Consider the following 115,343-nt stretch of genomic DNA (forward strand, 5'->3'; position numbering starts at 1 on the left):
GGGCAGTACGGCGCCAGTGGTTTCACGACGCTTGCCGGGCAGCGTGGCGCTGCTGGCTTCGCGACGCTTGGTGGGCAGTACGGCGCCAGTGGTTTCACGACGCTTGCCGGGCAGCGTGGCGCTGCTGGCTTCGCGACGCTTGGTGGGCAGTACGGCGCCAGTGGTTTCGCGGTGGCCACGGTGATGGAGAGTTCTTCAGCTGTCTCGGTGTTGGAGATGCCGCGGACGACGCGGGTGAGGACCTCGTGTTCGCGATCGGTGACGTCGCCATCCCCTGGCCGGTAGGTAGGGGCTGATCGATGCCTGGCCGGCGCTGTGTGCACCCGCATGGTCCAGGCCGTCGGGCTCGCTGGCCAGGCATGCCCCGTGATGGGACGTTTCGACGCCGGATTCCTCGACTGGCGCATTGGCGCCTGCTCCCACTTTGCCCAGCTGTGGGTGGACCGCGTCTTCGCCCTGGGCCATACGCTCAAGTCGCTGGAGGAGATCCTCGATGGCGACCCGCGCGAGCACGTGCATGCTGCCCGCGTCGTCATCTGCGAGGCCGCGTTCAATCATCCTGGACCGCAGGTGCGGCCTCATCGCCGCCTGCCCCGAGGCGGCCGGGGCTGCCAGCCGGCGAGCGCTGGGCGCCGGGCTCGCTGCCCTGCTCGCTCAGCGACTCGCCGGGCTCGCTGCTCTGCTCTGCTTGCTCTCAGCGGCTCCCCGGGATTGCTGCCCTGCTCGCTCAGCGGCTCCCCGGGATTGCTGCCCTGCTCGCTCAGCGGCTCGGTGGGCTCCGGCCGCGCGTGGCTGCTGTGGTGTCCGGGACACCACCATGTGCGGCACCGGGCGACGGGGGAAGGGTGTCTCATTTGCCCTTGCCCCGTCGCTCGTATGAGCCGGCAGTTCCAGGTAGCTCCAATTACGCCCGTGCAGTCGCGATGATCAGGTGGCCTTGCCGCGGGCTATGTAGAGGTTCATGTCGGTGAAGTCGAGGGTGACGTTGTAGGGCTTGTAGAAGCTGTGGGAGAAGTGGGCCAGCACGTCGAACCCGTATGGGGCGAGCCGCTGGCTTGGGTTCACCATGCAGTAGACCTCCTTGGCGGAGGCGTTGCCGAGGCGGATCTCCTTCGGGTAGCAGGGGTACGCGACCACCGGGTGGCTGTGGGCGAAAGTCTCGACCGGGCGGTCATAGTCGGTGCGGATCCCCAACTGCTTGGCCGTTTCCCCGGACATGCCCGCGGCGATCTCGCCGGTTCCGCCGATGGGCGTGGCCACCACCCGTGTTCCGGAGCCGGCGATGCTGCCCCTGCTGTGCAGCATGTGCTCACGGGCCAGCCACAGCGGCAGGGGCTCTGCGCCCGCCCGTTCGGCGGCGGCGCGTGCCTTCCTGGCCGTTTCTGGGGTCCGGCGGCGCAGGATCAGCGACCGGCCCGCATAGTCGAAGGTGGTCAGCAAGTGGTAGAAGACCCACGTGCCGATGATGCCGTCGTTGGACTCCTCGGGCGTATCTGTTTCCGACCACTCCACGGGGATGTTGCGCAGTTCGATGTCGCCCAGCTTGAAGGAGTCCAGCACCCCGAAGTACTGCCATGCGGTGCCGCCCAAGTAATCGATCTTCTGGCTGGCGACGGGGCTCAGCCCGGCCTCTTCGGCTACCTTCGCGGACATGCCCAGCCACCCGGCGCCGGTGTAGGGCAGGAAGCGTTTCAGTGGTCCGCCGTTGACCGAGGCCTCTACCAGTGGAAACGGGTCCATCTGCTGGAATGGCAGCCGCGCGATGTCGCCGTGGATCTGATACGGCTCGCCGCTGACCGCCGCGAACCACTTGGCGTAGGCTTCCTCGCCGGCCGCTTGCCAGTGTGGTGCGGAGAGGGCGAGTTTGTCCTGCCGGATGTAGCAGTCACCCAGAAGCTTGTTGGTTTCCTTGTCGTCGGGCGCCAGGTCGATGGCCATCTTGAGGTATTTCTCGGCGTCGGCGAACCGGTTGGACAGCAGCCCTACATAGCCGCGCCGGCGGGCCGCGTGCACGTTCGTGGGGTCCGTCTTCAGGATCTCCTCGTACGCGCGGCCGGCCTGCTCGAACTTCCCGGCCTTGAACAGCGCGTCGGCGTCACTGCTGTCGGCTAACGCCGTGGCCGCCGCACCCAGCAGCGGCGCGGTCGCGGCGGCACCGGCCAGCACGGCGGCGCCCCGGAACAGCGAACGCCGGTCCCCTTCTCGTGATCGCCTTCGTCGTAACGTTCTGTCCCAGCGGACGGTCACAGCAGCCCCGGCCGGTTCGCCTCGCGCTGCTTGATGAGGGCGACGCCGTGGTGCCGAGGCCACCCGGGCCGTACTGCGTCGTCCCGATGTGGGCGGCCGGATCGCTCCGTAACTCGCCCGCCGGTCCGACCCGTCCACTGTCGGGCGGTCGCGTCCCCGCCTCGTTCGCGCCGTGTCATGGTTGTGTCACAGTCGTGTCGGCGGCGGCCGCCGCCGCCGAGAAACCGTGACATGCGGCGACAACGCACGCGCATTCGCCGCCAAGCGTGGTTCGTCATGAACGAGCCACGCGCCATCCCCCTCGGCCCCGAGAGCGGCTGTACGGCGGGGTCACCCAGGCGCTCGCCGTGCTCCTGTTGTTCCCGGTCGAGCGGATCACGCCGCGCCAGCCGTACCTGTCGCGCAGCCCGGCCGAGCGCGTCGGCCGGGCCATCCGCGGTGGCCAGCCGGTCGGGCACCTGCACGAGGGCGTCCGCGTCCTGGCGGTGCCGGCCACAGCGGCCCGGCTCAAGACGGCGGCAAGGACGAGGGGCCACAGGCCGACGGCCGCGTGATCGTGGCGGTGTTCCGTATGGGATCCCCACCGGAACACCGAGCGATCAGGCTGAACGCCCAGGTCAATGCCGCGGCGTTCACCAGAGCGGAGTAGTGGTCGGCGGTGGACGCCGACGTCAAGGTGTACGGACGGGCTCCGTGGCGAATCCGTGGCGGTCAGGGGGTCTGCACGGATGTCCCGGCCTGTCGCGGCACGCCAGAGTCGCAGGCAGCGACAGCGACGCAGAAGGGTCGCCTTGGCATGCCGAGCCTGCTCGCCATCGCATGTCGACAAACAGCGGTCGGCTCCGACCTACCTATGACCGCACGGACAAGAGGAGGCAACTCATGGGCAAGATCATCTACTGGGTGCACGCGTCGGTGGACGGGTTCATCGACGGACCCGACGGGGAGTTCGACTGGCCGATGATGGGGCCAGAGCTGTCGGCGTACTCCGAAGGCCTGGACAAGAGGGTCGACACGCTGCTGTTCGGACGTCCGGTGTGGGAGATGATGGTGGGGTTCTGGCCGAACGCCGAGTCGCTGTTGGACGATCCGCATGTCGCCTCTTTCGCGCCGTTCTGGCGTGCCACGCCGAAGATCGTCTTCTCGCGTACGTACCCGGGTGACGAGTGGACCAGCCGCGTCATCAGCGGCAATCTGGCCGAGGAGGTCACTGCCCTCAAGGCCAGGCCGGGCGGCGGGGACCTGCTCCTCACCGGCGGCTCCGCACTCGCGGCGGCGCTGACCGAGCTGGGGCTCATCGACGAGTACCACGTCGCCGTGCACCCGGTGGTGCTCGGCGGCGGCCGGAAGCTGTTCGCCGCGCCGGAGCAGCGCCACAAGCTGCGGCTCGTCGACTCGCGCGTCCTCGACGGCCAGGTCGTGGTGTCGCACTACCAGCTCCCCTCCAGCTGAGCGACCCATGCGGCGGTGGAACCCACCGGCACGGTGCCGATGCCAAGGTTGCGGGGCACACGCCAGGGAGTCAGTCCCGATCGGCAGGTGTGGCGTGCAGGTCAGGAGGCCGGCGATCATCGCGGCCCTGCCCGGGCCTCGAACGTGTGTCCAGCGAAAACACCTGGATGACCTGCGCTGGAGCAAGGCGTTAGGGTGAGCGCGAGGTGATCCATGGCGCGCCGCAGGACGCTCGCACCGGCCTTGGTGACGGCCTTGCTCGTGGTGCTCGGCATCCTGATCGGCCTGCCGGTCAATGTCGTCAGCGACTACCTTCCGGACGAGGTCACCGCCAACCGGCCCGCCTGGATCGCCGGTCTCGCTGGTGCCGTCGTGCTCATCGTGGCCCTCACCTTGCTGTTACCCACGTTGTCCGAGCGCCGGGCCCGGGTGCCGTCGTTCCGCGTGCCGCCGCGGGATCCGGAATGGGTCGACCGGCCGGAACTCGCCATGATCACGGCTGCGCTGCGCCGGGGATCGGCGCCGGTCGGGCTGACCGCGGGCATCGTCGGCGCGGGCGGCTTCGGCAAGACCTCGCTCGCCGCCGAGATCTGCCATCGCCGGGAGGCCCGCCGGCGGTTCAAGGGCGGCATCATCTGGGTGACGCTCGGCCGCGACCGGACCGGCGCGGAACTCGCCTCCCTCATCAACGACGTCGTGGCCCACCTCGACGGGGAGCGCCCCGAGTTCGGCGATCCCGAGCAGGCCGGCCATCGGCTGGCCGAGGCCCTCGACGGTCGCAAGCCCGTGCTGCTGGTGATCGACGACGTGTGGAACGCCGCCCAGCTCGGTCCGTTCCTGCCGGCGGCCGCCCATGCTCAGCTCCTGGTCACCACCCGGCGTCCGTCCATCGTGCGGGGCACCACGATCGAGGTCGACGAGATGTCCCCGCAGGCGGCCACCCACCTGCTCACCCGTGACCTGCCGGACATGCGGGCCGATCTCGTACGGGATCTGCTGCGCGCCACCGGCCGCTGGCCGCTGCTGCTGGCGATCGTCAACGCCCGTCTGCGCAAGCAGCGAGCCGGCGGCGCCGTCGTGGACACGGCCGCCGAGGAGGCGCTACGGCGGCTGCGGGCGAACGGACCGGCGACCTTCGACCTCACCGTGACCGACGAGCGCGCGCAGGTGGTGAGCGCGACCGTCGGCTACAGCCTGGACCTGCTCACAGGCGAGGAGCAGGCCCGGTTCGCCGACCTCGGCGTCCTGCCCGAGGACACCGACGTGCCGGTCGACGCTGTCGCCTTGCTGTGGGGATGCCCCAAGGCCGAAGCGGAGCGCCTGTGCGAGAAGCTGTACGAGCTCGGCCTGCTCACCCTGCACTGGGCCGCCGGCTCGATGGCCGTGGTCACCCTGCACGACGTCATCCGCGGCTATCTGCGCTCGGCGGCCGGATCGACGGCCCTCGTCATGGCCGGCCGCCGGCTGATCACCCGGGCCAGAGCGCTCGCTCCCGGCGGCTGGTGGAACCTGCCGCCGGACGAGCCGTACCTATGGGACAACCTGGCCTTCCACTTCGAAGAGGCCGGCTTGCACGACGAAGTGAACGACCTCGTCTCCGACGTCCGCTGGCTGGTGCCGCGCACCGCCCGATCCGGGACGGCCGCCGCGGCGGCCGACCTTGCTCACGCGTCCTCGCCGACGGCCCGGCGGATCGCCGGCATGCTCTCCGCGTTCGGACACCTCCTGACCTCATCCGCCGACCTGCTGACCCGGCTCAGCGCCATCCCCGGGCGGCAATCGCCGGTCGCCTCGTACGCAGAACAGGCCGAGGTCCCCTTTCTGCCCGCCCGCTGGCCGCTCCCCGAGGGCGACTCGGCGAACCTGCGCCGCCTGCTGCCCGGTCACCCCAAGGGCGTGGCCGCACTGGCGATCGCTCCCGACGGCAGTTGGCTGGCCACCGGCGAGAGCAGCGGCCCGAAATCCAACGCCAACTACAGCGACGCCGTCGGCATCGTGCGCCTGTGGAACAGCGACGGCGACCTCCAGGCCACTCTCGACGGACATCCGGGTGGGGTCAGCGCGCTGGCCATCGCCCCCGACAGCACCTTCCTGGTCACCGGCGACGGCAACGGCTTCGACGCGATCAGCATGGAGCACACCGTCGGCACCGCCCGCCTGTGGACGCCCGAAGGAGACCGCATCGCCTTCCTCGACGGCCACCACGACATGGTGACGGCGATCGCCATCGCCCCCGACAGCAGCTGGCTGGCCACCGGCGACCACAGTGCCACCGTCCGCATCTGGAACAGGCGAGGCCGCCTGCTGGCCACGTACCACAGCGACATCCGCGTCAGCTGGATCTCGGCGCTGGCCATCGCACCGGACGGCACCTGGCTGGCCGCCGGATACGGATCCCGCGTGACGATCCTGCATCCCGGCGGCATCCCGATCGCCCTCCTCCATCCCGGCGACGGCCAGGTGACGACGTTGGTGATCTCACCGGACGGTTCCTGGCTCGCCGTGGGTGACGACCGCGGCGCCGTGCACGTCCTGGACTCGCACTTCACCGCCTTGCCCAGCGCTTTCACCCTCCCCTCGGGATGCCGCTGTCTGGCGATCTCCCCGGACAGCTCCTGGCTCGCGGCCGGCAGCGACGCTGGCGAGATCCACATCCAGGACCGCGACGGGCACGTGCGCGGCGTCATCGATGGCCATGACGCCGCGGTGACCACCCTGGCCATCGCCCCGGACGGCACATGGCTGGCCGGCGGCGACGCGGCCGGCAAGGTGCGCCTGTGGCAGAGCGACGGCAGTCCACGGGCGACGCTGAGCGGTCACACCGGCTGGATGAGCGGGCTCGCGATCGCTTCCGACGGCACCTGGCTCGCCAGTGCGAGCAGCGGCAACAACGCTGCCAGGCTCTGGGACTCCGCCCCTGACGTGCTCGTCGAGACTCCGCGCGAGACCGGGCCGGTCACCGCCCTGGCCGCCGCGGCGAACGGGCCGTGGTTCGTCGTCGGCGACGACCGGGGCCGGGCGCGGGTCTGGGACGCCGACGGGAACCGGCGTGCCGAGGTGAGCGCCCTGCCCACGCAGGTATCCGCGCTCGCCGTCGCGCCGGACGGTGCCTGGTTCGCCACAGCGGCCATCTACGAGGACGTCCGGCTGTGGAACGCTCACGGCGAGCCGCGCGCCCGGCTGAGCGGGTCGGACGGTTCGTCGGCCCTGGCCATCGCTCCGGACGGGTCGTGGCTTGCCACCGGCGGTGGCCGCGGCGAGGTCCGGCTCTGGAGTCGCGGGGGCGATCTGCGCCGCACATTGACGATCCGCCATGCGGAACAGCGGATTCGCGCCCTGGCCATCGCCCCGGACGGAACCTGGTTCGCCACAGCGGACGGCCACTCGATCCAGACGTGGGACGCCGACGGCACGTTCCGCTTCGACCTCCGCTACTCCCCTATCCTGCGAGTCAACGCGCTGATCATCTCGCCGGACGGAACCTGGCTGGCCGCCGGGGGCGGCCGCCAGGTTTCCGTGTGGGACTGCGCGGGCGAGCAGCGCAGCAGCTTCGGCGGCGGTCCTCATGGGGAGCCGATCAAGCTCGCGGTCTCACCGGACGGCGCCCGGCTCGCCACCGGAGACTCGTACGGCGTCGTGCGCATCTGGGATCCGGACGGTCACGAGCACTCCTGCCCGACTGCGCACCGGGGCCGGGTAGGCGCAGTGGCGTTCTCTCCCGACAGCGCTTGGCTGGCGACCGGTGGGCAGGACGGCATCATCAAGCTGTGGAACGGATCCGACGAGGTCACCTTCCAGACCGCCGAACGGATCACCAGCCTCGCCTGGCTCGCGGACGCGAGCACGCTGTGCGCTGCCGGCCCGCAGGGCCTGTACGTTCTGGGCCGCCCGCAGCCGACAGCGGCCGGCGCAACACCTCCCGTGATCGGTTAAGGGCAGGTCCTCAGTCGGCATTCAGGACGAAGAGCAGGAAGCTCGGGGTACGGGCGAGGATGCGGTAGTCGTTGGGGAACGGCAGCGGGTCACGCAGGTCGGCCACCCGCAAGCGGGCGCGGGTCAGCTCACCCCGCCCACGACCGCCTTCCCCTCGCGCGCCGCCGCCGCGTAGAACGGCACGAGGGTCTCAAATCCCTCTCACCGGTCGCCGTGACCAGCCACCGATAGCACCGCCACCACTGACTGGTGCCATGCTCGGCCTCGGCCCTGCCCTCCGCGAGCAAAGGCGAGCTCCAACGTGATGGCGTACTCACGGACGCAGCAGGTGCCGCACCCGAACGGCCTCGCGCGTGAGGTGGTCGCGCTCCGGCACGCTGGTGGCGGCGCGGGAGGCCTCCGCATACAGGTCGGCGGCGTGCTCGAGGTCGCCGGCGCGTTCGTGCAGGTATGCCGTCACCGCGGCGTAACGGGGCAGGTCGGGCTGCACGTCAGCCAGCGCCGCCAGGCCGGCCTGCGGCCCGTCGGCCTCCCCGACCGCCACTGCGCGGTTGAGCCGCACCACCGGGCTGCCGGTGAGGAGCAGCAGTTCGTCGTACCACTCCACGATCTGCACCCAGTCCGTCTCGGCGGCGCTCCGAGCGTCCGCGTGCAGGGCGGCGATCGCGGCCTGTGCCTGGTATTCGCCCAGCCGGTCGCGGGCCAGCGCGGTCTGCAGGATCGTCACCCCCTCGGCGATCAGGCCGGTGTCCCAGCGCGAGCGGTCCTGCTCGCCGAGCGGCACCAGGCGGCCTCCCGGTCCGGTACGGGACGCGCGGCGCGCATGGTGCAGCAGCATGAGCGCGAGCAGCCCCGCGACCTCGGGCTCGTCGGTCAGGGCGACGAGCTGGCGGGTGAGGCGGATCGCCTCGGCCGCCAGGTCGACGTCTCCCCCGTAGCCCTCGTTGAAGACGAGGTAGAGCACGCGCAGCAGCGTCCCGAGATCGCCGGGCTGGTCGAGCGGCAGCCCCGCGATCCGCCGCTTGGCCCGGCTGATCCGCTGCGCCATGGTCGCCTCGGGGACGAGGTACGCCGTCGCGATCTGCCGCGTGGTCAGGCCACCTACCGCGCGCAGCGTCAAGGCGACGGCCGAGCTCGGCGGCAGGGTGGGGTGCGCGCACAGGAAGTAGAGCCGCAGCGTGTCGTCCGTGGCGGGCGCCGGACCGGCGGGCGGCTCGACCTCCACGGTGAGCTCCCGTCCCCGCCGCGACGCCTCGGCCCGGGCGGCGTCGAGGAACTTGCGCCACGCGACCGCGACGAGCCATGCCTTGGGCTCGCGGGGCGGATCGTCGGGCCAGGTTTCCAGCGCCCGGATCAGGGCCTCCTGCACGGCATCCTCGGCCGAGGCGAAGTCGGCTCCGCGCCGGACGAGGACACCGATCACCGCGGGCACGAGCTCCCGCAGCAGCGACTCGTTCACTCGGCCACCGCTGGCGACTCGGTGAGGAACGGTCGAACCTCGAGCCACTCGTGGATCGGCTCGCCGCCGGCTCCGGGAGCGGCGGACAGCTCCCCGGCCAGCTGGACCGCGCGGTCCCAAGACTCCACGTCTATGATCATCCAGCCGGCGATGAGGTCCTTGGTCTCGGCGAACGGCCCATCGGTCACCGGCGGGCGCCCCTCGCCGTCGTACCGCACGAACGCGCCCCCGGGCGCCAGTGCCTGGCTGGAGACGTACTCCCCCGTCTCCTCCAAGCGGGCGGCGAAGTCGCGCATGTACTGCACGTGCGCGTCGACCTCCTCCGGCGTCCACTGGTCCATCGGCGCCCGGTCGACCGCGGGGGCCGGGCCGCCTCGGTAGTGCTTCAGCAGCAGGTACTTCATGGTAGATCTCGCTCTCCGGCACACGGCCCGTCGCCCTGGGACACGACAATTTTCCCAGCAGTTTCCACCGCCATCTGACCCGCGACCACGAAGCTGAAGCCTCACGCCAGTCGGCCGAAAACCGGGTGCGGAGTGCCGGTGCGATGGAGTGTGATCGGGGTCATGGCGATGGTGTTGGGTGAGCCGGGAGTCGGCGGGCTGGACGAGGTTGTGGGCGTGCTGCGGGAGTGGCAACACGAAGGGGCGCCGATGCAACTGCATCCGGGGGACCTGGGCTGGTTCTGGCGGTTCGGCGCGGAGGCGACGGCCGCGGCGGTCCGTACGTGGAGCCGGGACGGCCGGATTCTCGCCATCGGGCTGCTGGACCAGCCCGACCTGTTGCGGCTGACGATCGCGCCGGACGCCCAGCGGGACGAGGAACTGGCGCAGCGGCTGGTCGAGGACGTGACCGAGCCGGAGCGCGGCGTGCTGATCGAGGGGAAGGTGAACGTCGAAGCGCCCATGTCCGCGCTGGTCCAGGATCTGCTGTCCGAGAACGGCTGGAACGTCGACGAGCCGTGGACACCGCTGCGCCGCGACCTCACGGAGCCGGTGAAGGATCCAGGGGTCCGGATCGAGGTGATCGGGCCGGAGCAGGCGCACGTGCGGTCCGCCGTGCAGCGGGCATCGTTCGGCGGGTCGACGTTCACGAACGAGCGCTGGCACGCGATGGCGGCCGGATCGCCGTACGCCGACGCCCGGTGCCTGGTCGCGTACGACGGCCAGGGCGACGCGGTGGCGGCGGTGACGGTGTGGTCGGCCGGTCCGGGCAAGCCCGGATTACTCGAGCCGATGGGTGTACACCAGGAGCATCGCGGTCACGGCTACGGCAAGGCGGTCACCGTCGCCGCGGCGGCCGCGCTCCAGGAGCTGGGCTCGTCGAGCGCGATCGTCTGCACCCCGAGCTCCAATGCCGGCGCCGTCGCCACCTATCGGTCAGCCGGATTCCGGCAACTCCCCGAGATCCGGGACAAATACCGGGACGCCTAGCCACATGATCGGCCAGGAAGCCTACCTGGCTAGAACGCGGGTAGCCACAAAAGCTTATGAGCGACGTGGAGACCGGCACCATAACCACCAAAGTGCCCGCGCGCCTTGATCGGCTCCCCTGGTCCCGCTGGCACTGGATGATCGTCATAGGGCTCGGCACCGTCTGGATACTCGACGGGCTCGAGGTCACCATCGTGGGCAACCTCTCAGGGCAGCTCGCCAAGCCGGGCAGCGGCCTGGAGATCACTCAGGCGCAGGTCGCGGGCCTGGCCGCGGCGCTTTACGTCGCGGGCGCCTGCTCGGGTGCGCTGTTCTTCGGCTGGCTGACCGACAGGTTCGGCAGGAAGAAGCTCTTCCTCATCACGCTGGTCGTCTATCTGGCGGCGACCCTGCTGACCGCGTTCTCCTTCCACGCGTGGTGGTTCTTCCTGTTCAGGTTCATGACGGGGTTCGGGATCGGCGGCGAGTACGCGGCCATCAACTCCGCCATCGACGAGCTCATCCCGAGCCACCACCGGGGGCGCATCGACATCATCATCAACGGCAGCTACTGGCTCGGCGCCGCCGGTGGCGCGTTGCTGACCGTGCCGCTGCTGAGCGGCCTGCCGGTGAACATCGGCTGGCGCGTCGCGTTCGGCCTGGGCGTGGTGCTGGGCCTGGCGATCCTGCTGGTACGGCGGCACGTACCGGAGAGCCCGCGCTGGCTGTTCATCCACGGCAAGGAGAAGGAGGCCGAGGAGATCGTCGGCGGCATCGAGCGGCAGATCGGCGCCGACCTACCGGAGCCGAAGGAGTCGGTGACCGTGCACCAGCGCAAGTCCATCGGTTTCGTCCGGATCGCCCACACGATGGTGGCGCTCTATCCCCAACGTACGATCCTCGGCCTGGCGCTCTTCATCGGCCAGGCGTTCCTCTACAACGCGATCACCTTCGGGTACGCGCAGATCCTGGCCACCTTCTTCAAGATCGACACGAATGCCGGCTACTACTTCGCCGTCATCGCGGTCGGGAACTTCCTCGGCCCGCTCCTGCTCGGCCGCCTCTTCGACACCGTGGGCCGGATCCCGATGATCTCGGCCACGTACATTGGGTCCGGGCTGCTCCTGCTGGGCACGGCCTGGCTGTTCAACCAGGGCCTGCTGAACGCCGTGACGCTGACCGCGTGCTGGTCCGTGGTGCTCTTCGTGGCCTCGGCCGGGGCCAGTTCGGCGTACCTGACGGTCAGCGAGATCTTCCCCATGGAGACCAGGGCCCTGGCCATCGCGTTCTTCTTCGCGATCGGCACCGCCGCCGGTGGCATCGCCGGCCCGCTGGTCTTCGCCTCCCTTGTCGAGACCGGGGTGCCCGGGGACACGGCGCTCGCGTTCTCCATCGGCGGCATCGTGATGATCGTGGCGGGGCTGGTCGAGCTGCTGTTCGGGGTCAAGGCCGAGCGTAAGGGCCTGGAGGCCATCGCGACGCCGCTCACCGCGGCGCCGACCCCGTGATCGATGTACGGCCGATCAGTCCGTCGAGGCGCTCGACGGCGGGATGTTGTGGTTGATCCGGAAAAGCTGGTCCGGGTCGTACGTCGCCTTCAGCGCGGCCAGCCGCCGGTAGTCCGCCTCGGTGTAGGCCCGCCTGACCCGCTCGGGAGCCGAGTCGTGGTCGAACAGGAATCCCGGAAGCGCGGCGCCGGTGTCCCACCGCCGCAGCCGCTCCAGCGCCTCGTCGGCGGCCTTGCGCACCGCGTCGGCCTGCTCGGCCGGAGCCGGCATCCGCATCCACAGGTGGAAGGCCGCGCCCTGGGTGCTGACCGCGTGCGGGCGGCCGGGCAGCCGGTTCAGCGCCCCGCCCAGGTGACGTAGCTCGATGCCGGGGAACGGGCCCCCGGGCTTCGACGGATCGATGAACGAGACCAGCTCTTCCACGGCCTCGTCGTCCAGTTCGTGCAACAACGCGCTGCGCAGGTGCGCCATGACCGGGTTCTTGGGGTCCTGGTAGATCTCGGTGATCTGCGTGTACGGCCTGGCGTCGCAGGTGTCCTTCTCCGGGCCGAGCGCGCGCAACGGTTCCACCAGCCGCGCACCCTGCTCCTCCTCCCCCATGTGGACCACCCGGACCTGCACGAACGAACGGCCACGGAACTCCTCGGGCAACTGCGGCACGTCAGGGAAGCGCAGCAACGTCACAGAGGACGACATCTCCTCCGGCTGCTCCTTGGCCCAGGCCAGGTAGGAGCCGAGCACGTGGGCGGCGTGCCCGCGATCCTCGACCGGGTAGTAGAGCTCACCACCGTAGACGGTACGCAGCGGCAGCAGTTCGATCTCGGCCGCGACCACGACGCCGAAGTTGCTCTTGCCACCCCGTACCGCCCAGAACAGGTCGGGCTCCTGGGTCGGCGAGACGGTGCGGAGCAGGCCGTCGGCGGTGACGATGTCGAGCGAGCGGACGTAGTCGGCGGCGAAGCCGTACGTACGGCCGGCCAGCGGGAGCCCGCCGCCGGTCAGATAGCCCATCACCCCGACCTGGCCGGAGGAGCCGCACAGCGGCGCGAGGCCGTGCTCGGCCGCCGCGGTGAGCACCTCACCCCACCGCAACCCGGCTCCGATCCTCGCGGTGCCGGCACGCGGGTCCACCGACAGCTCGCGCAGCTCCCCGGTGGCGATGAACACGGCTCCATCCGCGGGCACCGACTTACCGTGCCCGGTCGACTGCACCGCGACCGGGCGTCCCGCCTCGCCCGCGAACCGGACGGCGGCGGCCACGTCATCGGCGTCAGCGGCGACCACGACCGCCGCGGGCCGGTGCTCGACCGTCAGCAACCAGCCGGAGCAGGCCTCCTCAAAGCCCTCGTCAGCGGGGTAGAGCGTGCGCCCCCGGATCGACGCGCCCAGGTTCACCACGGCGGAATTCGTCGTCATGTCAGTTATGTGCTTTCTCGAAGGCCGCTAGCGCGGCAAGAATGTTGGTTAGACCAACGTTGGCGCGGCCAACAGTACACCTAATCGTGGGTGCGGCCAACAATTTGCTAGATTGTCCCCGTGGACACGCCAGAGGGGCCGCCGCCGCAGCGGCTGCGTACGCTGCCGAGCCGGTTGACCAACCATGCGGCGCAGATCGCCAACCGGATCGTGGACCAGGCGCTCGGCCATGCCGGCCTTCGGCGCTACCACTACGCCCTGCTCGCCGCGCTGGAGGAGTACGGCCCGGCCAGCCAGGCCGCCCTCGGCCGCCGTACCGGCATCGACCGCAGCGACATGGTGGCGACCGTCAACGACCTCGCCGAACGGCAACTCCTCGAGCGCGCACCCGACCCGGACGACCGCCGTCGCAACATCATCACCATCACCGCGGCAGGCCGGAGCCAACTCACCCACCTCGACCGGCTGCTCGCCGCCGCCCAGGACGAGTTCCTCTCCCCGCTCCCCCCGGCCGACCGGCAGAACCTGATCGACCTGCTCACCCGCCTCGTCGACCATCACGGCTGAGGCCTCTCCGGCCTCCGCGGCTCACGGCGGTTTCCCATTCCGCGCGTGCGCCGCTCCCGCACGGCAGGCAGCGGCCCTTGCGCCCCTGCCCGTGTCCCCAACCGCCTCCACCTGCGTGGCAACGGCCCGGCAACACCCCCCGGATACCAAAGAACCAGCGACGTACCGGTCGGGTCAGTGAAACGGGGACATACCAATGCTCGGCTTCCACAGTTACGCGCAGGCGGATCCTGAGTTCTACGCGCCGCTGTCCTGGCTGCCGGACCCAGGGAGGCGTTTCGCCCCCAGGTCCGTCTCGGACGGCTGGACCTCCGCCACGCATGACGTGTGGACCAGGTGGACCCATCCCGACGTGGTCACGCCGGACCAGGGGTGGAAGGTGCACGTCTCCGCCCGCCTCGAACGCGCCGACCTCGTACTGGACGCGGTCGCCCGCGCCTGCCACGCGGAGCGGGTGGCCTTCAAGCACCTGTCGGCTGAGGTGTTCTTCCTGTTCATGCACCACAAGCACGGACCGAGGCCGCAGGCCGGCAAGTTCTGCGCCCTGTACCCCGACGAGCGGAGCGCCCTGCGCCTGATGGAACGGCTGGCCGGCGAACTCGCCGGGGAGGATGGGCCCTACGTCCTGTCCGACCGCCGTTTCCGCGACTCGCGCACGGTGTACTACCGCTACGGCGCGTTCGAGGCGCGCGGCGGGCTGCGGGCGGACGGCGGCAGGGAGAGCCTGGTACGCGACGGCTACGGCCGCGACGTCACCGATTCCAGAGGCGTCTCCTTCACGCTGCCCCCAGGCATCGGCGACCCCTTCGCGAAGCCAGCCGGGCGGCCGCGCAACGGCCCGCCGATGATCCACGGCTACGAGATCGTGCAGGTCCTCCAGCCCAGCAACGCCGGTGGCGCCTACGAGGCCAAGGACATCCGGACGGGCCGGACCGTGTTCATCAAGGAGGCACGCGCGCACAACGGCCTGTACTGGGATCGCAGCACGGCCGTCGAACGGCTGCGCCGGGAGCACCGCGTGCTCACCGAGGTGCACCAGGCCGCGCCGGACGCCTGCCCGCAGCCGCTCGACTACTTCCAGGAGTGGGAGCACGAGTTCCTGGTGACGGAGTTCGTCGCCGGAACACCGCTGCACACGTGGGCGGCGCTGCACTCGCCGCTGATCCAGGCCGGCAGGACATCGGCCGACTTCGACGCCTACTACGGCGAATGCGAGAGGGTGCTCGCCGAGCTGGACCAGGCGCTCGCCCGGCTCCACGGAGCCGGGTTCCGCTTCGGCGACCTCAACCCGCGCAACGTGATGGTGACCCCCGACGGCGTCAGGCTGGTCGACTTCGAGTCGTGCACCCACCGCGACGCCCCCCTCATCCCCATGGGGGCGGACGGCTACGCGCCACCGGCCGGCTTTCCCCTGTCCGGCCCGTTCGCCTGGGACGAGTACGGGCTCTCCGCCATCGCGCTGCTGCTGGTCATGCCGATGCACGCGGTGGTCCAGCGCAGCCCCGGCAACCTGCGCTGGCTGCGCCGGGACGTCGGCAAGCACGCCCCTGTCCCCGCCGCGTTGTGGCAACGTGCGACCCGCTTCCACGACGAGCGGGACACGGCGCGGACCGGCTCGCTGCCCGCTCCCGGAGAGCTCGACGAACGGCCACGGGAGAGTCTCGCCCGGTTCGCCGACGAGGTCCGGCTGGGGCTCACGGACATGATCGACGCCGAACAGCTCGACCGGAACTTCCCCACCGTGCCACGGGGATTCGAGACGAATCTGCTCTGCGTCGCCTACGGCCTGGCCGGCATCCTGCACGCCCTGCACGTCACGGGCTCCGCGATCCCTGCCGGGCTGCCCGAGCGCCTTCGCACCCGGGCGGTGGACCACGCGGGCGACCTCCCGCCGGGCCTGCACACCGGGACGGCCGGCGTCGCCTGGGTCCTCGCCGACCTCGGCCTGCTCGACGAGGCCGGGGACGTGCTCGCGCACGCTGCCCGCCACCCGATCCTGGAGACGGCGACGACCCTCGGCGAGGGGCGGGCCGGCGTCGGCATGGCCGCCCTGCGCATGCACCGCGGCACCGATCAGGCGCGCTTCCTGGACCTGGCGGTGACGGCGGGCGAGGCCATCGTCCGCGCCGGCGACCTGCGTCCCACTCTGGGGCCGGGCAACGCTCGCGGGCTGCTGCACGGCCGCGCGGGCATCGCCCTCTTCCTGCACCGGCTGAGCGCGGCGACCGGGAACGACCGTTACGCGCACGCCGGCAGGCGCCTGCTGCACGAGGAGCTCGACCTGGCGATCGAACTCCCGGACGGCGCGCTCTCCTTCAGCGACAGCGACCAGACCCATCGCGGCCTGCCCTACCTGTTCAGCGGCTCGGCGGGGGTCGCGCTGGCGTTGAGCCGGTACGCGGCGGGCCCGGACGACTTCGGCGACGCCCGGATCACGACGGCGCTGCCACGCGTCCTCGGCGACGTCCGCAAGAACTGCTGCGCCTTTCCCGGGCTGTACTGCGGCCTGGCGGGCCTGGTGTTCGCGCTGGCGGACCACGCGGAGCTCATGGACGATCCGCGCTCGGCGGACGCCGCGCTCGATGTCGCCACCGGCCTCGTCAAGTACGCCGTCGGCGGCCGACGGGGCGTGCGTTTCCTCGGCGAGGGCTCGCTGCGGTTCAGCGGGGAGCTCTGGAGCGGCGGGGCGGGCGTCCTGCTGGCCCTGCACCGGGTGCTGAACCGTCCAGCCGGCCATTTCCTGCTGCTGGACTGACCTGCTTCACCCTGAGCTTCCGGCCGGCGACCGCCGGCCGGAGAAGGTGTCGAGAGAAGGAAGGAGGTGTGTGACCCATGTCGGAAGTTCTGGCCCTTCAGGAGCTTGACGTCGAGCTTGCGGAGGATGCTCCCTGGAGCACGCTGAGCCTGTTCAACTGCAACAACACCAACTGATGCCGCCATCGAGGCGGATGAACGCGGGGCGTCCGATCTGACGCCGCGCCGAACGCGAGCGGCCGGCACCGAGACCAGCGGATGCCGGCCGTCTTGCTTCCCGGTCCCGCGTTCCCAGCGTTCGCACCGGTCTGCCGCCCACACTCGCCGGCCGGCCTGAAACTTCGGAGAATGGCATGACACGAGATTTCCGGCTCTTCCAGGGCGGCCAGGTCGCCTCGGCTTTCGGCTCGGTGTTCACGGTGATCGCGGTCCCCCTGGTGGCGGTGCAATATCTTGGCGCCTCACCAGCGGAGACGGGTTTCCTGGTCGCGGCGGGCAGCCTTCCCCTACCGCTCCTCGGGTTGTTCATCAGCAGCCTGGTCGACCGGCTGCGCTCCCGGCGGCGGGTGCTCATCGCGTGCGACCTCACGGTCGCCGTGGCCCTCGGCCTGACCATCGTGTCGATGCTCACCGGCAGGCTCAGCATCTGGGCGCTGGGCGCGCTGGTGTTCGTGATCGGCACGGTCGGCGTGATGGTGGAGACCCTGTACCTGGTCTATCTCAAGACCATCGTGGGCACCGGCGACATCGTCAAGGCCAGGGCCCGGCTCAATCGCGGCGAGTACGTCGGCGGGACGCTCGGCAGAGCGCTGGCCGGCCCGGCGGCGGCGCTCGGCCCCGTCGTCCCCTTCCTGGTGGACACGGTCTCGCGCCTGATCAGCGCGGGCACCACCGCTCTGATCAGGACACCGGAGCGGCCGGCCCAGCAGGCGCGGCAGGAACGCTCCTTCGCCCACGAGCTCGGCGCCGGGTTCAGGTCACTGTGGGGGCAGCCCTTCCTGCGCGCGCTCGTCCCCTTCCTCGTGGGCCAGCAGCTCGTCATGGGGATGACCCTCGCGCTGGTCGCGCCGTACGTGTTGAAGGTCCTGCACGTCCCGGCGCAGTGGTACGGCCTGCTGTTCGTGCTCCTCGGCGTCGCCGGGGTGACGGGGACCTTCCTCAGCGAGCTGCTCTCGCGGCGGCTGAACACCGAACGGCTCACGATGGTGGGCCTGATCGGCGGCGCGATCGGCACCGTGGCGCTTCCGCTGGCGGGCGGGCCCGTGCTCGTGGCGGCGATCACGGCGGGCCTGGGCATCGGGCTCCCGTACCTGTTCGGCGCGATCGCGAACGTCGGGCTGCTCGGCTTCGTCACGATCCGGATTCCCGAAGAGGTCCTGGGGCGGCTGTCGGTCAGCGTGCAACTGCTCACCGCGGCCGGCGCCTTCGCGGGGGCGCTCGTCGGCGGGGCTCTGGGGCAGCAGGCGGGGATCGTCCCTACCTTATGGGTCGCCTGCGGGGTGTCGGCCGTCAGCATGCTGCTCCTGCTTCCGGTGTTGCGGGTCATGCGGGCGGGCGACGAGCGCACGCCGGACCACGCTCCCGCGGCGGCGCCGGCCGGCGTGCCGGTCGCCGAGGGCGGCGACGCCGAAAGGCCCGCATGAGCGCGCGGGCCTACCCGCCGGCCCGCCGGGGCGAGGACTCCGACGTCGTGCACGGACGGGTGATCCCGGACCCGTACCGCTGGCTGGAGGGTGACGGCGCGGAGAGCCGGCGCTGGCTGCGGGCGCAGCACGAGCTGACGGAGGAGTATCTCAGGTCGTCCAGGCCCCGTCCGTTCTTCGCCGACCTGCTCGACCGGCTGATGACACCGGGGACGGACTCCGCACCGGTCTGGCGCGAGACTCGGGCGTACTTCCTCAGCCGCCGCCCCGGACAGGAACACGCCGCGCTGTACTGCAGGGACGCCGGCGGCGAGCGCGTCGTGTTCGATCCGGCACGCCTCGGCGAGCCGGGGAGCGCCGGCGCCACGCTCGACTCCTGGTCTCTCTCTTCGACCGGCCGCCTGCTGGCCTGCCAGGTGTCGCGGGACAGCACCGAGCAGGGCGTGCTGCTCGTCGCCGACCTCGTCTCGGGCGAGATCGTCGACGGGCCGATCGGCGGCGTCCGGTACCCGACCGTCGCGTGGCTGCCCGACGAGTCCGCGTTCTTCTACGTCAGGCGCGGTCTCGACGAGTCTCCGGAGGCCGTACGGAGCGTGTGGCTGCATCGGGTGGGCCGCGACGCCCGGAAGGACACGCCGGTCTTCGGCCTGGGCGGCGACGCCAGGACGAGCCATCGGGTGGCGCTGTACCACGGTCGCTGGCTCGTGGTGTCCGCCAGGGTCGGCACGGCCCCGTGGAACACGCTGCACCTCGCGGACCTGACCGTCTCGCCGCCGGACGAACCGCGGTTCCTGCCGATCCCGCTCGCCCCGGGGGCGCTCGGCTTCGCCCGGGTGAGCCGATCCGGCGAGATCTACCTGCACACCACCGGCGCGGCACCGCGGGGCCGCATCCGCGCCATGGCCGCCCGCAACCTGGGAACGACGGCCGCGAAGTGGGACGGCCGGTCCTGGAGGGACGTGGTGCCGGAGGATCCTGCCGCGGCGATCTCCGGATTCTCCCTGCTGGAGGACGACGGGACGGACGCGCCCCGGCTGTTCGTGGTGCGCACGCGCGACGCGGCGTCGGAGGTCACGGTCTGGGACGGCCGGTCCGGCCGGTGGCTGGACCGCGTCGCGCTGCCGGGCGCCGGGACGGTGCGCGAGGTCTCCGTACGGCCCGGCGCACCCGCCACCGCCTGGTTCACCTACACCGACTACACGACGGCGCCCACGGTCCTGCGGTACGCCGGACCTGTGGCGCGAACCGGCGCCGACCGGCGTACGACGTCCCGGGCGACGATCACCACGCGGCGGGAAAGCTATGTCTCGGCGGACGGCACCGAGGTCCGGATCTTCGTGATGGCGCCGGCGAGCTGCGCATCCGGGCCGGATCGTGTCCGGCCGGCGCTGCTCACCGCCTACGGCGGCTTCGGCGCGGCCGTGACGCCGTCCTTCGAGCCGAGCGCCCTGGCCTGGGTGGAGGCAGGCGGTGTGTTCGCCGTCGCGTGCGTGCGGGGCGGGGGCGAGCAGGGAGCGGCCTGGCACCGTGCCGGCATGCGGGGGCACAGGCAGAACGCCTTCGACGACTTCCACGCGGCAGCCGAGTGGCTGATCGGCGAGGGCTGGACGAGCGGTGACCGGCTCGGCGTGATCGGGGCCAGCAACGCCGGCCTGCTGGCGGCGGTCGCCGTGACCCAGCGCCGTGAGCTGTACCGCGCCGCCGTCTGCATCGCGCCGCTGGCCGACATGGCGCGTTACGAGCGCTTCGGGATGGGACCGGCCTGGCGCTTCGAGTACGGCAGCGTGGACGTGCCCGCCGAGCTCGACTGGCTGATGGCGTACTCGCCCTACCATCACGTCGTCCCGGGCGAGACGTACCCGTCGTGCATGTTCGTGGTGTTCGAGCACGACACGCGGGTCGATCACATGCACGCGCGCAAGATGGCCGCCGCCCTGCAGCACGCCGCCACCGGACCGGGCACGGTCCTCTTCCACGTCGCCGGCGGCCTCGGCCACCAACCCCGGTCCCGCGGCAAGGGGGTGGCCGTGGGCGCCGACGCGCTCGCCTTCCTCGCCGTGGAGACCGGCCTCATGCGCAGTCGGTGATCGCCACCGGCGGGCCTGACGACAGGCGGAGCAGCATCCGGGGGTCGGTGACGCCTCGCAGCACGCCCGCCTCGACGTGTCGCAGCCCTTCCCCTGGCTCGATGCCGAGCTCGTCGATCAAGGTGCGGCGAGCCCGGTGATAGGCGCCGAGCGCGTCCCCGGGGCGGCCGGCCGTGCGCAACGCCACGATGAGCAGCTCCCACAGCCGCTCACGCAGCGGATGCTCGCCCACCAGACGCTCCAGACGGCCGACCGCCGTGTCCGTGACGCCCGCCGCCAGGCTCGCGGCGAACTCCCCCTCGTACGCCTGGAGACGAAGCCCCTCCAGATAGCCGATCTCGGCCAGGGCCCAACCGTGCACCTGGCAGTCCGACACGACGTTCCCGCGCCACAGCGCCAGCCCCGCGCGCAGACTCCGCGACGCTTCGGCGAACCGCCCCTGCGCCGAGAACCGCAACCCCGTCGTCACCGACTCCTCGAACCGTTCCCCATCGACGTCCACCGCGTCCGCGCGCAGCAGGTATCCGGGGGCCTGCCGCCGGATGGGCCGCTCGCCGCGATGCCGGGACAGGTCCGCGCCCAGCTTGGCGATGTGAGCGTGCAGCGTGCGTAAGGCCGTGGGCGGAGCATCCTCGCCCCATAAACCGTCCACCAGCTGTTCGGCGGTCACGACCCTGCCCGGGCTGAACGCCAGCAGCGCCAGCAGGCTCCGGCGCCGCGGGGGCAGCAAGAGGGGGCGACCCCCACGCCGGACGTCGAGCGGGCCGAGCATCTTGATCGTCGAAGGACCGGCCTGGTGACCGCCAGGCTGGTCGAACGGACGGTACAACACCATGGACACCCTCCGATGACTGGTTCCGATGAGCGCGTCAGGCGGCGGCGAACACCGCGGACAGCGGTCACACCGGGGATCGCCGGGAGCCACCCCCGGTCCACCGACCTGACTCCCTACAGGTCCGGCGTTCCATCGTGTTCCTCCGCGTTCCTCGGCGTTCCTCCGCGTCACACCCGGACACTGCATCCGGCCTTGATCGGTACCGCCAGGACGGCTAACCTGATCGCCGTTCTGCCGGAAGGCGGGGCCGCGCTGCTCGGCCACACCGCCATGGAGTTTGGGACTGACTGACTGACGATGAGCGCGGAAGAGGATTTCAAGCAGGTCGGCGCCGAGCTGGCCGACCTGGGTGTACGGATCTCCAGGATGATGGGGAGTCCGGCGCTCAAAGATCAGGCGGGGAAGGTGTTCGCGAGCCTGCAGCGCGACGGCGCGATGGTGTTCCGGCTGGTCAGGGACACTGCCGAACACGCCGCCGCGCTCCAGCTGGCCGGCGCGTCCCTGTTCGACCCCTCGGGGCAGGGCAGGGCGATGAAGGACTGGGTGGTCGTGCCCCACTCCTCGGCCGAGACGTGGACGGATCTGGCCGAGGCCGCCCTCAGCCGCCCACGCTGATCAATGTGCGTCCATATCCGCGTCTGCCAACATTGCGACGTTCTTCGGCGGCAACCTCATCAACGAGCTCGGCTTCGCGCAGGACAGGACCGTCTGCTACCCGCGGCTGGTCTCGGACGGCACGCTCTTCGACGCGATGCGGGTCGCCACCGCGCTCGGCACGGGCCCCGAAAGCATCCTTCCCTTGAGGCGGAGGCGGCCGAGGAGCGGCAGGAGGCGCTGGCCGACCTCACGCCGTCCGACCTGTTCGCCCACCTGAGCTTTCTCCGCACCGGAGGCGAGGAGGGGCTGATGTACCTGCGATCCGAGCGATCGGGCGGCGACCTGCTCGCCGACAAGGGCTGCACGCTGATCGCCAACTGGGAGGAGGGCCTGGTCGAGTTCGCGGTCGTCCAGGTCGGCGAGCTCGTGGCGGGGCCGCGCCCGTCCTGAAGAACTTATGGCGGGCTGGGAACGGCAGACCCGCCGCGGTGCCGGACGGCAGAAGGCGCAAGGCCACCTGCCGTCGACGCCGCGGCGGATGTGACCGAGCCTGGCCGCCCTGTCGGTCGGTCGGCAGGGCGATCGGTTGGCCCAAGACCCGAGAGCATCGACTCAGCCAGGTCGGCCTCCGGCGGCCCGTTTCCGCCGTATCCCGGTAGCACCCCCGTACTCCACCCCGTACTCCACTCCCGTAGCGGATCACCCGTTCGTCGCGCTCGGCCGGCTCCGTCCGGCCGGGACGGCTGAAAGTGTCGTACCCACTGCCTACGATGCCCTGGTGATCGACTTCGACGGGCTGCGTACCGACCGCTCCTGGCACCTCACCTGGTCCGGCGGCCGGCTCGACGAGGCCGTGTTCCGGCTGGCGCCGCACACGGCCTCCGGCCGCCGCGCGCTGGTGGAGCGGCTCGGCGCGGATGCGACCGACCCGGAGCAGTGGGAGGCCGCGCTGATCGAGGCGCTGCTCACCGACCCGGCCGCGGCCGACCTGCGCCGGTTGGAGTTACATCTCACCGACTTCCACCACTCCGCGTGCCGCGCCACACAGCGGCGCGAGCGGCTGACCAGCCTGTACTTCGGCCACGACTTCACCTATCTGTACGAGCACAGCACCACCTCGACCGGCGCTGCGATCGACCCGCTGAGCCGGCTGCACGAGGGCTTCACAGACGACTCGCGCAACGGCCTGTGGGACGCGCTGCCGGCGCTCCGGGAGTTGACCGCCGAGGGCGGACTGCTGTTCGACGAGATCGACGGCGACGCGCTGACCTCGCTGACCGAGCTGCGGCTGCGCGGCGCGGTGCTCGCCGACGGCGCGGTCTTCCCGCGCAAGGCGCCCAGCGTCGTCACGCTGGCCCTGGAGATCCGCTCGGACGTCTTCGGCACCGAGTGCCCGATCGAGCAGCTCGACGAGCTCGACCCGGCCGGCTACCCCGCCCTGCGGCACCTCGACCTGAGCCGCACGGAGTTCGACGCCGGCGACTTCGGCACCCTCGAAGCGCTCGCCGGGTCCCCCATCCTGCCCCAGCTGGAGAGCCTGAAGATCAAGAGCCTGCAGATCCAGGAACACGAGACGGACGGCGACCCCCTCGAAGCGCTGACCGGTCTGGCCCCCGCCTTCGCCCACCTGGCTCTCTCCGTCGCCGGCGAGATCACCGTCGGGGGCGCAGCCCGCGTCCTGTCTTTACAAACGTGCTAGCCACTGAGGTTGAACTCGTGGTGTCCCGCCACGACTGCCCCTGCTCGCCCAGGCCCGCGCCGTCCTGGCCGCGGCCGTCGCCGCCGACCGAGCGGCCGGAGCCACCTGGGAGGAGATCTCCGCCATCCTGGATGTCAGCCCTGACACCGCCGCCCGCCGCTACCGCACCTGACAGCGGGCCGACCGCGCGGCTCAGTCGAAGCTTGTCGGGAGTGGCGGCTCGCCGTAACCATAGGGGGCCAGGTCGTCACGTTGCATACTGCGGGCGTCCGGTGGGCCGGTAGACCTGGAGCGTTATGCCCTTCGGGAAAGCGCGCGAGTCGACCAGGTCGAGCGCGATGTCCGGGCCGGAGTCGGGGAACAGCCGCGTGCCCTGCCCGACGACCACCGGGACGATGAGCAGATTCATCTCATCGACAAGGTCGTTCTCCAGCAGCCAGCGGATCAGTCTGCCGCTGCCGTGCACCTGCAGCTCACCCCCCGGCTTGTCCTTCAGCTCTGCGATGGCGGCCGCGACGTCTCCGGACAGGACGGTCGTGTCCGCCCATCGCGGTTCGGTGAGCGTGGTCGATGCCACATATTTGGGCCGCGTGTTCAGGGCATCCGCGATGGGGCCGCTGCCCAGATCCATCGTCCCCCAGTAGCCGGCAAAGAACTCATACGTCCACCGGCCGAACAGGAACGCGTCGGCACGCTGGTAGATCTGGTTGACGAGCGTTCCGGCCTGGTCGTCAAAGTGCCCCAGAGCCCACCCGTCGCGCTTGAATCCGGCCATGCGCTCCTCCTTCGACGGGCCGTTTCCCTGCATCACCCCGTCGACAGAGACTTGCGTGGTGGTCGTCAGTTTCATGATCCTGGTTCTCTTTTCGCTGGTCTGGTCGACGGCCGGTTCGACCGGCCCACCGAACTGATTTCACGGCTTGTAACGCTGGTAGCGCTCTCGGCTACCGGACATCAGGCGACTTCGTGGCATGGACCGGCTGTTCGACTCACCTCGACCGCGTTGCGCTTCAGGCCCTCCCACGCGCTGCCGCCTGGCACGGCTTCAACCTCGCCGCCCCGGGGTGCGATGGGAGGTGGGGATAGTCGGCCCTGCCTCCTCCTGGTCACGGCCGCCGTCGACCGTGATCTCGACCGGACCGGGCGTCAGGACCGGTGACGAAGCCGTCCAGGAGAACCGAGTTAGCCGCGATGATTCGATGCATGACGTTCACCTTGTGCTACGAGCTCGCTGGCGAACAGATGCATATGTCACCCGGCGAACAGTGAATTCCGCCAGTGGTGTCCTGGATCGAGGGGACACCGACTGCGGATTCTTCTCCTCTGGTGAAGGGGCACCGGGATCAGCGGCGCGCTCCGCCGCGCCCGCTTGGCGCCGCAACCCGAAAAAGCAGTGGCCGCGCGGGCTCGGGGCCACATACGTTCGCCGCCATGATTGACGCAAACTTCGGGCATCCGCGCCTCGCCGCCATCTACGACCCACTCGATCCGGACCGCAGCGATCTCGACGCGTATCTCGCGATGGCGGAGGAGTTCGGCGCGCGGTCCGTGCTGGACATCGGGTGCGGTACGGGCGTGTTCGCGCTGCTGCTGGCCGAGCGCGGGATTACGGTCACCGGGATCGATCCCGCGCGGGCGTCCGTCGACGTCGCGCGTGGCAAGCCGGGCGCGGAGCGGGTGCGCTGGCTCGACGGCGACGCAGGGGACCTGCCGCCCATGCAGATCGACCTGGTGACGATGACCGGGAACGTCGCCCAGGCGATCGCCGATCCGCAGGCATGGCGTACGACGCTGCGCGGCGCGTACGAGGCGCTGCGGCCCGGCGGGCGGCTTGTCTTCGAGACGCGCGATCCGGCGCAGCGCGTGTGGGAGGAGTGGGCGGAGTGGACCCGCGAGACCACGTACCGCATGACGGACATCCCGGGCGTCGGGCACGTCGAGACCTGGGCCGAGCTGACGGACGTGAGCCTGCCGCTGGTGAGTTTCCGGGGTACGCACGTGTTCGCTGCGGACGGGGACGTACTGACCTCGGAATCGACACTTCGCTTCCGCGAACGTACGGAGATCGAGCGGGACTTGCACGAGCACGGCTTCGTCGTCGAGGACGTACGCGACGCACCCGACCGGCCGGGCAGGGAGTTCGTGTTCGTGGCGCGGCGCGATACCGCGCAGCCCGTCCCTCCCGGAATGCCCTAGGGAGCGTGCGCACCACACAGCGCCGGGCAGACGGGACTTTGACCCGGAGGGCAACGAGTTCTGCGTCCTCGCCTCATCCTGACGCGGAGCCGCAACGACACCCCGACCTGCCCTGGCCCCGGGCGGGTTGGGCTGCGGCGTCTCGGTCGATTCGGGCGGCGAGATCAACTCGCTCGCCAGCTGAAGCGCCAAGTCACAACAATGGACGCCCGCCGGGATCAGGACGTTGATCAGCCGGTCTGGTCCACACGATAGTTCGGCTTGCCTAGATCAACCTCAGATAGCCTGACCACGCTAGATCAACTTTACCCGTCCGAACGGGACAAACCCGTTGCCGTCAATGTGTGAAGGTGACACCGATGTTCAACTACGGCCTTGATCTGTCCGGCATTGAGCTCGACGTTGCTCTGCCCGACTTGGTGGCTGAAGGGGATGAGCTTGACGCCCTGGTATCAGCGCAGGCCGACTGGTCGACGCCTACTCCGGCAGCGGGGTGGACGATCGCCCACCAGATCGCTCATCTTGCTTCAGCTGATGCGAACGTTCTCATCGCTATTCGGACCCCGGAGGCGTTCGACGCTGTGCTGAAGCAGGCGGAGGCCGCGGGCAGCCAATACGCTGATCTCGACGCCGCCGCGGGAGCGGCCAAACCGCGATCGGCACTGCTGGAGCAATGGCGCGCCGGTCGAACCGAGGTGGCGGCGGCGCTACGTGACGTTCCGCTGGACCATGGGTTTCCGTGGTACGGCTCGCAGTTGACCACAGCGCTCATGGTGCCGCTTCGACTGATGGAAACGTGGGCTCACGGGCAGGACGTTTTCGATGCGCTGGGTGTCTCACGCCGTCCGACGGGTCGGCTCCGGCATGTGGCCTCGTTGGGAGTGGTGGGGCGAGAGCTGTCGTTCTATGCTGCCCAATTGCCTGTTCCGGCAGAGCCGTTCCGTGTCGAGCTGACCGGTCCCGACGGCCAAAACTGGGCATGGGGCCCAGCAGATGCCGCGCAACGGGTTCAGGGCAGCGCCCTCGACTTCTGCCTTCGAGTCACCCACCGCAGATCCCGAGCCCAGACCGACCTCACGGCGGTCGGCGATGATGCGCAGACGTGGCTTGACATCGCTCGCGTTTTCCTCTGACGGTGGGCTCGGCCCCGGCCGAGGCCGCCCCGTCGCAGACCGGGCGGCACTGCGTGGTGCGCATCTCGCACGACGCCGAGACGACCTGCCACGCCGGCTTTCGCAAGGCGATCGTGGGCGCATCACCGACGCCCCTGACGACGCCTCCAGACCGCCGCGCTCGAACAGCTCCGTGACTGCCACGAGCGCACCGGCATCGGCCTCATCCTGAATTGCCTCCGTGGCGCGAGTCGGTGTCGGCGTACGGCTCCCCATGCACAGGGACGTACCTGTGCCAGGGCGGTGCTACGTTGCGGTGGCATGGCGACATCCTCCCGGCAGAAGCCGCCGTCCCTTTATGTGATCGATGAGGACTTCGTTCCGCCCGATCGGGGTGACGAGCAGGAAGGGCCTGCGTATGCGGTTCCCGCTGGTGATCCGGACGAGGCCGTGCGGCTCTTCCACCACTACCGGCGGCTGATGGCCCAGATCCTCGGATACGAGGAGGAACTCCCCGAGCCCGCGAGCGAGGAGGGCCTCGCCGCGGTGGAGGAGAAGCTCGGCGTCGTCCTGCCTCCAGACCTCCGCGCGCTATACGGCATCGCCGACGGCGACGGTAACCTCGTCAACCCGCTGTTCGACCGGCACGAGTGGCTCCCTCTTTCCGAGATCGCCGAACAGGATGACGAGTGGCTCGACATCGCGCAGGAATGGCAGTACGAACCCTGGCGCCAGACAGTGTTCGATACCGAGCCCCCGAATACCGTCCGCAGGTCGCCACTGCGTCCGGGCTGGATCCGGTTCGCGTTCGACACCGGCGGCAACTGGCTCGCCGTGGACCTGGATCCCGGGCCGAACGGTCGTCCAGGACAGGTCATCAAGGTCGGAGTCGACTACACGAACGGGCCGACGTACGTCACCGACTCGGTGACCACGTTCCTGCGCCGTCTGGTGGAAGCGCTGGAACGCGGTGACTACCGCCATCACGACAGGAGCCTGTGGATCGACGCGGACCTGCCGGATCTGCCCGGCGAACACTCCACGTACAGCGACAGGCGGCCCTCCCTCGCGCAGGCCATGCAGGCCGGTCCACATGTGCAGGAGGTCCGGGTGGTCGACGTGGAGGATTGCGCGTTCCTCGCCGCGGTGCCCGACGTGTGTTCGCTGGCGCTGTCGAGCAAGGATTCGCCCGACCTGACCCCGCTCGGCGACCGTCCGGTGGAGTATCTGGAGCTCGATGTGGAATCGCCCGACCTGACGGCGCCGACCCGAAACCGGGAGCTGCGTTCGCTGTCGATCACCTGCCCGCGGCCCGTCGAACTGGCTCCGCTCCGTACGGTGCCGAACCTGTGGGCGCTGGACATCGCGGCGGCATCCGTCGCCGACATCGCCACGGTGACCGAGCTGAAGGGACTGCGGTACCTGGAGGTGACCCAGGACCAATGGCGGGAGCTGTCGGAACTCGACGACCTGCCGCCGCTGGCCGTCGTCGGCATCCACCCCCGCCGCCCCGAACGCGAGTGGCCGCTCTCCACAGACTGGGTCACCGTTCATGACGAGCCGCCTTCGCCAACAGCCTGACCCAGTGCCCGGATGGGCCGCTGAGCAGGAGACGCGTGATCGTCACTCCAACTCATGACGAGGGATAAGACGGCTGGTACGCGGCGCATGACGATCCGTTCTCGAGATGGGACAGGGCTTCCAGACCCGCGCCGACCAGCCCCGCGTCCGCACCGAGTGAGGCCGGGAGTATCGGTGCGGCGGACGGGCCCGGCAGGGTCTCGGCGCGGTAGGCGGCCTCCATCGGCCGGAGCAGCGCCGGGCCGAGCATCGAGACCCCGCCCGCGATGACGATCGCGTCGGGGTCGATCAGGTTGGCGGCGCCGGCCAGCACGCGGCCCATGAGCGTCGCCGCGTCGGTGATCACGTGGGAGCCGAGCCGGCCGATCTCGGCGAGCGGGAGCGCCTGACCGGTCTCCTCCCGGTAGGCGCGTTCGATCGCGGGTCCGGACGCGTGGGCCTCGATGTGGTCGAGCGCTCCGCACGAGCAGCGCACGCCCGCGGTCGTCGGTGCGGGGAGGTGGCCGATGCTGCCCGCGGTTCCCGAGACCCCCGTCCGGACCCGGCCCTCGACGCACACCGCGCCGCCGATGCCCGTTCCGATGGCGACGACCAGCGCCGTACGGGCGCCGCGGGCGGCCCCGGCCCGCGCCTCGGCGGCTCCGGCGGCATGGCAGTCGTTCAGGACGACCGTGGGGAGCGCGAACGTGCGCTCGGCGGCGCCCTTGACGTCGGTGCCCGCCCAGCCGGTGAGCAGGTCGGTCGCCGAGGCGATGCGCCCCTGCGGATCGACGGTGCCGGCGGTGCCGATCCCGCAGACCGCGGCCCGCTTCACCAGCGGCCGGGCGAGCTCGAAGACGGTCTCGAGGATCTCCGGACCGGCGGGGGTGGCCGTCCTGCGGTGCTCGACGAGTGTGCCGTCCGCCGCCACGAGCCCAGCCGCGATCTTGGTGCCGCCGATGTCGACGGCCAGCGCGAGCGGCGTCATCGCGGTGCCGCGGTGGCCAGGCGCCGGGTGATGGAGATGGGGTCGGTGATCGCGCCGCCGACCACGACGGCCCACGCGCCTGCCGCGAACGCCTGCCGTACCTGCTGCTCGGTGCGGTAGCGGCCCTCGGCGATCACCCGCACCCCGCGCGAGGCGAGCGCGCCGACCAGGTGCAGGTCGGGGTCGTGCGGCGTGGGGAGTTGGCGGGCGGTGTAGCCGGACAGCGTGGTGCCGACGACGTCCGGGCCCGCCGCCCAGGCGTCCAGGCCCTCGTCGAGGGTCGAGACGTCCCCCATGACGGGCAGGCCCAGCGCGTGGATCTCCTCGATCAGCTTCAGCCCCGGCCCGGGGGTCTCCGGCGTGAGGTCCACGGCGATCATGTCCGCGCCGGCCTCGGCGAGCCCGGCCGCCAGCTCCAGCGTCGGCGTGATCACGTCCCGGTGGCCGTGCCTGACCTTGTGCAGGCCGATGACCGGCGACGTCGTACGGCGGCGCACCGCGGCGACGTCCTCGGCCGAGTTGACCCGCAGCCCGGCCGCCCCGCCGAGCACGGCGCACTCGGCCAGCCGGGCGATCACCTCGGGATCGCGTAACGGATGCCCGGCCGGAGCCTGGCAGGAGACGACCAGCCCGCCGCGCAGCTCCTTCATTTGAGCGCCCCCGTGGAGACGCCGCCCACGAAGTAGCGCTGACCGGCGATGAAGATCAGCAGGGCGGGGATCGTGAACATGACGCAGGCGGCCATCAGCGGCCCCCAGGCGACGTCGTGCTCGGCGAAGAAGGCGTACAGACCGATGGACAAGGTGTACTTCTCGCTGTCGTTGAGGTAGATGAGCGGGTTGAGGAAGTCCGTCCACGTCCACACGAACTGGAAGACCGCGGAGGTCACCAGCGCGGGACGGGCCAGCGGCAGCACGATCGACCAGTAGATGCGCAGCTCGTTCGCGCCGTCGAGGCGGGCGGCGGCGATCAGGTCGTTCGGCACGCTCATCAGGAACTGCCGGATCATGAAGATGAGGAACGGCGTGCCGAAGAAGGCGGGGGCGATCAGCGGCCAGTACGTGTCGCCCGCGTTCAGCCCGTTCCACAGCAGGTAGACGGGGATCATGGTGACCTGCGGCGGCAGCATCATCGTGGCGAGCACCACGGCAAGCAGCGCGCTGCGCCCACGCCACGTCACCTTCGACAGCGGGCAGGCCAGCAGCGTGCCGATCACGTTGGCGGCCCGGGTGAACAGCGTGTTGCCGAGGTAACGCCAGATCGGGATCTGCTCGAAGGCGGCGGCGAAGTTGTCCCACGTCCACTCGGCCGGCAGCAGCCGGGGCGGCGCGTGGAAGATGTCGCCGGGCAGCTTGAACGCCGTGCTCAGCATCGCCAGGAACGGGAAGACGAACAGCAGCACGAGCCCGGCGACCACCAGCCGCCGGCCGTTAGCGCGAACCATAGTGCACCCACCTGCGCGAGCTCAGCAGCAGCAGGGCCGTGATGATCAGCGTGACGAGGAACAGCACCCACGCCATGGCCGAGGCGTAGCCCATCTTCAGGAACACGAACGCGTTCTGGAACAGGTACATGGAGTAGCTGAGCATGGTGTCCCCCGGGCCACCGCTGCTGGTGTTGAGGCGCTCCTGCGTGAGCAGGTACGGCTGCGCGAAGATCTGCAGGAATCCGATGAAGGTGACGATGACCTGGAAGAGCGTGATCGGCGACAACATCGGCCAGGTGACGTGCCGGAACCGGCGCCACGTCCCGGACCCGTCGATGGCCGCGGCCTCGTACAACTCGGCGGGCACGTCCTTGAGCGCCGCCAAGTAGATGACCATGGTGCCGCCGACCGTCCACAGCGACATCAGCACGATCGCGGGCCGCGACCAGTCGGGGCTCTCCAGCCACAGCGGGGCGGGCAGCCCGAGCAGGCCGAATCCCCAGTTGACGAAGCCGTACTGGGCGTTGAGCAGCCACCGCCACAGGTAGCCGCCGACCACGACCGGCACGATCGTCGGCAGGTAGACCAGCGCCCGGAACAGCGGCTGCCCGCGCACCGGCAGATTGAGCACGTGCGCCCCGGCCAGCGCGATCCCGATGGTCAGCGGGACGCCGAGCGCGGTGAGGTAGAGCGTGTTGCCCAGGCTCTGCCACAGCCGCTCGTCGCCCAGCATCCTCAACGCGGCGGCCTCCTGCCGGTGCTTGGAGTTGGCCGGGATGAACAGCGTGCTCGCGGTCAGCTGGGTGGTGCCGTCGAGGTCGGGCCGGGCGACGGGGATGGGGCTGACGCCCCATTCGAGCCCGGGCGCGTTCTTCGGGATCGACACGGCCTGCCACTCGCCGTCGATGACCATGGCGACCTTGCCGGTGTAGAAGGGGTCCTGGGCCGACATGTACTGGCCCCACCCGGCCTTGAACGCGCTGACCTTGTCGGCGCCGTACTTCTTGGTGATGTTGTCCTGCCAGAACCTCAGCGCCGCCAGGTTGCCGGGATCGCCGGGGGTCGGGGCCGGGTTGGCCGGTTCGGTGCCGTCCCAGGTGCCGCCGAAGGCGTAGCCGAGCGTGGTGATGGAGGTCGAGAGGCTGGGGTTGCCCAGGCCGAGCTGGGTGATGGCGCCCTTGCCGTCGGTCTTGGTGAGCTTGGGGATGGCCGCGGCGAGCTCGTCCATGGTCGTGGGCGGCTGGACCCCGGCCGCGGTGAGCAGTTTCTTGTTGTAGACGAGCTGGAACGAAGACGTCACGTTCCCCTGGAACCGATCCTTCGAGATCGACTTCACGCTGGTACGGCGGGGCGGCCCGCACGATCGCTGAGAGTGTGAAGCCGTGCCTCCTCAACCGGCTCATTTCAGAGATCGCCTCAGAGATCACCGACGATCAAGTAAGCTCACCCGAATTCGGGGGCTTGATCAGTCAAATTCGTCGTGCCTGTTGGAGGACGATGGTGAACGGGGAAACGAACATGAGCCCGGAGGTGCGGCGGCTCGGATCGCCTGGCCTGGTCAGACAGTCGGATCTGCGGGCCGCGCTGACCATGCTGGCCGCAGGTCCGGCCGGGCTTGTGATCAACGGGGGCGCGGGGGCGGGCAAGAGCGCCCTGGCTCGCCAGGTGCTCGGGCGGCTTCAGGCCGATGGCTGGGGGGCAGCCGCCGTGGTGGGCCGATGGGCTCCGCAAACGCTGTTCCGAGGTGTCACAGAGGCCTTCTTAGGTTGGGGCGAGGAGCTCTCCCCGGAACAAGCGCGCATCATAGGGACCCTGGGCCTGGCTCCGTCGGACGACGCCATGCTGGACACGACCTGCCAACTCCTGAAGAGCTTCCCCCTCGTCCTGCTCTTCGACGACCTGGGCCAGAACCTCGACGGCACGGGCTACCTGGATCCCGGCTTCGGCGAGGTCTTCGACCGACTGTGCCAGGCCGCCGACCGGGGCCGGGTGCTGGTGACCAGCCGGACGCCGCTACCGCCGTCGACCGCGGGCAACCGGCTCGGTGTCCTGCGGCTCGACCCTTTGGACCTCACCGCGGGAACCGAGCTGGCAGCCGGACTGCCCTTCCTGTCCACAGTGGATCCGGCCACCCGCGAGCGAGTGGTCCGCGCGACCGCGGCGCATCCACGGTCCCTGCAACTGGTCGACGCCTGGCTGTCCGCGAACCCCGATAGTGCGGGGGCGCGGCTCGCGGCCGTGACGCAGGGGGCCGCACCGCTCGACCTCATCTTGGCCGAGCTGACAGGGCAACAGCGAGAGACCCTGCTCCAGGCCGCGATCTCCACCTTCCCCGTCACCGCGTACGACCTGGCCGTCGCCTGCGACACCAGCAAGCCGGACCGGAGGGAGCGCCCGAAGCCCAAGCGGGCGGCGCTCAACAGCGTGCAGGCCACCGCGGCCCGGCTCGCCGAGCTCGGGCTGCTCAACGCGTGGGAGGGGTGGGACGGGGACACCGTCTACTTCGCCGACCGCTGGATCGCGGAGACGCTGGCGCCGCACCAGGGCCCCGCGATCGCCGACCGTCACGAACGCGCCATGAACATGCACTACAGCCGGACACACGGCGACGGCACGTTCGACGACTACGTGGGGGTCTGCCGGCACCTGGTGGCGGTCGACGGGATGGGTGACCTGACACACTTCGTCCTCGCCGTCATCGAGAGCCTGGAGCCAGACTTCGAGTACGCGGGTATGGCGCTCCTGGGAGAGATCGCGCCGTACGTGTCGGCGGCCAACGGCCATCACCGCCCCATCCGTGACAATCTGGTCGCCATGTTGATCCGGCACAACTTCCCGCGCGCCGCGCGAGAGGTGGCCGAACGGTCGCTGTCCGCCGTCAAGGAGTGGGCCGTCACCCACCCGCAGCGCGACGAGGCCAGGTTCTGCCTCGGCGCCGCGCACGACACCTGCGGCCAGGCCCGGTTCGCCGACGGCCAGTTGGTGGCAGCCGAGGCCGTGCTCACGGTCGCCGTGGACATCTACCACGAGCTCGCGGCCGAGCACCCGACCTTCATGGAAGCAGACCAGCGGCTCGCCAACTCGTTGCAGCACCTCGGCGAGGTCTACCGCGCTCTCGACCTGCCGGAGCACAAGGACAAGGAATACGAGATCTGGGCCGAGTGCTCTGCGATCCGTACCCGGCTCTTCCAGGCGAATACGAGCCCGGAAACGGCCATGGAGGCCGGTCTGGCCTTCCAGCGCCTCGCCGACCTGGCCAAGGGCAACGGCGATCGGGACAACGCGCTGAAACTGCTGAGCACTCGCCTCGCGATGACGGAGGCGATGACGGACATGTATCCGTACGATGAGGAGCTCGCCGCGGAACTCGCCAGCGCGAGGGAGGACGTCGCCGCGCTCGACCCCTACACCACCGACGGTCCTGAGCGGGTGGGGCATCTCGACGGGGAGGCCGGCGTGGCGACGGTTGTCGGGATCCTGAGGCAGGGGCCGTTCGCCTTCAATCAGTGGCGCGCCGACAACCCGGAGGAAGAACTCGATCTTGCCGGCGCCGATCTGCGCGGATTGGACCTCGACAAGATGGTCTTCGCCGGCGCCAACCTCGCCGGCGCGGATCTGTCGCGAGCCTCCGCACGCGGCGCCATCTTCTCCGGTGCCGACCTGACCGGTGCCAATCTGGCCGGCGCCGACCTCACCAAGGCGGGGTTCGGCTTCAGCGAGATGGTCAACGCGACCATCGCCTTCACTCGGTTGGGCAGTGCGATGATCCAGCCGGCGACCTTGACCGATGCGGTATTCACCGGTGCGATCCTCGACCACACTTCGTTCCGTGAGTGTGACCTGGACGGCGTCGACCTGCGGGGATGCGACCTGAGCACGCTGGACCTCAAGCGCTCAGGCCTGGACGGCGCGATCACCGGCATGCCGTAGCACCGCCTGGTGACGGCGGGACGGTGGCGGCCTTCACGCGTCGTCGAAGTCGGCTTCGAACTGGTAGGCGACGGTCAGATGCCGGACGCCGTGGAAGTCGACGAGCGTGCGGATGTCGCCCACGTCAGCGTGAGCAGCGAGCCGCTGCGGGTTCCGAGCCCGGCCAGCATGGCCACCGCGGCGGCCGCGTCCGGGCGGGTCTCGGCGAGCGTGCGCGCCCCTTCACGGACCTGCCCGGCCTCCGTCTTGGACAGCGGGAACGTGCGGCCCCCTCGGGGCGTGGGCGGCGGCTCCACGTACATGGCCGGGTCCGTGGCGGACGTCAGCGTGGTGCACGTCGAAGGCCGAGCGGTCACGATGATGATGTCACCATGATCTGAACCTCTCCCGGCCACTCTAATAACAGAGCACGCGCTCCAAAATGATGTATCTTGTGGGTGGCCCATTCTGACCGGAGCCATTACCGGAAGTAATGAGGCCGCAGCAGGACAACAGCGATCTGGGACAGGAATTCCATGCGAAAAGGGTTAGTCAGCGCTCTCTTGGCGGGTGTGATGCTCGCTACCGTGACCACCACGGCCGCCTCGGCCAAACCGGACCCCCAGCCGGCCGCCCCCGCCCCGGTCGGCTGGGCGGCGTGCGGCGACCATGGCGGCGAGTGCGCCACGATCAAGGTGCCGGTCGACTACGCGAACCCCTCGGGCCCGTCCCTTGACCTGGCGATCGGCCGGCTCAAGGCGCTCAATCCGGCCAAGCGGATCGGCGTGCTGATCGTGCACCCCGGCGGGCCCGACGCCTCCGGGATCAACCCGTTCATCCTCCGCAACGCCATCCCCGCCGAGAGCGCGCTGCGCCAGTACTTCGACCTGGTCAGCGTGGACCCGCGGGGCGTCGCCCGGAGCAACCCGATCCAGTGCGACCGGGACCTGGTGGAGCGGATGCCGGTCACCTACCCGGCCGACGAGAGCGAGTACGAGGCCTGGCTGGCCTACAACGCGAAGCTGTCGCACAACTGCCGCGAGCGCACCGGCCCGGTGTTCGACCACGTGGACACCACGAGCGCCGCCCGTGACGTGGACGCCATCCGCGCCGCGCTGGGCGAGCGGCAGATCAGCTTCTTCGCCATCTCGTACGGCACCCAGGTCGGCCAGCAGTACGCGGAGCTGTTCCCGCGCAACCTGCGGGCCATGGCGATCGACTCGAACATGGACCACAGCATCACCTCCGCCTTCCGCTACCTGCAGACGACCACCGAGGACTTCGAGGGCTCGTTCAAGGCGTTCGTCACGTGGTGCGGCGAGACGCAGGCCTGCCCGCTCAGCGGCGAGAACGTCACGGCGATCTGGGACGGGCTGCACCGCAAGGCGGCCGAGGGGACGCTGAAGGACCCCTCCACCGGTGATCCGATCACGGCCGAGCAGCTGCGCATGTTCCTGTTCGACGGCATGTACGACCCGGCGGGCAGCTGGTTCGAGGTCGCGACGACCCTGAAGGCCCTCGATGCCGGCAAGGCCGCCACGCTCCGCGCCTTCGCCACGCCGAAGGCGGAGACCGTCAGCTACGCCTACCCGGCCATCTGGTGCTCCGACTGGAAGTGGCGGATCAGCAGCTTCAGGGAGCTCGACCAGTACCGCAAGGCGCTCGAGGCGCTCTACCCGCACACCAAGCTGTCACCGTTCTGGTCGGACGTCGTCTACTGTCTGGGCTGGCAGGGCAAGGTCACCAACCCTCAGCACCGGCTGGACATTTCGGGAGCCCCGCCGGTCCTGCTGCCCAAGGCCCGCCGCGACGTCGGCACCCCGGCGGCCTGGAACTACGCCGCGGCCGCGCAGATCCCCAACGTGAGGATCCTCGAGTACGACGGCGTGGGCCACGGCCAGTACCGCAACAGCACCTGCGCCCGCAACCACATCGAGACGTACCTGACGAGCCTGAAGCTGCCGCCGAACGGCACGCACTGCGCTCCCGAGTACCCCTCGCAACCGCCCACCTCCGTGCGCCGCCCCCGAGAGGAGCGACCGCTCTCGGTGACCGGCAGGCCCCTGCACTGAGCCGGTCAACGGGCGGGCGGTGCCCGCCCACCCCCTTTGACGTCGAATCAGGAGTTTTGAATGTTCCGCAAATCCCTGTCGGTCGTGGTTGCGACGGCCTCCGTCATGGCTCTGCAGGCGCTCGCGTCAGCACCGGCGAACGCGAGCGCGTACGGCTGCACCGGATCACTGGTGCGCAGCTGGCCCCTGCCGCTGAAAGACGCGATAACCAAAAAGACCTACTACCGGAGTGACATCAAGCTCTACTACAACGCGAGAACCGGCTGGAACTGCGCCGTCCTCGCCAAGCGTCCCGGCCTCCCGCGGTACGGCGTGCGCACCCCGATGGACATCTACATGGAGAACGACCTCATGGCCGACGACTACGTCAAGAACGTGAAGGGCAAGAGGGACTCCGATGGCGGGAGCTTCAAGTACTACGCGGGTCCGGTGAAGGTCTACGGCAAGAACCTCTGCGTGACCATCAAGGCCCAACACGATGACGCCGAGGACAACGGCGGCAAGCCCACGTACAACGGCCGTCTCTGGCTCCTCAGGGTGGCTTGCCACTGAACCACCGATCCGGTGTGCTTCCTGTGCGCGCCCGCAGGAAGCACGCCGGCACAAGACGGCGCCTCGCGCATGAGGCCTGCGGGCGCGGTCGGAGGCAGCCTGGCCCCGGGACATCCGTGAGATCATTTCCTACGATCAGCCCGGCGGCGTCGAGGCGTGAGATCGAAAGGGTGCGGACATGCTGCGTACACATCTGGCCGTTCTGGCCGCGGCGATCGTCGGAGCTTCCCTGCTGTCCACGCTCAACCCGCGACCTGCCGTAGCCGCCTCCGCCCTGACCTGCTCGGCGGTCGTGCCAATGTACGGCATCGATGGCGGGGGAAAACTCCGCTGGTACGGCCACCGCGCCGGCGCCTCCGGCGAGGATTCCTGGGTCGCTGACAGCGGCAAGGAGATCGGCTACGGCTGGAACACGCTGGCCAAGGTGTTCTCCGGCGGCAACGGCGTGATCTATGCGGTCGACGGCGACGGGGACCTGAAATGGTACCGTCACCTGGATCCGGCGACCGGTGAGCGCGGCTGGGCTCCCGGCGAGCGCACGGTCATCGGCCACGGCTGGGGCGACTTCGTCGACATCGCGTCGGCCGGTTCCGGGGTCATCTACGCACTCGACAAAGCAGGCGACCTGCACTGGTACCGCCATCTTTCGCCGACAACCGGCGAGGCCCAGTGGGCACCGGGGAGCGGCAAGGTCATCCGCTCGGGCTGGACAGCGATCACCACCCTGATGACCGGGCGCGACGGCACCCTGTACGGCGTGAACACCAAGGGACACGTCCGCTGGTACGACCACACCGATCCGGTCGCGGGCGGCACCACCTTCGGCCCGGGCACGGGACTGGTGACCGGCGAGGGCTGGAAGGATTACCGCAGTCCGTCCGGCGCCGGAGCGGGAGTCGTCTACGCGCTCGACGCGGCCGGCCGGATGTGGTGGCAGCATCATGCCGACCCCCTCGCCGGGGCACCGGTCTGGCAGGACCGCCGCCCCTTGAAAGAAGGATTCGCCTCCTTCACCACCCTGTTCGCCGACGCCACCGCCTGCTCGCCGGGGCAGTCCTTCACTGGTTACTCCCCCGGCGGATCCGGCCAGAGCCTCTACTACAGCCAAGGCCGGGTCGGCGCTGTCCTGACGGAAGGCGCCCGAACCGCCGTCACCTACGGCCAGCAACGCAAGTTCGCCGAGACAACGACCGAAGCGACCGTCTCGACCCGAGCGTGGGTCCGCCTGCTACCCGGCCCGTGGTCACCCTCGGCGCCATGGGCGGCCTCATGGCCGGCGGCCAACATCGCCAGGACCGACGAGGATCTGCTGGACATCGCCACGCAGTATCTCGCGGATGCCCCCTCCAAGGTCCGTGACGGCCTGCGCTATGCGGGCGACGCCCACTATGGCCCCTTACTCCCGGACGGCACCCGGGAAGAGGGCTCGGACTTCAACGACTACCTCGGCCTCACCTGGACCTACGACGACAAGATCGACCCCCCGGAAGCCCGCCAGTTGGAATCGCTGGACTGTTCCGGTTTCGTCAGGATGGTCCTTGGCTACCGCGGCGGATATCCCCTGGGCATCGGCGACACGCTGAGCAGGTCCGCACTCCCTCGCCGAGCCGTACAAATGGCCGATGAGAACGCCCCGGGGGTCACCGTGGTCGACGGTGGAACGGCCAAACCCACGTCCTACGCGGAGCTGCAGACGGGCGACCTGCTGTTCTGGGACGCCAGCACGGACGACGGCACAGCCCTCGACCATGTCGGCATTTATCTGGGGATCGACTCCACCGGCAAACACCGGTTCATCTCCAGCCGCAAAACGGTCGACGGGCCTACGCTGGGCGACGAAGGCGGCCCCTCCACCCTCGACAGCGCCACGCTCTACGACCACTCATGGCGCAAGGCCAAGCGCGCCTGACCTCTGCGGTCTGTTACGAAGTCCCAGCCCGGCCGAGGGCCGGCCGTACGTCGATGACCCGCATGCCCGCAGCCAGCGCCGCGGCGGCTCCCTCATCGGTGTCCTCATAGGCCACGCAGTGCGCCGGGTCGACCTCCAGCCGCTCGGCGGCGAGCACGTACACATCCGGAGCGGGCTTGCCGTACCGGACATCGTCGCGGGTGACGACCGCGTCGAACAGCGGACGCAGGCCTGTGGCCCGCAGCCCCTCCTCCACTCCGCGCCGCGAGCCGCCCGACGCCACCGCCAACGGCACCCGCCCGTGGTGCGCCCGGGCCACAGCCGCCACCGGCTCGTGCGGCTCCACCACGCCGACGAGCCGGCTGTAGGCGTCGAGCGCGGCAGCGCGTACGGCGGCGTGGTCGAACTCCCGTCCGGTCTCCGCCGTCAGCTCGGTCATCAGGGCATCAGCGGGTAGTCCGGTGCGGGCGCGATACCACCCGGAGTCGAGCTCGATGCCCCACTTCCCCAGCGCCGTTCTCCAAGCGCTCTCGTTGGCGGCGGCCGTGTCGAGGAGGGTGCCGTCACAGTCGAAGATCAGAGCGGCGTACGGTGGATCCGGGTTGAGCATGGGCACACCTGCGGGTCGGGGGACACAATGCCTGCTCCAGCTTAGAGGGGCCAACGCGATGAGATGAGGCGCCGCTCGGTGTCAGAGCGTCATGAAGCGCTCGCTCTCCGGTCGCTGGCGGTCTGGAAGCCGGTGAGGCCGGGTGTGTCGTCCGTGGTCACGACGATCTGGTTGAGCACCAGCCCGGCCTCACGAGGCGCCAGCGAGATCGTGTGCTCCCCCGGCCCGAGCGCCAACGCGGCCGCGGCGACGCTCGTGCTGCCGTACCAGGTCTCGAACCCGGTCTCCGGCCCGGACTTGTTCGACTGATATCTCCACCGCCCATCGACGAGCACATGGTAGGAGTCGGCGTCGGCGTTCGGGTTGCTCGTGTTGACGAACAGGTAGTACGTGCCACCGGTCCGGATGTCAACGGTGAAGTCGAGCCGCGGTGGTGCTCCCGCCGCGGAGCTCCCGTTGACCTTCTGCGTCGGGCCCGCCCCGAACAACGCCTCGGCCTGGGCCGCCGAGGTCGCCAGCCACTGCGCCTTCGCGCCGGCGTCGGCCGGCGGGACGGCCTGGAGACCGTTGCGGGCCAGCGCCCAGCCGTGCGTCCCGTTGTTGCTGTCGACCGCGTTGGCGAAAGCACTCTTCTCCAACGCGTCGGCCGCGTCGAAGACGACCGAACCGTCCCGCTCCAGATAGGCGCCGACCGGCGCCCCCGCAGCCCTGCCCACCGTGACAGGCACCACCCAGGCCTCGCCACGACCAGCGGTGACGGAGACCTCGGCCGTCCCGGCCCGGTGTCCGGTGACCCGCACCTGACCGTTCTGCACCGCGACCGACACGGCGGTCTCGTTGTCGGAGGCCGCGGACACCACATCCCGCACGCCCTCGACCGTGCTCGTCTCGCCTGCCGACGTCCGGATCGCGGGCAGCCGGCGAAGCTCCGGCATCGTGTCAGGACGAGGCGCCACGGTGGCCCTCTGGGGTGCGGCGATGTTGTTCGGGCTCTCGGGCGGGCCGACGAGGCCGTCACCGACCGAGCCGGCGCGGGTCTCGATGATGATCCGGTCGAAGAGGACCGCCGCGTCCGAGCGGTAGACCACGAGGTCGTGCCACCCCGGCGTGGTCACCTCGACGGTGAAGTTCAGGGGTTCGATTCCGTGCATGACGTTGAATCCCCAGGTGCTGGTGCTCGTACCGGCGACGGAGTTGCCGCGCAGCAGGCTGGGGGCCTGGTCGTCGAGTCCGATCGCCGTGCGCGCGGTTCGCGGCGTGCCGTTGTCCTCTGTGCCTTCGTTCAGCGTCGGAATCCGGTAGAAGGTCCCGGTGAACCTCCCGGTGGAGGTGAAGTAGACCCGGTATCTCAGGCGGGCGGTCGTCTCGAAGCCGGAGTCGACCCGGGCCGCGATCTCCGGGAAGCCGCCCATGGACGCCCCGCGCTGCCCCACGCCCTCAAGGGGGGCCCACCGGCTCCCGTCGGCGCCGCGCACGTTCTCGGAGAAGTGCTCGGCCTCGATGGCCACGTATCCGTTGGCCTCCAGGTGCGCCGGCTCGGCGACCCGGCGCAGATCCACGGCTGCCCGCTCCGCGTCGACCGTGAACGTCGCGACCGGGTCGCCGGTCTTGGCGCCGTCGACGGCGTTGAAGACTTTGATCGTCCCCGTCGTGGCCGGGTGGTTCCTGGCGACCGTCACCGTGACGCGTTGCTCTGTCGCGGTCGTGCCCGAGCGCCGGGAAAGGGCGATCCACGGAGCGTCCGCCTCGGCGACCCACTCCAGCGGCTCGGCTACGTCGTCCCGGGAGAACACGTCGAAGAACCGCTTGTCGTCGGGCGCGGCCGAGTTGAACCTCAGCGTGCCGCGGCCAGGCTCCTTGCTCCCCTCGGCGGCGGCACCCACCGCATCGGTCGGTGTGGCCACCCGGGCATACCGGTCGTTGGTGAGCATGACGGCGCCCTCGTTCGGGAAGCCTTCTGGATGGCTGTGGCCGATGGCGTGGTCCCACTTGCCGCCGCTGATCGTGTTCCAGTAGTCCTCGTCGGTGAGGATGCGCTCACGGGCCTGCTTCGAGAGCAGTTCGTAGCTTCCCGCGCTGGCGTAGCGGCCTTGGGCGGCAGCGAGCTGGTTCTTCCAGTAGTAGCCGATCTGCTCTGCCATGTTGCGGTAGGACCGGATCCGGTGGAGCACCTGTTGATAGAACGCGGAGCGATAGCGCGGGTCGAGCTTCGCGGAAGCATCCTCGAGAATCGCCACCAGCTTGCCGGACTCGTTGATGTAGCGCTGGAGCTCGTCCCCGTCCGAGGTGGCGCTGAACGGGAAGACCTGACCGTTGTGGATCCTTCCCGAGTTCGCGTTGGACGAGTTGATCTCCCCCCAGAACTCGGCGCGCTTGGTGTTCTCGAGCGCATCGAACCTTTCCAGCGCGTCGGCGACCACGGCGGCGTTGGCGCCCCTCAGCCGGAAGTCCCGCTGCACGTGTTCGGTGAGGAACCTGCTTGCGATGTTCGTGTCGTCATAGCCCTTGACGTCCCACGCGAGCTTGGCGAACAGGTCGAGCTTGATCTCGCCGGGCTTGATGTCCCCGACGTTGAGGATCCAGTAGCGCCCCGCACCGGAACTCCACGCCCGACGCAGCTGCTGCACCATCAAGGACATCGGCGTCGAGTTCAGCCACAGGTAGCTCTTCGGCTCGCCCCAGTAGGAGATGTGGCAGTAGACGCCGTTCCCCCCGGAACGGGCGGCTTCGGTCCGGGTGGGCACCTGGCGCAGATAGCCCTGGTTGTCCTCGGCCCACATCAGGGTCACGTCGCCGGGGATGTGGTCCTTCAGCCCGGTGTTGTAGAGATCGTTCATCTCCTTGTAGGGGATGAACACCTGCGGCACGGCGTCGACGCTGCCGTAGACCGCGGCGATCAGCTTGCGCTGCTCGCGGATGACGTCGGCCAGCATCTCGATCTTGTCCTTGAACCCGTACGGGTTGCCGGGCGTGAACACCGGATCGCTGTCGTGCACACCGCGGATGCCCAGGGCGAGGATGTTCTCGAAGGCGGCGTTGGCGACCACCCGCTGGCGCCAGTACTCCAGGATCGCGGGCTTGTTGATCGAATAGTCGAAGGCCGCCACGGCGTCCGGGCCCTTGATGTCGAGCGCGTCCTTGTTGCGGGCGTACCACTGCCGCCACTCGCCCTCGTTGTTGCGCAGCATCAGCTCCGCGTGGGAGGAGGATGCGACCACGCCGAACGCTGCCGCCTCGCGGGCGTTGATCGGGGTCCCCTGGTCGTACGTCCCGGTGTCGGTGACCGCGTTGAACGCCCTCGAAGCCAGGTGCATCGCCGGCCAGAGCGTGTTCAGCCCCAGCCGCAGCATCAGCTCATAGACGTGCCGGTAGTAGTTGACGTCAGGCGTGCCGTTGGCGGTGGGGAACTTCTTCTTCGCCCACGCGACGGTGCGTTCTTCGTCGTTGACGAATATTCCGCGGTACTTGACGTCAGGCCCGTCGTCGGCCCGGGCCTTGCCTGAGACCTTGATGTCATCGAGCCTTTTGACCGGTACGTCGCTGTACCAGTACCACGGCGAGACGCCGATCTCCTCGGAGATCGAGTAGATCCCGTAGATCGTCCCGCGGGCATCGCTGCCCGCGATCACCAGTGCGTTGTCGACCCCGGGGACCGGGTTCTTGATGGTCTTGGTCGCGTACGCCTCCCACCTGCCCTTGATCCCGGCGGCCTCCTCGAACTTGCCGGCTCCGACGATCCCGTCGATCAGCCGACTCTGACCGATCTGGCCGACGATGATCGCGGTCTTCTGACCCGCGGCCCCGGTCAGCAGGGCCGGCAGCTTGCTCCGGTCGGCCTTCGCCAGCCGCGCCTCCTTGGCCGGCTCATCGTCGGCGAACAGGCTCTGCACCTCACCGGGATCGATCGCCCCGGTCACCATGGCGACGTCCTGGCGCAGGTCTTGAACCGCGCGGCGCACCTGCTTGTAGTCCCGATCGGCGTGATCGCCGCCATAGGACGGGTCGATCAGGATCGGAGCGGTCGTACGGCCGTTGAAGATGGTGAAGTCGGTCGATGCCGCCTGCGCCGGCGTCACCCCGACCGACGTCAGCGACGCGGCCAGCAGAGCGCCGGCCGTCACAGCCGCGTACCACCGCCTGGCCCGACCCGAGATATCGCGCTCGTCGTGCTGCACACCTCGACCTCTTTGCCCGGGCTGCGACACTCCGCGCTCCTCTCGTCCGAGACGTCATCGAGTGGCCGGCATGATCGCAACGTAGGTACCTTGCGACAAGTTCTGCAAGGTGTTGCCAAAATTTCCACTCTCGTGGCTAGATGCGTTCGTGGAGCCCACCATCTTCGACGTCGCGCAAGCTGCGGGCGTGGCCGCGTCGACGGTCTCCCGGGCGTTCAACAAGCCCGGCCGGGTCAACGAAGCGACGCGACAGCGGATAGTCGCCGCCGCCGCGCAGCTCGGCTACCAGCACAGACCGCAGAACCGCGCTCTTCCGGGTCTACGCCACCGCACCATCGCCATGGTGCTCTCCGACATCACCAATCCCCACTTCTTCGAGCTGATCCGGGGCGCGGAGCAGCGCGCGAAAGCGTCCGACGTCACTCTGGTGATCGTCAACGCCGAGGAGTCCCGGCGCATCGAGGAGAACCAGATTCGCGACCTGTCCGCCGGCGTGGACGGGTTCGTGCTGGCCTCCAGCCGACTCGACGACGAGGTCCTGCGCGACCTCGCCAAACTGCACCGGATCGTCCTGTTCAACCGGGAGCTGCCCGGGTTGACCAGCGTGACGTTCGACACCGGCGCCGGCTGCCGGCAGATCCTGGAACACCTGGCCTCGCTCGGGCACCAGAGCCTCACCTACTGCGCCGGGCCACCCAGCTCCTGGATAGGCGCGGCGCGCTGGGCGGCACTGAGCGCCGGGGCCGAAACGCACGGTCTGACGGCACACCGGATCGGTCCGTACGCCCCCAACGTCGCAGGCGGCGGGGCCGCCGCCGACGGAGCACTGCGCACCGACGCGACGGCGGTCGTGGCCCACAACGACCTCCTGGCGATCGGCATCATCCGACGCCTCGCCCAGCGCGGTGTTCGAGTCCCTGCCGACATCAGCGTGATCGGGTTCGACGACATCTTCGCCGCCGACTTCGTCCATCCCTCGTTGACCACCCTGGCCGGGCCCGGCTCGCACGCCGGTCGGCTCGCGGTGGAGCCGTTGATCGAGCAGTTCGCCGCACGATCACAACGCGAGGGCGAGGCGATCCGTCTGCCTACCGAACTGGTGCTTCGCGAGTCATCCGGCCCAGCGAAACGCGGCACCTGAGCGTCGGAGGCGTGTTGTCAAGCGAACCTGCCGGTCAGTCGCGTGAAGGCCCTTAAGGCACGTCAGGCATGTCGAGCATGGTGAGGTCCGGCGCGAAGGTTTCGAGCTGTGGAGAGGTGATCGATCAGCGAGGGGCGGTTGCGATGAGGCGTTGCGGTGCGGCGTGGGCGGGTCGGCTCCATGTGGCCTTGCCGCCTGGCCGGCCATGAACACCGGCCTCGCCGACGTGGAGGCCGACGAGGGCCCGGTTCACGGCCCATCCGCGGGCTCGGCGCAGGGCCGCGGCGTCCGGGGTCGGCTGGTACGTGCCGTAGAGGCGGTCGGCGGTGCCGTCCGGCAGCAGAGTCCAGGCGGCGGCGAGGTCGACGGTTGGATCGCCTGCGAAGAGGTCGCCGAAGTCGATCACGCCGCAGAGGGTGCCGTCCGCGGTGAGGACGTTGGCCGGATGCAGGTCGCCGTGGAGCCAGAGCGCCGGGCCCGCCCAGTCGGGCGCGGCGGCGGCGTCTTCCCAGACCGCGCGGACGGCGTCCGGGTCGGGGATCAGCCCTATCTCAGTGGCCTCGGCGAGCTGCTGGGCGACCCACTCGGAGGAGCCGGCCATCGGCCCTCCGCGGCCCCCGCCGGTGGTGTCCACCTCTTCGGGGGCAGGTTGGTGAAGAGCGGCCACGAAGGCGGCCAGGGCGTCGGCCGCTTCCGCCTGTGTCGCCCGAGACAACCGGATGGCGAGATCGTCGCCGAGCTAGTTGGTTGTCCCGGCCACGCGCGCCGAGCCGCACCGGGCAATCGGCCAGGTCGGGGTGCTGTCACGCAGCAGCTCCCCGGTGATCTCGATCTCGGTATGCGTCATGCGGACCAGCAGCAGCCGAGTGGCACCCGACCCGTTCCGCCCGCGGTACAGGGTGTGCATTGTGTACACGTATGGCGCACACCGACAGGGACCTGGCCGCCCCGGACGCGGCCGCACCCGAGACGGCAATCGGACAGCCGCCGGAGCGAACTGGGCATCCGTGAGGCGCGCGAGCAGCTCGCCGACGCGCCCGCTACCTGGCTGAGATCACCTACCTGACCAAGCACCGCACCCGCATCGCCGCGGTGATGCCCGCCGACGCGGCCCACTCCCGAAGCCGCGCTGGCTACCGTCCTGTCCGCGCCTACCTCACGACGTCCAGACCTGCCCCGCGAACGCCTGTACAAGGCCGTCGTGGGCCCGTTGCCTTTTCCAGCGACCAGGGAAAGGCAGGCTGTGATATGATCATTTTGTCATGAATAGTCATGACACATCCCAGCCTTGCGTGGTGCTCTCCGGCGACGCCGACAGCCCCGCCGCCCGCTTCGTCACCGCGATGAACTCCGGCGATCCCCAGGCTCTCGACCACGTCTACGAGGACGACGCCGTCCTCGTCCCGGTCCCCGGCCACCCCGTCACCGGCCCCGCCCGGCTCGCCGCCAACCGGCACCTGCAGAGCTTCGGGCTCCCGATCGAGGCCCGCCCGAAGCACGTGTACGTGTCCGGCGACATCGCCCTGCTCATCGTCGACTGGTCGATGCGCGGCACCACGCGGGACGGCACCGAGATCGACATGAGCGGCACCGCCACCGACGTCGTCCGCCGCGGCCCGGACGGGCGATGGCGCTACGTCATCGACAACCCCCACGGCACCGCCTGACCAGGGTCAAAGCCCCAACAACTCAGCCGCGCGCCCCTGTTCCGGCGAGGGCTCCGGGGGCCACCTGAACGCCGCGGCGACGGCCGTCGCGGGAGCAGCACGAGGGCGAGCCCGAACGCAAGCGCCGCCTCGACGTTCGCGTCCGGGCCACCGGCCAGGCCGTGCAGGAAGACGCTGCCGAGGACGGCGATCCCCTGGCGCGCCGCCGGCCTGCTGGACGACGTTCAGCAGGCGGGCGGCCGACCCGACCCCATGAGGACGGCGGCGCGCCAGGGGGCGGCGAGGGGCACGTTGACCAGGAACGCCGACCGCCACGACGAGCCGAACAGGTCGGCGTGGGTGAGCACGGCCCCGAGTATCGGCCCGAAGATCACCGACAGGCCCATGACGGGCCCGATGGTGCTCATCGCCTTGGCCAGTTCGGAGCCGGCGAACATCGAGCGGATCAACCCGATCGTCTGCGGATGATCAAGGCGGCGGCCATGCCTGGCGTGCACGTGCACAGGCGGCACGCCCTCGCGGCGGGCGCGGCGCGCCCAGCAGCAGTGCGCGGTGCCCGGCTGCCGCAAGCCGTCCCGGCAGATCGTGAAGCGCTGGCAGGTCGACAACGCCCTGATGGTGACAGCTTTCTCCCAAAAGGGCCACGTTCCCGGCCTGTCGGTCACGCCCCGCTACAGCGGCCCGACCTGGACCGCAATCGTAGATACTTGCACCGAGGAGGAGGTGTATGACTGCTGTCACACGTCTAGTGACGTTCGTCGACGTCGATAATCAGGCGGCTGACACTATCTCGGTGTCGGCACGTCACGAGGCAGAGCTCGTCGATGGAACCCGGGTGCTGCTGCTGAATGACAGAGGTTGGGGCTCATCGCAAAGCTGGGCCGCGACGTCGGTAGCAGACATACAAGAGACGACGCGCGCGGTGGTTGGGCCCGATGAGCCGTTCGGTGGCCGTTCCCAGGAAGACATGGAAGCAGACCATTGGGCCTCGCTCCAGCAGATCGCCCAGCGGCAGGGAGTCATTGTCGACGCGACCACGCTCAGGCAGTTGCCGCACGACGTCGTGCTCAGCCAACAGGTGCTCGCGCGCATCGGTGGCAACCCAGACACTTCCTCCGGCTGAGCCGGGCACCGTCAAGACCTCTACATGGGTGCCGTTGAGCACTCTGCGATGAGCGGCCAAACCGCAAGCCCAAGCGCTGCTCCCGGCGCTGCACCAACGCCGCCAGCAACGCGCGCAAGCGCTCCTCCGACCAGCGACGCCAGCAACTGCAGGCCACCTTCGCCGCCACGGTGGCCGAGCACCGCCCCGCCCTGCACACCTACGCCGAGACGGTCAGCGCCCAGCTGGCCACCGAGGTCGCGCTCCTGCAGCGCATCGAGAGCGAGCTGCTGGCGCAGGTCGCCGACCTGGAGGAGCAGCTCGAGGACGAGCGCTCAGCCGCGACCACGGCCGAGCAGCAGGCCGCCGCCGCCGAGCAGCGCGCCGACGAGGCAGAACGGCTGGCCATCGCTGATCGGGCGCGCGCCGACCAGGCCGACCAACTGCGTGCGGAGGCGGCCCGGCAGCACGCCGACGAGCTACGACAGCTGCGCGCCGGGCACGACGAGACCCTGGCCCGGGAGCGGGAGCGGGAGCGGGAGCGAGTCTCCACCGCCGAACGTGAACTGGCCGCCCTGCGGGAACGCCACCACGCCACCACCGAAGAAACCCAGCGGCAACGCGAACGCGCCGACGGCGCGCTGGCCGCCGCCGAGCAGGCCCGCACCGAAACCGCCACGGTGCGCGCAGCTTGAGGCTGCCGAGCAACGCAACACCGACCTCACCCAGCACGTGGTCCAGGCCCGCCACGCGGAAAGCGCAGCCCGCAACCTCGTGGCGGTCCGCAACAGCCGGATCGAGGCCGCCGAACGCGAACGGGACAACGCGCGCGCCGAGCATCGCTCAGCCGAACAGCGCGCCGAACAACTGCAGACGAACCTGCTCCTGCAGAGGCTCCCCTCCCCCGCGGCCGAACCCGTCCCCCCGTCCTCCGCCGAACCCGACCCGGCCGGATGATGACCGACGGCGGAAGCACACCACCGGGCCGCGGGTGCCATCCCGACGATTCCAACGCCGAGCACGGACAACGGCATCACGCGCGTGGCCTGCCGGACGCCCGGCTGCGGGAGGAATTCACCTGGGCAGGCAGGCCGCTCGTCGCGTCCCTCACCGTCGTGAGCGCAGTGTGACGACGGGGACGGCGCGCCGTGATGCTCTGTGTCCGGAGCGGCGATAGCCAGCCCGGCTACTCCGGACACGCCGCTGCCCAAGGCCCGCTGGCCGCCACGCTGTCGGCCAGTGCCTCAGGCCCTCCACCCGTGTCCCTGCGACCAGCCCCAAAGTAGCTGTGCGTAGTTGTGGTTATCCACGGGCTGCCGCACGATCATGGCGAGATGGAGGTGGCCCTACTGGGCGGCGAAGCAACAAAAGGCAAGGGGAATATCCACTCCTTGTCACTACCAACCTATAGCGCATGGGGGGACTTGCCGCAAGGCCCCGGTCGTACCGCACAATCACCCTTCGACACCGGAACGCACGGAGATCGGGGACTGCGGAATGCGCGTTGTGTTGGTGACCTACGGGTCGCGCGGGGACGTCGAGCCGATGACGGGGCTGGCGGTGCGGCTACGGGCGCTGGGCGCCGAGGTGCGGGTGTGCGCGCCGCCGGACTTCGCGGAACTGCTGGACGACGTCGACGTGCCGCTGACTCCCCTCGCCTGGCCGATCCGCGCGCTGGCAACGGGGGCGATCCCCGGAAAGGCGAAGGCGGGCCTGTCCGACATCTCCGCCGAACTGACCGCCATGGCCTATGAGACGGTCGCCGGGGTGGCCGAGGGCTGCGCCGCGGTGGTGGCCACCGGCTCGTTCCCGGCCCTGGCCGGTACGCGCACGGCGGCCGAGAAGCTGGGCGTGCCCTTTGCGTTCGCGTCCTTCTCCCCGTGTTACCTGCCGTCGTCGCATCACCCGCCTCTCCGCCGGCCGGGCCAGGTGATCCCCCCTGAGGTGACCGACAACCGGGGGCTGTGGGACCTGCACGCCGAGAACATGGAAGCCCTGTTCAGCGACACGATCAACACCCACCGGGCCTCGATCGGCCTGCCGCCGGTGAGCGGCGTCCGCGACCACGTCTTCACCGGCCACCCGTTCCTGGCGGCCGACCCGGTCCTGGGCCCGTGGCAGGAGACGCCGGAGCTCGACGTGACGCAGACCGGCGCGTGGATCCGGCCGGACGGGCGCCCGCTCCCGGCCGGCCTGGAGGCGTTCCTGGCCGCCGGCCCAGAACCGGTGTACGTGGGCTTCGGCAGCATGCTGGTGCGGGGCGCGAACGCACAGGAGGTCTCCCGGTCCGTCATCGAAGCGGTCCGGACGCAGGGTCGCCGCGTCCTGCTCGGGAGCGGCTGGGCTGACCTGGCCCTGATCGACGACCGGGACGACTGCTTCGTCGTCGGCGAGGTCAACCAGCAGGCGCTGTTCCGCCGGGTGGCCGCGGTCGTGCACCACGGCGGCGCGGGCACCACGACGACGGCGGCCCGTGCCGGGGCGCCGCAGGTGATCGTGCCCCAAGTCGCGGATCAGCCGTACTGGGCGGGCCGGGTAACCGCGCTGGGCATCGGCACGGCACACGACGGTCCGACACCGACCGCCGAGTCCCTGTCTGCCGCACTCGACCTCGCCCTGGCCCCCGAGACCGGTGCCCGCGCGGCCGCCGTGGCCGAGACGGTCCGCACCGACGGGGCGGAGCAGGCCGCGAAACTTCTGCTCGACATGATCGGCCGGAGCGGGTCCGCAGGCTGATCCCCGGAGGTTACACAGGTAGGCACCCCGCCGGTTTGCGCGTGCCCGCGGCCGGGTCAGGGCATGACGAGCATCGGAACGGAAGTCCCGTCAGCGGAGCTCAGTTGAGCGGCTTGCCGCGACTTTCCGTTCGGATGCGCCTCGCAAGAGCGTTTTCGCAGGTCACGACTTGCGGCAGGGCGATGGGGCCGTAATGTGCGACGGCGGGGACTGCGCAGCCGGCCGGGGTCGGCTGCGGCGGTGATGCGGGCAGCATAGGCACGGTACGTTTTGCGCTCGGCCGGTCCGACGCCGTCAGCAAGGGCGGCGTACTGCTCCAGCGCGGCCTGGTGGAGCGCGAGCAGAGCCGTGAGGTTGCCCACGCGCCCGAGCCGTTCGACGCCCGCCACCACTGGTCAGGATCTTCGCGATCGACCTGGTCCACGAGCTTGTCCGCACTGCTCGCGCTTGAGGAGGTGAAGCACGGTCGCCGCGAAACTGTCGTGCTGTCGGATCGCTGACGATCGGCGTCCCGGACAGTTCTTCAACGAAATCCGGGAGGCGGTGTCGGATCGGGGCGGTGGTGTTCGTAGCAGGGGTGAGGCCGCCCGCAAGGGGGCGGCGCCGAGGTGGAAGGGGCGGGTGACGATGAGACCAGGACGTTCATCACGCAGACCTACCGGCGCGCCGAGGCGTTCCTGTTCGGCCGGCCCACCTACGACTTGTTCGCCGGCTCCTGGGGATCGATCGGCCGGATGCGCGCACATCCCGTCGGTGTGGCCTTGAACGAGGCCCCCAAGTACGTTGCCTCGACCACGCTCACCGCGCCGCGCTGGGAGGACATGACCGTTCTCCGCGGTGACCTCGCGGCGGCCATCAGTGAGCTGAAGGCCAAACCCGGGGGTGAGCTGCAGATGCACGGCAGTGGCACCCTGACCCGGTGGCTGCTGGAGAACGATCTGGTCGACGAGATGACTCTGATCGTGGTCCCGGTGATTCTCGGCCAGGGCACGAGACCGTTCCCGGAGACCGGTCCGGATCTTGCGCTCGACCTGGTCGAGTCGCGGGTCGACTCCAAGGGCGTGACGATCCAGGTCTACCGGCCGGCCGGGCGCCCACGGTATGCAAGGGTCTGAAGTCCCTGACCACGCTGTCTTGACACCACAGGAGATGATCCTCAGATGCGGTACCTGGTTTCCGTGATCGATGACAAGAGCAATCCCGGCAGCACGGACAGGCTGCCTGCCATCAGCGCGTTCAACGAACGACTGATCGCCGAGGGCTACTGGGTTTTCGCGGGCGGACTCGCGGACACCGACGCGGCCACTGTCATCGACAACCGGGGAGAGCAGGCGGTGTTCAGCGACGGGCCTTTCGTGGAGTCGAAGGAGTACCTCGCCGGCGTCTGGGTGTGGGAGGCCCCCGATCTGGATGTGGCGCTCAAGCTCGCCGCCGAGGCGTCGAAGGTCTGCGATCGGAAGATCGAGGTGCGGCCGTTCCAGTGAGCGACGTCGAGGGGTGATCATCCGGGCCCACCACGACGAGTTGGCGCGGGTGGTGGCACCCTGACCAGGCGCTTCGGTCGCCGAGGAGGCAGCGGGCGAGGCGTTCACGACCGCCGTCGAGCGGTGGCCGCCCGACGGCGTGCCCCCAACCCGGGCACGTGGCTGACCACCACCGCCAGCCGCAAGGTCATCGACCGGATCCGGCGCGAGAACAAGCGCGACGACAAGCACAAGGAGGCTCAGATGGTGCACGACGACGCCCCGCCCGAGCCTGTCGGCGCCATCGACGACGACCGGCTCCGGCTGATCTTCACCTGCTGTCACCCGGCGCTGGCGGTGGAAGCCCGCCTGGCGTTGACACTGCGCATGGTCGGCGGTCTGACCGTGCCCGAGATCGCCCGTGCCTTCCTGGTACAGGGCACCACCATGGAGCAGCGCATCACCCGCGTGAAGGCCAAGATCAAGGCGGCACGCATCTCCCATCGGATGCCGTCCGCCGACGATCTCCCGGCACGCGTCTCCGGCGTCCTGGCCGTCCTGTTTCTCATCTTCAACGAGGGCGGACGAAGAAGCGGCCGGCCTGCTGGCGCTGATGCTCCTCACCGAGGCCCGCCGCCCCGCCCGGGTCCCGGCCGGCGTCGAACTGGTCCCCCTGGCCGAGCAGGACCGCATCCGCGACACCGACTGGTCGCAGGTCCTCGCCCTCTACGACCAGCTCGTCCACCTCGACCCCTCGCCGATCATCGCCCTCAACCGGGCCATCGCCGTGGCCGAGCTCGACGACCCGGAGGTGGCACTGACGGCCGTAGACCGTCTTGAGCCCAGGTTGACCGGCTATCACGCCTATCACGCCACCCGCGCCGACCTGCTGCGCCGGCTGGGCCAAAGTCAGCAGTCACGCGCGGCCTACGACCGGGCCATCGAGCTGGCCGGCAACACCGGCGATACCGCCTACCTCACCCGCCGCCGCGCCCAACTGCAGTAGCGCCCGCGTTTGAGGAGCGCACTTGATACAGCGATGAAAGGCGACGCGGAACGCTGCACTATTGACATGTTCAGACGCCAACCCTTCTCGCCGAGCAATGGCGCAGGATTCGGAGGCGCCGGGTTGCGGCGGCCGTAGAGACGCGTCCTGTTGTCGACTCCCGGTTCGGCGTCGTCCTGTGCACCGCATTGGGATCCGTCCTTGCGGTGGGTGTCGTGCATCGAGCCGCCCGGCCGCAACAGACCTTCGTCCGGGTCGCACTCGCGCCTGCTCCGAGCCACACGACTACATCGGCCAGGCTCCTGCTCGCAGGTGGTCATGTACTGGCCGCGGCGATCGTCATACCGGGCCTGACATGGCGATCCCGGAGAGCGCCGCGACATCTCCAGCGGTTGCACGCGGCTGAGAAGCGTGCGGAGGTGCCTCCACCGCACCGTGGTCGGCTCGCTAACGACACACGCGCCGGAAGATCTCGACGAAATCTTTTGTGGGCGGTGTCGGATCGGGGCGGGGGTGTTCGTAGTGGGGGTGAGAGGCCGCCCAGGAGGGGCGCCCCGGGTAACGGAAGGACGTTCCTCGTGACTACCTTGACGGAGCCGAGCACGGTCACCACACGCCGCTCCAGCCGCCTGATGTGGGCGATCCTGGGGCTGGTGCTGCTTGCCGACGCCCTCGACGTGATCGATGCAACCGTCACGAACATCGCCGCCCCCACCATCGCCCGCGAGCTCCACGGCGGTGAAAGTCTGATCAAGTGGTTGGGAACGGCGTACATGCTCGCCATGGGTGTCCTGCTCGTGGTCGGCGGACGGCTGGGGGACAAGTTCGGCCAACGCAGGCTTTTCCTGATCGGCATGAGCGGGTTCACCCTGGCTTCGGCGGTCGCCGGGCTCTCACCTGACCCGGCCCTGCTCATCGCTGCCCGGGTTGCTCAGGGAGCCTTCGGGGCTCTGCTCATCCCACAAGGCATGGCGATCATGACGAAAGCGTTCAGCCGCGACATGCTCGCCACGGCGTTCGGGCTGTTCGGCCCGGTTCTCGGCCTCTCCAGTGTCGGCGGCCCGGTCCTGGCCGGATTCCTCATCAGCGCCGATCTGTTTGGTCTGTCCTGGCGCCCGATCTTCCTCATCAACATCATCCTCGGCGGCGTCGGGCTGATCATGGCCGTCAAGATCCTGCCGCGAGACGACGACGCCGACCGGTCCACCGTCGTCGACGGCTGGGCCTCCGGCATGCTTGGGGCTACCATGCTCGGGCTGCTGTACGGCCTGATCGAGGGCTCGACCAACGGCTGGGGCGTCATCCCGATCGTCTCGATCGTCGTCGGCGTCCTGTTCTTCGCTGCCTTCGCCTACCGTCAGCGCACCGCGACCCAACCGCTCATCAAGCCCTCGCTCATGAAGAACCGGGGTTTCACTTCCGGATTGCTCGTGTGCCTGGTCGCCGTCGCCGCCGGCACCGGCCTGCTCTTCGTGCTGTCGCTGTTCCTGCAGGAAGGGCTGCACGCCAGCCCGAGAGACACCTCGCTCGGCCTGGTGCCGCTCACCCTGGGGCTCGTCGCCGCCGGGTTCGCCGCCATGGGTGGCCTGGTCGCCAAGCTCGGTCGCCGGCTCGTCTTCATCGGCCTCACCGTCGACCTCGTCGGTTGCGGTTGGGTACTGGTCCTCGTCGCTTACTCCGGGACGAACGTCAGCCTCTGGACGCTGGCCCCGGCGTTCTTCGTCATCGGCATCGGCATTGGCCTCAGCTTCGCCACGATCCCCGTCGTCGCTCTCGGCGACGCGAAACCTGACGAAGCCGGCAGCGCCAGCGGCTCGCTCAGCTCGATCCAGCAACTCGCATCAGCGATCGGCTCGGCCGCGATCACCTCGATCTTCTTCAAAGCCGCAACCTCCGGACTGGCCCACGCGATGAAAGTCAGTCTCATCGTCGTTCTGGCCGTCACCGCCCTCAGCCTCCCGGTCGTCGCCCTGATGCCCCGCAAGGCACCGTCCGAACCCCACCAGTGAGCAACCGGCCAAACGTGGCGAGGATGGCCGGCCGACAGGGGTACCCCCTAACCCATCGGCCGGCCATCATCGCCACGTGGCTGACCACCACCGCCAACCACAAAGCGATCGACCGGATCCCCAATCAAAACCCCGCGCGCAGCGGCAGGTGTTCGGAGAGCAGTGCGATGACCGGTGGCTGTGGGTCAAGACCGGCGAGCGCTGGCAGGTCCAGGAGCTGAACGCGGCCACGGCCGCGAAGGTCGACCAGTACGTGGCCGCGGTGGAGGCGATCGCGGCGAGCAGCATCTCTGGCATCCGGTTCTTCTCTGCTCCTTGAGCTCCCGGATGATGGCGGCCGGGGGGCGTCATCCAGCTTCGACGAGGCGGCGAACTTGGTGAGGTTGTCGAGCTTCTCGCCGTACTCGCCCTGCTCGTCGGCGTACGGCCAGTAGTCCTTGGCCTGGGCGTAGGTATTCGCGCCGAGAATTATCGAATCCGCGCACTCCGGGGCGGCCACGAACGGGCACGGGGAGAGCCACTTCGCGTCTCAGGACATGGTGGCGCCCCAGAACCAGCCGTGTCGGATCGCCTCTTCTCGATCGGCACCCGCCGCGGCCCGCAGGAGCAGGCCTTTCCGCGCACCGCGGTGGGGGTTGAGGCGTGGGCGACCGGGCGGTGCTCAGGCGGACCGACGCTCTTCCCGCTGCCGGATCAGCTCCTCGACCGCGCTCGGCAGGGTCGTCTCGAAGTCGATCAGCTTCGCCCACGTCGGAGTCACCACGATCCGGACCATGCCGTCGTGATAGAGGGAGCGCACCTCCGCCTCCCACTCGACTCGTTGCTCGGGCGTCATCTCGTAGGTGCTGGTCGCCTGGAGATATTCGTCCGGGATGCCATCGACGAAGTCCAGCTCGGCCCGGCCGCGGATGAGCAAGATCTTGGGCGGGTGCACCTCGGTGTCAATCGTCAGGGCGACCATCGGGTTCTCGCTCAAAGCCTGGAGCTTCGGAGCGTTCTTCGGAGTGCTCATGACGATCTCCGAGCCGTTCCAGGCAAAGATGATCGGGATGTTGCGGGGTGTGCCGTCCTTGGCGACATAGGCCAGGCGGGTCACGTCGCGGGCCAGCAGTTCCCGGCTGAGCGGCCGGTTCAGAACCTCGGTTACCTCGTTCGGCTCCACGGTCATTTCTCCTATGATCTTTTTCTTGATCCGCCCCGGCTTTTCTCCGGGCTTGCGGGATCAAGGGTGATTGCTGATGGCGGGAAAGGACATGCGTCTGGTGTGCGCGAGCCGGATCGCCCTGGTCGGCCGCGACGGACCGTCAGCCGAGTTGCTGGGCCAGGCCGACGATGATGCCCTCGGGGCCGCGGACGTAGCAGAGCCGGTAGCTGTCCTCGTACTGCTCCAGCGTGCCGACGAGTTCGGCGCCGTGGGGGCGCAGGCGGGCAATGACGTCCTCAATGTCGTCGACGACGAACATGGCGCGGCGAATGCCCAGCGTGTTGGCCGGCGCGTCCTTCGGCTCGGTGCTGATCGCCTTCGGCCTGTGGAACATCGCCAGCTCGATCCCGCCGACGCCGCCCGGGATCCGCAGCATCGCGACCTCCTGCCGAACCCCGTTGAGCCCGATGACACGCTCCGCCTGCTCCGCCCAACGCCCCTCGATCGGCGCCCTGCCCTCCAACTCCATGCCGAGTTCGACGAAGAACGCGATGGCGGCGTCAAGGTCGTCGACAACGATGAGGACGTTGTCCATCCGCTGGATTGTCATGCTCGGTCTCCTTCATCACGCGGCCGGTTCGTGGCCACTGGTGTTCCTGGGACGGAGCCGGCATCGCATTCTCGACATCCTCCACGGCTCGTGCCCTGACTTTTTTCGGCGATCGAGCCGCTGCTCGTAGGCGCGCCCCGCCCCAACACACCCACTGCAGGTCAGAGCCAGGTCCGTTGGATGTTCGGTCAAGACCATGGGATCCCATCGCCTTACTGCTCGGCATCTCCGTGGTGCTCGCCCGCGCGGCCGACCTCGCGGAGCGCGGCAACCCGACCGCGCTCGACCTGGCCGACATCGCCTGCGCCGCCGCCGGACAACGGCTGGACGGACTCTGGTCACAGCTCGCCGCCGACACCGGACGCCCGGGAGCCGACCCGGCGGCGCTCGGCGACACCTGGCTGCGCAGCACCGACCTCGACTTCCTCATCACCGGCAACGGCGGCCTCTACAGCGTCTGGAGCCGATCATGAACACCACTGCCGAGCCGACGCTCGGAGGGCCGGCGAGATGAGCGACACAGCCGACACCCGGCCACGCGGAGCCGCCGAAGAACTGATCGCCGCCATCTGGTGCGACGTGTTCGACCTGGAGCGGATCGGGCAGCACGACGACTTCTACGACCTCGGCGGCCACTCACTGCTCGCGATCCGGATGGCCTCCCGCCTGCGCGACACCCTGGGCCAGACGGTGCCGGTGCGGCTCATCCTCGACAACCCCGAGAGACCCGCCTGAGCGGGCACCGGGCGCTGGGCGCCCGATGGCCATCACGTCATCGCAGGGAGTCGGCCCCGCTATCGGGGCTGTGGTCCGGACTGAGGTCGGTGCGGTGGGTCGTCAGGCGGTCGGGGTTCGGCCAGCGTACGCCGTGAGCCCAGCCCGCCCGCTCGAACCAGCGGATCAGCCGCGCACTGGGGTCGAACTGGCCCCTGAGCACACCGTGCCGGGCACACGTCGGCTCCACATGATGCCAGTTGTGCCAGCCTTCGCCGAGCGTCAACATCGCCACCCACCACACGTTCGACGAACGATCCCTGGTACGGAACGGACGGTCGCCGAAGGTGTGCGCGATCGAGTTCACCGACCAGGTGACGTGATGCACCACGGCATAGCGGACCAGACCACCCCACAGGAACGCGCTCCACACGCCCGACCACGACATCGACCACAGCCCGCCCGCGGCGGCCGGGAGCGCGAACGACAGGACGACCACCGCCGGGTAGGCGGCGTCGAAACGCCGCACATCCGGGTCGGCCAGCAGGTCCGGCACCCAATGCCGACGGCTGGAGCGCTGATGGGCCGTGTAGAACCAGCCGATGTGAGCATGCAGCATGCCACGCAGCAGTGCCAGGCCGCCGTCGCCGTAACGCCACGGCGAGTGCGGGTCACCTTCGCGGTCGGCGTACTTGTGGTGGCGGCGGTGCTCGGCGGCCCACAGCGTGACAGGACCCTCGACGGCCATGCCGCCGGCCAGCATGAGCGCGATCCGCAGCCCCCGGTTGGCCTTGAACGCGCGGTGCGTGAAGAGACGGTGGTAGCCGATGGCGATCCCGAAGATGCTCACCAGATACATCACCACCGCGATGACCAGGTCGCGAAGGCCGATACCCCACCCCCAGGCGGCCGGCACCGCCAGGGCCAGCAGCAACACAGGCAGCACGACCAGGACGACCAGATACGCGGTGCGGCGGCCGGTGGTGACCGTCACCGTCTCCGCCGTACCCGGCTGCGGCATGGGTGACGACACGTTTCCTCCCATGAGCGGTACAGGACGATCAGGCTCCTAATTGAACGGCCAGGCCCATGGACTGCGGCAATGTCCTGACAGTAACGGAGCGATTACCCTGAGGAAGCAAAACACTGCACTCGGTCGTCATGAAGAAAAGGCGCGACGCATCCCTAGATTGTGATTGCACAACGTGATCATCATTGTGCGCTCCGACATCAGGCGGAAGGTCCACGGAATGGGTGCTGTCGATCAGGCGACCACGGGCGGCCATCTCGAGAGATACGACGAGGCGCTGGCCCGGGACCCGATGTCCGCGTTCAGCCTGGTCCGGGAGTGGATGCGTACCGACTGGCGGACCCTGTTCGCCGAGCTGCGTGAGCGCCGCCCCATCTTCGCCACACCCGCCTTCACGGTCGTGACCCGCTTCGCCGACGTCACCGAAGTGCTCTCCCACGAGCAGGTCTTCTCGGTACGCGCCTTCGGCCCCCGCCTCGACGCCGCACTGGGCGCCCCGTTCATGCTGGGCCGGGACGCCACCCCGATGAACTGGCGCGAAAAAGGCCTGATGCAGCTCATGCTCGACCCGCGCGACGCGGCCGACGTCCGCGAGCTGACCGGCCGCCTCGCCGACGAACTGCTCGACGCCGCCCCACCCGACGGACACCTCGAAACGGTCAACGGGCTGTTCCGCCCCGTTGCCCTCGGCGTGTGCGCACGATACTTCGGCATACCCGGCCCCGACCCGCAGACTCTGGGCCGATGGACCCGCGCCATCGTCGCCGACGGCTTCGCCAACTTCCACGGAGACCCGCAGATCCAGGCCGCCTCCGTCACAGCAGGCACCGAACTGGTCGCATACCTGCGAAACCGCCTCGCCGACCACCGGGCCACCCTGCGAGCCGGACGCGACCTCCCCGACGACATCTTCACCCGCCTAGCCAGCTCCTCCCTGCCCACCGGCGCCTCCGTGACCGACGACCGCATCGTGATCAACATGGCCGGACTGCCACTGGGCTTCGTGGAAAGCGCGCCAGGAGCCATGGTCGAGGCGGTCGAGCAACTCCTGCTACGCCCGCACATGCTCGCCCAGGCCACGGCCGCCGCCGCAGACCCCGAACAGTTCGACCCGTACGTCTGGGAGGCACTACGGTTCAGCCCGTTCTTCAAACTCCTTCCCCGGCTGTGCGAACGAGACCACGTCCTGGCCGCCGGCACCCCGCGCAGCACGCTGATCCCCGCGGGCACCTTCGTGCTCGCGGCACCGGCCTCCGCCATGTTCGACGCGGCCGTGGTGCCGGAACCCGACGAATTCCGCCTCGACCGCCCCCGCCACCATCACCTGTTCTTCGGCTCCGGCCACCACGCCTGCCTCGGCGTACACGTCGCCGACGTAGTGATCGCCGAGACCGTACGCCGCCTGCTCCTACGCCCCGGCGTGCGCCCGCTCCCGCCACCCGCGGGCCACGTCGAACGAACACTCGGGATCTTCCCCGACACCTTCACCCTCGCGCTCGGCACCGAAGAGCTCGGAACCGAAGAGCTCCGCACCGACGGGCGGGAAGGCTGACGATGGCGGCAAGCCGATCACGCGCACGCACCATCGCCACGGATGGCCTCGCCAACCGGCTCAGATTCCTGGCCCTGACCAACGGCCGGCCCATCTGGGACCTCCTCCAGAGCAGCCGGCCGATCCGGCGCCGGATCAACGCCTCACTGATCGACCACGCCATCCGCGAGATGCCACCACGCCCCGAGCCGCTGAGCACCATGGCCGACTACACCTCGTGGACCTCCCTGACCGACCGCACCTACAGCGGCAGACACCTGCCCCCGGTCCCCGCCACCGAAGAGAACCGTCCCACGCCCGAAAGCGCCGGCAACCTGTTCACCCGCGGCGAATCCATGATCCCCTGCCCGCGCTCCACCGTGCTCTTCGCGTACTTCGCCCAATGGTTCACCGACGGATTCCTGCGCGGCGACACCAACACCCCGCGCGACCCACGCAAGAACAGCTCCAACCACCACATCGACCTGAACCAGGTATACGGCCTCAACGAAGCCGCGACGGCCGCACTACGCACCTTCGACGGCGGACTGCTCAAGAGCCAACTCCTCAACGGCGGCGAGTTCCCGCCCTACCTGTGCGAGAACGGCAAGATCAAGCCGGAGTTCACCCCGCTCAGCGTCATCCGCTTCGACCAGCTCACCGACGCCCAACGCGACACGCTGTTCGCCACCGGCAGCGACCGCGGCAACGGCCAGATCGGCTTCACCATGCTCACCGTGCTGTTCCTACGTGAGCACAACAGGATCGCCCGGCTGCTCACACAGGAACACCCGCACTGGGACGACGAGCGACTCTTCCAAACGGCCCGCAACATCCTCATCGTGCTGCTCATCAAACTGGTCGTCGAGGAATACATCAACCACATCACCCCCTACCACTTCCGATTCACCCTCGACCCCCGGCTGTCGGCGACACTGGCCCACGCACCCTGGCACCGGCAGAACTGGGCCTCGGTGGAGTTCAACCTCGTCTACCGCTGGCACAGCCTGATCCCGTCCCACCTGTCAGTAGGCGGGCACGACCTGCCGATGACCCAAACCTTCTTCGGCAGCGCACTGATCCCCGGCCCCGGCCTCGGACGACTCTTCGAAGACGCCTCCCGCCAACGGGCCGGCCGCATCAGCCTGTTCAACACCGACCCCGTCCTACGCGAGATCGACGTGGCCAGCATCGCCGACTCCCGAGCACTCGACCTGGCCCCCTACAACAGCTACCGCGAACACTGCCGCTTCCCCAAAGTGCGCACCTTCGAGCAGATCTCCAGCGACCAGCGGGTCAGCAGCGCACTGCGCGAGCTCTACCACGACGTCGACGACATCGACCTGTACGTCGGCCTGTTCGCCGAAGAACCCGGATCCCCCACCGCGATCCTGCCCCCACTCCTCACCAAAATCATCGCCATCGACGCCTTCTCCCAAGCACTCACCAACCCCCTGCTGGCCCCGCGAATCTTCAACGCCGCCACCTTCTCCCCCCAAGGCATACGGGTCCTCGCCACCACCCGCACACTCTCGGACATCCTGCGCCGCAACACACCGGAAGACCCCACCCCCCGCCACGTCAGCATGTCCCACCGGACCCCATCATGACCGCAGAGAACGACCCGACCACCGCACGACTACGCACCATGGCCCGCGAACTCGTGGACATCGCCATCACCATCCAGGACGCAGCAACACACACCACCACCGCACTCACCGACAGCACATTGCTACGCGCCCTACCCCACGCCCCCTCCGCAGCCCAACCCGCCTACCGCGCGCTGCTGAAAGCCACAACAAACAAACAAGGCCTCGGGTACGCATTCACCGGCAACCGACTCGCCACCGCCACCGCCAAAGCCGGCGCCATACTCGGCGCCGAAAGCCTGGCCATACGCGTACTGGCCACATCGCTCCGGCTACGCATAGCAGCCGTCGCACTCACCCACCCCGAACTCACCGAAGACCCCATGCTCACCCGGCTCATCAACGCAGCCGCCGCCGACCGCGACCTCGAGTCCATCCGAGCCCTACGCGCCCTGCTCAAAGACCGCGGCACAGTACACGCACTCAGCCAACTCGCCCCAATCTTCGGCGAAGTCCTCGCACTACGCGCACTACTCGACGAGAACCCACTCAACGACACCACCGCCTGGCTCATCGCAACAGGAAAAGGCTTCGCCACCGCCGACCCGATCACCGGCATCAGCAACAAAGCCATCGCCATCCTCGACACCGGAGAAGGCGCCGCACGCCGAATCGAACTGACCACAACCGAGTCCGCCCGACTGTGCACACACGGATCACTACTCGGCTTCCTGACCAACATCAGCACCATCGGCACCACCGGACGAGCCCTCATCCAGAGCATCCAAGGACCCGACGGCGTCATCCGCCACGTCCTCCACGCACCAGGCATGCGAGTAGGACGCCCCGACAGCCAATCACCCCAAGACCTGCTCGGCGCCTTCAGCAGCGCCGTCCTGTCCAGCAGCCCCTACAGCCGCGCCCTGGCCCAAGCCGTCACCGACTACGGACCCCCTCCAGGCGCCGAACTCGCACTCATCGGGCACAGCGCAGGCGGAGCAGCAATCATGAACCTCGCGCAGGACCCCGACTTCTGCACCCGCCACGCCATCACCCACGCCGTCGCCATCGGCTCACCCATCGACTTCAAACACCCCGCCGACCCACGCACCTGGGTGGCCAGCATCACCAACCAGCACGACATCATCCCCACCCTCGACGGACAGGGCGCCGGCACCTGCTTCGACCTGCACCCCGACTGGTACGTCGTCGACTACGGCGACTCCACCCACCTGTTCCCCCACTGCCACAGCATCGAGCACTACCTCGCCAACATCACCCACGACCTCCCCGAAGTCCGCGACCACATCGACGAACGCCTCACACCCTTCCGGGGACAGGTCGTACGTTCCCAGGCATACCTCCTGTTCGACCGACCGCCCGACCCCGACGAGTTCCCCTTCCTCACCGTGCCCACCCACCCCATGGACACCCCCGAAGGAACCATCGAACTACCCATCAGATCCCGCGACGGCAACGCCCTCACGGCCTACTTCACCGCACACCCGACAACCACGGCCGACCTACTGGAAGGCACAGGCCTCGGCCCCGCCGTACACGTGGCAGGCCGCACACTGATCGCCATACACACCGCCTGGAACCGACACACCAGCGCCGGCCGCTACGGAGAACTGCACATCGGCATCGTCATACCCGGCCCCTTCCACCGACGCTCGTGGCCCAACCCGCCGAGACGACGCGCCAGCATCACCGCCTGGCCCGACCTACTGCGAGCAGCGGACCTACGCCACTCCGGCAGCTTCCTCATCGGCTCCGCAGTCGACACCACGATCATCCGCGCCCTCGGCCCACAACTGTGGGGCGGCCAGACGTACCTGACACCCCTCGAACTCCGGCTCAGCACCCGCACCGCCCACGTCACCGCCGACCAGATCCTCACCCTGCGCGGACGACTCGGCCCGGGACTACCCCTGAACGACCCCGGCCTCGTCGGCTACACACGCGACGCCGGTACCGTGCTGCGATCCTCCATACGGACCCGCGGGCAATCCCGGCTCCACCCAGCGCCATCACTTCGGCTGCTCATCGAACCACAGTCGACCCACCCACTGGCCAACCAGCTCCGCCAACTGGGACTCGACGGCGCCCGCCCCCTGCTGTGCCTGTCAGCCACCACCCGCCAGACGCTCCGTGACGCCGCCGTCCCGGTACCGCCCATCTGACGGAGGCACCATGCCCGCCCACATCGCCGCGATCACCGCCCACGCCGAAATCCTGCGCTCAGACGCCCGCGCCCTCGCCGCCTGCGCCGAGCGCCTGCGCGCGATCCAGGCACGGCTGAAGGCCGACGGCGAGGCACCGCCTTGGCTGCACGCATCGGTCACCGCCCACCTCGCAGCCTGCACCGCGGCCGCCGCCGACCTGGAGACAGCCGCGCACCGCCTGCGCCGCTACGCGGACGAGGCGAGCCCATAACCGGGCCGAGGCGTTGACGGTCCTCCATGGATGAGGTTGATGTTTGCTGGCTTTATGGCTATCGAAATTTTTACAAACCGTCGCCCTTTACAAAGTAAACCATTGAATTGAACTTCGACTCTCCGCTTGGTTGAGCGGTGAACAACGAGGCCAAGGACCGCCCTGGACCACGCCCGGCTCAGGCCAGTGCGTCCATCAGAGCCTCCCTCCATGGCTGCGACACCAACCGCACTTCTTCAGAGCACACCAGCCCGTCCCGGACCTGCCAGTACAACCGCTCGCCCGTGGTCGCGGCCAGCACACCGCCGGCCCCCTCCTAGGTGTGAGACCGGAATACGGCGGGTGACATTTGGGTCCGTTGGGCTGATGACATTTTGATCTGTTGGTCGTCGGTGGGCACGGAGAGGATTGGGGCATGACGATCCAACGCGTCACCACCACCTCTGCCGCGACGGCTCCCGCAAGCCACCCGGCATCCGCAGTCTGGCCGCTGCGCGTGCAAGGGTGAACGCGCCACCCATGCGCACCGGATGCGCGCCGGCTCGGCCACCGGATCCACGCCGACCAGGATGGCGTACGTCAGTGACCGTTCCGTAGCAGCTCAGTGCTCAGCACGGATGTCCAGATGCGTGCCGCCCGCCAGACTGGCCGTACACCGTCGAGCAAGGAGGTCACGATGACCGATATCCACCGGGTCCAGCAGGGGCCGGCGTCATGACCGACGTCGATCTGGACGCCCACGCCCGTGGCCTGATGGACGCCAACCTGTACGTGGTCCTCGGCACCGCCGACGCCGACGGCATCCCGTGGACATCGCCCGTTTACTTCGCGACAGCCGACTACGCCGAGATCTTCTGGGTGTCCAGCCCCGACACGCAGCACTCCCGTAACCTCGCCGCGCGTCCCAGGCTGAGCATGGTGATCTTCGACTCGACGGTGCCGGCCTACCATGGCCGGGCGGTGTACCTGTCCGGCTCTGCCGCCGAGCTGACCGGCCGTGACCTGGAGCGCGGTATCGAGATCTTCCCCGGAGACCCCACCCGGGGTGGGGCCACCGTGTCGCTCGAGGACGTCACCGCACCGGCGGCGTGGCGCCTGTATCGCGCGACGATCAGCGAGGCGTTCGTGCTGTGCCCCCGCGAGCCGCGCCAGCCGTGCCCCGTGCACGGCCTCGCCGGCGACCACCGCGCGCCCGTGATGCCCTGGCGCCATCCGGCCTAGTGCTCGACGGCGACAGGCGTCCCGGCGCGCCTCGATCGCGTGGACGACAGCGGCCATGTCCCGCTCGCCGCGCCACGGATCCCCCTGCCGTAGGAGCAACGCTGCGGCAGGCCTCGAACAAGGACATTTTCCGACGTGAGTGGCCGGCCGTTCACCTCACATCCCGGTGACGGTACGGGCAGGCCACATGGTCAGGCCAGGTGCACTCGCCCTGCGCCGGCAAGGAAGGAAACCGATGGCGAAGTCCGTGTTGTACATGTCGATGTCGCTCGACGGGTTCATTACCGGTCCGGGTGACGGCCCGGGCAACGGGCTCGGGATCGGCGGTATCCGGTTGCACGAGTGGCTCGGCGAGCCCGTCTCCGATCCGCCGTACTTCGACCCGCCGGGGCTGAGCGGGCAGGTGTTCGGCGAGTCGATGGCGACGGGTGCGGTCGTTGTGGGTCGCAAGACGTTCGACTACGCCGGCCACTGGCACGGTGATCACCATGGGGTGCCGATCTTCGTACCCACGCGTGGCGTCCCGCCGGCGCCGCAGAGCGGCTGGGTTCACTACGTGCCCGACGTCGCAACGGCGATGCGCGAGGCCAAGGCGGCCGCCGGCGGCAAGGACGTGATGGTGCACGGTGCCGGGCTCGCCCAGTCGCTGCTGCGCGAGGGCCTGCTCGACGAGCTGGAGATCCACCTGATCCCGGTCGTCCTCGGTGACGGGCGGCGGCTGTTCGGCGCTGATCGCATCGAGTTCGAGCTGACCCGAGTGATTGATGCGCCCGGTGTCACGCACCTGCGCTACCGGGTGACCTCAGATGCCGGCCGGTGACCACGGCGCTCGAAGGCGATCGGGAGCACCACCGGCGTCGATGTCGAGCACACGTGCGGGCGTGTCCACCGGAGTACCGAGCTTGTCATGCGAGTCGATCAAATAGCTAGGAGTGTCGATGTCCAAGGTGTGGTTCGTGACAGGAGGTTCGCGCGGTCTGGGTCGCGCGTTCGTCGAGGTCGCGCTCGAAGCGGGTGATCGCGTGGCGGCGACGGCGCGCAACCCGGAGCGGTTGCGGGATCTCCTCGACACCTACGGCGATGGGGTGCTTCCGCTGCGGCTGGACGTGACCGATTATGACGCGGCTGTGCGCGCGGTTGCTCAGGCCGTGGAGAGGTTCGGTCGCATCGATGTCGTCGTCAACAGCGCCGGCTATAGCGACTTGAGCTCGTTCGAGGACACGACGATCGACTCGTTCCGGACGCAGGTCGAAACCGTCTTCTACGGCGTCGTCAACGTTTCGAAGGCGGTCGTGCCGATCCTGCGCGGGCAGGGCAATGGTCATCTCATCCAGGTCTCTTCGCTCAGTGCCCGCTTCTCCGCCCCTGGTCTGACTGCCTACCAGGCGGCGAAGTGGGCCGTAACTGGATTTTCCAGCGGCCTTGCCCATGAGCTCGCTCCGTTCGGGGTGAAGATCACTGTTCTCGAGCCGGGCGGAATGCGCACCGACTGGGCGGGCTCGTCGATGACGATCCCGCAGCCCAGCGCGCCGTACCAGCCGACCATCGGAGCGTTCGCCGAGCTGGTGCGCGCCGCCTCCGGTCACGAGGCGACGAGCGCGCGCCGTGTCGCCCAGGTGGTCCGAGACATCGTCGGCCGAGACGATGCCCCCCTACGCCTGCTGCTCGGCGCCGATGCCGTGCCGTTGGCGCAGCAGGCGGCACGGGAACTCGCCGCCAGCGACGAGGCCTGGCGTGAAGTCAGTCTCAGCGTCTCCGACGGGACGCCCCTTACCACCGATAGGGACTGCCAACCAGCGTAGTCGTTGGAGGCTGTTCGCCGCCTCAAGGAACGGTGTCGCGGCAGCTCCCGCTGGTCCAGGCTCATCGGCGTACGTCCGAACCTGCGAACGTGGGCTCTCTACGCAGACGGATGGCCGACATGACCTGTGGTGAGCACGGACCGAGCCCGGCCCAGCCGGCAACCGGACCGCAGCGACCGAGCGGGCGACCGAGTCCGGGTGATACTGCGACGCTGCCTGGCCGAATCGATCAGAGTTGTCGGATCCGGGCCACGTCGTTCGTAGTTGGGGTAAGAAGCCGCCCACGAGGGCGCTGTCACGACTAAGGGAGATGCGACCGATGCTGCACCCTCAGGCCAAGATCCACCGCATGTTCGAACTCATCGAGCCGATCGCCACCGTCACCTTCTCCGAGGTGGCCAACGAGGCGTTCCTGGCCGTCGGCATGCGCAACTACTGGGACGGATACTTCGCCGGCCGGGCCGCGCCGCTAGGACTGGCACCGGCCGAGGTGGTGCACGCGGTCTTCTACAACTTCGCCGACGGCGAGGTGGCGCGCCACATCCCCTGGGTGTGGGGGAAGATCAGCCCGCAGGAGGCGATCGCCGTGCGCGAACGGGGCAGCACCGCCGCGCTGCGGCAAAGGATCAGAGAGCTCGCCGACTCACCCGCTCTGGTACGGGCCGCCGACCTCGCCACCCGAGCAGCGCTCAGCGCGCCGACCGAGGGCCGAGTGCTGTACGCCGGGCTACGGGCACTCGACGTACCCGAGGAGCCGGTGGCCAGGCTCTGGCACGCGGCGACACTGCTGCGCGAGCACCGCGGGGACGGCCACAACGCCGCCCTTGTCGCCCACGGCATCGGCGGCATCGAGTCCCACGTCCTCATGGCGCTTTCCCTCGGGATGCGGGCGGAGGAGTTCGGCCGGATCCACCACCTGCCCAAGGCACGGCTGACCGCCGTCCTCGACGGGCTGCGCGGCCGCGGCCTCGTGGACACCGCCGGCCGGTTCACCGACGCCGGCCGGGAGACCAGGCAGCGGATCGAGGAGCTCACCGACGAGCTGGCAGCCCCGGCGTACGACGTACTCACTGCGGACGAGCTCGACGAACTGGCCGCAGGGCTCGAGCCGATCGCCGCCGCGGTACAGGCCGTCGGCGACTGAACGGGCGCATCAGGCGACGGCCACGACCCCAGCCCGACCTTCGAGGCGAGCAGATCGTCGCGCGGGACCACCCGCATGGCGTAACCGAAAGCGCCGCCGCCAAGCGGCGCGAGGCCGCCGGCGCCTGGGCCTGATGCCCCAGAAAAAGACCAGGCTTGATTCTCAGGAACCCTCGTATTCCGGTGCCACAGATCTTGCGTTTTCGCTCGTGACTGGTCAATATGTGGTCAATATCGGTCAGATTCGATCCACGTGTGCGATCGGATCTGAGCGGTCTACTGTCACCCCCCGAGAACGCTTGAGGTGACCATGAGACGCACGGCTGCGGCGCTCGCGATGCTCGCGGCGCTGGTCGCGCCGACCGCCCTGATCATCACCCCGGCGAACGCCGCCACTCCGAAACCCCCGCCGGTATACCCCGAGGTCGGCCCGGGCACCGCCTTCCTCGACCACCGGGCGCTGCTGGCCGGATACGCCGAGCCGGAGTGGTACGAGGCGAACATCCCCTTCCTGGAGGTGCCCGACCGGGAGATCCAGGACGTCTACTACTACCGCTGGAGCACCTACAAGCGCCACATCCGCTACACCGACTCCGCGACCGGCGACATCATCACCGAGTTCCACAACGCCCCCGGCTACGCCGCGCCGCTCGGCGGCATCGTCGCGGCCGCCGGCCACCACGTGTACGAGGGCCGCTGGCTGCGCGACACCCGCCCGATCGACGACTACCTCACCTACTGGCTGCAGGGCCCCGGCAGCAGCCCCAAGCCGAAGGAGGAGTACCTCAACAAGGACACCGACGACTGGGCGCACCAGTACGCCTGGTGGGCGGCCGACGCCGCCTACCAGCGCTATCTCGTCACGGGCGACGCGTCCTTAGTCGAGAGACTGCTGCCCGACCTGGTCCGCCAGTACGACAAGTGGGGCGGCCAGTACGACAAGGACCTGGGCCTGTACTGGTCGGTGCCGGTGTGGGACGCGATGGAGTACACCGCCTCCTCCTACGAGACCGACCCGGCCGATCCCTACCACGGCGGCGCGGGCTACCGGCCGACGCTCAACGCCTACCAGTACGGCGACGCCAGGGCGATCGCCGCCATCGCCCGGATGCGCGGCGACGGAGCCCTGTCCAGGACGTTCGAGCGGCGGGCCGCCTCCCTGCGCGACGCGCTGCACCGCTACCTGTGGGACCCGGAGCGGCAGTTCTTCTACCACAAGGCCCGCGCCGACCTGGACCCGCAGCGGAAGCTGGTCTCCACGAGGGAGCAGATCGGGTTCGTGCCATGGGCGTTCGGCATGGCCAAGCCCGGGACCGAGAAGGCGTGGGCGCAGCTGCTGGACCCGCAGGGGTTCGCCGCGCCGTACGGGCCGACCACGGCCGAGCGGCGCAGCCCCTTCTTCATGCGGGACGCGCTCGGCGGCTGCTGCCGCTGGGACGGCCCGAGCTGGCCGTACTCCACCTCGACCACGCTCACCGCCATGGCCAACCTGCTCAACGACCGCGACCAGGACGTCGTCACCGCCGCCGACTACTACCGGGTGCTACGCGGCTACGCGCTCACCCAGTACAAGGTACGTCGCCGAGGCGCACCACCCCGACGAGCCGCGCTGGATCTACGACGCGCGGGGGCACAGCGAGCACTACAACCACTCCACCTTCGACGACCTGGTGATCAGCGGCCTGATCGGGCTGCGCCCGCAGGCGGACGGCAAGGTCGTGGTGAACCCGCTGGCACCCGCGGAGTGGGACCACTTCGCGCTGGAGAACGTGCCGTACCACGGGCACAACGTGACGGTGCTGTGGGACCGCGACGGCACCAGGTACGGCCAGGGCAAGGGACTGCGCGTCTACGTGAACGGCAGGCTCGCCGCCGCGCGGTCCGCGCTCGGCGAGCTGACCGCCCGCGTGCCGGCCGCCGTCGCGCCCGACCGCTCCTCGCGTCCCGGCAACGACGCCGCGAATCCGTACCGAACCGGCTACCCCAAACCGTTCGCATCGTACACCAACGGCATCGACAACGTGTGGGACGCGGTGGACGGGCGGATCTTCTACGACGACATCCCGCACAGCCGCTGGACCAACTACCGCTCCCCGAACCCCGAGGACCATCTCGGGGTGGACTTCGGCGTGCCGACCCAGGTGAGCGACGTGCGGTTCTACGCCTACGACGACGGGGGCGGGGTGCGGGCGCCGGCGTCGTACCGGCTGGAGTTCTGGGACGGGTCGGCGTGGCGGGAGGTGCCGGACCAGGCGCGCACGCCGCGAGAGCCGGGTGCGGCGCTGAACCGGATCACGTTCCCGGCCCTGACCACGACCAGGATCCGGCTGGTGTTCGGCAACCCGCCCGGCGCGTACGTCGGCGTCACCGAGCTGCAGGCGTGGTCGCCCGCCGCGGGCGACACCCGGCTGGACGCGGCCGTCACCGAGCAGGGCGTGCCCGCCGTGGTGATCGCCGCCTTCACCAACGACGGCCGCAAGCCGGCCACGCACGTCAAGGTGGCGCCTGCCGTGCCGCCGGGCTGGTCGGCCGAGCCGCTCGGACACACGGAGACGCCCGTGGTGCGGCCCGGCGGCCGGTTCGCGGTGCGCTGGCGGGTGACGCCGCCGCCCGGGACCTCGCCACGCCCGGACGCCTACCCGGTGCGCGCCTTCGCGACGTACGACCGGTCCGCGCGGGCCGCCAGCGCGTACGCGCACGTGGAGGTGCCGCTCGACCCCGCCTCCTATGCGAAGGTCGAGGCCCAGGACACGTTCACCGCTGACACCTCGGCGGGCTACACGGTGCACCAGCCCTTCGACGGCGAGGCCAAGCCGGCGACCACGGCCGGCGGCGGCCGGTTCGCGGGCACCGGCACGCAACCCTTCTTCGGGTTGGTGGCCGGCCCGGCGGGGCCGTCGTCGGCCGAAGCGATCAGCGTGGTGACGGTCGGCTCGTTCGCCGGCACCGGCAGCCCGGAGGACAGCGTGTTCGTCGGCTGGGTCAAGGACCGGGACACCTACGTGACCGCCTGGTACAACAACACCCGCAAGCAGTCCGGCATCAACGTGCGGGTCGGCGGCCGCTTCCTGGACACGCCCGGCGACGCGCCGCTGACGCTCGCGCCGGGCGACCGGTTCGCGCTGGTGCTGTCCGGCGACACCATCACCTCCTTCGCCCACACGGGCGGCCGGTGGCATCGGCTCCGCACGGCCGGCATCGGCGCCACGCTGGCCACGCCGCAGGCCCGCGAGGGCTTCCGGTACGGCTTCGGCCTGCGCGCCACCTCCGGCACGATCACCATCGCCGGTTTGGAGGGCCGCGCCGCCTGACCGCCGGCCGGTCCCGTCTCCGGACCGGCCGCGCCGTGCGGTGGGATGTCGTCAGGCGGCCGTCCCCGGCAAACCCCACTCGCTCGCGCGCAAGGAGTTCGCCACGATGGCCGCTGACGAGTGCATCACGAAGGTCGCCCGGCATCGACACGGCCGCCCGCAGGCGGTCCGGTGCGAGAACGCCGGCCTGCCGACCCAGATGATCGCCGAGTTGGAAGCCCGGCTCGCCGAGACGGCGGAAACGTCTCGACGGTCCCGGTGAGGTCGGCCAAGAACCTGGCGGGCGATCCGATGCGCGCGGGCCCGGCGTCGGGTTCCGGTCAGGCTCCGGCGGCGTCGAGGCGGGCAAGCTGCTCTGCTGTGAGCTTGACGTCGAGTGCCGGTAGCGCCGCCTCGTACTGCTGGAGCGTGCGCGGCCCGATCAGCGGCACGATCTCCGGCGAGGTCTGGTACGGGGAACGGGTCAAAGGCGCCGCTGCCGTCGGCAGATCAGGGCGGTGGTTTCGTGCTGAATGCGTACATGACCGCCCAGGGACTCGATGGTGCCGTGCACCACCCGCAGCAGTGCCGCGAGCCGCTCGGCGCCGAGCCGGAGGTGGTCGCTCGACGTCGCGACGAGCCCGACCCACTGATCGGCGGTCAGAACGCGTTCCTGCCGGTAGACCTTCTCCTCGATCGGGGAGAACGCGTCGCGGCCGGAGAGCGGCACGCGTTCGGAACGGGTCGTGTCCCGTGGTCCCCAGACCCAGACGATCTCCGGCGCGTGCTGCGCGTACACGTGGGTGAACGCCGCGGCCACCGGCTCCTCGACCTGCGAGGAGTTCCAGAACCACGCCATGACGCCGCCGGTGGCCAGCACCTGTGCGGCCTTCGCGATGCCGGCGTCGGGGTCGATCCAGTGCCACGCGTCGCCGCAGGTCATGAGGTCGAAACGACGCCCCGCGTCATCCCAGGTCTCGAACGGGGAGACCTCCACCTCGACGCCGTGGCCCCGTGCGACGTTCGCCATGCGCTCGTCCACCTCGACCCCCAGCACCGCCAGCCCTCGTCCGGCCAGCGTCCGGGCCACTTTGCCGGTGCCGCATCCGACGTCGAGCACGCGGGTTGGATGGCCCGCCGTGAGTTCGTCGATCAGCTCGTCGGAGGACTCCGGGCGATATCGGTCGTACTGCTCGGCCACTGAGCCGAAGGACGTGGCTCGTGCGCGGTCCAGATGGAGCTCGTGGGATTCCATGATCCGACGATATGAGAGCCCACGGGAAAGGATCCAGAAGGCTGTGCTGCGGGAACGCGCCACGTGCCGGTCGCCGCCCACCCCGGGCAAGTGATGGACTACTATCATTTTTGAAGGGCGTTTCCGGCACATCGGCCTCTCCAGGAGATGACATGAGCGATCCTGTGACTCTGCCCCTGCATATGCGGCGCACCGCGTTCGATCCGGTTCCCGAGCTCGCGAAACTGCGCGACAGCGCGGGCATCGAGCGGGTGCCCACGCCGTTCGGGCTCGAAGCCTGGCTCGTGACCCGCTTCGCCGACGTCAAGGAGATCCTCGGAGACGCCGAGCGGTTCAGCAACAGGCGCCCGCAGAACCTCCCGGCCCCCGGCATGCAGGGCCTGAGCCCCGAGCAGGTCGCGAAGATGCAGGCGGGCAATCTCCTGCTGTTCGACCCGCCGGAGCACTCCCGGCTGCGCAGGATGCTGACGCCGGAGTTCACCATGCGCCGCATGCGCCGGCTGGAGCCCCGCATCCGCGACATCGTCAACGACCACCTCGACGCGATGGAGCGCGCGGGCTCGCCGGTCGACCTGATCAAGACCTTCGCGCTGCCCATCCCCTCGCTGGTGATCTGCGAGCTGCTCGGCGTCCCGTACGAGCACCGCGAAGACTTCCAGCAGCGCACCAACACGCTGCTCGACATCTCCAGGTCCCCCGAGGAGCGCACAGCGGCCTCGCTGGAGTCGCGTGCCTACATGTCCGAGCTGGTCGCCCGTGCCAAGGCCGAGCCGGGCGAGGACATGCTCGGCATGCTGGTGCGCGAGCACGGCGACGATCTGTCGATCGACGAGCTCGCCGGCATCTCCAGCCTGTTGCTCCTGGCCGGCCACGAGACGACCTCCAACATGCTCGGGCTCGGCACTCTGGCCCTGCTGCGCCATCCCGACCAGCTCGAACTGCTCATGAAGGAGCCCGAGCGGATCGGCGCCACAGTGGAGGAGCTGCTGCGCTGGCTCAGCATCGTGCACTCGGGCGTGGCCAAGGTGACCACCACCGACGTGGAGGTCGCGGGGCAGCACATCCCGGCGGGCGATCTGGTGATGCTGGCGCTGCCCTCGGCCAACCGCGACCCGAAGTTCATCTCCGACCCCGACCGCTTCGACATCACCCGCGGCGAGATGGGCCATGTCGCCTTCGGCCACGGCGTGCACCACTGCCTGGGCGCGCCGCTGGCCAGGATGGAGCTGCGCATCGCCTTCCCCGCCCTGTTCGAGCGCTTCCCCGGCCTGCGCGAGAGCGGCGCCCCCGCCGAGTTCCGCTCCTTCCACATCGTCTTCGGGCTGACCAGCTTCGAAGTCGCCTGGTGAACCCAGGGCGCGTCGGCTGCTAGCGTTCACATGTGCACGAGCAGCGACAGCGAGCCGACGCGCTGCGTAACGCGGACAAGATCGTCCGGGCCGCCATCGCGAGTCTGCGCGAGCACGGCCCGGACGTGTCACTCGAGGAGATCGCCCGCTACGCCGGCATCGGCAGCGCCACCGTCTACCGCAGGTTCGGCGACCGCGACGGCGTGATCAGGGCGGCCTTCCAGACATACTTCGCCGAAGAGGTCGAGCCGCTGGTCCTGGCCACGCGCGACGCCGACGACGCCGGACGGGCGCTGACCGAGGCACTGACCGCCTCGGTCGAGACCCTCGCGGCGCACCGCGCCCTGCTGCGGGCGGCGCGCATGTCGGGGGCGTTCACCGTCGACATCGCCGTGCGGTTCATGGGGCCGCTGGGCGTCGTGCTGGCCAGAGCCCAGCGGCAGGGCGCGGTACGCCACGACCTGATCGTCCGCGACCTGGCCGCCATCCTGGTGATGGCGCTGGCCACCATGCATTCGGGTGATCCCGAATGCGGCGATCTCCGCCGCTACCTGGCGCTGCTGCTGTCGAGCCTGCGGCCGTCGGACGACGAACTGCCGGCCCCCTCCGCCCGGTCGCACCACATCCTCGACTCCTCCCTGACTTCGCGACAGATCGGACACTGAACCCGCCTGATCCCGGCGCTGAGCCGACGGTGAAGGCGGCTGGACATCATGGCCCGCACCGCGCACCTCCGGGTACGTCACTCCAGCCGGGCCGCGGCCTCCAGCGGCTCGGACGAACGGAGGAAGCGCAGATCCTCCATGACCAGGGCGACATCGGTGGCGCCGCCGCGGCGGAGGGCCGGGGCCAGCGCGTCCAGGTCGGGCCAGCGGGACGGGCGGAGGTGGACGCGGTAGCCGTCCCCGGCGGGCTCCAGGGTGAGGGCTGCGCCGATGGCGAGCCTGCTCTCCGGGAGGTGGGCCGCGGTCGCTCCGGCGGCTCGTTCCAGGGCGGTGACCGAGGTGACCCCGGAGGCGATGGGCAGGGTCGTGTCCGGGCCGGTGACGTGTTCGTGCAGGTCACGCAGGCGGGCGGCGGCGGTTGTACGGGCGGGGTAGTCCTTGGGCAGGCGGTCGGCCACGAGCCTCGCAGCGCGGGCGATGTGACCCAGCGGCGGTACGGACAGACGCTCGCCGAGCAGGGCGATCAGCGCCTCCAGGGCGTCCTCGGCGCCTGAGGCGAGGGTGACCCACTGCTCGGCGGTGAGCGGGGTGAGCCTCGGGTGACGTTCCGTCCAGTACGCGACCGCCCGGTCCAGGTCGGGGCCCGTACGCCAGAGGTCGGCGGGGTCGTCGGGCATGAGCAGCTCGACGACTTCGACGGCCTCGTCGGTGGTGGTGAGCGCCTCCAGGGAGAGCGCGGCGATGCGCAGTTCGATCTCGGTCAGGTCGAGTTCGCGGGCACGGGCCGCGTCGCCCTTGCCCAAGGCGGTGACGCGGCCCCGCGCCCAGCCGTCCGGCCAGGAGAGCGTGCGGGCCGAGGTGGCCAGCAGGATCAGGCACTGGGCCGGTGACAGGCCGGTGGCCTCGGCGAACGCCCGTACGGTCGCCTGCCGGTCCACGGGCGGCGGGCCGTTCTCGGCGATCAGGTCGAGCGCCCGCCGGAGCCGGTCCGGGTCGCCCCAGCCGCGGCAGGTCCGCAGCTCGACGGCGCGGTTGCGGGTGAACAGGAGCGGGTCGGGGCCATCGGGGGTGTGGAGGAGCGCCGTGACCGCGTACCCGTGCCCCACCTGCTCGTAGTCGGCGACGGCGGCGGCCGAGATGGGGCCGCGGCCCGAGCGGATCTGCCCGAGGTCGTACTCCGGGCGCAGCCGGGCGACGTGCCAGGTGCCGTCGGTGCGGAGGAGTTCGGGGACGGCGGCCAGTTCCAGAAGTCGCGCGCGCCCGCCGCCGTTGCCCCACGCGGCCTCCAGGACGGCGGCGCCGAGGCGGCCCAGCGTGTTCTCGACCCCCTTGACGGCGGGGGCGTCGAATATCGCGATCTTCTTGTCGTACGGCACATCGACGGCGGCGCGGGCGAAGTGGACGATCCTCTCGTACGCGGACTCGGGCCCCGGATCGTCCGGCTCGGCGGGCTTCTCGGACCGGACGGCGGGTGCCGCGGAGGCGGGCGCCGGGCGCAGGTGGGGCGGCGGGGTCAGCACCAGGCGTTCCAGCAGGGCGAACGCGCGCTCGCGGCATTCGACGGCCGTCCACACCAGGAACGTGACGCCCTTCCACAGCGACTCGTCGGTGATCTCCGGCAGGAGCGGGCGGAGCCGTCCCGCCAGCTCGTCGCGGGCGGCGTCCTTCTCCGCGTACCCGCTCTCGGGGTCCAGCACCCGCATGAGGTCGGCGGCGAGCGCGGCGTCCGCGACGTCGATCAGGGCCTGCGCCTTCTTCTCGTCGACGGCGCGCAGTGCCCTGGATCCTTCGGGGTCGCGCGGCCGCATCGCCGACCACCGGCCGGGAGGCGCGACCAGGCGGGTCCCGGACGCATAGCGGTGATGCTCGACCGTGCTGATGTTCTCGGCGCCGTCGTGCTCGGGCACCCTGCCCCAGCCGCGGACGTAGCGGCCGATGGTCCGCCCGGCCGGATCCCGCAACTCGATGATCCGGCCCTGGCCGCGCCACACGGTGGCCTCGGCGCCACCGGGGAAGGCGACCCGTTCGCCGTCGGCCGGTACGACGCGGCGGGCGGCGGGGTGCGCGCTGCCGTGCGGGCAGTGCGGGCCGCCGTGGTCCAGTACGGTCACCCGGCCGTTCACGGCGATCAGGCAGCGGTCGTAGAGGTCGCGCGCCTCGGTCCGTTCGTGGGACCGGCTGGAGACGGACTCGTACGTGCCGAAGCCGTGGGACGGGCCGACTCCATCCGGTGTGACGACGGAGGCGCGGAACTTGTGCTCCCAGAGCCGGCCGGACTCGATCAGGAGCAGGTCGGTGCCGCTCTCTTCCAGGTAGTCGGTGATGGTGTTGACGTGGCCGGGGACGAAGGCGGGCAACTCCAGTTCGTCGAGGACGCCGCCGCTCAGCGTGGCGGCGAGGGCGCGGGCCGGGTCCGTCCCGGTCGCGATCGTCCGGACGCTGTCCAGGAGAGGGCCGGGGATTCCGGCGATGGTGAACCGTTCGGCGTCGCACAGGGCGGCGTGCGCGTCCGGAAGCCCTTGATCCGGGACCCGCTCGGCATGCTCGGCCAGGATGGCGGCGACGATCTGCGCCGTTCCCGGTGTCGCGGTCAGGGCCCGTACGGTCTCGGGGGCGGTCTGCTTCGGGACGGCGGGCTCGGTGACGTTGAGCTGGTTGGTCACGTTGCCCGCGATCGCGTCGCGCAGCAGCGGAGCCCAGTCCGGGTCGGCCGCGACGGCGGCCAGGTCGGTGCCCGCTCCGGAGGCGAGCCGGTCGTACAGCTTGAACGTGTGCAGCAGCCGGGGCCGCGCGAGCGGGACGCCGCGGTCCAGGAGGAGATCGAGGAGCGGGAGGTCGGCGGCGGTCTCCTCCCAGCGGTTGACCTCGTCCTCGTCCGCTCCCAGCACCGCCTCGTGGTCGTCGCAGGTGAGGCCCTCCGCGCGCAGCCGCGTACCGGCGTCGTGCAGGAGGTCGCCGAGACCGGCGACGGGGAGTGCGAGCCCCGCGTACAACTTCAGGAAGCGGCCGAGCCAGTCCGCCACCGCCGGCCCGCGGGACGTGCTGAACGGGGCGGTCAGGCCCGCGCTCGCGAGGTTGCCGAGGAGGAGCGACACTGCCGCGCTCTTCGCCTTGGGGGTGTCCGTGGTGGGCAACGGCAGGATGCCGAGGAGCGCGCGGCCGATGCCCGCGTCCGCCCGTGCCATCGGGCCGAGCAGCGGAAGGACGAACTTCCAGAGGGCCTGCGGTGCCGACTCCATGCAGCCGCTCTCCAGCAGGGCCCGTACGGCGCGTTCGTCCTCGGGGCCGCCGAGCGTGTGCCCGGCGGCCTTCGCCAGCTCCGCCCAGCCGTCGGCCAGGGCCAGCGCGCCGTCCGCGCCGTCCGGGACTTCCTCGCACCACTCGGTGAGCAGGCTGCGGTGCCAGCGGTACGCGCCGGGGGCGGGATGGCGGGCGGCGAGCCGCTTGCCGTGCTTCTTGAGCGTGGCCGGTCCGGCGGCGTCCGGTCCCGCGGCGAGGTGCGCCGCGACGAGCGCGACCTCGTCGACCGGCAGCGCGTGCGCGTCCTCGGCGGCGCGGGCCTTCTCGAAGAAGGCGGCGGCGAAGCGGGCGCTGCCCGCGGCGGCCATGATCCGCGCGCACTCCTCGTAGAACGGCGGCAGCAGCTCGGGCGCGTGCGTCTCCAGGTCGTCGCCGGTACGGGTGAGCGCGGTGCGCGCGAGGCCGGGCTTGCGCGCGGCCAGACCGCGGGCGGCCCGCAGGTCGGTGTGCGCGGCCAGGATGCGGGCGCGGTGCGCCGGGTACCAGAGCAGGGCGGACGCGAGGAACCCGAGCGGGCCCACGTGCACGGTGCCGACGCCGGTCTCCGCCACCGGGTCCAGGTCGTACAGCGACTTCTCGGCCTTGTCGCCGTCGACGGCCGCGCGCCGGACGAGTTCGACGACCGGCTCGTCCAGGACGGAGTGCTCGTAGCGGACGGCGACGCACGTGTCCTCGTCGGAGCCGGCGGGCGTGCCCGGCAGCACCGCCCCGGCGCGCAGCAGCACGTCGCGCGTCGGGCCGGTGATGCCGGAGGGCACCACGGTGCCGGGCTCGCCTTGGTGGGCGTCGCAGTAGTGGGAGTACGCCTCGGCTGCCTCCACCACCGGCTCCGTCTCGTCCACGGTGCGGTCCGCGTACAGGGCCATGAGAATGCGGACGCCCTCGGACCAGGCGATGTCGCCGATCTCCCGGCCGCCCGCGGTGAAGCTCAGCCCCGCCATGTAGGCCGGGCTCATCGGCCCGCTCCAGTCCAGGTCGATCTCGATGCCGAGCGGCTCGGGCGCGTGCACGGTGAACCGCGCCCTGTCCCCCTTGATGCGCCCGCCCAGCTCGTGCACGCGGCGCTCGAACGCGCCGCCGCTCTCGTAGTGGGCGTCCACGTATCCGAAGGTGTTGACCACGCCGAACGTACGGTCCATGCTCGCGGGACGCGTCCACACCTCGCGGCGTACCTGCTCGACAACCTGCGTGAGGTTCCGTCCCCGCCAGATGGGCAGCTTGTCGCCGAGCAGCAGCGGGTGCGGGATCGCGAAGGCGTTCGCGCCCGTCCACGCGCCCTCGCGCAGGAGCGCGCAGCGGCCGAGGTCGGGTGCGCCCTCGATGATCGGGGCGACGACCAGGTCGGTGAGCGTCTCGCGCCACACCGGGTCGTCCCACACGGCCGCGAACACCGCGGCCGGGACGGGCAGCGACCGCACCATCCAGGACTCGACCCGGTCATGCACCGCCCGCGCGCGCTCGCCGAGCCGGTCGCAGAGGGCGGCGAGCCGTACCGCGGTCGGATCCTTCCTGACGTTGGCGGGCACCTTGGCCAGCACGCGGCCCGCGGCCGTCCGGCAGGCGAGCACCGGCCGCCGCGTCCCCTCGACGGTGAGCTCGTGGCCCGTCGCGATCCCGATCCATCCCATGGGACGCCATTCTTGATCATCCCTACGACATTCTGCGGAAAACGGATGATTTACCCGCAGTGGCGGGGGCGGCCGCGCGGTGATCCGGGCCGCGTGGCGCTCATGTCATGGCGCTGATTCTCAGCGGTCCCCCACGAGTTCAGGGTGCATCGGCCAGGGTTTGCAGTCTCGTGCTCGCGGCCTTGTGAACCTCCGGGGCCAAAGGATCGTCGGCCAGTTCCAGAAGGCGCGAGCGGACCCGGACAGTGTCCCGTGCTCTCGCACAGGCGGCTTGCTGGACTGTGGGTTCGCAGTCGTCAAGCCCCTCGATGGCGATGAGCGCGGCCTCCTGTGGCGCACATCCCTGAAGCCCGACCAAGAATGTCTCCCGGGCCAGTGAGTGAACAGTGCCCTCCCAGAGGGCCACGAGTTCGTCGACGGCCTCGCGAACTCCCAGCCGTCCCATGGCTCGGGCCGGGAGCTCGGCCGCACACCACTCTTCGGACGCAACGGCGCGGCGCAGCGCGGCCAGCAGTACCGGTGCGTCACTTTGGTCTCCGACCTCTGCGAGCACGCGCTCCCCGAACGCGGCCAGCGTGTCGTCGCCGCTGCCGATCCAGGCGCGCGCTTGTGGCAGAGCGCCGGTCCCAAGGTGGCGCAGGGCCTGGGGCACGCCCGGGGTCCACCCCGCGGCGTTACGCAGTCCCGGGTCTGCTGCGAATTCGAGGACGATCATATCGCCGCGCCTGCCCAGCTCCTCCAGTGCCCATCGGCGCGCGGGACCACCGGCAGTGACGAGCCGGACCAGATCGCCAGGTTCGGCGTCGCCGAGTTGGAGGTCTGGCCTGACCGGCCTGTGAGAGCGGGACGCCTGTAGCTCCTCAACGATGCGCCTCACCTGTGGCTGGGACCGCGCGAACGTCGTCCACGGTTCCATGTCGCACCAGATCGCCTGCGCGAGCTGGGCGTTGTCGCGGACAGCAATGACGTCGTCGGCGAGCCCGTCCCAGAGAGCGGGAAGTTTCATGACCCCGCTGTCCCCGATCGCCTCCAGCGCCAAGGACCAGTGTCGCCCCTCGACTGCGTACCTGCGCAGTATCGTCGCCGCGTCGCCGCGGCCGACCCATGGCAGCAGGGCGAGGACCTGCAGAGCGAGCCCGACCGGCTCGTCATCATCGCCGTCATAGTCGAAAAGGTGCTGCTCGATCGGCGCCAGCGGCAGGCTGAGCCGGCCGATCAGACCGGCGAGATAGCTGTCACGCTGGTCTACCTGCCGGTCCCATCGCGTGTCGGTGATCACGCACTCGTACACCGTGTCGGCGGCGCCGGATTCAGCTGAGGCACGGCGTGCTGCGAGGCCGCGGCCTCGCTGGAGTTGCCCGCGGAACGAGGCCGGGCTGTCGTATGCATATACCGTCATCAGGATGCAGTATCCCGGTGGCCTTGGCTCGGCACGAGTGAATATCGCCAGGCAGAAGAGCGTAGCCGCCTGGCTACTGAGCCGCGCGCGTTGATGTCATGACAATTGCGGACATCAGGCACACTCTTCGAGCCGATCGACCACAGCCGGTTCGGGTACGCGCGCGTCTCCACCCGCCGCAGAGGGCAGGCACGGCGGCCGGTCATCTCGAAGGACATGATGCGCATCGCGCTCGGTCGCCGCGCAGACGGCGAGTCCGTCGCCGGCATCGCCAAAGGCCTGACATACAAGACTGCCAGTGGCGAGGAGCGGACAGTCTCCCGCCGCGCCCTCTGCAACGCATTCAAGGCCACGACCCCTTCCATTGGGGCGGGTACGGCGACGTCGAGCCGGCTCCAGGCGTGGCCGAGGGTCAGCTCGTTCCCGGCCGGGTGAAGCCCATGGGGGTGCGGCTGTAGGGGGCGATCTTGACTTCGGAGCCCGGTCTGGGCGCGTGGATCATTGTGCCCTTCTCGGGATCGAGCACGATGCCCACATGGTCAGCGGTGCCGTCACCGTTGTTGTCGAAGAAGACAAGGTCTCCGGCCTGCACATTGCCATCAGGGATGCGCGGTCCGCGCAGCCACTGGTCGTTCGCGACCCGGGGGATGGCGGTCCCCGCGGACTCGTACGCGCGCAGGGTCAGTCCGGAGCAGTCGAAGGAGCCGGGTCCTGTTGCTCCCCACACGTAAGGGTCGCCGATCTGCTTGAGGGCGTAGTCGATGACGGCCTGGGCACGAGGGTTGGGCGCCAGGTTGTGGGCGTTCGGCGGGACGGCCAGCGAAGGCGCGCCCCCACCGCCGCCGCCTCCACTGCCTCCACTGCCGCCCGCCCCGTTGACGCCGTTCCCGATGCCATCGCCGGGCGGCAGGCCGTTGCCGTTGCCGTTGTAGGACGCCAGCTGCGTCTTCGGGGTGTGCGGGCGGAAGTCCGGGTCGGGGATCCAGGGCATCTTGGCCTTGTTGCCCGGAACGAAGTCTTGATCGCCGGGAGCGGGGATGCCGGTGAAGAACCGCACCTCGCCGAGGTGTTTGCCGATCTCGCTGGTGGCCTGACCGAGTGCCTCGGCGGCCTTGTCCGTGTGCACCTTGGCGCGATCGAGGGCGTTGGACACCTGGGACCGGATGCTCGTCATCGAGATCGTGGTGCTGTCGGGGTCGTTGCGCTGCTCGTCCAGCCAGGCGCGTTTCTCCCGGTAGAGGGCTTGGACCTCGCCCTTGGCCGTCTCCAGCGCGCTCCCGGCGGCATCCAGCTTGCCGGCGCAGCTGGTCAGGGCCTCGCTCAGCGCCGTACCGGACTTGGGATATCTGGCCATGTACTTGGCGAAACTCTCGGCGGCGGCGCCGTTCCACGCGCTGTCCACCCGGTTGACCGCGCGTTTGATCACGCCGTTCTCTGTGGTGATGTCGCCTGCCAGCGTTCGCCACTGCCCCGAGATCTTGGAGATCTGGGCCTGGTCGCCGCTCAGGTCGTCGATGACGCGCTGGATGGGGCTGAGGTACTGGTCCCAGATGTCCGTCACACCTGCTCCGTCCGGGGAACGCTGGGGAGGTCGGCCGTACGGACGTTGGTGACGACCTGGTGGATGGCCGCCTCGACCTTGGTCAGGTTCTGTTGCGCGTGGCGGATCTCGGCGTCGATCTTCACTTCGAAGTCGTTGACGGCCTTGGCGAGCTTGTCAGAAACGTTCTCCAGGCCGCCGAAGCAGGAGGTGCTGACGCTCGTGGGGCCGTCCTCGGCCGCACTCTTGAACTGGTTGGCGACTCCCTTGGCCTTGGTGGCGCACTCTTCGAGCGTGTCGAAGTAGATCTCAAACCCTGCCACGTGAGTCACGCCTCTACTGTCAGATCAACATCAACCGCCCGACAATCTAACACCCCTGGCCTCTTCGCCCGGCTGCGATCTCATGGCCGGCGCGATGCCGGACCGTACGGCACCCCTTCGCCTGATCTGACCCGCCGAGGCGGCGATGTTGCCGAGCAGCGGTCGGGTGCCTGATCGCCCGGCCAGCAGCCGTACCTGGATGACGATCCGGCGGCGATCGAACGCCGGCGTCAGGATGTCCGGGTCGCGATCGGGCTGCTGTAGGACACGTTCTTGCCTCCCACGAACGGCAGCAGGCGCTCCGTCTCCTGCTCCAACGCGGCCCGGTCGGTCGCGGTCAGAGGGCGGAACGGCGTGAGGTGCAGGGTTTCGCCTTCGAGGGACCAGGTTCCGTGCACGTGGCCGTCCACGAGGAAGGTGGGCCGTACCTGTGCCTGGCCGGGCATCACGTGTTTGCGGTCCTCGTCGCTGATGATGCGGGTCCGGTCGGCGTGGCCGAGCAGGGCGTTGTCGAAGGCGGGCAGCAGTCGCACGGGGGCGGGCGTGTCGAGGTCGGGCAGTTCCGCGTCGGCCAGGTCGATCAGTTCCCTGCCGTCGGGGTCGCGGTAGTGGCGCAGTTCGGCGCGCATCCCGGAGACGATCTCGCCGAGGCGGGTCAGCCCGGACCAGGCCTGTACGTCCATGATTCCGGCTGGGCCGAACGCTGCCAGATAGCGGCGGATGAGATCCTTGGCGGTCGCCGGAACCATGGGCCGGCCGAGCCAGGTCTCGGCGGGCGTGACGCAGACGGCCGACCGGGTGCCCCAGGAGCCCCACGTACCGGTGGCCGGGTTGTGGACGAGGGGGGTCCTGAGCTCGATCTCCCCGGCGAGGACGCGCCCGTCGCGGTCCGGGTGGCGTTCGGACAGCCGCCGGGCCAGCTCCTTTCGCGGTGTCGTCCCGCCCGCCAGCAGCTCAAGCCCGGTGGCGACCAGTGAGGCGGTGTCCAGGCCCGCGCTGTTGCGGGCGAAGTAGGGCGAGCGGGCGGTGCGGTCGAGGACGGGCTGCAGCAGCGGCCGCAGCCGGCGGAAGTCGTCGGCCGCGGCGAGGTGCTGGGTGCTGCGGAGCAGGCCGGAGCGGACCACCCTCCGGTCCTGCAGCAGCGTGGTGAGCTCGGAGTGGGTGAAGCCGCGGATCCTGCTCCACAGCCCGACGTAGGGCCAGTTGGGCTCCTGAGCCTGCATCGCGACCAGGCGCCCGATCACCTCAAGCGGGGTGTGATCGGTGCGGGCCAGCAGGAACTGGCGGTCCAGCAGGGCCCGGTTCAGGGCCCTGGTCGAGAGAGTCGTCATGACAGCCGCACCGAGACGTTGCCCCGGTAGGAGCCCTGGAGCAGGGACAAGAACGCCTGCGGCACGTCCTCGAGTTCGCCCTTGATGGCCGTCTGCGGGTAGACGAAGCGGCCCTCACCCAGCCAGGTGCTGAAGTGTTCCCGCCAGGCGGCGATCTGGTCGGGGGTGTGGTAGCAGGAGAACGGCAGCAGCTCGATGCCCCTGGCCTGGGCCGCGGCGTGGTCGGGCGTGGGGAAGCGCTCGGCCGCGTCGCCGAGCTGGCTGGACAGCGAGCCGCACAGCGCGAACCGGGCACCGGGCCTGGCCGTCTGCAGCGCGGCCTGATACTGCTCGCCACCCACGACGTCGAAGAACACCGAAATGCCCTCGGGTGCGAGTTCTCGGAGCCGGTCGACCGGCGAGCCGTCGTGATAGTCGAACGCGGCGTCGTAGCCGAGCTCGTTCACCAGATAGTCGACCTTGGCCGGGCTGCCGGCGCTGCCGATCACCCGCGCCGCGCCCAGGCACTTGGCGATCTGACCGGCCAGCGAGCCGACCCCGCCCGCCGCACCGGAGACGAACACCACGTCGCCCTCGCCGACGCCCGCCACGTCGGCCATCCCGTAGTAGGCCGTCGGCCCCTGACCGAGGTAGTAGCCGGGGTCGGCGATGGGGTCAAGCTTGGTGTACTGGGCGGCCGGGCCCGCCGAGTACTCGCTCCAGCCGGTCATCGACTGGACCAGGTCGCCAACCGCGAGCTCGGGGCTGTCGGACCGGACGACGGTGCCGATGGCGGCCACGCCCACCCGCTGGCCCGGCTGCCAGGCCGGTACCGGGATGGTGCAGTCCGCGCGCATCAGCTCCAGGTAGGTCGCGGCGAGCCCGACCTGGTCGGTCCGCACCACGACCTCGCCGTCCACCTCGGTGGTGGCGACGGTGAAGTGGTCGAGCGTGGGGGTGCCGGCGATCTGTGCGGTCAGCTGGATCTCACGGGTGATCATTTCTTGTTCCTTAGGTCGGTACGGCCTTCGAAATCGACTCTAAACAGGCTTCCGGTCACTTTTTGACCGGAAGTCGCGCGAGGATGGCGACATGGCGAACACCAGCTCACGGACCCTCCGACTGCTCTCGCTGCTGCAGACCCACCGCCACTGGCCCGGCACGGAACTGGCCGAGCGGCTCGGGGTATCCGAGCGGACCCTGCGCCGCGACGTCGACCGGCTGCGCGAGCTCGGCTACCCGGTCAGCGCGGCCCGGGGAACCGACGGCGGCTACCAGCTCGGGCCCGGCGCCGTCCTGCCGCCGCTGCTGCTGGACGATGAGGAAGCGGTGGCTCTGGCGGTGGGCATCGGCGACGCGGCGCAGAGCGGGATCGCCGGGATGCAGGAGGCGTCGCTGCGTGCGCTCACCAAGGTGATCCGGGTCCTACCGCCCCGGCTGCGGGCCAGGGTGGACGCCCTGCGGGAGATGACCCTCTCCGTCGCCCCGGCCGGGCCGGTCGTCGCGGCGCAGGTGCTCACCGCAGTCGCCCAGGCCTGCCGCGACCAGGAACGGCTGCGCTTCGGCTACACCGCCAGAGCCTCCGCCCCCACCCGGCGCGAGGTCGAGCCGCACCGCGTGGTCGCCCTCGGCGGACGCTGGTACCTCGTCGCGTACGACCTGACCCGGCACGACTGGCGCAGCTTCCGCCTCGACCGGCTGACCGAGCCGGCCGGGACCGGCACGCGGTTCCGGCCGCGTCCACTCCCGGCCGAGGACGCCGCGGCCTTCGTCCAGGCGGCCAGCGGGGCCCCGGCGCCGTACACGGTCCAGGCGCTCGTCCACGCCCCCGAGGCCCGGGTACGGCAGGCGATCGGCCAGTGGGGCACGATCGAACCGCTCAGCCACGGCACCTGCCGGATCACCATGACCTCGACCTCCCTCGATTGGCCGACGCAGGCGCTGGGCAATGTGGGGGCCGATTTCGAGGTGCTGGGGCCGCCGGAGTTCGCCGCGCACGTCCAGGAGTGGGGCGCCCGCTTCATCCGGGCCACCGGCGCGCCCGACAGGCCGTCCGTGCCGTAGCCGGGAGGCATCCGCGTCACCGAAGGTGATCGTGTCCACCATGCGGGCGGGCGGGCGGGCAGGGTGGGGGCGTGGCGTTCAGGCCGCGGTGTCGAGGTCCTGGTAGCGGATGCGGTGCAGCAGGGGGACGCCGGTCACCAGGCGTTCGAGCTCGTCGGCGACCGCCGCGCCCATCCGGGCCAGCTCGTTGCCCTGCGAGCCGGCGATGTGCGGCGTGAGGAAGACGTTGGGCAGCTCGAACAGCGCCGAGTGGGCGGGCAGCGGTTCGGGCGTGGTGACGTCGATGACGGCAGAGATGCGGCCGGTCCTGAGCTCGTCGATGAGGGCTTCGGTGTCGATCAGGGAGCCCTGCGCCGTGTTGATGAGGACGGCGCCGTCGGCCAGCAGGGCGAGCCGGTCACGGTCCAGCAGGTGGTGGGTCTCGGGGGTCGCGGGAGCGTGCAGGCTGACGATGTCGCTGGTGGCCAGGAGCTCCTCGAGGCCCAGGCGGCGTACGGAGGCGGCGGTGGCGTACGGGTCGTACAGGCGGATCTCGAAGTCGTGCCGTGACAGGTGGGAGATGACCTGCCGGCCGACGCGGGAGGCTCCGACGATGCCGACGCGGCGGCCGTAGTTGCCGGAGTCCGGCACCACGCCGGCCACGGTGAACGTGCGGTCGGCGCGGTAGCGCTCGCGCAGCCGGAACGCGCCCTTGCCGGCCAGCAGGATCGTGCCGAGCGTGTACTCCGCCACCGGGACCGCGTTGGCCTGGGCCGCCGACGTGACCGCGATGTCCCTGTCCCAGACCGCCTTGGTCACGTGTGCCTTCACGCTGCCGGCCGCGTGCAGGACCGCCCTCAGCCTGGGGGCGGCGCGCAGGAAGGCGTCGTCCAGCGGCGGGCAGCCCCAGCCGGTGATGAGCACCTCCAGCTCCGGCAGCAGCGCGGCGGCGCGCGGGTCGTCCAGGCTCTCCGCGGCGAAGGCCGCGTCGACGTCGGCGTGCCGCTCGATCCGGTCGCGGACGGCGGCCGGGAAGAGCCGCGGAACGTACACCTGGCGCATGGCGAGCAGGGCCTTCGGGCGGCGATGGGTCACAGGCGGGTCCCCCGTGTTCAGCAGGTGTGGCGGTGGTTACTTGAGGCTGCCGAGCGTGATTCCGGAGCGCCAATAGCGCTGCAGGGAGATCATCAGGGCGACCATGGGGATCAGCGAGATGATCGAGCCGACGACGACCAGGCCGGTGAGGTCGGTGGAGTTGTCCACCTTGACCTTCAGCCACGAGTACAGGCCGAGCATGACCGGCCACTTGTACTGGTCACGCAGGTAGACCAGTGGGCCGAAGAAGGAATTCCAGGACCCGACGAAGCCGAGCAGGAAGATCGTCGCGGCACCGGTGGACATGAGCCTGGCGCCGATCAGGAAGAAGATGCGGTACTCCCCCGCGCCGTCGATGCGGGCGGCCTCGAGCAGTTCGGGCGGGATGGCGCCTTCGGCGTAGACCTTGGCGAGGTAGACGGAGAAGGCGTTGAAGAAGCTCGGCACGATGATCGCCCACGGCGTGTCGATCAGGCGCAGGTCCGTGTAGAGGAGGAAGGACGGGATCGTGAGCAGCGCGCCCGGCACCAGGAACGAGCCGATGATGGCGCCCATCATGACACCGCGCCCGCGGAAGCGGTACATCGCCAGGCCGTAACCGCAGGCCACGCTGACCAGGGTCATGCCGGCGGTGCCGGCCAGGCCGTACAGGAGCGTGTTGCCCATCCAGGTCAGGAAGATCCCGTCCTGGTAGGTGAACAGGCCCCGCAGGTTGTCCCAGAGCCGGAACTCGGCGAACCACAGCGCGTTGGTGGTGTACAGGTCGGACTGGCTCTTGGTGGCGGCGACGACCAGCCACCAGACGGGCGCCACGGAGTAGACGGTGAAGGCGACCAGGCCGGTGATGACCGCGACCCTGGTCCTGGCCTTGTGCGGCCGGGTGTGCCGTCCGGCCGGCGTGGCGGGGGCCGGCGCGGCGGGACGCTTCGCGGTGGTGGCGGTCGTCATGAGGTGGGTGCCTTGTCGGTGAGGCGGTAGAAGACGGCCGAGGCCGCGCCGACCACGAGCGCCAGGATGACGGACAGGGCGGCGGCGTAGTTGAAGTCACCCTGCGCGAAGGCCCAGTCGTAGATGGCCATGATCGGCGTGAAGTCGCGGGTGATGGTCTCGGGCGTCATCGAGCGGAAGAGCATGGGGTCGCTGAAGATCTGCAGGGTGCCGATGATGCTGAGCACGGTGGTCAGCACCAGCGAGCGGCGGATCATGGGCACCTTGATGGACCAGGCGATCCGCGGCTCGGAGGCGCCGTCCACGCGGGCGCTCTCGAAGATCTCGCGCGGCACCGACTGCAGGTCGGCATAGACGATGAGCATGTTGAAGCCGATGGCTCCCCAGGCCACGAGGTTGCCGATGGACACCCAGATCAGCTCGCCGCTGTAGAAGTCGGCGTCGATGCCGAGCAGGGCGAAGAACGGGGTCAGCGGGCCGACGTCGGGGCTGTAGAGGTAGATCCAGATCAGGGTGGCCACGATGCCGGGGATCATGTACGGGATCAGCAGCGGCAGCCGGAAGCGCGCGGCCACGCGCCGCGAGGCGGCGTCCAGGAGCAGCGCCATGACGACGCTCACGATCTGGATGAGCGGGATGCTGATGGCCGCGAAGAGACCCACGCGGCCCATGCCCGCCCAGAACTTGGCGTCGGCGATGCCGCGCAGGAAGTTGTCCAGCCCGGCGAACTCGACCGTCTTCGGGCCGAAGCCGAGGCCCGAGCTCTTCTCGGTGAACACGCTCTCCCGCAGCGCCAGCACGATCGGCACCACGCTGAACAGCACGAACCCGAGGAAGAACGGGATGGTGAACGAGGCGCCCTGCAGCGCGGCGGTGCGCCGCCACGCTTTGGGGCTCGCGGTGATGGCCATGACGTTCAGCCCCGCACGTTGATGTTCTTCGACCTCAGGTCGTCGACGGTGAACTTCTGCATGTGCTCGAGGGCCTGGCGGACGGTGATCTCCTTGGTGACGATCTTGGCCCACTGGTCCTGGAGCTCGGAGAAGACGCCCGTGAAGTTCGGGCCGACCACCCAGGGGTCCCGGCCGGACTGCGTCGCCTTGAGGATCACGCCCTTGGCCTCGCCCTTGCGCTCGCCGAACAGCTTCTCCGGCACCACCGAGTCGATCCAGGGAGACGGGTCGGGAACGGCGCCGGGCCAGGCGTACTGCCTGGTGTCCTGCTGGTAGGAGGCGTCGATGGCGTCCTTGCCGGTCGTCATCCACACGCCGGCCTCGACGGCCTCCTTGATGTTCGGGCAGCCCTTGGGCACCAGCAGCGCGCCGCCGTGGGCCGGGGTCACGAACGCGGGGGCGTCGGCGAACTGGGGCAGGTCGATGGGCTGCCAGTCCCCCAGCGACCTCTTGTAGTTGAGCTCGTAGTTGCCGAGCTGCCACGTCGAGGTCGGCAGGGAGACCATCTTGCCCGAGTCGAAGTAGCTGATCAGCGCGGGCCGGTCCTGGTAGGTCTGGTTGGCCACCAGGCCGTCGTCGACCAGCCGCTGTACGACGTCGGCGGCCTTGAGCGACTGCGGCGACAGGAAGTCCACCTTCCAGCTGTCGCCCTCGATCGCGTACCACGACCCGCCGGCCTGCTGAACCAGGTTGATCAGGGTGGAGGGGTCCTCGCCGGCGAGGTTCATCACGTAGACGCCGTGCTTCTTGAACTCCTTGCCCGCGGCGATCACGTCGTCCCACGTCTTGGGCACCGCGACGCCGTGCTTGTCGTACACGGCCCGGTTGATCATCATGAACGACGGCGCGAAGCCGGTCGGGATGCCGTAGAAGCGGTCGCCCGCCTTGGCGCCCGGGAAGGATGCCTCGTTGAACAGGCCCTTCGTGGTGTACGGCTGGAAGACCTCGGTGATGTCGGCCAGCAGTCCCTCACCGACCAGACCGGGCACCTCGCCGAAGGCCTTCACCAGGCAGGGCACATCCTGTCCCGCGGCGACGACGTTGCGCAGGTTGGCCGCGGTGCCGGGATTGTCGGCCTGCTTGACCACCTTGAGCTTGATGTGGTCGTGGGCGGCGTTGAACTTGGCCACGACCGGGTCGAGGAACTTGCTCTCGTCCCACGACCACCAGGTGAGGGTGACCGGCCCGGTGCCCGCGCCCGCCGTGGCGGCGGGCTCCTGGGCGGTGGGCTCCGGGGAGCCGCAGCCGGTCAGCACGACGGCCATCGTCAGGCCGGCGGCGAGGGCGCTCGTTGGGATGCGGTTCACGGCACCGCTCCTTCGCAGAATTGGGGGCGGCTATAGAAAGCGTTGTCTACGGAGACCGTAGAACCCCCTTACCGTGAGGGCAAGATTTCGGGCGGATAAATTTCCCATTACGCCCGATTTCCCTGGTGAAGGCATGGTTCAGCGCTGTCGCGCGGCGGCGTCTCGCGCCGGGAACGCTGTCTACGCCGGGGAGGGCCGGTCGGCGGACCGGCGGATGACGACGTGGGCGCCCAGCATCTGATGCTGCTCCGCCCTGCCCGCGGGCCGGTCCAGGGCGCTGCGCACGGCCGCGCGGCCCAGCTCCTCGTAGGGCACATGGACGGTGGTCAGGCCGGGACGCAGATCGGCGGCCAGGGGGATGTCGTCGTAGCCGACGATGGAGACGTCTTCGGGGACGCTGAGACCCGCGTCGAAGACGGCGGCCATCGCGCCGCCGGCGATCACGTCGGTCTCGGCGAAGATCGCGGTGAAGTCGCGTTCCCCCCGCAGCCGGGCGCTGACACGCTCGTAGCCCGACGCGCGGGTGAAATCCGTGCCGAGCTCCAACAGGCTCTCGTCCACGGGGCAGCCGAGGTCGCCCATCGCCCGGCGGAAACCGGAGAGCCGTCCCGCGGTGGTGGTGAACGTGGAATCCCCGCCCACGTAAAGGATCCTGCGGTGACCACGGCCGACGAGGAAGCTGGTCAGCGCATAGGCGCCGCCCTCGTTGTCGTACTCGACGACCGTTACCGGGATCCCGTCCCCCAGAGGCGGGCGGCCGCACAGGACCAGCCGCGAACCGGAGGCGTCGAGCGAGCGGGCGATGTCGGCCATCCGGGCCCGGTAGGCGGCGTTGTCAGTGGCGCCGCCGATCAGGAACACCGCGGCGGCCCGCTGCTCGCGCATGAGCTGGATCGCGGCCAGCTCGCGGACGGGATCTCCGTCGGTGGTGGCCACCAGGCAGATGTGCCCACGGCGCGCGGCCTCCTGCTCGACGCCGTGCACAGCCTCGGCGAAGGCCGCACCGCGCACGTCGTTGACGATGAAGCCGACCGTGCGGGCCGATCCGCCGCCCAGCACGCGGGCGTGGGTGTTGGCGACGTAGTTCAGCTCCTCGATCGCCCGTTCCACCCGCGACCGGGTGGCCTGGGCCACCGGATAGTTGCCGGCCACCACGCGCGAGACCGTGGACAGCGAGACGCCGGCGAGCTCGGCCACATCCTTGATCGTGCTCTGGCGGTGCTCGGGGTCGTCGAGCGCGTCGTTCCTTCGTCTGGCCACCTCACCAGTGTAGAGAACGTTGTCCGTACGTGGTCACCACGATGACGCCGCACACGTCTACCCTCCGGTCGACTCGCGGGCGACGACGGAGAAGCGGCTGATGAACTCGCGCGCGACCTGCTTGTTCTTCCCGTTCTCCGCGATCCGCTTGGCCAGGAACCCGACGGCCGTGCCGGCCATGAGCGCATGGTCGGGGTCGACGGACGACAGCGACGGCACGAGGTAGGCGCCCTCGGCGATGTTGTCGAAGCCGATCACCTTGACGTCCTGCGGGATGCGGATCCCGCAGTCGGCCAGGCCGCGCAGCGTCCCCATCGCGACCGTGTCGGTGACGCAGAACACGCCGTCGAACGCGACCCCGGAGCCGGCCAACCGGCGCGCGGCGGCCGCTCCCGTCTCCATCGTGAGCGCGTCGATGGGGACCACCAGCTCGGGATCGAAGGGTAGCCCCGCCTCTTCCAACGCCTCGCGGTAGCCGTCGTGGCGCAGGCTGGAGACGTCGACTTCGCCCCGCGGCGGGCCGTCGACGAGCGCGATGCGGCGGCAGCCCCGCTCGATGAGGTGCGCCGTGGCGGCCCGCGCACCTTCGACATTGGGCATCGCGACGTGGTCCACAGGGCCGTCGAAGATCCGCTCCCCCAGGATCACCACCGGGAAGTCGACCTTGAGCAGGTCGGTGTCGGCCGGGCCGAGCCCGACGGTGCTGAGGATGAGCCCGTCGTAGAGGCGGTTGCGCGACAGGGCCAGCGCGGCGAGCTCGCCCTCGCGCGAGGCGCCGGTCTGCTCGATGGCGACCTTGAGATCCCGCTTCGCCGCCGCCGCGATGATCTTCGCAACGAGCTGGCCGTAGTACGGGCGGTCGATCTCCGGGACGGCGAGCCCGATGGTCCCCGTACGCCCGGTGCGCAAGTTGCGCGCCGCCACGTTGACCCGGTAGTCGAGCTCGTTGATGGCCCGCAGCACGCGCTCGCGCGTCTCGGTCTTGACGTGCGGGTGGTGGTTGATGACGTGGGAAACGGTCATCGGCGAGACCCCGGCGGCCTTCGCCACGTCCTGTATCGTCACCACCTCGACATCCTTTCACGGCCTCAACCCTTGACACTGCCGTCGGTGGTCGGGTGGAGCCGGCAGGGGGATCTGCCGGTGGGCGCCCCAGAGCATCTGCTTGTATCGATACAACTCGTATCGGGCGCCTCAGGAAAGCGTGAGAGCCGTCCAGGAGACCGGAGGCAGCTCCACCGTCACGACACCGTCGGTGAACGCGGCGGAGTCGTTCTTCGTCAGGCCGACCCGGGTCTGGTCGGCGAGGGTGTTCTTGGCGTACACGTCGTCGTCGTGCAGCGTCAGCGCCTGCGCGACGGCCGTGAGCCCCAGTGACGTGACGTCGATCGTCACGGTCTGCGAGCCGGTCATCCCGCGGTTGACCAGGAAGATCGCCGCAGAGCCCGCGGCCTCGTCGAACGTCACCGCCGCGTCGACGAGCGGGGCGGCACCCCGGGCGCTGTCGTACTCTCCGGTCCGGATGCGCGGGGCGAGCACGACCCCGGTGGCCAAACGGGCGGTGAGCGAGAACGGGAAGAACGTCGTCTGCCGCCAGGCCGGCCCGCCGGGTTCGGTCATGATGGGGGCGATCACGTTCACGAGCTGCGCCAGGTTCGCGAACTCGACCCGGTCGGCGTTCCTGAGCAGCGTGATCAGCAGGCTGCCGACGACCACCGCGTCGGCCACGGAGTACACGTCCTCGAGCTGGCGTGGCGCCACCGGCCACTCCCCTGCCTTGATGCGCGCGGCGTCCGGCGCCTCGGACTCGGTGGGCGGGCGGCCCTGGTACCAGACGTTCCACTCGTCGAAGGAGATCCCGATGGTCTTGGTCTTGCGCAGCTTGGCCTTGACGTGGTCGGCCGTGGCCGCGGTGGTCCGGATGAAGTGCTCCATGTCCAGTGAGGAGGCGAGGAAGGAGCCGATGTCGCCGTCCTGCTCGAAGTAGTAGGCGTGGCAGGAGATGTGCGAGACGTGGTCGTAGGCGTGCTCGAGCACCACCCGTTCCCACTCGCCGAAGGTCGCCATCCCCGTCCATGACGAGCCGCAGGCGATCAGCTCCAGCCCCGGCTCGGCGGCGTTCATCGCCTGGGCGGTCCTGGCCGCGAGCTTGCCGTAGTCGTCGGCGGTCATGTAGCCGAGCTGCCACTTCCCGTCCAGCTCGTTGCCCAGGCACCAGGTCCTGATCCCGTACGGATCAGGGCTGCCGTTGGCGGCGCGCCGGTCGGCGAGCGTCGTGCCCGGCGCGCCGTTGACGTATTCCAGCAGGTCCAACGCCTCCTGGATGTCGCGGGTGCCGAGGTTCACCGCGAGCATGATCTCGCTGCCGGCCAGGCGCGCCCAGCGTGCGAACTCGTCGATGCCGATCTCGTTCGTCTCCGTGGCGTGCCAGGCGAGCTCCCTGCGGCGCGGTCGCCGCTCGCGCGGGCCGATGCCGTCCTCCCAGCGGTAGCCGGAGACGAAGTTGCCGCCCGGGTAGCGCACGGTGGTCACGCCGAGTTCCCTGACGAGTTCGAGGACGTCGCCGCGGAAGCCGTCCTCAGTGGCGGTCGGATGCCCGGGCTCGTACAGGCCGGTGTGGATGCCGCGCCCGCCGTGCTCGACGAACGCGCCGAACAGGCGGCGGGGTACGGGGGCGACGACGGCGGCGCGGTCGACGGTGATGGAGGCGGAAGAGGTCATGGTGGCCTCGCAAGGTGGGGGTGGGGTCTGGCACTGCCCTGTGCCGGGCATGTAACGTTACAAATCCTTTGCCGCACGAACAAGGGGCACCCCTCAGCATGAAGAACACGCATCCGGGCGCGGAGGCCCTGCGGTCGGCCTCGCTGTTCCTCGATCGGCAGCTCTCGGCCGGAAGGCGGGTCAAGGGTGCTCTGCACCTCCCCGGCGCCATCGGCGGCACGACCCTGACGTGGGACACCTCGCATCCTGATGTGGTCGGTCCGGACGGCCGCGTACGGCGTCCCGACGCGGGAAGCCCGCCGATCGAGGTCACCCTCACGGCCGGCGCCGCCGGCATGCGGAACGCGCACGTCGTGACCGTCCCGCCCTTGCCGTCACCCGAACCGCTCTTCGGCTACCTGCTGGTCCACTTCGTGGAGAGCCGCGAGGACGGAGGCGAGCAGATCTTCTTCTCCCTGAGCGACGGCGACGACCCGTTGCGCTGGAGGCGTATGAACCGGGGCCGGCCGATGCTCATCAGCGAGGAGGGGACCGGCGCCCTGCGCGATCCGCACATCGTCCGCTCCCCGGAGGGCGACCGCTTCTTCATCGTGGCCACCGACCTGCACGTCCACACGACGGACTGGGCCGACGCCGTTCGCTCGGGCAGCCGCCACATCGAGATCTGGCGCAGCGACGACCTGCTCGAATGGGGAGAGCAGCGGCACGTCCTGGTGTCCGGCGAGGCCGCCGGCATGACCTGGGCGCCCGAGGCGATCTGGGATGACACGGCCGACGCCTATTTCGTGCACTGGACCTCCTGCCTGTACGAGTCGGCGGACCGTACGCAGGTGCCGCATTCGAAGATCCTCGGGGCGTACACCCGGGATTTCTGGCATTTCTCCGAGCCGCACGTCTGGATCGACCCCGACCTCGGCCCCTCTCTCGCGGGCGCCGGGCTGCTCGACGCGACGATCGCCAGGACCGCCGACGGCTATGTCCGGTTCGTCAAAGGGGAGGTCGCGGGCGACCTCGACGAGCTGGGCCGGCCCCTCGGCGACGTCTTCGCCGAGGCGGCGCCGACCCTCGACACGCCCGCGAAGCAGTGGGAGCGCATCGGCTCGGCCCTGACCTTCCGCGCCACGGGGGGACATCGGCCCTACGAGGGGCCGCTGATCTTCCGGCGGAACTCGGGCGACGGGTGGCTGATGTTCGCCGACCACTTCGGGCCGGACTTCCAGGGATACGTCCCGTTCGCCAACGCCGATGTCACCACGGACGCCTGGCGATGCGTACCGGCCGCGGAGACCGATATCCCGCCCAACACCAAGCACGGCGCGGTCCTGCCGCTGCGCGTCAGCGAATACGAACGGCTGGCCGGCACGGAGTTTCCTACATAGAAAACGTTCGCTACGACGGAAGCGGCAGGTGAGCACCGATGGCGTCACCATAGGCCCCTCGAACCGGCGAACCCAAACACTTACCCTTTTCTCGAACAGATCTCGTCTCATCGCCGGGTGTCGGTTTAATCCGATCATGAGATCCATCCGACAGGGGGCCGTACTGGCCGCGGTCACGGTCATGACGGCTGTGGTCACTCCAGTGGCCGCGACAGCCGCGCAGAGCTCGTGCGAGGCGCCGCCACGGAGCAGCCCCACCTACGACGACTTCGTGCTCACGTACAAGTCCGAATGCGCCACGAAGAAGAACTACGACCGGACGTTCCAGGACGTCACGGCGTCCGTCCTGGTCGACAAGCGCAACAAGCTGTCGGTCACGACGTCGACGGCGCTGGCCGGCGCGATCGCGTCGGTCAAGGTGAACAACAAGGAGTTCATCTCCAGCGGCGGCCACGGCGCCGCCTTCCAGTACGCCTTCCACGCCTGGCAGGAAGGTAAGGCTGCGACCGAGTGCTACAACCCCACGCAGGCCGGCACCCGCATGGACGACGCGGACCAGCCGCCTCCCTACCACGGTCCCAGCACGAGCGCGCTCTACACCATGGCCCGGTCCGGCAGCTCCATCCGCACGGCGGGGAGGCCCGCGATGTTCGTGACCCTCGCGGACACGAAACCGGGCTGGGGCAACTGCCGCAGCGCCGACCACCAGGACAAGCGCTCCCCGTTCACCATGGGCCTGTCGCCGTACTGGCTGCAGACCGAGATCGAGCTCGCCCCCGATCACGACGTGCCCGCGCTGGAGAACGTCTTCCGCGCCACCGCCACGATCACCTCGGACGACGAACCATATGACCACTTCAGTGGCGTCTTCGTCGCCTACCTGCAGCCGGACTTCACGAAGGTCTTCTCCTACAGCCCCGCCACCGGTCGCCTGTCGCCCAAGCCCGTGGAGTCCCACACAAGCAAGGACCCCATGATCCGTTGCACGGACGACGACCGCTACTGCCTTGGCATGTACATCAAGCCCGAAGTTCTCAGCGGCAAGGCCTACTACTACACGATGACCCGCCCGCCCATGGACTACAACGGCCACTTCGGCGAGAACACCATCCAGGTCACCAGCCCCGGTGGAGCCATGGACAAGGGCGACAAGGTCAACTACGAGACCTATGTGGTCGTCGGCGACAAGAGCCGCGTCGAGCAGACCATGACCCAGCTCCACCGTGCCTTCAAGTAGTCGACCCTTGGCCAGGGGATCAGACCGGGGCCGATGACACCGCAGCCTTCGCGCCCACCACCCCGCGAATGCGGAGGTGTGCGTGAAGACGCGGAGAACGACTGGCCAAGTGGCCTTGGTCGTGTCCATCGTGGCGACCTTGTTGCTGGGCCCGGCACCCCCGGCGACAGCGGCCGACCGGGACTTCATCCTTACCCTCAACGCCTCTGACCTCGGCATGGATCCCGCTGACCTGCGGGACATCGTGCCGGAGATGCAGGCAGACATCACGGAGCACGGCGGGCCGGGCCCCGCGATCAAGCAGACGCCGGCGGCACCCGGGGCTCATCGCTGGAAGGGTGCCATCTGCATCCGCCCGCTCTCCGCCGACCGCGTCCCGCTTCTCGTCCTGAACCGCCCACGACCAGCTCTGACCGAGCCATCTCCCTCCCCGATCGAGACGCGCCCGTTCCTGATCGATTAGGCCCCACTCGATCTTGTCAGGACCTCAGCATTGGTCGATAGTGGCGGCAAAGCGATCAGATTCGGTCGGGAGTCGTCATGAGATCAGGCCCCTTCCAGCGCATCGCCGCCGCCGCGATCATCGCGGCGGCGATGTCAACCGTCGCCCCCGCCCCGGCGGGGGCGGCCCACGACACCCGGATCAAGGCGGTGACCTCGGGGAACGCCCGTTTCCAAGTGCTCTCCCCCACCCTGATCCGGACCGAGTACGCGGGCGACGCCAAGTTCGTCGACGCGCCGACGTTCAACGCGGTCGGCCGCGACGCGTTCGCGCCCACCTCCTTCACCTCCAGCACGTCGGACGGCTGGCTCACCATCAGGACGAGCGCGCTCACCCTGCGCTACCAGGTCGGCTCCGGCCCGTTCACCACCCGCAATCTGTCGGTCGGTCTCAGGACCGCCACCGCCGCGCCGTGGCAGCAGCTGACCTGCTCCGCCGGAGCCCTGTGCGAGGCCGAGGACCTGTCGTCCAGCGGCCTGGCCGTCGCCACCGACCACGCGGGGTTCACCGGCGCGGGGTTCCTGGCCGGGTTCGAGGGGGCGGGGAACTCCCTGTCCGCCGACGTCGAGGTCACGGCCGCGGGCGCGTACCAGTTCGCCATGCGTTACGCCAACGCGGTGGGCGGCGACGGCCAGCACACCACCCGCACCGTGAGCCTGTCCGTGGACGGCGGCGCGGCCCAGACCGTGACCCTGCCGACGACCGCGAACTGGGACACCTGGGCCGTCACCACCCCCGCGCTCCAGCTCGCCGCGGGCCGCCACACGATCACGCTGGCCCGCACGGCGACGGACTCCGGCAACGTCAACGTCGACAGCGTCGCCCTCCTGCAGCCCGGCGCCGCGTACCCGCCGACGTCGGCCAGGGCGACCATCGACTGCGCGTACGGGGTGAGCTGCGAGGCCGAGGCGGGCAGGCTGGCCGGCACGGCGAAGGTGGCCGCGGACCACGCGGACTACTCCGGCAGGGGGTTCGTGGCCGAGCTGAACCAGGGCGCCGGCGTAGCCGCCCGGCTGGTGAACGTCCCCGCCGACGGCACGTACACGCTGCACGTCCGGTACGCCAACGGCGTCGGCGGCGACGGCCTGCACCAGACCCGCACCGCCACCGTCACCGCGGGCTCCGCCACGCAGCAACTGACCTTCCCTACGACGGCCGACTGGGACACCTGGGCGACGGCCTCCCTCCCGGTCACCCTCAAGGCGGGCACGAACGACATCACCCTGAGCTGCCCGACCGCCTGCCGCGTCAACCCTGACACGCTCGCCGTGACCGCCACCGGCACGTCCGCGCCCCCGCCGCACCTTCCTCTCGGCGGGTACCGACGCAGCCTCGACAACGTGAACGGCGACAACGGCCCCCCGCCGACCACCCCTGGCCTCCTGCACAAGGACGGCTGGTACCTGCTCGACGACACACCCTCGGCCCTGTACGACCCGGCCACGAAGAAGGTCACCCAGCGCCCCGCGCAGCGGCCCTACCAGGACGGCTACTTCTTCGGCTTCGGCCGCGACTACAAGCGGGCCCTGTCGGACCTGGCCACCTTGACCGGCCCGCCCGCGCTGCTGCCCCAGTGGGCGTACGGCGTGTGGTACTCCGAGTACATCGACCGCACCGCGGCCGACTACCAGAACACGATCCTGCCCAGGTTCCGCTCCGAGGGCGTCCCGCTGGACGTCCTGGTCACCGACACGGACTTCAAGTCGCCGAACACGTGGAGCGGCTGGCAGATCGACCGCGCGAAGTTCCCCGACCCGAAGGCCTTCTTCGACTGGTCCGCCTCCCAGGGCCTGCACAACACGCTCAACACCCACCCCAGCATCGTCGGCGACGACCCCCAGTTCGCCCAGGCGCAGGCCACGGCCAAGGGCAGGCTCCGCAAGGGCGGCTGCGCGGGGGCGGCGGGGCCGGACTGCCACACCTTCGACTGGGGCGACCCCGACCAGCTCAAGGCGTACATGGACCTGCACAAGACGATGGACCAGCAGGGCAACGACTTCTGGTGGCTCGACTGGTGCTGCGACGCCTCGCAGTCCTCGCTGCCCGGCGTGACCCCTGACGCCTGGATCAACCAGCAGTACGCGGCGGCCAACGGCGGGTTCGTGATGTCCCGCGCGTACGGTTCCCTGCAGACCGGCTCGTACGCCGGGCGCTCCGGCCTGCCGACCGGCCCGTGGGCGGACAAGCGCACCACGCTCCACTTCACCGGCGACACGTCCTCCACCTGGGGCACCCTGCGGGTCGAGGTCGGCTCCACGCCGGCCGAGTCGGCGGCCACCGGCATGGCGGCCATCAGCCACGACATCGGCGGCCACAACGACACCACCGGCCTGCAGGGCTCGGAGACCTACATCGTGAACGGGCAGACCAGGCGGACCACCAAGCTGCCCGACGACCTGTACGCCCGGTGGGTCCAGTTCGGCACCTTCCAGCCGATCGACCGCCTGCACAGCAACCATGGCGACCGGCTGCCCTGGCAGTACGGGGCCGCGGCGAAGGACTCGGCCAAGAAGTTCCTCAACCTGCGGGAGAGCCTGGTGCCGTACACGTACACGCTCGCCAAGGAGGCCAACGCCACCGGCGTCCCGATCGTCCGCCCGACATATCTGGAATATCCTGAAGAGGAGGCCGCCTACGCCACGGCCGCCACCCAGTACTTCTACGGCCCCGACCTTCTGGTCGCCCCCGTGACCACGCCCGGCGCCACGGCCACGACCTCGGTGTGGTTCCCGCCGGGGCAGTGGACCGACTACTTCACCGGCCAGACTTACAGCGGCGGCACGACCCGGAGCATCACCACCGGCCTCGACACGATGCCGGTGTTCGTCAGGGCCGGAGGCATCGTGCCGACCCGTACCGCCAAGGACAGGATGACCGTCAGCATCGCGGCGGGGGCCTCAGGCGCGGTCACGCTGCACGACAAGACCAGGATCCAGTACTCGGAGTCGGGCGGGCGGCACACCGTGAGGATCAGCGGGAGGACGACCGGCCGCCAGTGGACCCTCTCCCTGCGCAACGCGGCGCCGCCCACCGACCTGCCCGCGAACACGTACCACTACGACAGCGCCACCCGCACCCTGACCGTCACCCTCCCCCAGCGCAACCCGGTCACCTTCACCTACAGGTGATACCGCCGACGCCGTGAGCATCCGGCGGGCTCGCAGGGGCCCGCCGGGCGCTCCGACGTCTCAGGTCACGCCGACCATGACCGCCAGGGCCTCAGCCCTGCCGCTGGATCACCCCACGGATGGCCCGCAAGACTGCAAGTCTCGGCTCATGGATGAGCAGCACGAGCCGACGACGACCTGCGGCCGGTTACGTCGAAGACCGGGCCCGCCTAGGAAAGCCCCAGGTTCCGGCGCGCCCGGGCGTAGCGGCGTCCTGGCATGAGAGACGCCGCCGACCACGGCAGGATTGCCGGCAGGCGCCTGCCCGCACCCGCCAGCAGGCGCTGCGCGCGGGTGAGGTGCCCGCCGAAGTAGAACGCGGCACCGAACAGGTGCATGGCGTCCAAGGCACGCGGATGCGGCCGGTTGCCGTCACGCCACTTGTCGGCCGCCTCGATCAGCGGGTCCGCCACGTCGGAGTTGCCGAAGTAGGCCTCCAGGATGTCTTGAGCGGATGGCTCGGTCTCGTTGATCTCATCCCACACGATCTCGAAGTGCGCCAGCGGCAACATGGCCGTCACCGGGTCGCCCGCACGCGCCGATGCCGTCACACCCCGGGCGAAGGCGAGCAGCTCTTCGTCGGAGCCGTACCATTTCGCGCACAGTGCCTGGACGCGGCTGTAATGCCCGATGTACAGGTGCGGATCACGAGCGGTCAGCTCCCTCCAGATACGGTCGAGCTCCTCTCTGCCGCTCTGCATGCCGATCCCATGCCACTGCAGCCGGTCCCACGGCACAGGATCGTCCGGCAGCGCCTCCGCCGCCTGCTCCAGCGGCCCGGCCGCGCTCGCCAGCACCTCCCAGAAACGGGCGAAGCGCTCCTCCTCCACGTACGGGGCCCGGAAGGCACCGCGAATCGCCCACGCCTGCTCGATCCGCGCGGCGCCGAGCCAGAGCAGACCGTCGGCGTTGTCTCCAGCCAACCGGCCCAACGTCTCGGTGTGCGAGGCGCCGGCGATCGCCAGCTGTTCGACACGGAGTGCCCGCAGTTCGTTGTCGCCGCGGGCCTGGTTGATCAGTTCCAGGCCGGGCTCCAGTCGCCCGGCTTTCACCTGCGGCAGGACCTGCTCCAGCGCGGGGTCGTCCCAGGACCTTCCCAGCCGCATCCGCGACGTCTTGTCGAGCAGATCAACGACCGTCCGGATCACCCTTATCAACGACATCCGTGATCAATAGCGCAAGCGGCCGTAGAGCCGCAACACGAGCTGGAACGTCTCCTCCCAGGATCTTGGCGGCTCGACGGTCTTGAAGACGACCCCGCCGCGGAGGGGCGATCGGTCCGGCTGCCGTCAGTATCCGGACGGGGTACGAGGCGTGTACGGGGTTTCCAGGAGGTGGGCCTGGTCGAGCATCGCCGCGGAGATCGGGTCGTTGTCGCTGCGCGTCGTGGCCTGCCCCCATGGGCGGGTGAGGCGACCGCGGGCCAGCGGGCTCCAGATCAGCGATCCGAGGCCCCCCGGTCCTGCGGCCTCCTCAATAGGTCCTGTTGCGGGCGGCCCTTACCGCGACACTATTTGCGGGCGCTCGCGCGGGGCGTACGTTTTGCTGACCCGACCGTTTTTGGAACGGTCCGGCACGAGGACGAGGTCGATGGAGCCCTATCAGTTCTTCACCCCCCTTCCCGCCGCCACCGCCGACCGCGACACCGTAAAGGTGTGGTTCTTCCAACGAAAGGTGCAGGTCAGCGCCCTCTGCTCCGGCCACACCCCGAAGTCGGGCTTCAGCCTGGACACGATGACCACGCTGAGGAGCAAACTCACGACCTACGAGAGCAGGGTCGGCCTGAACGAGATGACCCCAGGCGCCGCGATCACCCAGTTCCAGCAGTGGCTGGACGCCTACGGCGACAACGGAGCGTGGCAGATCTATGTCGACGACCAGGCCCGCAAGGACAGCGCCGAGCGGGAGCGCCAGCGGGTCGAGGTCGAAGCGAGGACGATCAGGGACGCCGAGAACGCGGCCCGTTCCACGGCCACGGGCATCTGCGATCGATACCGCGCGGGGCTGCTGAGCAGCAGAGCGAGCGAGACACCGGTGGGACGAGTCGTCTGCGGCTTGGCCGTGATCGGCTCGCCCGGAGCGACCTACGAGGGTTTCAGCGGCCAGGACATGCACCAATACACGACCACCCCTCTCATCACCGCACTGGTCAGCGGCATCACGCAGTCGGAGAAGTGGCCGCCGGAGTCGTGCGCCGAGGTGGACGCGCTCAAGCGCTGGCTGAACGGCCCCGGCGCCGGCATCAGCTCGGTCGAGAAGATCCCCGGGGACACCTTCGTCTTCCATGCCCGGGTGTGGCACCCCGGAGGCAAGTGGGGCGGTAAGGAGACCTCGCCGGGCTGGAAGGACCGCGGCGCCTGCGTCTACTGCCAGCACTGGATCAGGCGCATCGGCGCCAGGAGCGTGTGAGCCCCGGCGGGCGTCCCGCGGGGCGCCCGCCGCAGACTCCATCCGCTGGTACGACCCCGGCGGCTCAGGACATCCCCAACCGTTTCCTGGCCGCGACCCCTCATCGTGGAGGCGTACTCGCTGACACCACGCGAGCGAGAGGTCGCCGAGTGCGTGGCCCGCGGGCACAGCACCTCGGAGCTCGCGGCCCGGCTGCACCTGTCACCCCACACCGTGCGCGACCACCTCAAGGCCATCTTCGCCAAGGTGGACGCCAGCAGCCGCGGCGAGCTGGTGGCCAGGCTGTTCGGCGAGCACGCCCTTCCAATCGCGTGTGCCTGGAAGTCGGCGTGACCCAGCGCGCACGGCAGCCCGCGGACTCGGCAGTGGCGGCGCGACGGTCACTGGTCCCGCAAGCCTGGCGTACTACTCGGGTCGACCGCGCTGGAACAGGCCCGTGCCGTTGGTGTCCTGTGACGGCAAACGTCGAGCGAGTGCCATCGAAAGTCTGGTCATCGCGATGGTACGGATGTCCCCTCGCGTTCCGCCGCTGTCCCCAGGGCTTAGCCTGCATGGATGCAGCGCATCCTCGTAGTTGGCATCAGCGGGGCGGGTAAATCCACCATGGCACGGGCCCTGAGCAGCCAACTCGCCGTGTCCTATCACGAGATGGACGCCCTGTACTTCGCCGGTCCCGGTTGGGCCGTGAACGAGCGGTTTCCCGCTCAGGTCGCAGAGATCGCCAACTCACCGGCCTGGGTCTTCGACTCGTTCGGCTACCCAGAGGTCCGTGACTTGCTATGGGAACGCGCCGACACCGTCGTATGGCTGGACTACCCACGGCGGGTCATCATGCCTCGAATCCTGCGGCGGTCACTGCGCAGGACACTTCTCCGCGAATCAGTCTTCAACGGGAACCGCGAGACCGTGGCGGAATGGTTCCGGCGAGATCACCCCGCATGGTGGGCATGGTCCCAGCACGCGGCGCGACGAGCGGACATACAGCAGCGCATCGATGACCCACGCTTTGCTCCCTTGCAGGTGATCCGCTTCACCACGGCGTCCTCGTCTGCGACCTGGCTCGGTTCCATCGGACATCGGTGACACCCGTCCGGCTTCGGTGGCACGGGACGGTTGGCCTTGCGTCGCGATCTTTGTCCGAGCGGAGTACGAGCGGGTCGATGAACGAATCTCCGGCGCGGCTCGAACCAATGAGCGTTCAGCGGCATCCAACAAGGTCACGGTATCTGAAGGGATTCATGTGATCATCGGGTTGAACGGCGCCTCCGGGACAGCGACCATGTCGATAGGCGACCGGGGCTGCTCATGACGCAGGGTGCCTACGGAGCCGTGAGCGCGTCCCAGGCATGGTGATCCGCAAACGCGCCCCACGCGCGGTGCAGCGAATCGACGTGGCCCGCCTTCGCGATGATGTCGTGGCGCTCATCGACGCCCTCGAGCCTGGCGAGAACTTGGTTGTCACGCGTGACGGCGCGTCGATAGCGACAATCTCCAGCACCATCGACGTGGTCCAAGGCGCCATTGTCGATCGCGACGCGCCGGACGAGGCCAACGATCAAGCACCGATCGACTACGAGAGCGTGACGGTCGTGGCCACCGCGATGGAGCTGTCGACCGCGGCCCGGGTTGCGCTGTCGACCCAGCTCGGGGCGGACTACGTAGTGCTCGACATGCATGCGGCTCCCGCGACAACCGATGTGCTGCTGGTACCTCCAGGCAGCCCGCAGCTGATTGCGGCGCTCCGATCGATGTTCCCGAAAGCTCGCGTCATCGTCACCGAAATCGAGGACCACGAGCTCGGAGTTCAGTACCACGGCCCGGTCCGACGCCTGCTCGACGCCGGCGCCGATGCGTATCTGCCTCCGGCGACCCTCCCGCTCCTGGCCAGGCAGCTTGACTACACACTGAATCAGGGGCGCGAGATCGCCGGCGGGGCTGCTGCACCCTTGCAGATCGCACCGACCGCGGCGCCGGCAGATCCAGACGACGAATAACCCCGGCACACATGGCCAGATGGGTCTGAGAGCTTGTTGAGATCGCCGGCGTACGGTCTCATGGACCGCAACGAGGGGCATAGCGGGGCAGGCATGGAGAGACGCATCGAGAAGGCCAGGCTGTCCTATGAGCACGCTGTCTTCATCGGCGATGTCGGTGAGCCGGCCACGGCGGAGCGGGAGCTGGACAAGGTCGAAGCCGATCTCGCTTTGGCCCGGGGACGGATCTTGCACGCGCGGTTCCTCGATGACCGGCGCGAGGACCCACGTGAGCTGGCGCTGTTCGAGCGTGCGACACACCTGTACCGGACGCTGGGTGATGCGGCGGGCCAGGCGGGTTCGGTGTTCTGGGAGGGCTGTTTCCACCAGGTCGTACGGAGCGACCCCGACCGCGCCATTCCCCTCCTTGAGCAGTCGTACGACCTGGCCACTGCGGCAGGCGACCGATACACCCAGTGGGAAGCGCTCCGGCACCTGGGGATCGCGGACCATGCCGCGGGCCGGCTGGACGCCGCCCGGGAGCATCTGGAGGCATCGGTACGGCTATGCCGGGAGCTCGGGCTGCCGGCCGCCGTCGCCGCCAACCAGGTAGGGCTGATCTACATCGCCGCCGCGCAAGGGCGACTGGACGACGCGGTGGCGCTGGCCGCAGAGGCGTCCGCCACCGCCGAGGCGTGCGGGGCCCGCCGCATCATGCGGCAGGTCGCGGAGGCGCGTATCCAGACCATGGCGCCGGACACCGATCATGGCGAGACCCACGATCAGAGCGCACCTTGAGCCGCTGAAGCTTCGACGTCGCAAGCTCGAGGTTCACCGTCGCAGCTGACCAAGCCCTTGGGAGACCTCGCGGAATAGAGCGGGGAAGGGCGCTGTTCACGCCATCAAGTTCAGATTTCAACTGTTGACAAGGGGATTATTGTGGAGATCGCCTTCATGTTGGTCATGAGCGTCATCGTGGGCACCTTCCTCGCCGGTGCGATGACCGCCCTCGCGCTGAGCGGCATCAAGGACCGGCAGTGGCCGGTGCTCCGGCGTCGGCGCATCGTCTACCGCGGCTTCATCCCTCGCTGAGCGCGCCGACGCGGCTGGTCAGGATCCGCCTGCCGCTCGCCCGTACCGGACGTAGCGGCGAGCCCGCCGTCGGCGATGAACCGGTACGGCAGGGTGCCTTCGCGGACGGACGGGAGCGCGCATGGAGCCGACCGGGGAGGAGCCCGGAGCCCAGCAGGCACGCGCGGCCCGGGAACGGATCGCCGACGTGGTGCGGCGCATGGGCGGCGGCCTGCTGAAGCTGTCGCCGCACGGGATCGTGGTGACGCTGTGCGCGTGCGCCCTCATCCCGCTGACCTCCGGCAACCTGCTCGCCGCCGGGGCCGACGTGCTCGGCGGAGTGGGCGGCAACGTGCTCGCCGACGTGCTGATCAAGGCGGCGGACGCGCTGCGGCGGCGTACCTCCGGCCGTCCTCCCACGCAGGAGGAGCTCGAGGCCGAGGTCGTCGCCCGGCTCCTCGCACGCCTGGAGGAAGGCGGGGAGGGCGCCGGCGAGCTGCGGCGCGCGATGGCGGCGGTGCTGCACCGGGTGGACGCGGCGGGCGCCGCCATCGAGGCGGCGCTCGTCAGCGGCGACCGCCGGATCCAGGAGCGCCTCACCGAGGCGTTCGGCGAGCTGAGCGGCGACTTCGCCGAGTTCCGCCTGCTTCTGGAGGACATGTCGCGCAAGGTGACCGAGCTTCTGCGGGTACGGCACCATGAGGAGGCGCGGGCCCGGAGCGACCGCGATCTCATGCTCAGGCAGTACGAGCATTCGATCCGGATCCTCGAAGAGCTGTCGCTGCTCAACGGGCGCCTGGACGCCCCGCGGCCGGAGGAAGCACCCGGTCCCCGCTGGCGTGCCGGGCTGGCGCCGTACCGGGGCTTGTGGCCGTTCGAACGGGAGCACGCACCGATCTTCCACGGCCGTGAGCGGGACACCGCCCGGCTGCTCGGCCGGCTGGCGGAGCGCCTGACCGGGTCGGGCCTGGTCATGGTGGCCGGGGCGTCAGGAGCGGGCAAGTCCTCGCTGCTGCGGGCCGGGCTGCGGCCCGCGATCTCCCGCGGCCTGCTGCCCGGCGCGCCCGGCAGCGAGCACTGGCCGCAGGAACTGATGACGCCGGGAGAGCACCCGCTCGACGAACTGGCGGTCCGGCTGAGCCATCTCGGTCAACTGGAGGCCGGGGCGGTGCGCCGCTCACTGGGAGCCAACCCTCAGGACGCGCACCTGACCGTGCGGCACGCCGTACTGGCCGAGGCCGAGCGGCTGAAGCGCCGCGACCCGGGCCGGCTCGTGCTCGTCGTGGACCAGTTCGAGGAGGTGTTCCTCCTGGCCGGGCGGGAGGAACGGGAGGCGTTCGCCACCGCCCTGGTGGCGGCGGCCCGCTCGGCCGCGCTCGTGGTCCTGGGCGTGCGCGGCGACTTCGCCACCGAGTGCAATGCCCATCCCGTGCTGGCCGAGGCGCTGGACGGCGGGCAGTACACGCTGGGCCCCATGACGGAGTCCGACCTGCGCCGCGCCATCACGGGACCGGCCACGGCGGCCGGGGTCCAGGTCGAGCCGGCGCTGGTCGACGACGTGCTGCATGACCTGCGCTCGCGGACCGGCGAGGCCGCCTACGGCACGGGCGCGCTGCCCCTGCTGTCGCACGCGATGCTGCTCACCTGGGAGAAATGCGCGGGCGGCACGCTGACGAGCCAGGCGTACGGCGAGGTCGGCGGGATCGCCCACGCCGTGGAGTCGGCCGCCGAGGAGGTGTACGAAAGCCTTTCCGCCGAACGGCGTCAGGTCGCGCGAGAGGTCTTCCTGAGGCTGGCCGTCATCGGACCCGACGGGCGACCCGTGCGCCGCCGGGTGGCGCGCGACGAGCTGGTCGGCAGGCGTCCGGCGGGCGGCACGGACGACGTCGAAGCGGTGCTGGAGGCGTTCACCGAGCGCCGGCTCCTGGTCCGGAGCGGCGACCCGGGTGACGGCCGAAGCGGCGACGCGCACGGCGCGGTGGAGATCGCCCACGACGCGCTGCTGGAGGAGTGGCCCAAGCTCAAGAAGTGGCTCGACGAGGGCCGCGGCGACCACGTGCTGTTCCGCCAGTTCCTGGACGGCGTCGCAGACTGGGAGGCGAGGAAGCGCGAGCCGGAATTCCTCTACCGCGGTACCCGGCTGGCGGCGCTGCGAGAGGTGTTCCCGCGCTGGGAGGCGGACCCCGTGCGCGGTCCCGCGCTGACCGGGGCACAGCGTGTGTTCCTGCGCGAGAGCGACCGGCTGGAGAGGCGGGCCACCCGCTTCCGCCGCGCGGGTCTGGCCGCGCTGGTGATCCTGTTCCTGACGTCGGTGGTCGGGGCGGGCGTCGCCGCGAACCGCGCCGCCGAGGCCGGCGCGCAGGAAGACGCCGCGCGCTCGCGCGAGCTGGCGGGCCGCAGCCTGGAGCTCGGCGAGACCGACCCGGCACTGTCGCGGCTCCTGGCGGTGGCGGCCCGGAGGATGAGGGACACGCCGGAGGCCCGCGCGGCCATGACCGCCGCCCTGCTCAACCCGGCCCGCTCCGTGTTCACCGGCCACGCGGTCATGGTGGAAGAGATGGCGTTCGCGCCCGACGGCAGGCTCCTGGCGTCGGCAGGACGCGACGGCACCGTCCGGCTGTGGGACACCGCGACGGGCCGTCAGGACGCGCGCTTCACCACCGGGCCTGAGGAATGGGCGACGGGACTGGCTTTCAGCCGGGACGGCCGGCTGCTCTTCGGCACGAGCCGCACGAAGCAGGCCGACGGGGGCGCGATCCGGATCTGGGACGTCGCCACCCGGCGCCCCTCCGGCGATCCGCTCACCATCCCCGGATCCGCCGAGGGGACCACCACGCCCTTTGATGCTCTGGCCATCAGCCGGGACGGCACGACGCTCGCCGCCGCAGGAGAGGACGGCACGCTGTACCTGTGGGACGTCGCCACCCGCCGACGGATCGGGGACTTCCAGACCGACCAGACCGAGGACGTCACCTTCAGCCCAGACGGGAAGACGCTTGCCACCGCCGGCACGCGCGGGCAGGTGCTGTTCTGGGACGTGGCCCGGCACCGCGAGATCAAGCCCAGCCCGGTGACCCGCACGGGGAACATCCAGGCGTGGAAGGTGGCCTTCACCCCCGACGGCACCAGACTGCTGAGCGTCGACAGCGACGACACCGTGCGCTGGTGGGACACCGCGACCCACACACAGATCGGCGCCCCGCTCAAAGGGCCCGGCGCTGCTCTGGCCGTCAGCCCCGACGGGACGCTCCTGGCCGCCGATGGTGGCGGCAGCTCAGTCGTCCTGTACGACACCGTCACCCGCGAGCAGGTGGGGACACCTCTCGTGGGCCACACCGGCACGCCCCAGGACGTGACGTTCTCCCCGGACGGGACGCGACTGGCGAGCGCCGGCGTCGACGGCACCGTCCGCGTGTGGGACCTCCTGCGCGGTCGGCAGGCCGGCAGACCGGTCACCAAGCGGGGCACGGGCACCATCTACCGCATGGCGCTCAGCCCCGACGGGAGCACGCTGGCCACATCAAGCGTGCCCGGCGCCTTCCTGTGGAACCTGGCCGCGCGCGACCGGCTTGGCGGGCCCCTGTCAGCCGGTGAGATGGGCGAGCTCGACCCGGTCGCCTTCAGTCCCGACGGCAAGGTGCTCGCCATCGGAGAGAACAACGGGGCGATCCGGCTGTGGGACGTCGCCACGCGACGCAAGATCGGGGAACCGCTGCTCGGTCACGCCGCGCGCCTCGACAACTGGGTGCTGGCGCTGGCGTTCAGCCCTGACGGCGCGACGCTCGCCAGCACCGGATTCGACCACACGCTACGGTTCTGGGACGTGCGTGCGCACCGGCAGATCGGCGCGCCGGTGACCGGCGTCCAAGCCTCGTCCCTGGCGTTCGCACCCAAGGACGCCACACTCACCATCGGCATGGACGACGGGACCATCAGGCTCCTCGACCAGCGCACACGCAGCGACAAGGCCGCCCCGCTGCGCGGCCACCTCGACGCCGTCGAGCACATTACCTTCAGCCTGGACGGCCGCCTCCTCGTCAGCGCGAGCGCCGACCGGACGATCCGGCTGTGGGACGTGACCACCGGACGACAACTCGGGCAGCCACTGGTCGGACACACCGACACGGTCTGGATGGTGGCCTTCTCCCCCGATGCCCGGCTGCTCGCCAGCGCCGGCCGCGACCGGACGATCCGGCTGTGGGACGTCGCCACCGGGCGGCAGCTCGGCCGCCCGCTGACCGGCCATCGCGAGGACGTCTCCGCAGTGGCCTTCACCCCCGACGGTCGCACGCTGGTGAGCACCGGCTACGACAAGACGATCCGGCTCTGGAACGTGGCTTTGCCCGCCGTGAGCGTGGAGAACGTCTGCGCCTTGGCCCAGCGGGCGCTCACCCGGCAGGAATGGGGCCTGTACGTGCCGGGCAGAGCGTACGAGCCGGTGTGCGCCGGCCCCTAGGGCTGAATATTGATGAAGGGGTCCCAGCAGTAGTAACCCTGCTTCTCACCCTTGTGGTTGAGAATCATGAAGCTGAAGTTGTAGGTGACCGTCCCCGTGTCCAGGACCTCGCACTCCCAGTAATAGCTGTTGATTTTCTGGGTGGTGGGATTCAGCGGGTCCTGGCTGTTCGGCTGTGGCTCGCTGAGCATCACCGACCTTGGTACGGGGGTGCTGATCAGGTCCTGTCCGGCCAGGGTGTTGAACCTGTACAGGATGCCGGTGTACTCGGAGTTCAGGGATAGTGTCGTCTCGCGCCACCTGATGATGTCCATAGGCGCGGCGTTGATTGTCAACTCGCTGCCCGGAGCGCCGCCGAGTTGGTTCTGCCGGGTGGTCATGTAGATCAGGCTGCTGCTGTCGGGGATCGATGTCGGCCCGTTCGGATCGGCGTTCTTGCCGAACCTTCCGAGAATGGTTTCCGCGTCGATGGCGATGAGGACGTTGATGAATTCTGACATGCAGAAATTCCCCCTGTCGTATCCGACGAAAACAGACCGTGCCCAGACCTCAATCACGACTTGAAGGCCGCCGGGCGAATGCCTCCACCATGATCTTTGACATTGAGTGCTGTCAAGGATGCATAATGTAACCCAACTAAAGTCGTGTTATCCCGTAACGCTTCGCGCTGCGGTGATGAGCAGCCGGAATACGTCCCTAGAGGACCAGAAGGGCGTGCCGTCCGCCCGCCCAAATGTGGCAGACAAGACAGGTGTGCATTACTGAAATGCGCGCTTCCGGCTTGATCACATATCGCGCAGTGGCGGTTAGGGCAAAACTGCGGATCTGGCGATGCAGTTGGTGAGGTTGCGGAATCCGAGGGCGGAGCCGCGGAGGTGTTCGAGCCGTCCGTTGATGGCCTCGGTCGGTCCGTTGGAAGTGCCCGGGCGTTCGAAGTAGGCCAGCATGTCGGTGGCTCGCTTGTTCAGTGTCCGGCCGAGCGTGATGATCCCGCTCAACGCGCTCGGGACGCCCTGGCTGACCGACTCGATCGACTTCACCATCAGCTCTCGACCCTTCCTCGGGAGACCTCGACGCCTACCCGGCCACCGACGCGGAGTGAGCCGCCACCGCCGCTCCCTGACGGTTGATGATCTGAAGTCATCCAGGTGAGGGCGAATCGTCCTGCTTCGGCCCCGGTCGCGCGAAGGTGACCGGGGCCGGAACTTGAATCGTGGCTTCGGTCGTGGCTTGTGGGCCGTTCAGCTCTGGGGCATTCAGCGGCTGATGTCGTCCAGCTCGGTCAAGTCCTCATGAGAGAGGGAGAGTCCCGCGCCGGCGATGTTCTCGCGCAGGTGTGCCGTGGATGACGTGCCGGGGATGAGCAGGATGTTCGATGATCGCTGCAGCAGCCAGGCCAGTGCGACGGACATCGGTGTCGCCTCCAATCGAGCGGCGACCGCCGAGAGCGCCGAGGACTGAAGCGGGGTAAAGCCCCCGAGGGGGAAGAAGGGCACGTACGCGACGCCGTCGGTGGCGAGCCGGTCGATGAGCTTGTCGTCGTGGCGGTGGGCGAGGTTGTACATGTTCTGCACGCACACGATCGGCGCGATGCTCTGTGCCTCGGTGACCTGCTCCGCGGTGGCGTTGCTGACCCCGAGGTGGCGGATCAGGCCCTGCTGCCGGAGTTCGACGAGCGTCTCGAACGCCTCGGCCAGCGAGCCGGGCTGGGGACCTTCGGCGTTGCCGAGCCGGAGGTTGACCAGGTCGAGTACGTCGAGCCGGAGGGACTTGAGGTTGTCGTGGACCTGGCGGCGCAGATCTTCGGGTCGCCGGGCCGGAGGCCAGCCACCCTGTTCGTCGCGGGTCGCGCCCACCTTGGTCACGATGTGCAGCGACTCGGGATAGGGGTGCAGTGCCTCGCGGATCAACTCGTTGGTGACGCGCGGCCCGTAGGCGTCGCTGGTGTCGATGTGAGTGATACCGAGGTCGACCGCCTCGCGCAGAACAGCCAGGGCACCGTCGCGATCGGCGGGCGGCCCCATGACCCACGGGCCGGCCAGTTGCATGGCGCCGTAGCCGAACCGGGTGACGGTCAGGTCGCTCAGAGTCCAAGTGCCGCCGGGAAGAGAGAGGGAGGGTGTGCTCATCTTGTTGCCTTTCGTCGTGCACTTGGGGGTGGCGCCTTCCGCCTTCCTGCATCAGCATTGGAGAGAAACTTCCTGTCAGGAAGTAGGCACTTTGGAGTGCGTAACCCACCCATCGGTGAGAGGTGCGGTCAGTGACGACGATGAAGGCGGCCCAGAAGAGGGCTCAGGCCAAGGTGGAGTACAACGCGTTCCTGGCAGAGTGCCCCAGCCGGCAGCTGCTCGACCGAATCTCGGACAAGTGGGTCGTCCTGATCCTGTGCGCGCTGGGCGGCGACAACAGCCCTCGCCGGCCCGGCGCGGCACACGCAGACGCTCCAAAGGCGATGCGTTACTCCGAGATCTCTCGGCTTCTGGCCGGGGTCAGCCAGAAGATGCTGACCCAGACGCTACGGTCGCTGGAACACGATGGTCTGCTCACCCGTACCGTGACGCCAACCGTCCCCGTCACCGTCTCCTACGAGCTGACCGACCTCGGTCTCTCGCTCCACCACATGACGCGCGGGCTCAGAAACTGGGCGCAGACGCACATGGCCGAGGTCCTCGCAAACCGCGAGAACTACGACGCTCGCACCTCCTGACGACTCACCCTTTCAGCGGCGCGACCTTTAGCGGCGACGGGGACGACGATGGACTTCCTGGCCGTGCACGACGAAAGCCCTCGCTGCGACGACGACCGCGCGGACGGACCTCGCCCGCGCGGCGGCATCGGCGTGGGTCAGACCGAGTACCTGCAGATCAGCGCCTGGCTGGCGCCCTGGGCAGAGCCGAGGTAGGTGTAGGTGGGGTTGAAGTACGCGCACGCGGCGGAGGCGCTTCCGCTGCCGGTGTAGGTCATGCCGGAGCCGCCGCTGCTCCAGCGGTAGCAGCTCAGGCCGCCGTTGTAGAAGCCGATGGTGGAGGAGGAATTGACCCTGGCGGAGCAGTAGTCGCCGAGCGAGATCGGGCTGTAGGTCACCTCCACGTCTGCCGCCTGCGCCGGCGCGGCGGAGATGGACAGCGCGCCGAGCACGGCGAGCATGACGGTGAGGAGGGCAGGGACACGACGAACCACGAGGACCTCCGGGCAGTAAGTCGCCGAGCCGGTGGGACAGGGCGTCACGTGCAGCAGGAGCGCGATGGAGCATCGCGCGCCGCGATACGCTGCGTTGATCGCAGTATTAAATAGGAAAGCTTCCTATGCAATAGCTGTCTCACGCGGCTCCTGGGGAACGTCTCCGTCAGGCTCGGCGGCGCTGCCGTGGGTCAGCGGAGGGGGTCGAAGTCGGCCAGGGCGGCGGGTTGCTTGCCGGTGGTGATCTGTTCGGCCAGCAGCCGTCCCGTGATCGGGCCGTGGGCCATGCCCCACATGCCGTGCCCGCCCGCCACGTAGACGGTGGGAGCCACCGTCGCGCCGATGAGCGGCCGTCCGTCCGAGGTGACGGGGCGGGGCCCCACCCAGAGGTCGGTCCGCTCCTCCCAGTGCACACCCCGCAGCAGCGGACGGGCGGAGGCGATGATGGCCTCCAGCCGGGCGGGCACCTGCGGGGCGTCCGGGTCCCGGAACTCCATGGTGCCCGCCACCCGCAGCCGGCCCTGGTACGGCGTGCACGCCACACGTACGTCGGGCAGGTAGACGGGACCGGGGACGGGATGGTCGACCGGCACGGTGAAGGAGTAACCGCGGCCCGCCCGCACCGGGACGCGCACGCCCCACTCCCGGGCCAGCCGGGGCAGCCACGCGCCGGTGGCGAGCACCACCGCGTCGGCGGACAGGACGGTGCCCTTGGCCGAGCGGACGACCACCTTCCTGTCATCGGTACGCACCTCGTCGACCTCGACCGCGTACACGGTCGCGCCGCGCCGCATGACGGCCTTGCCCAGAGCGTGCACGAAAGCGCCCGGGTCGACGTAGCGCTGGCCGTCGATCCGTACCCCTGCCCTGAGCGCGTCGCCGGCGAGCGGGACGTGCTCGCTGAGCCGGTCGCCGTCCAGCACGGTGTGATCGACCCGCTGCCCGACCGCCTGGAGCCTGCGCAGCTCGCGCAGCAGCCCCTGGGCCTGGCGTGGCGTACGGAACGCGGCCGTGATCGGCGCCGCGACGACCGGGGCGGACACGCCGTCGGCGGCGAGCACGTCGTAGGCCTCGATGCATTCGTCGTTGAGCGGCACGTTGGCGCGCGCGGCGCGGGTCCA

Annotated in this window: 98 protein-coding genes and 1 pseudogene (1 of these 99 cut by a window edge); 59 read left to right on the plus strand and 40 right to left on the minus strand. The window is 69.8% G+C overall.

The genetic code is table 11. From position 1 onward, the window contains the following. A partial coding sequence (locus tag ABZX61_RS20515) for a hypothetical protein (protein ID WP_355196610.1) occupies positions 1-285 on the plus strand: 285 nt, incomplete at its 5' end. A gap of 642 nt (positions 286-927) precedes the next feature. Here the strand turns inward: ABZX61_RS20515 and ABZX61_RS20520 are convergent. Beyond that, complete coding sequence (locus ABZX61_RS20520; protein ID WP_355196612.1) at positions 928-2,166, minus strand: aspartyl protease family protein; 1,239 nt, start codon at positions 2,164-2,166, stop codon at positions 928-930. A 428-nt stretch (positions 2,167-2,594) separates the two neighbouring features. Between ABZX61_RS20520 and ABZX61_RS20525 the strand changes: the two genes are divergently transcribed. From ABZX61_RS20525 to ABZX61_RS20535, 3 genes are all read left to right on the plus strand, one after another. Then, the gene (locus ABZX61_RS20525; protein WP_355196615.1) at positions 2,595-2,801 is read left to right on the plus strand and encodes a hypothetical protein; all 207 of its coding nucleotides are present in this window, start codon (positions 2,595-2,597) and stop codon (positions 2,799-2,801) included. A gap of 328 nt (positions 2,802-3,129) precedes the next feature. Beyond that, complete coding sequence (locus tag ABZX61_RS20530; RefSeq protein ID WP_355196617.1) at positions 3,130-3,699, plus strand: dihydrofolate reductase family protein; 570 nt, start codon at positions 3,130-3,132, stop codon at positions 3,697-3,699. A gap of 213 nt (positions 3,700-3,912) precedes the next feature. Further along, entirely contained in the window at positions 3,913-7,632 is a 3,720-nt protein-coding gene (locus tag ABZX61_RS20535; RefSeq protein WP_355196619.1) for an NB-ARC domain-containing protein, read from the plus strand. A gap of 313 nt (positions 7,633-7,945) precedes the next feature. Here ABZX61_RS20535 and ABZX61_RS20540 read toward each other — a convergent pair whose 3' ends face one another. Next, complete coding sequence (locus ABZX61_RS20540; RefSeq protein ID WP_355196621.1) at positions 7,946-9,091, minus strand: DUF6596 domain-containing protein; 1,146 nt, start codon at positions 9,089-9,091, stop codon at positions 7,946-7,948. Continuing rightward, positions 9,088-9,495 carry a YciI family protein gene (locus tag ABZX61_RS20545; RefSeq protein WP_355196623.1) on the minus strand — a complete coding sequence of 136 codons (408 nt, stop codon included), beginning with the start codon at positions 9,493-9,495 and terminating at the stop codon, positions 9,088-9,090. The genes ABZX61_RS20540 and ABZX61_RS20545 overlap by 4 nt, the downstream gene beginning before the upstream one ends. Positions 9,496-9,657: 162 nt before the next feature. Here ABZX61_RS20545 and ABZX61_RS20550 point away from each other — a divergent pair, with 162 nt between their 5' ends. Together ABZX61_RS20550 and ABZX61_RS20555 are read left to right on the plus strand one after the other, a co-directional pair. Continuing rightward, a complete protein-coding gene (locus tag ABZX61_RS20550) occupies positions 9,658-10,524 on the plus strand; it encodes a GNAT family N-acetyltransferase (protein WP_355196625.1) in 867 nt (288 codons plus the stop codon). Positions 10,525-10,580: 56 nt separating this feature from the next. Next, on the plus strand, positions 10,581-12,011 hold the full coding sequence (locus ABZX61_RS20555; protein WP_355196627.1) for an MFS transporter: 1,431 nt from the start codon (positions 10,581-10,583) through the stop codon (positions 12,009-12,011). Positions 12,012-12,026: 15 nt separating this feature from the next. Here ABZX61_RS20555 and ABZX61_RS20560 read toward each other — a convergent pair whose 3' ends face one another. After that, entirely contained in the window at positions 12,027-13,427 is a 1,401-nt protein-coding gene (locus tag ABZX61_RS20560) for an FAD-binding oxidoreductase (protein WP_355196629.1), read from the minus strand. Between the two features lie 120 nt (positions 13,428-13,547). Between ABZX61_RS20560 and ABZX61_RS20565 the strand changes: the two genes are divergently transcribed. The 5 genes from ABZX61_RS20565 (at position 13,548) to ABZX61_RS20585 (ending at position 20,478) form a co-directional block, all read left to right on the plus strand. Beyond that, positions 13,548-13,994: a MarR family winged helix-turn-helix transcriptional regulator gene (locus ABZX61_RS20565; protein ID WP_350730709.1), complete on the plus strand. Its 447-nt coding sequence runs from the start codon at positions 13,548-13,550 to the stop codon at positions 13,992-13,994. Positions 13,995-14,190: 196 nt separating this feature from the next. Next, positions 14,191-16,749, plus strand: coding sequence for a class III lanthionine synthetase LanKC (gene lanKC / locus ABZX61_RS20570; protein ID WP_355196631.1), 2,559 nt, complete (start codon positions 14,191-14,193; stop codon positions 16,747-16,749). A 77-nt stretch (positions 16,750-16,826) separates the two neighbouring features. Next, positions 16,827-16,925, plus strand: a complete 99-nt coding sequence (locus ABZX61_RS20575; RefSeq protein ID WP_350730711.1) for a class III lanthipeptide — start codon at positions 16,827-16,829, stop codon at positions 16,923-16,925. Positions 16,926-17,101: 176 nt separating this feature from the next. Further along, positions 17,102-18,391, plus strand: a complete 1,290-nt coding sequence (locus ABZX61_RS20580; RefSeq protein WP_355196634.1) for an MFS transporter — start codon at positions 17,102-17,104, stop codon at positions 18,389-18,391. Next, positions 18,388-20,478 (plus strand): prolyl oligopeptidase family serine peptidase, encoded by a 2,091-nt coding sequence (locus ABZX61_RS20585; protein WP_355196636.1) that lies wholly within the window; start codon positions 18,388-18,390, stop codon positions 20,476-20,478. The genes ABZX61_RS20580 and ABZX61_RS20585 overlap by 4 nt, the downstream gene beginning before the upstream one ends. Here ABZX61_RS20585 and ABZX61_RS20590 read toward each other — a convergent pair. After that, a complete protein-coding gene (locus ABZX61_RS20590) occupies positions 20,462-21,313 on the minus strand; it encodes an AfsR/SARP family transcriptional regulator (RefSeq protein WP_355196638.1) in 852 nt (283 codons plus the stop codon). The two genes, ABZX61_RS20585 and ABZX61_RS20590, sit on opposite strands and share 17 nt — an antisense overlap. Before the next feature lie 297 nt (positions 21,314-21,610). Between ABZX61_RS20590 and ABZX61_RS20595 the strand changes: the two genes are divergently transcribed. The 3 genes from ABZX61_RS20595 to ABZX61_RS20605 all read left to right on the plus strand — a co-directional run bounded on the left by ABZX61_RS20595 (position 21,611) and on the right by ABZX61_RS20605 (position 23,609). Then, positions 21,611-21,928, plus strand: a complete 318-nt coding sequence (locus tag ABZX61_RS20595) for a hypothetical protein (RefSeq protein ID WP_350730718.1) — start codon at positions 21,611-21,613, stop codon at positions 21,926-21,928. 291 nt (positions 21,929-22,219) lie between these two features. Further along, on the plus strand, positions 22,220-22,360 hold the full coding sequence (locus tag ABZX61_RS20600) for a hypothetical protein (RefSeq protein ID WP_355196640.1): 141 nt from the start codon (positions 22,220-22,222) through the stop codon (positions 22,358-22,360). A gap of 328 nt (positions 22,361-22,688) precedes the next feature. Next, a complete protein-coding gene (locus ABZX61_RS20605) occupies positions 22,689-23,609 on the plus strand; it encodes a hypothetical protein (RefSeq protein WP_355196642.1) in 921 nt (306 codons plus the stop codon). A 247-nt stretch (positions 23,610-23,856) separates the two neighbouring features. Here the strand turns inward: ABZX61_RS20605 and ABZX61_RS20610 are convergent, their stop codons facing one another. Continuing rightward, the gene (locus ABZX61_RS20610; protein WP_355196644.1) at positions 23,857-24,459 is read right to left on the minus strand and encodes a dihydrofolate reductase family protein; all 603 of its coding nucleotides are present in this window, start codon (positions 24,457-24,459) and stop codon (positions 23,857-23,859) included. Positions 24,460-25,040: 581 nt separating this feature from the next. On the opposite strand from ABZX61_RS20610, the gene ABZX61_RS20615 reads away from it, so the two are divergent. The 3 genes from ABZX61_RS20615 to ABZX61_RS20625 all read left to right on the plus strand — a co-directional run bounded on the left by ABZX61_RS20615 (position 25,041) and on the right by ABZX61_RS20625 (position 28,498). Beyond that, entirely contained in the window at positions 25,041-25,805 is a 765-nt protein-coding gene (locus tag ABZX61_RS20615; RefSeq protein ID WP_355196646.1) for a class I SAM-dependent methyltransferase, read from the plus strand. A gap of 359 nt (positions 25,806-26,164) precedes the next feature. Next, complete coding sequence (locus ABZX61_RS20620) at positions 26,165-26,938, plus strand: TIGR03084 family metal-binding protein (protein WP_355196648.1); 774 nt, start codon at positions 26,165-26,167, stop codon at positions 26,936-26,938. Positions 26,939-27,238: 300 nt separating this feature from the next. Beyond that, a complete protein-coding gene (locus ABZX61_RS20625; protein ID WP_355196650.1) occupies positions 27,239-28,498 on the plus strand; it encodes an SMI1/KNR4 family protein in 1,260 nt (419 codons plus the stop codon). A 52-nt stretch (positions 28,499-28,550) separates the two neighbouring features. Here ABZX61_RS20625 and ABZX61_RS20630 read toward each other — a convergent pair whose 3' ends face one another. Genes ABZX61_RS20630 through ABZX61_RS20645 form a run of 4 tightly spaced genes read right to left on the minus strand, consistent with a single transcriptional unit; the run spans position 28,551 to position 32,227 of the window. Continuing rightward, positions 28,551-29,465 carry an ROK family protein gene (locus ABZX61_RS20630; RefSeq protein WP_355196652.1) on the minus strand — a complete coding sequence of 305 codons (915 nt, stop codon included), beginning with the start codon at positions 29,463-29,465 and terminating at the stop codon, positions 28,551-28,553. Further along, positions 29,462-30,115 (minus strand): putative N-acetylmannosamine-6-phosphate 2-epimerase, encoded by a 654-nt coding sequence (locus ABZX61_RS20635; RefSeq protein ID WP_355196654.1) that lies wholly within the window; start codon positions 30,113-30,115, stop codon positions 29,462-29,464. Before ABZX61_RS20635 ends, ABZX61_RS20630 begins: the two co-directional genes overlap by 4 nt. Then, the gene (locus ABZX61_RS20640) at positions 30,112-30,909 is read right to left on the minus strand and encodes a carbohydrate ABC transporter permease (RefSeq protein ID WP_355196656.1); all 798 of its coding nucleotides are present in this window, start codon (positions 30,907-30,909) and stop codon (positions 30,112-30,114) included. The genes ABZX61_RS20635 and ABZX61_RS20640 overlap by 4 nt, the downstream gene beginning before the upstream one ends. Continuing rightward, entirely contained in the window at positions 30,896-32,227 is a 1,332-nt protein-coding gene (locus ABZX61_RS20645) for an extracellular solute-binding protein (protein WP_355196658.1), read from the minus strand. Before ABZX61_RS20645 ends, ABZX61_RS20640 begins: the two co-directional genes overlap by 14 nt. A 182-nt stretch (positions 32,228-32,409) precedes the next feature. On the opposite strand from ABZX61_RS20645, the gene ABZX61_RS20650 reads away from it, so the two are divergent. After that, entirely contained in the window at positions 32,410-34,821 is a 2,412-nt protein-coding gene (locus tag ABZX61_RS20650) for a pentapeptide repeat-containing protein (RefSeq protein WP_355196660.1), read from the plus strand. A 74-nt stretch (positions 34,822-34,895) separates the two neighbouring features. Here the strand turns inward: ABZX61_RS20650 and ABZX61_RS20655 are convergent, their stop codons facing one another. Continuing rightward, positions 34,896-35,177 (minus strand): hypothetical protein, encoded by a 282-nt coding sequence (locus ABZX61_RS20655; RefSeq protein ID WP_355196663.1) that lies wholly within the window; start codon positions 35,175-35,177, stop codon positions 34,896-34,898. A gap of 210 nt (positions 35,178-35,387) precedes the next feature. On the opposite strand from ABZX61_RS20655, the gene ABZX61_RS20660 reads away from it, so the two are divergent. The 3 genes from ABZX61_RS20660 to ABZX61_RS20670 all read left to right on the plus strand — a co-directional run bounded on the left by ABZX61_RS20660 (position 35,388) and on the right by ABZX61_RS20670 (position 39,333). Then, a complete protein-coding gene (locus ABZX61_RS20660) occupies positions 35,388-36,872 on the plus strand; it encodes an alpha/beta fold hydrolase (RefSeq protein ID WP_355196665.1) in 1,485 nt (494 codons plus the stop codon). A 60-nt stretch (positions 36,873-36,932) separates the two neighbouring features. Next, positions 36,933-37,424: a hypothetical protein gene (locus ABZX61_RS20665; protein WP_355196667.1), complete on the plus strand. Its 492-nt coding sequence runs from the start codon at positions 36,933-36,935 to the stop codon at positions 37,422-37,424. A gap of 178 nt (positions 37,425-37,602) precedes the next feature. Then, positions 37,603-39,333, plus strand: coding sequence for a tachylectin-related carbohydrate-binding protein (locus tag ABZX61_RS20670; protein WP_355196669.1), 1,731 nt, complete (start codon positions 37,603-37,605; stop codon positions 39,331-39,333). A gap of 13 nt (positions 39,334-39,346) precedes the next feature. On the opposite strand, the gene ABZX61_RS20675 is transcribed toward ABZX61_RS20670, so the two are convergent. Continuing rightward, positions 39,347-39,943, minus strand: a complete 597-nt coding sequence (locus ABZX61_RS20675; RefSeq protein ID WP_355196671.1) for an HAD family phosphatase — start codon at positions 39,941-39,943, stop codon at positions 39,347-39,349. 89 nt (positions 39,944-40,032) lie between these two features. Beyond that, a complete protein-coding gene (locus ABZX61_RS20680) occupies positions 40,033-44,118 on the minus strand; it encodes a glycosyl hydrolase 115 family protein (RefSeq protein WP_355196673.1) in 4,086 nt (1,361 codons plus the stop codon). Positions 44,119-44,266: 148 nt separating this feature from the next. On the opposite strand from ABZX61_RS20680, the gene ABZX61_RS20685 reads away from it, so the two are divergent. Beyond that, positions 44,267-45,259, plus strand: a complete 993-nt coding sequence (locus ABZX61_RS20685) for a LacI family DNA-binding transcriptional regulator (RefSeq protein ID WP_355196674.1) — start codon at positions 44,267-44,269, stop codon at positions 45,257-45,259. A gap of 124 nt (positions 45,260-45,383) precedes the next feature. Here ABZX61_RS20685 and ABZX61_RS20690 read toward each other — a convergent pair whose 3' ends face one another. Beyond that, positions 45,384-45,974 carry a phosphotransferase gene (locus ABZX61_RS20690; RefSeq protein WP_355196676.1) on the minus strand — a complete coding sequence of 197 codons (591 nt, stop codon included), beginning with the start codon at positions 45,972-45,974 and terminating at the stop codon, positions 45,384-45,386. Between the two features lie 547 nt (positions 45,975-46,521). Here ABZX61_RS20690 and ABZX61_RS20695 point away from each other — a divergent pair. Beyond that, the gene (locus ABZX61_RS20695; RefSeq protein ID WP_355196677.1) at positions 46,522-46,926 is read left to right on the plus strand and encodes a nuclear transport factor 2 family protein; all 405 of its coding nucleotides are present in this window, start codon (positions 46,522-46,524) and stop codon (positions 46,924-46,926) included. Between the two features lie 224 nt (positions 46,927-47,150). Here ABZX61_RS20695 and ABZX61_RS20700 read toward each other — a convergent pair whose 3' ends face one another. Then, entirely contained in the window at positions 47,151-47,534 is a 384-nt protein-coding gene (locus ABZX61_RS20700) for a hypothetical protein (protein WP_355196679.1), read from the minus strand. A gap of 119 nt (positions 47,535-47,653) precedes the next feature. Here ABZX61_RS20700 and ABZX61_RS20705 point away from each other — a divergent pair, with 119 nt between their 5' ends. The 9 genes from ABZX61_RS20705 (at position 47,654) to ABZX61_RS20745 (ending at position 55,561) form a co-directional block, all read left to right on the plus strand. Then, the gene (locus ABZX61_RS20705; RefSeq protein WP_355196681.1) at positions 47,654-48,049 is read left to right on the plus strand and encodes a hypothetical protein; all 396 of its coding nucleotides are present in this window, start codon (positions 47,654-47,656) and stop codon (positions 48,047-48,049) included. Between the two features lie 170 nt (positions 48,050-48,219). Beyond that, entirely contained in the window at positions 48,220-48,723 is a 504-nt protein-coding gene (locus tag ABZX61_RS20710) for a hypothetical protein (RefSeq protein ID WP_355196682.1), read from the plus strand. 37 nt (positions 48,724-48,760) lie between these two features. Beyond that, positions 48,761-48,985 carry a hypothetical protein gene (locus tag ABZX61_RS20715; RefSeq protein WP_355196684.1) on the plus strand — a complete coding sequence of 75 codons (225 nt, stop codon included), beginning with the start codon at positions 48,761-48,763 and terminating at the stop codon, positions 48,983-48,985. Between the two features lie 540 nt (positions 48,986-49,525). Next, entirely contained in the window at positions 49,526-50,764 is a 1,239-nt protein-coding gene (locus ABZX61_RS20720; RefSeq protein ID WP_355196686.1) for a glycosyltransferase, read from the plus strand. 608 nt (positions 50,765-51,372) lie between these two features. After that, positions 51,373-51,879: a dihydrofolate reductase family protein gene (locus ABZX61_RS20725; RefSeq protein ID WP_355196688.1), complete on the plus strand. Its 507-nt coding sequence runs from the start codon at positions 51,373-51,375 to the stop codon at positions 51,877-51,879. 45 nt (positions 51,880-51,924) lie between these two features. Next, complete coding sequence (locus ABZX61_RS20730) at positions 51,925-52,248, plus strand: YciI family protein (RefSeq protein WP_350730763.1); 324 nt, start codon at positions 51,925-51,927, stop codon at positions 52,246-52,248. A 592-nt stretch (positions 52,249-52,840) separates the two neighbouring features. Next, positions 52,841-53,233 carry a hypothetical protein gene (locus ABZX61_RS20735; RefSeq protein ID WP_355196690.1) on the plus strand — a complete coding sequence of 131 codons (393 nt, stop codon included), beginning with the start codon at positions 52,841-52,843 and terminating at the stop codon, positions 53,231-53,233. A gap of 587 nt (positions 53,234-53,820) precedes the next feature. Further along, entirely contained in the window at positions 53,821-55,242 is a 1,422-nt protein-coding gene (locus ABZX61_RS20740) for an MFS transporter (protein ID WP_355196692.1), read from the plus strand. Between the two features lie 76 nt (positions 55,243-55,318). Continuing rightward, positions 55,319-55,561 (plus strand): hypothetical protein, encoded by a 243-nt coding sequence (locus ABZX61_RS20745; protein ID WP_355196694.1) that lies wholly within the window; start codon positions 55,319-55,321, stop codon positions 55,559-55,561. 342 nt (positions 55,562-55,903) lie between these two features. Here the strand turns inward: ABZX61_RS20745 and ABZX61_RS20750 are convergent, their stop codons facing one another. Together ABZX61_RS20750 and ABZX61_RS20755 are read right to left on the minus strand one after the other, a co-directional pair. Then, entirely contained in the window at positions 55,904-56,410 is a 507-nt protein-coding gene (locus ABZX61_RS20750; RefSeq protein ID WP_355196696.1) for a pyridoxamine 5'-phosphate oxidase family protein, read from the minus strand. Positions 56,411-56,546: 136 nt separating this feature from the next. Further along, the gene (locus ABZX61_RS20755; RefSeq protein WP_355196698.1) at positions 56,547-56,981 is read right to left on the minus strand and encodes a VOC family protein; all 435 of its coding nucleotides are present in this window, start codon (positions 56,979-56,981) and stop codon (positions 56,547-56,549) included. 191 nt (positions 56,982-57,172) lie between these two features. Between ABZX61_RS20755 and ABZX61_RS20760 the strand changes: the two genes are divergently transcribed. Then, positions 57,173-57,469, plus strand: a complete 297-nt coding sequence (locus ABZX61_RS20760) for a hypothetical protein (RefSeq protein WP_355196700.1) — start codon at positions 57,173-57,175, stop codon at positions 57,467-57,469. A 37-nt stretch (positions 57,470-57,506) separates the two neighbouring features. Continuing rightward, the gene (locus ABZX61_RS20765; RefSeq protein ID WP_355196702.1) at positions 57,507-57,731 is read left to right on the plus strand and encodes a phosphopantetheine-binding protein; all 225 of its coding nucleotides are present in this window, start codon (positions 57,507-57,509) and stop codon (positions 57,729-57,731) included. A gap of 37 nt (positions 57,732-57,768) precedes the next feature. Here ABZX61_RS20765 and ABZX61_RS20770 read toward each other — a convergent pair whose 3' ends face one another. Then, positions 57,769-58,743 carry an acyl-CoA desaturase gene (locus ABZX61_RS20770; protein WP_355196704.1) on the minus strand — a complete coding sequence of 325 codons (975 nt, stop codon included), beginning with the start codon at positions 58,741-58,743 and terminating at the stop codon, positions 57,769-57,771. A 217-nt stretch (positions 58,744-58,960) separates the two neighbouring features. On the opposite strand from ABZX61_RS20770, the gene ABZX61_RS20775 reads away from it, so the two are divergent. From ABZX61_RS20775 to ABZX61_RS20810, 8 genes are all read left to right on the plus strand, one after another. Further along, positions 58,961-60,292 (plus strand): cytochrome P450, encoded by a 1,332-nt coding sequence (locus ABZX61_RS20775; RefSeq protein ID WP_355196706.1) that lies wholly within the window; start codon positions 58,961-58,963, stop codon positions 60,290-60,292. Between the two features lie 2 nt (positions 60,293-60,294). Then, complete coding sequence (locus tag ABZX61_RS20780; protein ID WP_355196708.1) at positions 60,295-61,881, plus strand: peroxidase family protein; 1,587 nt, start codon at positions 60,295-60,297, stop codon at positions 61,879-61,881. After that, positions 61,878-64,043, plus strand: coding sequence for a hypothetical protein (locus ABZX61_RS20785; protein WP_355196710.1), 2,166 nt, complete (start codon positions 61,878-61,880; stop codon positions 64,041-64,043). Before ABZX61_RS20780 ends, ABZX61_RS20785 begins: the two co-directional genes overlap by 4 nt. 10 nt (positions 64,044-64,053) lie before the next feature. Next, on the plus strand, positions 64,054-64,296 hold the full coding sequence (locus tag ABZX61_RS20790) for a hypothetical protein (protein ID WP_355196712.1): 243 nt from the start codon (positions 64,054-64,056) through the stop codon (positions 64,294-64,296). Between the two features lie 714 nt (positions 64,297-65,010). Continuing rightward, positions 65,011-65,517 carry a pyridoxamine 5'-phosphate oxidase family protein gene (locus ABZX61_RS20795; RefSeq protein WP_350730786.1) on the plus strand — a complete coding sequence of 169 codons (507 nt, stop codon included), beginning with the start codon at positions 65,011-65,013 and terminating at the stop codon, positions 65,515-65,517. 235 nt (positions 65,518-65,752) lie between these two features. Continuing rightward, positions 65,753-66,337: a dihydrofolate reductase family protein gene (locus ABZX61_RS20800; RefSeq protein WP_350730788.1), complete on the plus strand. Its 585-nt coding sequence runs from the start codon at positions 65,753-65,755 to the stop codon at positions 66,335-66,337. 118 nt (positions 66,338-66,455) lie between these two features. After that, complete coding sequence (locus ABZX61_RS20805; protein ID WP_350730790.1) at positions 66,456-67,319, plus strand: SDR family NAD(P)-dependent oxidoreductase; 864 nt, start codon at positions 66,456-66,458, stop codon at positions 67,317-67,319. Positions 67,320-67,638: 319 nt separating this feature from the next. After that, positions 67,639-68,463 (plus strand): hypothetical protein, encoded by an 825-nt coding sequence (locus ABZX61_RS20810; RefSeq protein WP_355196715.1) that lies wholly within the window; start codon positions 67,639-67,641, stop codon positions 68,461-68,463. Between the two features lie 1,208 nt (positions 68,464-69,671). Here ABZX61_RS20810 and ABZX61_RS20815 read toward each other — a convergent pair. Next, on the minus strand, positions 69,672-69,944 hold the full coding sequence (locus ABZX61_RS20815) for a hypothetical protein (RefSeq protein WP_355196717.1): 273 nt from the start codon (positions 69,942-69,944) through the stop codon (positions 69,672-69,674). A 188-nt stretch (positions 69,945-70,132) separates the two neighbouring features. On the opposite strand from ABZX61_RS20815, the gene ABZX61_RS20820 reads away from it, so the two are divergent. Both ABZX61_RS20820 and ABZX61_RS20825 read left to right on the plus strand, forming a co-directional pair. After that, the gene (locus ABZX61_RS20820) at positions 70,133-71,773 is read left to right on the plus strand and encodes an NEW3 domain-containing protein (protein WP_355196719.1); all 1,641 of its coding nucleotides are present in this window, start codon (positions 70,133-70,135) and stop codon (positions 71,771-71,773) included. A 106-nt stretch (positions 71,774-71,879) separates the two neighbouring features. Further along, positions 71,880-72,035, plus strand: coding sequence for a hypothetical protein (locus ABZX61_RS20825; protein ID WP_355196721.1), 156 nt, complete (start codon positions 71,880-71,882; stop codon positions 72,033-72,035). Between the two features lie 58 nt (positions 72,036-72,093). Here ABZX61_RS20825 and ABZX61_RS20830 read toward each other — a convergent pair whose 3' ends face one another. Both ABZX61_RS20830 and ABZX61_RS20835 read right to left on the minus strand, forming a co-directional pair. Then, the gene (locus ABZX61_RS20830) at positions 72,094-72,240 is read right to left on the minus strand and encodes a hypothetical protein (RefSeq protein ID WP_355196723.1); all 147 of its coding nucleotides are present in this window, start codon (positions 72,238-72,240) and stop codon (positions 72,094-72,096) included. After that, positions 72,237-73,007, minus strand: a complete 771-nt coding sequence (locus tag ABZX61_RS20835) for a methyltransferase domain-containing protein (RefSeq protein ID WP_355196725.1) — start codon at positions 73,005-73,007, stop codon at positions 72,237-72,239. Before ABZX61_RS20835 ends, ABZX61_RS20830 begins: the two co-directional genes overlap by 4 nt. A gap of 152 nt (positions 73,008-73,159) precedes the next feature. Between ABZX61_RS20835 and ABZX61_RS20840 the strand changes: the two genes are divergently transcribed. Together ABZX61_RS20840 and ABZX61_RS20845 are read left to right on the plus strand one after the other, a co-directional pair. Then, on the plus strand, positions 73,160-74,356 hold the full coding sequence (locus tag ABZX61_RS20840) for a cytochrome P450 (protein WP_355196726.1): 1,197 nt from the start codon (positions 73,160-73,162) through the stop codon (positions 74,354-74,356). A gap of 32 nt (positions 74,357-74,388) precedes the next feature. Further along, on the plus strand, positions 74,389-75,021 hold the full coding sequence (locus ABZX61_RS20845; RefSeq protein WP_355196728.1) for a helix-turn-helix domain-containing protein: 633 nt from the start codon (positions 74,389-74,391) through the stop codon (positions 75,019-75,021). A gap of 77 nt (positions 75,022-75,098) precedes the next feature. On the opposite strand, the gene ABZX61_RS20850 is transcribed toward ABZX61_RS20845, so the two are convergent. The 6 genes from ABZX61_RS20850 to ABZX61_RS20875 form a co-directional block, all read right to left on the minus strand. After that, positions 75,099-79,949: a DUF4132 domain-containing protein gene (locus ABZX61_RS20850; protein ID WP_355196730.1), complete on the minus strand. Its 4,851-nt coding sequence runs from the start codon at positions 79,947-79,949 to the stop codon at positions 75,099-75,101. Between the two features lie 139 nt (positions 79,950-80,088). Next, positions 80,089-81,228, minus strand: coding sequence for a hypothetical protein (locus tag ABZX61_RS20855; RefSeq protein WP_355196731.1), 1,140 nt, complete (start codon positions 81,226-81,228; stop codon positions 80,089-80,091). A 532-nt stretch (positions 81,229-81,760) separates the two neighbouring features. Continuing rightward, positions 81,761-82,909, minus strand: coding sequence for an NlpC/P60 family protein (locus ABZX61_RS20860; RefSeq protein WP_355196733.1), 1,149 nt, complete (start codon positions 82,907-82,909; stop codon positions 81,761-81,763). After that, on the minus strand, positions 82,906-83,220 hold the full coding sequence (locus tag ABZX61_RS20865; protein ID WP_355196735.1) for a hypothetical protein: 315 nt from the start codon (positions 83,218-83,220) through the stop codon (positions 82,906-82,908). Before ABZX61_RS20865 ends, ABZX61_RS20860 begins: the two co-directional genes overlap by 4 nt. A gap of 221 nt (positions 83,221-83,441) precedes the next feature. Further along, entirely contained in the window at positions 83,442-84,542 is a 1,101-nt protein-coding gene (locus tag ABZX61_RS20870; protein ID WP_355196737.1) for a winged helix DNA-binding domain-containing protein, read from the minus strand. Further along, positions 84,539-85,522 (minus strand): NADP-dependent oxidoreductase, encoded by a 984-nt coding sequence (locus ABZX61_RS20875; protein ID WP_355196739.1) that lies wholly within the window; start codon positions 85,520-85,522, stop codon positions 84,539-84,541. Before ABZX61_RS20875 ends, ABZX61_RS20870 begins: the two co-directional genes overlap by 4 nt. 91 nt (positions 85,523-85,613) lie before the next feature. Here ABZX61_RS20875 and ABZX61_RS20880 point away from each other — a divergent pair, with 91 nt between their 5' ends. After that, positions 85,614-86,585 (plus strand): YafY family protein, encoded by a 972-nt coding sequence (locus ABZX61_RS20880; RefSeq protein ID WP_355196741.1) that lies wholly within the window; start codon positions 85,614-85,616, stop codon positions 86,583-86,585. Between the two features lie 78 nt (positions 86,586-86,663). Here the strand turns inward: ABZX61_RS20880 and ABZX61_RS20885 are convergent, their stop codons facing one another. From ABZX61_RS20885 to ABZX61_RS20915, 7 genes are all read right to left on the minus strand, one after another. Next, positions 86,664-87,659, minus strand: a complete 996-nt coding sequence (locus ABZX61_RS20885; RefSeq protein ID WP_355196743.1) for a hydroxyacid dehydrogenase — start codon at positions 87,657-87,659, stop codon at positions 86,664-86,666. 36 nt (positions 87,660-87,695) lie between these two features. Further along, positions 87,696-88,607, minus strand: coding sequence for a carbohydrate ABC transporter permease (locus tag ABZX61_RS20890; RefSeq protein ID WP_355196745.1), 912 nt, complete (start codon positions 88,605-88,607; stop codon positions 87,696-87,698). Continuing rightward, a complete protein-coding gene (locus tag ABZX61_RS20895; protein ID WP_350730815.1) occupies positions 88,604-89,518 on the minus strand; it encodes a sugar ABC transporter permease in 915 nt (304 codons plus the stop codon). The genes ABZX61_RS20890 and ABZX61_RS20895 overlap by 4 nt, the downstream gene beginning before the upstream one ends. A gap of 5 nt (positions 89,519-89,523) precedes the next feature. Further along, on the minus strand, positions 89,524-90,867 hold the full coding sequence (locus ABZX61_RS20900) for an extracellular solute-binding protein (RefSeq protein WP_355196747.1): 1,344 nt from the start codon (positions 90,865-90,867) through the stop codon (positions 89,524-89,526). A gap of 180 nt (positions 90,868-91,047) precedes the next feature. After that, on the minus strand, positions 91,048-92,127 hold the full coding sequence (locus tag ABZX61_RS20905; protein WP_350730818.1) for a LacI family DNA-binding transcriptional regulator: 1,080 nt from the start codon (positions 92,125-92,127) through the stop codon (positions 91,048-91,050). A 57-nt stretch (positions 92,128-92,184) separates the two neighbouring features. Continuing rightward, the gene (locus ABZX61_RS20910) at positions 92,185-93,195 is read right to left on the minus strand and encodes a LacI family DNA-binding transcriptional regulator (protein WP_355196749.1); all 1,011 of its coding nucleotides are present in this window, start codon (positions 93,193-93,195) and stop codon (positions 92,185-92,187) included. 126 nt (positions 93,196-93,321) lie between these two features. Beyond that, positions 93,322-94,848, minus strand: a complete 1,527-nt coding sequence (locus ABZX61_RS20915) for an alpha-L-arabinofuranosidase C-terminal domain-containing protein (RefSeq protein WP_355196751.1) — start codon at positions 94,846-94,848, stop codon at positions 93,322-93,324. A gap of 98 nt (positions 94,849-94,946) precedes the next feature. Between ABZX61_RS20915 and ABZX61_RS20920 the strand changes: the two genes are divergently transcribed. The 4 genes from ABZX61_RS20920 to ABZX61_RS20935 all read left to right on the plus strand — a co-directional run bounded on the left by ABZX61_RS20920 (position 94,947) and on the right by ABZX61_RS20935 (position 101,094). After that, positions 94,947-96,227: a glycoside hydrolase family 43 protein gene (locus ABZX61_RS20920; RefSeq protein ID WP_355196753.1), complete on the plus strand. Its 1,281-nt coding sequence runs from the start codon at positions 94,947-94,949 to the stop codon at positions 96,225-96,227. 136 nt (positions 96,228-96,363) lie between these two features. Continuing rightward, positions 96,364-97,464: a hypothetical protein gene (locus tag ABZX61_RS20925; protein WP_355196755.1), complete on the plus strand. Its 1,101-nt coding sequence runs from the start codon at positions 96,364-96,366 to the stop codon at positions 97,462-97,464. 121 nt (positions 97,465-97,585) lie between these two features. Next, positions 97,586-97,927 (plus strand): hypothetical protein, encoded by a 342-nt coding sequence (locus ABZX61_RS20930; RefSeq protein ID WP_355196757.1) that lies wholly within the window; start codon positions 97,586-97,588, stop codon positions 97,925-97,927. 77 nt (positions 97,928-98,004) lie between these two features. Further along, the gene (locus ABZX61_RS20935) at positions 98,005-101,094 is read left to right on the plus strand and encodes a TIM-barrel domain-containing protein (protein ID WP_355196759.1); all 3,090 of its coding nucleotides are present in this window, start codon (positions 98,005-98,007) and stop codon (positions 101,092-101,094) included. Positions 101,095-101,303: 209 nt separating this feature from the next. Here ABZX61_RS20935 and ABZX61_RS20940 read toward each other — a convergent pair whose 3' ends face one another. Continuing rightward, entirely contained in the window at positions 101,304-102,281 is a 978-nt protein-coding gene (locus ABZX61_RS20940) for a hypothetical protein (RefSeq protein WP_355196761.1), read from the minus strand. A gap of 442 nt (positions 102,282-102,723) precedes the next feature. Between ABZX61_RS20940 and ABZX61_RS20945 the strand changes: the two genes are divergently transcribed. The 7 genes from ABZX61_RS20945 to ABZX61_RS20975 all read left to right on the plus strand — a co-directional run bounded on the left by ABZX61_RS20945 (position 102,724) and on the right by ABZX61_RS20975 (position 111,042). Beyond that, complete coding sequence (locus ABZX61_RS20945) at positions 102,724-103,542, plus strand: hypothetical protein (protein ID WP_355196763.1); 819 nt, start codon at positions 102,724-102,726, stop codon at positions 103,540-103,542. 105 nt (positions 103,543-103,647) lie between these two features. Then, on the plus strand, positions 103,648-103,875 hold the full coding sequence (locus ABZX61_RS20950; protein WP_355196765.1) for a helix-turn-helix transcriptional regulator: 228 nt from the start codon (positions 103,648-103,650) through the stop codon (positions 103,873-103,875). 222 nt (positions 103,876-104,097) lie between these two features. Then, complete coding sequence (locus tag ABZX61_RS20955; RefSeq protein WP_355196767.1) at positions 104,098-104,625, plus strand: hypothetical protein; 528 nt, start codon at positions 104,098-104,100, stop codon at positions 104,623-104,625. Between the two features lie 263 nt (positions 104,626-104,888). Next, entirely contained in the window at positions 104,889-105,536 is a 648-nt protein-coding gene (locus tag ABZX61_RS20960) for a hypothetical protein (protein WP_355196769.1), read from the plus strand. A 60-nt stretch (positions 105,537-105,596) separates the two neighbouring features. Then, complete coding sequence (locus ABZX61_RS20965; RefSeq protein ID WP_355196771.1) at positions 105,597-106,313, plus strand: hypothetical protein; 717 nt, start codon at positions 105,597-105,599, stop codon at positions 106,311-106,313. A 165-nt stretch (positions 106,314-106,478) separates the two neighbouring features. Next, positions 106,479-106,607 carry a hypothetical protein gene (locus ABZX61_RS20970; RefSeq protein ID WP_355196773.1) on the plus strand — a complete coding sequence of 43 codons (129 nt, stop codon included), beginning with the start codon at positions 106,479-106,481 and terminating at the stop codon, positions 106,605-106,607. Between the two features lie 121 nt (positions 106,608-106,728). Further along, a complete protein-coding gene (locus tag ABZX61_RS20975) occupies positions 106,729-111,042 on the plus strand; it encodes a WD40 repeat domain-containing protein (protein ID WP_355196775.1) in 4,314 nt (1,437 codons plus the stop codon). Here ABZX61_RS20975 and ABZX61_RS20980 read toward each other — a convergent pair. From ABZX61_RS20980 to ABZX61_RS20990, 3 genes and pseudogenes are all read right to left on the minus strand, one after another. Beyond that, positions 111,039-111,542: an inclusion body family protein gene (locus ABZX61_RS20980; protein WP_355196777.1), complete on the minus strand. Its 504-nt coding sequence runs from the start codon at positions 111,540-111,542 to the stop codon at positions 111,039-111,041. The two genes, ABZX61_RS20975 and ABZX61_RS20980, sit on opposite strands and share 4 nt — an antisense overlap. 306 nt (positions 111,543-111,848) lie before the next feature. Then, positions 111,849-112,100: pseudogene (locus tag ABZX61_RS20985) on the minus strand (transposase); the annotation flags it as partial. A gap of 198 nt (positions 112,101-112,298) precedes the next feature. Further along, complete coding sequence (locus tag ABZX61_RS20990) at positions 112,299-113,171, minus strand: aldo/keto reductase family oxidoreductase (protein WP_355196779.1); 873 nt, start codon at positions 113,169-113,171, stop codon at positions 112,299-112,301. Between the two features lie 131 nt (positions 113,172-113,302). Between ABZX61_RS20990 and ABZX61_RS20995 the strand changes: the two genes are divergently transcribed. Then, the gene (locus tag ABZX61_RS20995) at positions 113,303-113,749 is read left to right on the plus strand and encodes a helix-turn-helix domain-containing protein (RefSeq protein ID WP_355196781.1); all 447 of its coding nucleotides are present in this window, start codon (positions 113,303-113,305) and stop codon (positions 113,747-113,749) included. Positions 113,750-113,886: 137 nt separating this feature from the next. Here ABZX61_RS20995 and ABZX61_RS21000 read toward each other — a convergent pair whose 3' ends face one another. Next, a complete protein-coding gene (locus ABZX61_RS21000) occupies positions 113,887-114,222 on the minus strand; it encodes a hypothetical protein (protein ID WP_355196782.1) in 336 nt (111 codons plus the stop codon). A 191-nt stretch (positions 114,223-114,413) separates the two neighbouring features. Next, a protein-coding gene (locus tag ABZX61_RS21005; protein ID WP_355196784.1) for an FAD-dependent oxidoreductase crosses the window boundary here: on the minus strand, positions 114,414-115,343 show its 3' portion. The gene runs 315 nt beyond the window's last position; only the last 930 of its 1,245 coding nucleotides appear in the window; its start codon lies beyond the right edge, outside the window; its stop codon occupies positions 114,414-114,416.

Origin of the sequence: Nonomuraea sp. NPDC003709, from assembly GCF_040610775.1 — a bacterium.
GTDB classification, from domain to species: domain Bacteria; phylum Actinomycetota; class Actinomycetes; order Streptosporangiales; family Streptosporangiaceae; genus Nonomuraea; species Nonomuraea angiospora_A.

Coding starts and splice junctions, on each gene's coding strand:
- ABZX61_RS20545 (WP_355196623.1), bottom strand. CDS start 9,495: ATGAAGTACCTGCTGCTGAAGCACTACCGAGGCGGCCCGGCCCCCGCG.
- ABZX61_RS20705 (WP_355196681.1), top strand. CDS start 47,654: ATGACTGCTGTCACACGTCTAGTGACGTTCGTCGACGTCGATAATCAG.
- ABZX61_RS20810 (WP_355196715.1), top strand. CDS start 67,639: ATGCTGCACCCTCAGGCCAAGATCCACCGCATGTTCGAACTCATCGAG.
- ABZX61_RS20625 (WP_355196650.1), top strand. CDS start 27,239: ATGGCGACATCCTCCCGGCAGAAGCCGCCGTCCCTTTATGTGATCGAT.
- ABZX61_RS20790 (WP_355196712.1), top strand. CDS start 64,054: ATGCCCGCCCACATCGCCGCGATCACCGCCCACGCCGAAATCCTGCGC.
- ABZX61_RS20890 (WP_355196745.1), bottom strand. CDS start 88,607: ATGACGACCGCCACCACCGCGAAGCGTCCCGCCGCGCCGGCCCCCGCC.
- ABZX61_RS20620 (WP_355196648.1), top strand. CDS start 26,165: ATGTTCAACTACGGCCTTGATCTGTCCGGCATTGAGCTCGACGTTGCT.
- ABZX61_RS20560 (WP_355196629.1), bottom strand. CDS start 13,427: ATGACGACGAATTCCGCCGTGGTGAACCTGGGCGCGTCGATCCGGGGG.
- ABZX61_RS20555 (WP_355196627.1), top strand. CDS start 10,581: ATGAGCGACGTGGAGACCGGCACCATAACCACCAAAGTGCCCGCGCGC.
- ABZX61_RS20600 (WP_355196640.1), top strand. CDS start 22,220: ATGTACCTGCGATCCGAGCGATCGGGCGGCGACCTGCTCGCCGACAAG.
- ABZX61_RS20735 (WP_355196690.1), top strand. CDS start 52,841: ATGCTCCTCACCGAGGCCCGCCGCCCCGCCCGGGTCCCGGCCGGCGTC.
- ABZX61_RS20535 (WP_355196619.1), top strand. CDS start 3,913: ATGGCGCGCCGCAGGACGCTCGCACCGGCCTTGGTGACGGCCTTGCTC.
- ABZX61_RS20630 (WP_355196652.1), bottom strand. CDS start 29,465: ATGACGCCGCTCGCGCTGGCCGTCGACATCGGCGGCACCAAGATCGCG.
- ABZX61_RS20695 (WP_355196677.1), top strand. CDS start 46,522: ATGAATAGTCATGACACATCCCAGCCTTGCGTGGTGCTCTCCGGCGAC.
- ABZX61_RS20530 (WP_355196617.1), top strand. CDS start 3,130: ATGGGCAAGATCATCTACTGGGTGCACGCGTCGGTGGACGGGTTCATC.
- ABZX61_RS20635 (WP_355196654.1), bottom strand. CDS start 30,115: ATGAAGGAGCTGCGCGGCGGGCTGGTCGTCTCCTGCCAGGCTCCGGCC.
- ABZX61_RS20815 (WP_355196717.1), bottom strand. CDS start 69,944: ATGGCGGTGAGCGTGGTCGAGGTGGAGTACGGCCAGCTCGGGCCGTCC.
- ABZX61_RS20775 (WP_355196706.1), top strand. CDS start 58,961: ATGGGTGCTGTCGATCAGGCGACCACGGGCGGCCATCTCGAGAGATAC.
- ABZX61_RS20670 (WP_355196669.1), top strand. CDS start 37,603: ATGCTGCGTACACATCTGGCCGTTCTGGCCGCGGCGATCGTCGGAGCT.
- ABZX61_RS20640 (WP_355196656.1), bottom strand. CDS start 30,909: ATGGTTCGCGCTAACGGCCGGCGGCTGGTGGTCGCCGGGCTCGTGCTG.
- ABZX61_RS20935 (WP_355196759.1), top strand. CDS start 98,005: ATGAGATCAGGCCCCTTCCAGCGCATCGCCGCCGCCGCGATCATCGCG.
- ABZX61_RS20755 (WP_355196698.1), bottom strand. CDS start 56,981: ATGGACAACGTCCTCATCGTTGTCGACGACCTTGACGCCGCCATCGCG.
- ABZX61_RS20840 (WP_355196726.1), top strand. CDS start 73,160: ATGAGCGATCCTGTGACTCTGCCCCTGCATATGCGGCGCACCGCGTTC.
- lanKC (WP_355196631.1), top strand. CDS start 14,191: ATGCTCGGCTTCCACAGTTACGCGCAGGCGGATCCTGAGTTCTACGCG.
- ABZX61_RS20750 (WP_355196696.1), bottom strand. CDS start 56,410: ATGACCGTGGAGCCGAACGAGGTAACCGAGGTTCTGAACCGGCCGCTC.
- ABZX61_RS20990 (WP_355196779.1), bottom strand. CDS start 113,171: ATGAGCACACCCTCCCTCTCTCTTCCCGGCGGCACTTGGACTCTGAGC.
- ABZX61_RS20595 (WP_350730718.1), top strand. CDS start 21,611: ATGAGCGCGGAAGAGGATTTCAAGCAGGTCGGCGCCGAGCTGGCCGAC.
- ABZX61_RS20795 (WP_350730786.1), top strand. CDS start 65,011: ATGACCGACGTCGATCTGGACGCCCACGCCCGTGGCCTGATGGACGCC.
- ABZX61_RS20925 (WP_355196755.1), top strand. CDS start 96,364: ATGAGATCCATCCGACAGGGGGCCGTACTGGCCGCGGTCACGGTCATG.
- ABZX61_RS20955 (WP_355196767.1), top strand. CDS start 104,098: ATGCAGCGCATCCTCGTAGTTGGCATCAGCGGGGCGGGTAAATCCACC.
- ABZX61_RS20915 (WP_355196751.1), bottom strand. CDS start 94,848: ATGACCTCTTCCGCCTCCATCACCGTCGACCGCGCCGCCGTCGTCGCC.
- ABZX61_RS20800 (WP_350730788.1), top strand. CDS start 65,753: ATGGCGAAGTCCGTGTTGTACATGTCGATGTCGCTCGACGGGTTCATT.
- ABZX61_RS20960 (WP_355196769.1), top strand. CDS start 104,889: ATGGTGATCCGCAAACGCGCCCCACGCGCGGTGCAGCGAATCGACGTG.
- ABZX61_RS20945 (WP_355196763.1), top strand. CDS start 102,724: ATGGAGCCCTATCAGTTCTTCACCCCCCTTCCCGCCGCCACCGCCGAC.
- ABZX61_RS20720 (WP_355196686.1), top strand. CDS start 49,526: ATGCGCGTTGTGTTGGTGACCTACGGGTCGCGCGGGGACGTCGAGCCG.
- ABZX61_RS20675 (WP_355196671.1), bottom strand. CDS start 39,943: ATGCTCAACCCGGATCCACCGTACGCCGCTCTGATCTTCGACTGTGAC.
- ABZX61_RS20615 (WP_355196646.1), top strand. CDS start 25,041: ATGATTGACGCAAACTTCGGGCATCCGCGCCTCGCCGCCATCTACGAC.
- ABZX61_RS20970 (WP_355196773.1), top strand. CDS start 106,479: ATGAGCGTCATCGTGGGCACCTTCCTCGCCGGTGCGATGACCGCCCTC.
- ABZX61_RS20585 (WP_355196636.1), top strand. CDS start 18,388: ATGAGCGCGCGGGCCTACCCGCCGGCCCGCCGGGGCGAGGACTCCGAC.
- ABZX61_RS20765 (WP_355196702.1), top strand. CDS start 57,507: ATGAGCGACACAGCCGACACCCGGCCACGCGGAGCCGCCGAAGAACTG.
- ABZX61_RS20920 (WP_355196753.1), top strand. CDS start 94,947: ATGAAGAACACGCATCCGGGCGCGGAGGCCCTGCGGTCGGCCTCGCTG.
- ABZX61_RS20590 (WP_355196638.1), bottom strand. CDS start 21,313: ATGGTGTTGTACCGTCCGTTCGACCAGCCTGGCGGTCACCAGGCCGGT.
- ABZX61_RS20965 (WP_355196771.1), top strand. CDS start 105,597: ATGGACCGCAACGAGGGGCATAGCGGGGCAGGCATGGAGAGACGCATC.
- ABZX61_RS20850 (WP_355196730.1), bottom strand. CDS start 79,949: ATGGGATGGATCGGGATCGCGACGGGCCACGAGCTCACCGTCGAGGGG.
- ABZX61_RS20870 (WP_355196737.1), bottom strand. CDS start 84,542: ATGACGACTCTCTCGACCAGGGCCCTGAACCGGGCCCTGCTGGACCGC.
- ABZX61_RS20785 (WP_355196710.1), top strand. CDS start 61,878: ATGACCGCAGAGAACGACCCGACCACCGCACGACTACGCACCATGGCC.
- ABZX61_RS20610 (WP_355196644.1), bottom strand. CDS start 24,459: ATGAAACTGACGACCACCACGCAAGTCTCTGTCGACGGGGTGATGCAG.
- ABZX61_RS20895 (WP_350730815.1), bottom strand. CDS start 89,518: ATGGCCATCACCGCGAGCCCCAAAGCGTGGCGGCGCACCGCCGCGCTG.
- ABZX61_RS20880 (WP_355196741.1), top strand. CDS start 85,614: ATGGCGAACACCAGCTCACGGACCCTCCGACTGCTCTCGCTGCTGCAG.
- ABZX61_RS20665 (WP_355196667.1), top strand. CDS start 36,933: ATGTTCCGCAAATCCCTGTCGGTCGTGGTTGCGACGGCCTCCGTCATG.
- ABZX61_RS20980 (WP_355196777.1), bottom strand. CDS start 111,542: ATGTCAGAATTCATCAACGTCCTCATCGCCATCGACGCGGAAACCATT.
- ABZX61_RS20550 (WP_355196625.1), top strand. CDS start 9,658: ATGGCGATGGTGTTGGGTGAGCCGGGAGTCGGCGGGCTGGACGAGGTT.
- ABZX61_RS20780 (WP_355196708.1), top strand. CDS start 60,295: ATGGCGGCAAGCCGATCACGCGCACGCACCATCGCCACGGATGGCCTC.
- ABZX61_RS20835 (WP_355196725.1), bottom strand. CDS start 73,007: ATGGAATCCCACGAGCTCCATCTGGACCGCGCACGAGCCACGTCCTTC.
- ABZX61_RS20580 (WP_355196634.1), top strand. CDS start 17,102: ATGACACGAGATTTCCGGCTCTTCCAGGGCGGCCAGGTCGCCTCGGCT.
- ABZX61_RS20650 (WP_355196660.1), top strand. CDS start 32,410: ATGAGCCCGGAGGTGCGGCGGCTCGGATCGCCTGGCCTGGTCAGACAG.
- ABZX61_RS20730 (WP_350730763.1), top strand. CDS start 51,925: ATGCGGTACCTGGTTTCCGTGATCGATGACAAGAGCAATCCCGGCAGC.
- ABZX61_RS20575 (WP_350730711.1), top strand. CDS start 16,827: ATGTCGGAAGTTCTGGCCCTTCAGGAGCTTGACGTCGAGCTTGCGGAG.
- ABZX61_RS20825 (WP_355196721.1), top strand. CDS start 71,880: ATGGCCGCTGACGAGTGCATCACGAAGGTCGCCCGGCATCGACACGGC.
- ABZX61_RS20805 (WP_350730790.1), top strand. CDS start 66,456: ATGTCCAAGGTGTGGTTCGTGACAGGAGGTTCGCGCGGTCTGGGTCGC.
- ABZX61_RS20875 (WP_355196739.1), bottom strand. CDS start 85,522: ATGATCACCCGTGAGATCCAGCTGACCGCACAGATCGCCGGCACCCCC.
- ABZX61_RS20975 (WP_355196775.1), top strand. CDS start 106,729: ATGGAGCCGACCGGGGAGGAGCCCGGAGCCCAGCAGGCACGCGCGGCC.